Below are 109,409 nucleotides of genomic sequence, written 5' to 3' on the forward strand. Positions count from 1 at the left end.
CGGCCAAAATGGGCAAGTCTCCCGGCGTGATCCTGCGCAGCCGCGAGGCTCTGGAAAGAGTGGCGGAACATTCGCCCTTCCCGCATGCCAAGCCGAACTACCTGCTGGTGACCTTCCTGCAGGAGAACGCACCGAAGGATGCACTGGACAAGCTCGTCGCACCCGGCGGCGAAGAGGTGCATATCGCCGGCAGGGAAATCTACGTGCACTATCCCGATGGCTCGGGACGCTCGAAACTAAAGCTGCCGGCGCTAAAGGCGGGAACAGCGAGAAATCTCAATACGGTGCGCAAGCTTGCAGAGATGGCACGGGAGCTGGAGGAGAGTTAGGGACGTGTCACAAGTGCTGCGTAGTCGCTTTAGCCGTTTCGCGAAATACGACGGAATATCGCTTCATGCGGTTATTGTTTTTCGGCAGCCAGCGTCTCGATCCAATCGTCTATATCCTGCAGGCTCACATTCGGCCTGGGGTCATCGAGCGATGCCTTTACCTTCTGTCGGATCGCGGCGATCCGTTGCTGATATTCCTCTTCTTCCCGCAGCCAGACCCACACGGCGGCCCGTAACACCTCGCTCGTAGAGGAATAACTGCCCGCATCGACGCGAGCCTTGATCGCAGCCACCATTTCACTGGGGAGCGAAATGCTCAGCTTTTCATTCATAGCAAACTCCCTAGATACGGTAGGATAAAGTAGGGATGATTTCCTACTCGAGGCAAGCGCCTTGCACCGCCTGCGTGTCGGTCCTACCTTAGGAACATGAGCTCTCTTCCTTCCGAAACACAGGTACTTCAAGCACCGATTCAGTTCGACAACAGCTATGCGCGCCTGCCTCCGCAGTTTTTCGCGGACCAGGCGCCGACACCGGTTGCCGCACCGAGGCTGATCAAGTTCAACGAGGCCCTGGCGCGGGAACTCGGGCTAGACGTGGATGCCTTGAGAGAGAGCGCTGCGGCGATCTTTTCGGGCAACGAGCTCCTGCCGGGATCGAGGCCGATCGCCATGGCCTATGCCGGCCATCAATTCGGCAATTTCGTGCCGCAGCTCGGCGATGGCCGCGCGATCCTCCTCGGCGAAGTCAAGGACCGGAGCGGCAAGCGCCGCGACATCCAGCTCAAGGGTTCGGGGCCAACGCCATTTTCCCGCCGCGGCGATGGGCGCGCCGCGCTCGGCCCGGTCCTGCGCGAATATATCGTCAGCGAGGCTATGCACGCCCTCGGCATCCCGACGACGCGGGCGCTTGCGGCGGTAACGACCGGAGAGCCTGTCTATCGCGAGGAGGTGCTACCGGGCGCTATCTTCACGCGCGTGGCGGCGAGCCATATCCGCGTCGGCACTTTCCAGTTCTTTGCCGCGCGCGGCGATATCGAAAGCGTCAGGACGCTGGCGGATCATGTCATCAGCAGGCACTACCCTGAGATCAGAGACCGCGCCAATCCCTATCTCGCACTGCTGGAAGCTGTGGCAGAGCGGCAAGCGGCGCTGATTGCGCGCTGGCTGCATGTCGGCTTCATTCACGGCGTGATGAACACCGACAATATGACAGTCTCGGGCGAGACGATCGATTTCGGTCCCTGTGCCTTCATGGATGCCTACGATCCGGCGACCGTCTTCTCGTCCATCGACCGCAACGGCCGCTATGCCTATGCCAACCAGCCGGCCATCGGCCAATGGAACCTCGCACGCCTCGGCGAGACGCTCATCCCGCTGATCGATCCATCCGTCGATACGGCGATCGAGCTGGCGAACACCATCATCAAGGCCTATGGCGAGCGCTTCCAGGCCCATTGGCTTTCCGGCATGCGCGCCAAGATCGGCCTTGCGAGCGAGGATGACGGCGATCTGGAGATGATCCAGTCGCTGCTGGCGACGATGCAGCAGCAGGGCGCGGATTTCACGCTCGCGTTTCGCCGGCTTGCCGTCCTCGCCGTGGATGAGGACGTCATCGATTTTGCCGCCACGTTCAGCAATCCGCAATCAGCGGCGCCGTGGCTTGAACGCTGGCGCGAGCGCCTTAGCCGCGATCCTCAAACGCCAGTGACACGCGCGGCAGCGATGCGCAGGGTCAATCCGGCCTTCATTCCCCGCAATCACCGAATCGAGCAAGCGATCGAAGCCGCCGCCGAAGACGGTGATTTTTCTCTGTTCGAGGCGTTGCTGAAGGTGCTCGCCACACCCTACGAAGACCAGCCCGCCTTCGCACCCTATGCCGAACCTCCGCTGCCGAGCGAGCGCGTGCTGCAGACCTTCTGCGGCACTTGAGAAAGCCGGGGGCATAAGCCCCGGGCATGCTTGCAGAGTCATCGTCTCCTCAACCCATGGGGAGATATGACGATGAAAGTGCACCACAGCACCCAGAACTATTTCAGCACGCCGATCCGCAGCCAACAGAGCAGCGACAGCGACGACAGCTCGACATTCTCGCTACTGAGCGATGGCGGCGACCAGCAGAGAGATTCGCAGGGACCTTCCATCTCGTCCAGCGGCGTCCCCTCCTCCATTTCCTCCGGCTTCTGGCTCAACCAGCTCAGCCAGGCGTCGTCCTCCACAACGGACTCCGTCGACGATCAGTCGGCTACGAGCACTTCCGGCAGCAGCTCGGCCTCGTCGAGCAGGCAATCCGACCAGGACATTTTGGACGAGTTTGCCAAATGGGCGAATATGACGCCGGCGCAGAAGATCCGCGCACAATATCTCGAAGCGCACGGCCTGACGGAAGATTCCTTCAAGGCGTTGTCGGCCGATGATCAGAAGGCGATCAACGACCAGATCGCCGCCGAGATCAAGCAGAAGCTTGGCGTCGGCAATGCCGACGGCGATGGAGATGGCGACAAGGAAACGGACAGCGCCGCCTCGGCATTGTCCATCGTCTGAAGGAGTTACGAGACTGCATGAAGGCGATACGATCCTGATTCACATCATTGTCGTATCCCTTTGTTTTCGTTTGATATGTTTCGTTATTGCCCGACCATTCCGGTAACGATCTTGCTGACCTCGGCAAAGACCGCTTCAATATCCCTAGCGGATGCGGTCGCCTCCGCAATGAAAGTCGTCACCAGGATCGGCCCGCGATCGGGTGGCCAGATCACGGCGATATCGGCATAGGAGCCGTTGTTGCCGGTGCCGGTCTTGTCACCGACCTTCCACTCCTTCGGCAGGCCCGCGCGCAGGCGATTATTACCCGTGGTGTTGGCAACCAGCCAGTTGACCAGCTGATCCCTGGAGGTTTCCGACAGTGTATTGCCGAGGGTCAGGAGGCCGATGCTGTCAAGCATCGCATCCGGCGTCGTCGTATCGCGCGGGTCGTCCTTGATCGCCTGGTTGACATCGGGCTCGTTGCGGTCGAGGCGGGTTTCGGTGTCGCCTGTCGTCCGCAGCCAGGAGGTCAGGGCGGCAGGGCCGCCGAAGCTTTCAAGCAGCAGATTGCCGGCCGTATTGTCGCTTAGCGTGATCGCCGCGCCGCAAAGCTCGGCGACAGTCATGCCATCGGTGCCGACATGCTTTTCGGTCTCCGGCGAATAGGTGACCACTTTGTCCTTGCCGTAGGTGACGCGACGGTCGAGCTTTTCCGTTCCCTGATCGACGCGCGCCAGCACGAAGCCGACGGCGAGCGCCTTGTAGGTGCTGCAAAGGGGGAAGCGCTCCTCCTCGCGATGGCCGAGGGAAATGTTGGTTTCGGTGTCCAGCACGGAGACGCCGAGGCGGCCGCCGGTCTTCTTTTCAAGATCCGTAAGCTGTTTGTCGACATCGTCGGACAGTTGCGAGCTGTCCTGCGATCCGCCGCCTTCCATGCCCTGGCCATTGGCGGCAGGCGCCGCCGAATTATCCGTTGCCGGGGGTGTCTGTGATGAGGCACCACTATCCTGGGCGAACAGCGCATGGGGGCCGAGTATCAGCGCGGGAAGGAACAGCGCCGAGCCCGCCATGAGGCGGCGGCGGGTGAGCAATGTGGGCATGCGAAAAGCCTCCAGCAGAATCGGGCAGATTTTGGGCTATGCGAGGAATATGGCAAGCCTCTGACCTCACCGATTGCTAGCGGATTTTATGCCGCCTTGTCGACCGTGACCTCAACGGTGACGTGCGACAATTCATGAATAGCGGCAAGCCGGGCCTTATAGAAAGACGGGTCGCGCAAGACGGGCGTTGCAACCGCGACGATCGCGGCATGGTGCCCGGGACCGACCTGCCAGACATGCAGGTCGGTGATGCGGTCTTCGTCCGTCTCGATCGCCTCACGGATCTCATCAGGCAGGTCTTCACCCGGTGGAATGAAGTCGAGCAGAACCGCACCTGACATGCGCAGCAGGCCCCATGCCCATTGCAAGATCACAAGACCACCGACGATGCCCATGGCGGGATCGAGGAAGGTCCAGCCGAAACGGCTGCCGAGCAGCAGGGCAACGATCGCCAGAACCGAGGTCATCGCATCGGCTATGACATGGACATAGGCGGAACGGAGATTGTTGTCCCTGCCGTCGCCATGGCCATGGTTGTGGTCATGGTCATGATGGTGATCGTCGTGATGATGGTCATGATTATGTGCGTGACCGTGGCTGTGACCATGGCCGGAATGGCCGTGATGATGATGGCTGTGATCGTCGCGCAGAAGCCATGCGCTGACCAGATTGACGACAAGGCCGACCACTGCGATGGCGATAGCTTCCCGGAAATTGATCGTCACCGGATCGAGCAATCTCAGAATGCTCTCCCAGCCCATGATCAGCGCGATCAATGCCAGTACGACGGCGCTGGCAAAACCTGCGAGATCGCCGAGCTTGCCGGTGCCGAAGGTGAAGCGCGCATTATGCGCATGCCGGCGGGCATAGAGATAGGCAAGCGCCGAAATCAGCATGGCGCTGGCATGAGTCGACATGTGCCAGCCGTCGGCAATCAGCGCCATGGAGCCATAGGCCGTGCCCGCGCCGATCTCGACCACCATCATGGCAGCGGTCAGGGCGATGACGAGCCAGATGCGGCGTTCGTTGCGCTGGTGATCGGAGCCTAGAAAGACATGGCTGTGGCCCACATCGGAGGAAATACTCATGACATCAGTCTCCTGTTGAATGCGCTGAAACCCATCACCGCAGATAGGTCTTCAGCACGTCGGCAATCTCATCGACCGCTTGACGACGGGTCTCTTCACTTTCTGCATGGAGCACGTGTTCGTGCAGATGATCCTCGAGAACCTCCCCGGTCAGCCCGGTCAGAGCACCACGAATGGAGGCGAGGAGTTGCAAGATTTCCCCACACGGCCGTTCGGCCTCGAGCGCTCGCTCCACCGCCTCCATCTGCCCTTTGAGGCGACGGATGCGGGACAAGAGCTTGGCTTGCTGGCGAATGGTGTGGGACATTGCGGCCTCGATTTATAATATAGGGGGGTATACTATTTATAGCGACCGATTGGAAGCCGTCTCTTGAAATTGCCCCGACGGGATTAGGCGGCGGCGGAAAGACACCAGGCTAGTTCGCGGCGCTGCACCGGCCTTGCAAATTCCAACGCCAATCGCATATATTGCTCTAGAGACTAGAGGTATTGGAGGCCATGCAATGCTGTCGATCGGTGATCTGTCCAAGCGTACCGGCGTTAAAGTGCCGACGATCCGCTATTACGAGCAGATGGGGCTGATTTCGGAGCCTGACCGCAGCGAAGGCAATCAGCGGCGCTATTCCAGAACCGATCTTGAGCGTCTGGCCTTCATCCGCCATGGCCGCGACCTCGGACTGACGATCGATGCCATCAAGGAGCTGATCTCGCTCAGCCAGCATCCGGACCGTCCCTGCGTCGGCGCCGACCGCATAGCGAAGGAGCATCTCGATGACGTTCGCACGAAGATCGCCAGGCTGAAGAAGCTGGAGCATGAGCTGGAGCGCATCGTCTCGCATTGCGATGGCCACAGCATCGAAGACTGCTACGTGATCCGCGCGCTTTCCGATCACGGACTATGCGAACACGAGCACTAAGCGCGCCCATTGACAAACGCGCTGAACCGGATCATTGATGCGCCCATGATCACGCACGCGCTCCACAACTGCTCGTATTTTTGGCTGTACCTGTAAAGGGCGGCCAAGACAGATCATATTGTCAACAAGCCGCCGTCAGGCGGCTTTGTTGTATCGGCAGCGTCCTGACGGCTCATTGAATAACAAGGACGCAAAATGCCATGCTAGACGATAGCGACATCTCACTTCTCCGCCCGCCGGTGCTCACCATCCGCAATGCGCAGCCGCGCGACCTGCCTGAGCTCAATGACATGATCCAGCTGCTGGCTGCCCATCACGGCGACCCCTCAGGCACGACGCCCGAGCAGCTCGAGCGTGACCTCTTCGGCCCAGTGCCATGGATTACCGCGCTCGTGGCCGAAGGAGAGCAAGGGCTGATCGGCTACGCCATCCTCGTACCGCTCTACAAAGCGCAGGAAGGCCAGCGCGGCATGGATCTGCACCATCTCTTCGTGCGTGACGGCCACCGTGGCCACGGCATCGGGCAGCATCTCGTCGACCGCGCCCGCGATATCGCCCGCAAGGCCGGCTGCAGCTACCTTTCTGTGGGAGCCGCGACAGGCAACGTTCAGGCTCACCGCTTCTACGAGAACATGGATTTCAAGCCGCGCCCGGTCACCGGCATGCGCTATCTGCAGGCGCTCGCCTGATGTCGGCCTTTAACGGGATCGCCATCTAACGCTCAACATCAGCGATCGATGGCGATCCCGCGGCCGGCAAAGAACCTCTGGAATGTCTCCAGCGGCATTTCCGCATTCTCGCGCGTTGCGTCGATGTGACCGGACGGATTGTGGAAGCGGATCCTGTCTCCATCGATTGATGTCACCAGTACGAGATGGCCGCCCTTGGCCGGCGGCTCGGTCTCGGGCCAGCGAATGGAGTGGTGCACCGAGGCGATAAGAAATTCCGATTGCGCGAGGATATCGGCGATGTCGGTGGCGGAAATGCCGGTGACGACGCGGGCATTCATATCGAAGCGGGCCTTAACGAAGGGAACGAACGGTGCATAGATCAGCCCCTTGATCCGACCATCCGGCTCCTCGATATAGCCGCCATAATCCCTGCATCCCATGGCCAGCTCCATGATCGGGATTGTTTTGCCGGTGCGGGCGGCAAGCACCATCTTCAGGCAGGCCATGCCGCAGAGATTGCCGGCCCAGCGGGCATAGTCCTCGACGCTAAGTGCGCCAGACAAGGCCCATAGGGAGTCCTTCAGCAAGGCAGCCTGCGCGCCTTCGGCCACCACGGCCAGCGTCATATCGGGCGTTTCCCATTGGCTGAAATACGGAACCTTTTGCGTCACCCTTGCGTCCACGATTGCCCTTCCCCGTTGCCCAATCCCGTAGCTGTAAGCTTGATGGGAAATGCGCTAGAAAAATGGCTGTCGGCTTCGATCTGCAGCTGGAGGTGCACTTTGGAACAGCGGTTCACATTCGACAGCATCGCCAGCCTCTACAATACCTCCCGCCCACCCTACCCCGATGCGCTTTTCACCGATATCACCACCTTCGCCGGGCTTGAGGCCAAGGATCAGGTCCTCGAAATCGGCTGCGGCACGGGACAAGCGACGAAGGGTTTTGCCCGTCAGGACCTTTCCGTTCTCGCGCTCGATCCCGGCGCGGAGCTGATCGCAGTCGCGCGGGAAAGATTGGCGGGATTTCTGCAGGTGCAATTCCAGCAAACCACTTTCGAGGCATGGCCGAACGACCGACAGAGCTTCAAGCTAATAGCGGCAGCGCAATCGTTCCATTGGGTTTCCCCTGAACTGCGCTTCGTCAAGACGGCCGCTCTCCTAGCGCCGGGAGGAACACTTGCCGTCTTCGGCAATGTGCCGATGCCGCCCGCGCCGCCGCTTGCCGGAATATTCGCCGATATCTATGCCCGACATGCGCCGCAGCTCGCAGGGCCGCCCGCTGAGGCCTGGTATCTGCCCGAAGGTCCCCTCGCCGAATTGCTACGGCTGTCCGACCATTTCGACACTCAGGTGCATCACCGCTATCGCTGGAGCCGATTGCACACGGCACAGAGCTACACCGACCTGCTGCGCACACTCTCAAGCTACCGGCTTTTGGCCGAGGATCGGAGGGAAGCTTTGCTTTCCGAACTAGCAAGCGCAATCGCTGCCCAAGACGGCGGATTCGAGCTGCATTACGAAACGCATCTGTATCTCGCCAAGCGTTCGGCCGCGACCTGAACAACCCAGGCCTATTTCGCCGGCAGCGCCTTGAGGTAGGCCGCGATCGCCTCGCGGTCGGTTGCCGGCAGGTGGGCGATGTTCTGTTGGACCTCGGCCATCGAGCCGCCGGCGGAATCATAATCCGGCGTGAAACCGGTTTCGAGGTAATTGGCGATGTCGCCGGCGCTCCAGCTGCCGATCGCTTTGGAACCCGGCCTGATATCCGGGATTTGCCCCTTGCCTTCCGGATTGGGCGCGCCCGCCAGCCATTGGCCGCTCACGAAGCCGCCGAGGCTGTCGCGCGGCGTGTGGCATTCGCCGCAATGTCCCGGCCCTTCCACCAGATATTGCCCGCGCTTGATCTTGTCGTCGGCGTTGGCGAGGGCGACGCGCGGCTGATCATTGAAATAGAGGAATTTCCAGCCGCCAAGCGCCAGCCGGATATTGAAGGGAAAGGGCAGCTCGTGCGGCGGGGCGACATTGCTGCTTTTCGGCAGCGTCCTCAGGAAGCCCCAGAGATCGTTGATGTCCTTGTCGCTCATGCGGGCATAAGAGCCATAGGGAAAGGACGGGTAGAGATGCTCGCCATTTTTGCCGACGCCCCGCTTCATGGCATTGCCGAAATCGGCGAGCGTCCAGCTGCCGAGCCCAGCCTTCTCGTCCGGCGTGATATTCGGCACGTGGAAGGTGCCGAAAGGGCTTTTGAGCGCAAGGCCGCCCGAAAGCATCAGCTTGGCGTCCCCTTGTGCCCCGGGAGGCGCGTGACAGCTCGTGCAGCCGCCGGCCCAGAAGACGATCTCGCCGTTCTTGACGTCGGGATTGCCGAGATTGGCCCAATGGCTCGCCGGAAAGGGCGATGGCGCGGTGACGACATAGAATGCGCCGAAGCCAAGGATGATCACGCCGAAAAGGCAAAGTAGCCACCGGACAAACCGCGCCATCATGCTATCCCCTAGCTCCAAACCCGAAAGCTCCGCACCGGCGGTAAGACCGGTGCGGATGCCAAACCATGTTCAAAAGGTCGACCTACCGCTTAGTCTTTCTTGATGCGGTAGGCCTGATGACAGGCGCCACAGCTGCCGCCGAGGGTCTTCAGCGTCGTGCCGACGCCGGCGTTGTCGGCGGGGAGCTGGGCAAGCGCCGTCTCGGCATCGGTGGAAAGCTTGGCGGCCTTTGCCTTGAAGTCATCGAGATTGTCCCAGATCTTCGGATTGACCTCGGCATCATTCTTGTCGCTCTGCGGATTGAATTGATCCGGGAAGGCCTTGGCCGTTTCGGCGATCGTCGTCAGCGACGCCTTGACGATATCGGCATCATAGGGCTTGTCGCCCTTGGCAATCGCGCCCAGAGCGCCGGCGGCGCCACCGATCTTCTTCATCAACCCGATGCGAGAGTCGTGCGTGCCGTCAGCCGCGACGACCGAGCCGAGGGCGATGCCGGCCAGAGCCGTTGCCGCCACAATCGCTTTCCACTTCATTTCGTTCTCCTACCTCTTCCTGGTGATCAAGACTGCATGCGCGGCCGGCGCATGACTACGGCGACATGTTTGCCGGTTTCCCCTCCGGCAATGAAGTCACAAAGTGGTGAGACCTAAGTGAAATCAGTGTCATGCCATCGACACACTCATTCGCCGCATCAGCCCTTATACGATTTTCAAGCCCTCCCAGACCGTAAACACCGAGACAGCAACGAGCAGCAACCCGGCCGCTCGGCCCGCAAATGCCGTTGCCTGCGGATTGGCCACCAACAGACCGCGGCTGCGCCCGGCCGTGATGGCAAGTCCGCCATAGACGGCAAATTGCGTTGCGATGGTCATGGCTCCCATGATGATGGCCTGTATCCACATCGGCCCGTAATCCGGCTTCAGGAACTGGGGATAGACAGCGAAGATGAAGAGATAGGCTTTGGGGTTGATGAGGCAAGTAACCGCACCCTGACGAAAGGCTTTCCAGGCGGAGCGGCTGCCGGCCGGCCCCTCGCCTCCCACGGTGATGGAACTGCGCATCAGCGTGTAACCGATGAAGGCCATATAAGCGCCGCCGGCAATCAGCAGCGGATTGAAGAGGATGGGCACGAAATGCATCAGCAGGCCGATGCCGATGGCGCCGTTCAGCGAATGCACTGCGCCACCCAGCATGATGCCACCCGTCGCGGCAAGGCCGCGATTGCTGCCGCCGGTCAGCGAATTGGCGAGCACGAACAGCATGTCCATGCCCGGCACGATGATGATGCCCAAGAGAAGAATGAAGAAGAGCCAGAGATTTTCTGCGTAACCCATGTCAGTTACCTATCGTCCTCTCTTCGAGTGGAGAAGAGGAAATGGTTGATTTTCAAGCGAATAGGCAGTCTTATAAATCGAGCCAACTGACGGGGTGTTGTCAGTAGCCTTCATCTTGAGGGTAATGAAATGCGCAAGGCATCGCGCCTGTTCGAGATCATCCAGATTCTGCGGCTCGCCAAGCGGCCAGTAACGGGGGCCGATATTGCCGGCCGACTGGAAGTGACGGTGCGCTCGGTCTATCGGGATATCGCAGCACTGCAGGCGATGCGGGTGCCGATCGAGGGCGAACGCGGCATTGGGTATATCCTGCGGCCCGGCTTCGACCTGCCGCCGCTGATGTTCTCGATCGAGGAAATGGAGGCGATCGTGCTGTCGCTGGCGCTATTGGAGCGCACCGGCGACGCCGAGCTGAAACAGGCGGCCAAACGCGTGAGCGCCAAGATCGCCGGCGCCGTGCCGCCGCCGCTGCGCCAGACCCTCGATGCCAATGCGCTGCATGCCTGGGGCTTCGCAGCACCATCGGCCTCGGTGATCGATCTTTCGCTGGTGCGCCGCGCCATTCGCGACGAGGAAAAGCTCGACCTTGCCTATCGCGACGAGCTCGGCCGCGCCACGGAGCGCATCATCCGGCCGATCGCGCTGATCTACTATGCTGAGACAGCCAATATCGTCGCATGGTGCGAACTGCGCCAGGCAATCCGCAATTTCCGCAGCGATCGGATCGAGGATTGCCAGCCTGCCGGGCTCTGGTTCAAGGGCGAAGGCGATAGCCTCAGGCAGATCTGGGTGAATGGTTGGCAAGTAAACACCTCAGCCGCGGCCGGCTGAGGTGCTGCAGATCGCAGAGACTGCGATCACGAATTAAAGGATCATGCCGCCCGAGACTTCGATGCGCTGGCCGTTGACCCATCGGTTGTCATCCGACAGCAGCGAGGCGATCATCGGGCCGATATCGTCGGGCAGGCCGGGGCGGCCGAGTGCCGTCATGGATGCAACCATTCTGTTGACTTCGGGATTGTCGCGGACGATGCCGCCGCTGAAATCCGTCTGGATCGCGCCCGGCGCCACGGTGTTGACCGTAATACCGCGAGGGCCGAGTTCCTTGGCAAGATAGCGCGTCAGAACTTCCACCGCCCCCTTCATGGCCGCATAGGCAGACGAGCCCGGATTGCTGAAGCGGGCAAGGCCGGAGGAAATATTGACGATGCGGCCACCATCATTGATGTGCGGCAGCAGCTTCTGCGTCAGGAAGTACACGCCTTTGAGGTGAACGTTGTAGAGCTTGTCGAACGCGGCTTCGGTCGTTTCCGCGATGGAGGCATGGTAGGAGGTGCCGGCATTGTTGACGAGAGAATCGAAGCGATCGCGGCCCCAATGCTGCTGCACCGCGCTGATGACCTCGGCGACGAAAGCGTCGAAGGATGCGACATCGCCGGCGTCGAGCCGCAAGGCAACAGCCTTTTGGCCAAGCGCTTCGATCTCGGCAACGGCGCTATCGGCTTCTGCCTTATTTGCGTTATAGGTCAGGATGGTATCGACACCGCGGCTTGCGAGATGAATGGCGGTGTTGCGGCCGAGGCCGCGGCTGCCGCCGGTGATGATCGCAATCTTTGTCTTTGATTTATCGGTATTTTCAGTCGTCATTGCCGTTCTCCAAGGACTGTTTGATGGCGGGAATCTACACCTGCAGGGCCATTTTCCTGAATGCCGGAACTCTCGAATTTCTTGCCTATTCCTCCAACCGCCTTGTCCACTGACGTCGCGCTGCTATGATGATGCAATGGCACCCTGCCGCGGAGACCGCCGATGTCGTCAGCCCTTAAAGATGCGATCACGCAATTCATCGAAGCCAATGACAGCGGTGGCAACGGCGTGTTTTCGACGGGCATCGATGGCTTGCACATCATGCGCTCCACCGAGCCGAAGATGCCGCATGCGATGATCTATCGACCAGCGCTCTGCGTGATCGTCCAGGGTGCGAAGCAATTGATGCTGAATGACAGGGTGATCGACTATGCCGAGATGCAGGCTCTCATCATCAGCATCGAGCTGCCCGCAGCCGGCAGGGTGATCCAGGCAAGTGTTGAGAAACCTTATATCGCCATCTTCCTTGAATTCGATGTCGGCATGATGCGCGAGGTGATGGAGCAGATCGACAGACCGCCGAAACCGACGGGCGGCGCCCATCTCGGCATCTTCGTCGAGGATCTCAGCGAACAGCTGGCCGATTGCCTCGCGCGCCTGACCCGCCTGCTTGCGACGCCGAGCGCCATTCCGGTGCTCTACCCGGCGATCATGCGGGAAATCTGCTTCTGGCTGCTTACCGGCCCCAATGGCGGCGAGGTCTGCAAGCTAGTCTTGCCGGATGGGCAGACCCGGCGCATTGCCGACGCTATTCGCTTGCTGCGTGATAATTTCGCGGAGCCAGTGCGGATCGAGCAACTGGCCGCCGCCGCGCGCATGAGCCCCTCGTCCTTCCACCAGCATTTCAAAACGTTGACCTCGATGACCCCTTTGCAATATCAGAAGCAGATGCAGCTGCTCGAGGCCCGCCGACTGATGGTTGCCGGCCAGGCCAATGTGGAGAGCGCGGCTTACCGGGTTGGCTATGAAAGCGCCTCGCAATTCAGCCGCGAATATGCGCGTATGTTCGGCACGCCGCCGAAAAGGGACGTAAGCGAGATGCGGATGGCGGCGGAGTGAGCCTCAGCGCAACGCCAACGTTCTATCGGTCTCGCGGCCGAAGCCGGTGATCTCGAGCCGGTCCTCAAAGACCGACACGATGGCATAGGCGCTGGCGTCCGCAGTGTCGACCATGCCTTTGAAATTGACGAAATAGGTCCCGGCCGACACTCCGAAATTGCCGGCGTGATTGTGGCCGTTGAGGTAGGCGACGACATGGTCGTGCTCGGCCAGAAGCGCCAGTATGCGATCGCTGTTCAAGGCGTTGTGGGCATTCTCCGGGAAGACCGGATAATGGTTCAGGATAATGACCTTCTCGCCCGACGCCTTTGCTTCCCACAGTTTCGCGGCAAGCCAGTCATATTGCACATCACTGATGGCCCCGTTCCAGCGCTGGCCATTGATCGCGCCGGCGTTCTCCAGCGCCCTCATCATATCCTTCGCTTCCTGGCGGCGCGGATCGCCTTCCGGCGGGGCGAAAACGCTGATCTCGTTGCCATCGAGCGCGATGAAGCGGTAGCCGAAATGGCTGAAATCATAATAGGCCGAGAGCATGCCGACGCGCGCCGGTACGGTGCCGAGATGTTCCTGTGCCACCGCGAAATCGTGATTGCCGAGCAGGAAATGCTTGCGATGACGCAAAGCCTGATAGACCGGCAGGATGGCGTCGAAGCTCTTCCATTCGCGGTCGATGATGTCGCCGAGCGTCACGACGAAGGCAAGATCGTGCCGGTTGAATTCCTCTATCGCCTCGCGAAGCTTGCCGAGGCTGTTCGCCGGATAGCGATTGAGGGCCAGATTTGGCTCAAGATCGGCATATTGCGGATCGGCGATGACACCAAAGCGGAATAGCGGTGCGGACGGCATTCGGCCTCCTTGTACGGCTTCCTTGCGCCGGTATGGCGGCACACGGAGGCATCAGTGGCGGCTGGCGGATAAGAAAACACCCGACGTCTGGAAGACGCCGGGTGCGAAAGCCAGCCTATTCGGCAGACCTTACTTCGTTGCGGCTTCGTAGCGCTCCAGGACGTAGTCCCAGTTGATCAGGCTGTCGATGAAGGCTTCGAGGTACTTCGGACGTAGGTTGCGGTAGTCAATGTAGTAGGAGTGTTCCCAAACGTCGACGCCGAGGATCGGGTTGGCGCCATGAACGAGCGGGTTTTCGCCGTTCGGGGTCTTGGAGATTTCGAGCTTGCCGTTCTTGACGGAAACCCATGCCCAGCCGGAGCCGAACTGGGTAGCGCCGGCGGCGGCGAAATCGGCCTTGAACTTGTCATAGCCGCCGAGATCGGAAGCGAAGGCTGCTTCGAGCTTGCCCGGCAGCTTGTTGCCGCCGCCGCCCTTCTTCATCCACTTCCAGAAATGGATGTGATTGTAGTGCTGGGCGGCATTGTTGAAGAGGCCGGCATTGGTGCCGAAAGACTTCTTCACGATCTCTTCGAGCGAGAGATCGGCAAGACCTGCTTCTGCAGCGAGCTTGTTGCCGTTGTCGACGTAAGCCTTGTGGTGCTTGTCGTGGTGATATTCGAGCGTCTCACGCGACATGAAGGGCGAAAGTGCATCGTAATCATAAGGAAGTTCAGGCAATTCGAAAGCCATAGTCATATCTCCTCTTGGCAAAAAATTGCGTCGGCAGGTGATGCGGAACATAGGATCGGTCACCTGGAAGAGCAACCGCCGACATGCCAAAAAAGTTGCGCGCTGGAGGAAAATTTACCTGTCCTTCAGTCAGATAGCACTTATGTCGATCAAGCCGGCATAGACCCGATGTCGCCGCTTAAATTCGGCAATCAACGGCCTATTCGCCCTTTCACCGATGATTGGTCTTATTTAAGCCTCAATCACCCTATAGTTGCGCACTTATCGTTTTGAGCAGTTTAGCTCTTCGCGGCGTCAGAGTTCTCGACCCGCTGATCTCCTCAACCGTATGGTTTTGCTATCGACGGCACAGCCGCCGGCATTTGCCTATGCTAAGCCCGAGGAGAGAGCATGTTCAATGGCATCGTCAAGAATTTTGACTTGGAAAAGGGCTACGGCTTCATTCAGCCGGCGGACGGCAGCGTCGCTATTTTCGTTCACGCGAAGACAGTGGTGAAATCCGGTCTGGAAACGCTCAAGAAAGGTCAGAAACTGATCTTCGAAATCGAGCAGGACGGCATGGGCCGCAGCTCAGTTTCCAAACTCAGATTGGCATGATTGCAACGGAATGCGGCGCTGACCACGGATGTACTGGCAGCCCGCAATCACTGCCTTGGCAATCAAGCCACAATGTTCGGCAAGCGGCATCTCGGCCGTCTTGCCGGACATGCATCTCCCGATAGACCACATGCGCGCAGCGCGCGATGATGACAAGGCCCTTGCAACAGCGGTGGCCGGAAAGACGAAGAGCACCGTGTCCACCCACCGCTTCCCCATCGGCCAGACCGTTCGCCTCAAGAGCAGGAAAGGCCTTTCCCCAAAAGCGGCTGATGTTTACCGGATCACGGCTTTTCTGCCGGCGAGGGACAATTCTCCCCAATATCGCATGCGTAACGACGAAGTCGCCCAGGAACGCGTGAGTCAGGAAGTCGACATCGAGCCAATCGCGACCAACGCAGGAATCGACTAGATCACGCCGCCGCGTCCTTCCGCAGATTGACGATGTGGTGCTAGCCGGCAGCATATGTCATGCGTCGACAACCGGACGGCCAAAGGCTAGGTTCGGCGTACCGCCGTCATTTGGGTGGCACTGGCGAGACCAATCCCGTGAAAATAGCCTGCCTGCACACAGCTGACAGCAATATCAAGATCTATGAGGACGCAGCGAGGCAGCTTGGCTTGCCGCCTGGCGCCCTCTATCACCATGTCCGCGCCGATCTTCTCTTGACTGCGGAGCGGCTGGGCGGACTGACGACCGATATCGTGACGGAAACGGCCGATGTCCTACAGCGCCTTGCGCGGGACGCCGATGCCGTCATCTTCAACTGTTCCACTCTCGGCCCGGCATCCTCACAAGCCGCTACCGCCGCCGCGGTCCCGATCATCAGAGCCGACGGCGTGCTTGCGGATGAGGCTGTGAAAGCTGGCGGCAAGGTGATCGTGTTCTGCACTGTCGAAACGACCATCGGCCCGACCACCAGCCTGTTCGAGGCGGCGGCCAAGGCAACGGGTGCCGAAATCGATGTTCGATTGATCCCCGGCGCATGGGCATTGTTCCGGGCGGGCAATCGACAGGCCTATCTGGCCTCCATCGCCAAATCCGTGGAGGCGACCCATGAAGAAGGGCCTGTCACAGTGGTTTTCGCGCAAGCTTCCATGACCGATGCCGCACGATTGCTCCCAGAGACTCGAGTACGACCCTTGAGTGGCCCGACGGCTGTGCTCGCAGCGGCCATGTCCAGGATCGCTGCCGTTTGAACGGGACTATTGTTTCCACGCAATTCCGGACGGAAGACCGCTACGCAGTTTTCCTGGAATTGCTTTAGATGCTGCGCCCGAAATAGACGTTTACTTCGGCGATGCGGTCGCCGGCGAAGTGAATCATCTCGACATTGCGAAAGCTGCCGCCGGCTATCTTCTCGGCACGATAGCTGACGATAACGTCATCGCCATCCGCCACCAAATGCTCGATATGGATGTCACGAAAGATCTTCTCCTTCGGCCAGCACTGCTCGAAATAGCTCCTCCGGTCGATATGATCGTCGCGCGGGCTGGAAAAGGTGAAATTCCGGGTCAACATCGGATCAACGATATCGGGATGTTGCGCCAGATAGGCGGCAAACAGGCGTCTGACGATATCGCAGCGGACATTTTCGAGAGAGTTCATGATGTGTCTCCTCCTCTGCATCGGCGTAATCATGGTGCCTATGGCAATCTGATTGCAAAATGCAATCGGTTTATAACATGAGCCAGGCGAACCAACAAGGCGCTTTGCGGACTTGGCATTGTCATCCGCGTGGTCCAAACTTCGCAGCACCCCCATATCAACAGAAAGCCATCGCAGTGCCCGAGGCTCATCATCCCATGTTGGAAAAGCTGCGCCGCCTGGCGGCAACGGATAACCGCCCGACGGTCGCGCCGAACGGCATCGGCAGCTATTCGACGCTTTTCACCTTCGTGACGCGCGAACGCGAGCGCATAGCCGGCTCGGCCTTTTCTCAAGTTTCAATCGTCGCCATCCTCGAAGGTTCCAAGGAAATCGTCAGCATGGGACGGCAGCGGCATTTTGCGGCCGGTACGGTGCTCGTCCTGCCGGCCGGGTGGAGCGGCGATGTCGTCAATGATCCCGACCCGCAGACCGGCTTCTATCGGGCGATCTTCATCACCTTTCCCGAGGAACTGACGCGCCGGGCCGCAAAAGCCTTTCCGCCGGCCCAAACCGCATCACAGATCGACCTGCCGCTCGATCCATTGCTGGCCACCGCCATCGGCCATGCCGGCGAAGGCATTGCCAGCGGCAACCTGCCGATCCCGCTGATCGAGCACAGGCTCCTGGAAATACTCATGGTGCTCGGCATGCGCGGCGCCCTGCCCGGCACTCCGGAGACAACCGCCGAGGCGGTGCGGGCGCTGGTGCGCTGGCAGCCGGATCGCCCCTGGACGGCCGATCTCATCGCTGCCGAGCTTGGCACCAGCAACGCGACCTTGCGGCGGCGGCTGTCGCGCGAAGGCACCTCGCTGCGGGATGTGCTGGCGAGCGAGCGGATGGCGCTGGCGACCACCCTTCTTGCCGAAGACGGACTGTCGCTGCGCGAAGCGGCCCTTGCTACCGGCTATCGCTCGCCACGCCGCTTCGCCGATCGACTTCGCAGCGCGTGAGCGTTTCCGACCGCATTTTGAGCGTTTGCGTACGCCGGCGCTCGGCATGAATTTGGTAGACCCAGCCCTCGAAGGCTCACAGGAGCCGCAACACGAAAGGGCAATATCATGAAAACCATGCTCAAAGTTCTGAACGCCACCATCATTGCAGCAGCCGTCGCCACGCCGGCCCTCTCGGCCGATCTCAAGGTGACGTTTGCCAAGAGCAACGGCCGGATGATGCTGCCGGAAAACGCCTCCTGCATTTCGACGGGATCCGACAAGTCGGCTCCTGGGCCGAACAAGAGCCTTGCCGTATCCTGGTCGAAGGGGCCGAAGGGAACGCGCTCCTATGCGTTGACCATGGTCGATCCCGACGTGCCTACGGATTTCTCGCTGTTCAACAAGGCCGACAAGACCATTCCCAAGGATTTCAAGCGGATGGAATTCGTTCACTGGGTGTTGGCCGACATTCCTGCGTCGCGCACCAGCCTCGCAGAAGCTACGGACGGAAACGGCCCCTCGGCGGGCGGCCTGCCGCTCGAGCGCACCGCCTACGGACGGCGCGGCCAGAACGGCGCCGGCGGCGGCAACTTGAAGGACGGGCCGCATGGCGGTTATATGGGCGCCTGCCCTCCCTGGAACGACGAGCGCGTCCACAGCTACCACGTCACCGTCTATGCGCTCGATGTCGACCGACTGAACGTGCCAGACCTCTTCACCCGCGCCGACCTCATCGCCGCTGCAAAGGGTCATATCCTGGCCTCGGGCAGCCGCGAACTGTTTTACACATTGAATGCAAAGGCCGAGAAATGACCGAGACGAGATGGGATGCGGCAGTAACAGCCGAGCCGGAAACCGCTCATTGGATGCGAAACCTGATCATCTGCCTCGTCGGCTCGTTCACGACGATCGTGGCCATGACACTGCTGCTCCCCTTCCTGCCGCTCTATGTCGAAGAGCTCGGCGTCGGCGATAAAGCCGCGATCGTGCAATGGTCAGGCATCGCCTATGGCGCCACCTTCTTTGCCGCCGCTTTCGTCGCGCCGCTCTGGGGGCGGCTCGGCGATATCTACGGCCGTAAGCTGATGCTGATCCGCGCGAGCCTCGGCATGACAGTCGCGATCTCGCTGATGGGCATGGCCGGCAATGTCTGGCAGCTGGTGGCGCTGCGCCTGTTCACCGGTCTTGCCGGCGGCTATGCCTCGGGGTCGATGGTGCTGGTGGCCGCGCAGACGCCGAAGCATCGCTCGGCTTGGGCGCTAGGCACGCTGTCCGCCGGCATCATGGCCGGCAATCTTGTCGGACCGCTGATCGGCGGTGCCCTGCCGCCGATTATCGGCATTCGCGGCACCTTCCTGCTTGCCGGCGGCGTGATCTTCTTCACCTTCCTGGCGACGACCTTCCTGATCAAGGAAGAGAAATCCACGGCTCGGAAGAAGGCGGCGAAGGCAAGCGGCAGCTGGGCCTCCATTCCGGACAAGCGCCCGGTCATCGCCATGCTGTCGCTCGGCCTGCTGCTGATGCTCGCCAATATGTCGATCGAGCCGATCATCACAGTCTATGTCGCGCAGTTCGTCAGCGACACGCAAGTAACGATGGTTTCAGGCGTCGTCATGGCCGCAGCAGCACTCGGCAGCATCCTGTCGGCCTCGTGGCTCGGCAAGCTCGCCGACCGCATCGGCCATTGGAGCGTCATTATGGCCGCCCTTGCTGTTGCGGCGCTCTTGTTGATCCCGCAGGCTTTCGTGACCTCCGCCTGGCAGTTGATCGCGCTGCGCTTCCTGATGGGCGTAGCGCTCGGCGGCCTTTTGCCCTGCATTACCGCCGTCATCCGCCACAATGTTCCGGATGGGGCGACTGGCAGCATCCTCGGCCTTTCCATCTCGTCCCAATATGTCGGCCAGGTGGCAGGCCCCGTCATGGGCGGCTTTGTCGGTGGGCACATCGGTATGCGCGCCGTGTTCCTCGGAACCTGCGTGCTACTGGCGATCGGCGCCGTCTATTGCTGGTGGGTGCGCCCGAAGAAAGAGACAGAGTAACACCGTCAGCGAAAATCGCTGGCCGTCAGGATGTAGAGGCGCCGCCGCGTGTAGCCGTAGGCTTTCGCCGCGGCCTTCTGGATCACATCGCGCCCGGCATCGAAGGCGGCAAGATAGCCTGCTTCGGTGCTGGCACCCGGAAAGACATTCGCATCAACGAGAAATGGAACCTCGAACATGCCGTCATAACCGATGAAACGGATACGCTTTGTCGAAGCGTCGTAGCTGCGGCTGCGGTTGGGAAAACTCAGGCTCATCGTCGACAACCTCATAACAAAACAAATCCAGCCGACCGACGAAGGCCGACGGCTTCAATCGCTTCCGATGTCACCAGGTCAATCCGAACAGCATCGAATAGATGACGAACCCAACCGCCGCGACGACACAGAGCTGCAAGAACAGCCCGTAGTAGTCGAAAAGATAGACAGAAGGAGGAAGAGAGATTTTCATGGCGGCCTCCTTAGTGGTTATGCCGACCACATTCAGAATAGCACAGAAACGGCTTTTACGCCGTTTATTTCGGATTGAGTTCACGCGTAAATATTGTCGACTTGGATCTTTGCCTTAGTCCCGACAGCATTGGAGAAATGCGGTGCTTCCGACTTTTGAAACCGACCGCCTGATCCTGCGTCCGCGCATTATGAAGGATATCGACGATTGCCTGGCTATGGATCGCGATCCGGAAGTAACACGCTTCATTCCAGGCCCGTGGCAGGACGAGGATGCGCACCGAACCTTCGTGAAAGGTCGGATCGAAGCGGATTTCGGCAATGGCCTGGGTTATTGGTCGATCCGCGCCAGAGAAAATCCCGAGCAGTTCCTCGGCTGGATATTGCTGATACCCGCCGACGCTATCGGGCCTGATATCGAGATCGGATGGCGGCGAACAGACTTGCCTGGGGCAAGGGCTATGCGACGGAGGCGGCAAAGCCCGTTCTTGACCACGCCTTCCAGACACTCAAACTCGATCGCGTCATTGCCGATATCGCCCCAGGGAACGCGGCATCCGTCCGCGTCGCACAAAAGCTCGGCCTGTCGCAGCCGCGCAAGATGACTTATCACGACGAGGCCTTCGCTTCCTACAGCATGACGAGGGCTGCCTTCGAAGCCGAGACCGCGAGGCAATGATCCATCGCCTCGGCGGTCGACGGTTGCTCACTCTTCGCTGACGCTGCGCCCATGCGCCCAATTCATGTAAAGCTCCAGCGCCTTGCGGGCGACAGGCCCTTCCTGGAATTCTCGATCATCGAGGCGATTGACGCTGACGACCTTGGAATAATTGCCTGTCGTGAAGATCTCGTCGGCAGCCATGAACTGTTCGACGGACAGGGTCTCCTCGCGAACATCGAAACCTTCCTGGCGCAGCAGGCCGATGACGCGGGCGCGGGTGATGCCGGCAAGGAAGGTGCGGTTGGCAACCGGCGTATAGACGATGCCATCCTTGACCATGAAGACGTTGGAGGATGCCGTCTCGACGACATTGCCGTTCATGTCGCGCACGAGCGCATTGTTGAAACCGCGGCTCCGCGCTTCCAGGATCATGCGGCCGCTGTTCGGATAAAGCGAACCGGCCTTGGCGTCGGTCATCGCCGTTTCCGGCGACGGGCGGCGGAAGGGCGAGACTGTCAGCGTAATGCCGCCGGTGCCGCCGAGCGGCGCCTCGAAGAGGCAGAGGGCGAAGCGTGTCGATTCCGCATCGACGGCGACGACGTTGCCCGGCGAGCCGTGCTCACCCCAATACATCGGTTTGATGTAGATCGGCGTCTTGCCGTCGAATTTCCTGATGCCTTCCCAGGCGAGCGCCTCGATCTCTTCAGCCGCCTTCACCGGATTGAGCCCCATGGCCACAGCCGAACGATTGATGCGGTGGCAGTGCAGATCGAGATCGGGCGCGATGCCATCGAACCAGCGTGCACCGTCGAACACCGTCGAGCCAAGCCACATGGCATGCGAGGTCGGCCCGATCAGCGGCGGATTGCCGGAAAGCCATTCTCCTTCGACATAGGTCCAGGTGGTGGTGCGGGGCGATGTATCGACTGCCATGGTGGTTCCTCTCTTAAGTGGCGAGAAGCAAATAACCGCACAATCCCTGGGTCAAGCGGAAACTACGCGGCAAAATTCATTTGCAACAAAGCGCCCGATACCGCATTCACAGCGCAATTTTCATGCGTCGAAACAACAGCTTGACGAATAGATCCATCAGGGAAAATGATCGATCGGACAGATCTCAGCGAAGAACGAGAATTCCCATGAAAGCCATGTATTACGAGGCCTTTGAGGCAACGCCCGAAATCCGCACCCTGCCCGATCCGACACCAGGCGAGGACGGCGTCGTCATCGCCGTCGGCGCGACCGGGCTTTGCCGCAGCGACTGGCATGGCTGGATGGGTCATGATTCGGATATCAAGCTGCCGCATGTGCCGGGCCATGAGCTTGCCGGCAAGGTGGTGGCGACCGGCCGCGGCGTCGTCCGCTTCAAGGTCGGCGATCGCGTCACCGTTCCCTTCGTATCGGGCTGCGGCCATTGCGCCGAATGCCATTCCGGCAATCAGCAGGTTTGCCCCAGCCAGTTCCAGCCCGGCTTTACCCACTGGGGTTCCTTCGCCGAATATGTCGCCATCGACTATGCCGACACCAATCTCGTCCACCTGCCCGAGACGGTCGATGACGCGACAGCGGCGAGCCTCGGCTGCCGCTTTGCCACCTCCTTCCGCGCCGTTGCCGACCAGGCCAGGACCCGTCCCGGCGAATGGATCGCCGTGCATGGCTGCGGAGGCGTCGGCCTATCGGCGATCATGATCGCCAGCGCGCTTGGCGCCAATGCCATCGCCATCGACATTTCCGACGAGAAGCTTGCCTTCGCCCGCGAGTGCGGCGCGGTGGCGACGATCAATGCGGCAGAGATCGCCAATGTGGCGGAGGCGGTGCGCGAGATCACCAAGGGCGGCGCGCACGTCTCGATCGATGCGCTCGGCCATCCCACGACCTGCTTCAACTCCATCAAGAACCTGCGACGGCGCGGCCGGCATGTGCAGGTCGGCCTGATGCTCGGTGACTATGCGACGCCACAGATCCCGATGGCGCAGGTCATCGGCCATGAGCTCGAGATCTACGGCAGCCACGGCATGCAGGCCTGGCGCTACGATGCCATGCTCGACATGCTCGCCGCCGGCAAGATCGCGCCGCAGAAGCTGATCGGCCGCAGGATAAGCCTGGAAGAGGCCGTTCCGGCGCTGATGACCCTGGATAAGGCCGAAGGCAAAGGCATCAGCGTTATTACACGGTTCTGATATATCCCGGTGCTATGCGCATCGGGGGAAACGGCAATCTAGGAAGAGGATATGCTCATGGCATGGTCTGCCGGCCAATATGTTAAATTCGAGGATGAACGCACGCGCCCGGCACGGGACCTTTTGGCGCAGGTGCCGCTGGAGCGCGTCGAACAAGCGATCGACCTCGGTTGCGGCCCCGGCAATTCGACCGAGCTGATCGTCGAACGATACGGTGCCACGAATGTCTCCGGCCTCGACAGTGACGACAACATGCTGGAGGCCGCGCGCAAGCGCCTGCCCGGCACGAATTTCGTCAAGGCCGATCTTGCCACGTGGCGGCCGCAAGAACCCGTGGATCTACTCTTTGCCAACGCCGTGTTTCAGTGGCTACCTGATCATCTCGATATTCTCGATCATCTGATGGACGGACTGAAGCCCGGCGGTGTGCTTGCCGTTCAGATGCCTGATAATCTGACCGAGCAGAGCCATCTGATGATGGAGGAGACCGGCAAGCACGGACCCTGGAGCGATGCTTTCGCAAAGAAAAGCGTGCGGCGCAATCCGCTGCCGGCACCCTCGGTCTATTACAACAGGTTGATCGGCAAATCGGCCCGGGTCGATATCTGGCACACCAACTACAATCACGCGCTGGAGAATGCCGCGGCCATCGTCGAATGGATGAAGGGCACGGGCCTGCGGCCCTACCTCGACCATGCCGGCGCAGAGCATCGCGATGCCTTCGCTGCCGAATATCTGAAGCACATCGAAAAGGCCTATCCGCCGCTCGTCGACGGCAAGGTGCTGCTGCGATTTCCCCGGTTTTTCATGGTAGCGGTGAAGAAATAGGCAGTTTGCCAGCGCTCCGATCTTGGCTGGCGGCGGTGCGTCGATCCCATCGACAACCGGCGTCAGCCCGCGCTAGAACACCTGCAGCCGAGGCTAAAACAGCAACAGGCCCGAGGAGATAGTCGATGCCCCCCAGAAATCCGCTCCATGTTTGTCAGAAGGAGATGCGCCTATGACCACCCCCGACGTCGCGCCCGCCCCACCCCTGACATTCGTGATTTTCGGCGCTGCCGGCGATCTTACCCGGCGCCTGCTGATCCCGACGCTGATCAACATGACCCGCAGCGGGCTCGTCGGAGAGGATTTGCACATTCTCGGTGTCGGCATAGAGACCGGCGGCGTCGACATGCTGCTGGACCGCCTGGAATCATTCCTGAAGACCTCCGGCGACATGGACGATCCGGAACGGCAAGCGGCATGGCAAAGCCTGCGCAAGCGCATCAGCTACATCTCGGGCGACTTCACGCAGAATGGCGTCTACAAGGAGATTACCGATCACCTCTCGCATGCGCCAAGCGCCAATGCGGCTTTCTATTTTGCCGTGCCGCCGCGCTTCTTCGGCGATATCGCCGAAAAGCTCTCCGAAAACGGGCTGATGAACGAGGCGACCGGCGCCTTCCGCCGCATCGCGATCGAAAAGCCCTTCGGCCATGATCTTGCCTCCGCACAAGCGCTGAATGCGCGGCTTCTCAATCATGTTGCGGAAAGCCAGATCTATCGCATCGATCATTTCCTCGGCAAGGAAACCGTCCAGAACATCATGACGACGCGCTTCGCCAACATGATGATCGAGGCGCTATGGAACAACAACTATATCGACCACGTGCAGATCACGGCGGCCGAGGTGGTCGATGTCGGCATGCGCGGCAAGTTCTACGATGCGACCGGCGCGCTGCGCGACATGGTGCCGAACCATCTCTTTCAGCTGCTGGCCATGGTGGCGATGGAGCCGCCGAACAGCTTCGATGCGGAATCGATCCGCAACGAAAAGGGCAAGGTGCTGAAAGCCCTGCGCCTCTATTCGCGCGAGGAAGCGGCCAAGAACGGCGTGCGCGGCGCCTATACGGCCGGTCCGCTCGCCGGACACGATCTGCCCGCCTATACCGAGACCGCAGACGTCGCGCCTGACAGCAATACCGAAACCTTCGTGGCGCTGAAGCTGTTCGTCGATACCTGGCGCTGGGCCGGCGTGCCCTTCTACCTGCGCACCGGCAAGGCGATGAAGGCACGCGATACGGAAGTGGTCATCACCTTCCGGCAGGTGCCTTTCGCCCAATTCCCACGCCACGAATCCCGCCCCGAATTGCCGCCGAACAGGCTCATCATCCAGGTGCAGCCCGACGAGGGACTAGACATGGAAATCTCGATCAAGTCGCCGGGGCTGGTGCTGAAAACCGCGCCGGTCTCGCTCGACTTCCGCTATGCCGACAATTTCGATATCGGCAAGCAGACCGGCTATGAAAGCCTGTTTTACGAACTCTTCGTCGGCGACCAGACCCTGTTCCAGCGCGCCGACGGCATCGAAGCCGGCTGGGCGGCCGTGCAGCCCTTCCTCGACCTCTGGGCAGAAGGCGTCAGGCCCGACCCCTATGCGCCTGGCAGCACGGGTCCTGCCTGCGCCGACGAACTCATCGAACGCGACGGCCGCACATGGCATCAGATCGACGGAACGCCGAAGGGCAGAAAAGTTTAGGACCGAAAGGGTCGGTGTCCATGGATACCGGCCCAGACAGCCGCAACCTTATCAGTTCTTCGCCGTCGATTTTGAACAGTCCACTGCGGCAATTGTGAAGTTGTCCGAATTTTGAATCGTCTCTCTAAGGACGGCACAGCCAGTCGCCGCTTCCATCGCTTTCACGTTGCCAGCGTAGATGGTCGGATCAATAACAAGCAGCGATGCTCCAGTAGGGCGATTTAGACCCGCTTGCCAGGAATTCTTGTTCGAAAGCGGCCTGACCGAATATTCGACACCGTCAATTTTAACAACTTTTGATCCTGGGAAATAGCTTGAAACACCTTGGCAACCAGCCAATCCAATAAGTGCAAATACTGTAAAAAACCGTTTCATGTTATACTTTTACCCCGAAAAGAGTTTTGATATCGATTATAATGTGCGCGCAAGAGTTGCAAGCCCGCTTCGGTGTGCGACGTATATACATTTGCGCGGGGGATAAGCCCTGGTGATCACATTGATCGGCCTATCGCCGACAACGGCTTTGTCGCTCTCGGATAGCGCAGGTCACCTTACTTATGCGGTTAACGCAATCCGAACCTGCAATGCACTCCCCATGAAGGGGCGGTCCGCGGCGCCGCCCTGACCATGGCCCATGGCCCATCGTTCAGGCCATATGGTGCGCTCGAGACCAGTTGCCGAAGCGCCCTTGAGCGAGCTCCATCCATGGTCGGTCAGCATACGAAAGAGCATGCCACCAGGCCCCATGCCGGCGTGCAGGGCAATATCGATATCGAATGGATGGCCCGGAGCGAGATCAGGTCCGAACCAGTAATGCGGACTACGGCCGGGATCGCGGCCAAGGACCAATGTCAATGTCTGTTGGGAACCACGCAGGCCCAGCCAGACGGGGGCGATCTCCTGGTTTTCGAAAGCAGAAAATAGCGTTTGCGCCGGTGCATGCGCCTCGTCCGCCAAGCATCCGGAGATCCGGAGATGAACGATATAGTTGTCGCCCTTGAGACCGCTAAAATCGGCTCCATTCAATCCGGGCGACAAATGTCGCAACGTTTCGGCTGATTTGAGCGGCCATTGCAGCCGCTCGCGAACGATGCCGTCGGTATCGAGCACTTGATAGCGAAATCCGTCCGCGTCCAATGCAGCCTGGATACAATGGAGATATTCCACGCCTTCCGGCATCCGGTGCGCTGTCCCTGCTCCCGCCGTGCAAAGCTGCAAGACGCCGCGGTGAACCTGAACGTCGAAGACCAGCATATGACTGCAGACATAAGCCAGGACATCGGTCTCCACGAGAATATCCCAGAACGGCTTTGCATATTCGTGACCGATTTCCCGTTGGTATGTGCCGGAATAGCCGTTGACGGGAAAAACAGGGTGATGACCCAGCACGATCTTATGTTTGGCATCAGAATGCGCCTTCAGCGTCGCTTCCAACCATTTCGTCTCGACATGCCCTTCACCGCCGAGCCCAGTCCACAACGTATGCACGAACACCAGCAGCAGATCGCCGCGACGAACCCAGTAGGATAGTCCCTCCTGACCTCCTGGCCCGTTCTCCGGCAGCTGAAGCAGCTCGCGGAAAATCCGCTCGCTCATCTCGTCATAGGTCGTATGGTTGCCTGTCGTATGCCAAAGCGGCGTTTTCTGGCGATCGAGCCACGCCATCTCGTGATCGAGCCAATGCCGCCATTGCGCCCGCAATGCTTCCGGATCCGCCGTTAGCCCGATGATCTCGTCTCCCGGAAACAGAATGAATTCCGGCGGCGGATCCAACAGGCGCACCACCGCATTGACCGCGGCAAACGTCTTTTCATGCAGTGCGCCGGGGATGCCGGAACAGGAATCGCCGTAGAGAACGAATTGGTGGCCCGGCCCCGTGGGCACAAGCGAAGAGACGGAACCTACCGGCATGAAGCGACCTCTCCAAAAACGACGGCCCTCGCCCGTGTCAGAGCGAAGGCCGGAAGATTAAAGGAACGAGCACCGATACGGCGGGCTCCGCATGCACAGTTTCGGGACCGAGGCTCTATCGAACCGTCCGCGCGGACGGCTTTCAACGCCCAAGAAGGCGCTACCCTTACCTCAGATGAACTGGTGCAGGCCCGGGACGGAGTTGACGACCTGGTCGACCACCTCATCGCCGGCATGCTGGCGGGCGGTTGCAATCGTCTCCTTGGCGAGCGAGGTGATTTCGCCCATGCTGAGGCCGCTGCTCATCAGCTGCTGGCCGAGCGCCATCAGGCCGCCGCCACCGCCAACGGCGCTGAGCAGGCCGCCCAGCAGACCGCCACCACCGGTTTCCTCGCCATTATACTGCGCAACGAGATCGGAGGCGCCGGGAATAGATTCGATCATCTTGGTGACGGGACCATCCGGAGCTTCGCGCTGCAGGAAGCCGAGAATCATGCCGACGGCCTTTTCTGCGAGGTCGGGAGCGATGCCGGCTTTGGTCGCGATCTGATCAATAACTTCGTTCACTGTGGCCTCCTGCCTTTACGACGTTAACGTCAACGTAACTGAATGAAGCAACCGGCACAAGCCGCGCTGGCGGTCATTACGCTACCAGAAGCATAACCACGACGCGAATGGTTGTCCCCATTCAAGTCAGTTCTTATAACAGTGTCAGGACAAATCGATGAATGGCCCTGACAGCCCGAAAAGGCTGCTGTGCCGCCGCCCTAGCACCGGATGATTTTGGATCGGTTCGATCCAAAATCATCCGGTGCTAGAATCAAATAGGTAGAGCATGATGTCGTCCGAAAACCGGTGACACTTTTCGGCATCATGCTCTAAGGGAGACGACACCATGCCGCAGCAGGATGGACAGATTTTCGTCGGCGCGAGCCGCAATCCGGATGACAGCATCAACAAGGATGAATTCCTGACGCTGAAATTCGGCAACCGGCACGGTCTCGTCACCGGCGCGACCGGTACAGGCAAGACGGTAACACTGCAGGTGCTGGCCGAAGGGCTTTCCAAGGCCGGCGTGCCTGTATTCTGCGCCGATATCAAGGGCGATCTCTCCGGCATCTCCGCCAAGGGCGAGCCCAAGGATTTCCTCTTGAGGCGGGCCGAAGAGATTGGCCTGTCGCCCTATGAGTTCGATCAATTCCCGGTCATCTTCTGGGATCTTTACGGCGAAAAGGGCCATCGCGTGCGCACAACCATCGCCGAGATGGGTCCACTGCTGCTCGCGCGGCTGATGGACGCTTCGGAAGCGCAGGAAGGCGTGCTCAACATCGCCTTCAAGATCGCCGATGAAAACGGCCTAGCGCTACTCGATCTCAAGGACCTGCAGGCGCTGCTGAACTATATGGGCGAGAATGCCAGCGAGCTTTCCAGCAAGTACGGTCTGATCTCGAAATCCTCCGTCGGCTCGATCCAGCGAGCCTTGCTGGTGCTGGAGCAGCAGGGAGCGGAAAACTTCTTCGGCGAGCCGGCGCTGAAAATCTCCGACATCATGCGGGTCAGCAATGACGGCTACGGCCAGGTTTCGGTGCTTGCCGCCGACAAGCTGATGATGAACCCGCGCCTCTACGCCACCTTCCTGCTGTGGCTGCTCTCCGAACTGTTCGAGGAACTGCCCGAAGTGGGCGATCCGGAAAAGCCGAAGCTGGTCTTCTTCTTCGATGAGGCGCACCTGCTCTTCAACGACGCGCCGAAGGTGCTGATCGAACGTGTCGAGCAGGTGGTGCGCCTCATCCGCTCCAAGGGCGTCGGCGTCTATTTCGTCACCCAGAACCCACTCGATGTGCCGGAGACGGTGCTGGCGCAACTTGGCAACCGCGTGCAGCACGCCCTGCGCGCCTATTCGCCACGCGAGCAGAAAGCCGTGCAGACGGCGGCCTCGACATTCCGGCCCAATCCCGCCTTCGATTGCGCCAGCGTCATTACCACGCTCGGCACCGGCGAGGCGCTCGTGTCGATGCTGGAGGGCAAGGGCGCGCCCTCCATCGTCGAGCGCACGCTGATCCGCCCGCCGTCCGGCCGCATCGGTCCGGTCAGCGATGCCGAGCGCCAGGCCATCATCAATGCCAGCCCGGTCGCCGGCGTCTACGATCAGACGGTCGATCGCGAATCGGCTTATGAAATCCTGGCGGAGCGTGCGCGCAAGGCAGCCGCGCCGCAGAGCGAGAGCGCGGGCGATGACTGGACGCTGCCGGGATTCGGCGGCGACAGCAACAAGCCAGCAGGCCGCGGTCGCTCGGGCTATCAGCGCGAAACGATCATGGAAGCAGCGTTGAAGAGCGTGGCGCGCACGGTCGCGACGCAGGTCGGGCGTGCCCTGGTGCGTGGCATCCTCGGCAGCCTGAAACGGTAGAAAATCACCCTCCCCTTGAGGGGGAGGGTCGGAGCGGAGCTCCGGGGTGGGGTGATCCGCGGCAACCTCTGCAGGTCCGAGTGTCACCCCCACCCGCCGCTTTGCGGCGACCTCCCCCCTCAAGGGGGAGGTGTCAATTTATCGTACCGGAGCGACGAGCGAGAAGAACGCGCCCTGCGGGTCGGTCGCCTGGACGATCCAGCTGCCGCCGGGGACTTCCATCGGGCCATTGGCGATCTTGCCGCCACCTTCGGTGATGCGGGTGATCGCCGCATCGATCGCCGGGACATTGATATAGAAATTCCAGGCCGGCATCGGCATTTCCGCCGGCTTGGTCATGATGCCGCCGAAGTCCCGGTCACCGATCTTGAAGATCTTGTATTTGCCCATCGGCCCCATGTCGAAATCGGAACTCAATTCCCAGCCGAACATCTCGCTGTAGAAATCGAAGGCCTTCGGGCCATCACCGGAATAGAGCTCATGCCACCCGAAATAGCCTGGGGTAGCAGGGGCCGGCGGCTGCCAATCCTGGCCCGGCAGCGGCGTGAAAAGGCAGAAGGCGGCGCCATAAGGATCGGAGACGACGGCAAACCTGCCAACGCTTGGAATATCCGTCGGCTCGCGATAGATCTTGCCACCCTTGGCAGCGACCGTCTTTGCCGCCTCGTCGACATCGGGAACACCGATATAGCCGGTCCAGCAAGGCGGCGTGCCCATGGCCTTTGCCCCCTCCGGCAATATCATCAAACCGGCGATAGGGCCTGCGCCGGCACTGAACAGCGTATAATCCATGCCGACTTCAGGCATGCCGGCATCTGCGGCATCCCAGCCGACGACCTTGGTATAGAAAGCTTCGGCCGCCTTCATATCGGTGGTCATCAGCTCGTACCAGACAAAATATCCCTTCTCAGCCATGGTATCTCTCCCAGTTGTGATTGTTGCGGTCATCCGTCTCGTCCTGAGCCCGATGTCGGCGCAAGCGCATCACGGCCGATGAAAGTGACGGCCGAACGATGGTCAATCGGTTGGCCCGTCATTCCTCGGCAATCAGGCTCCAGATCTTAACTAGGCGCAAAGCGTAATAATTCGACCCCTTGCGCCGCATGGCATGAATTTGGCAGCCTCGTCATACCTAATGGCAGCAGGAATCCGCCTTCGCCGCATCCTGATATTCGTCATGACGACGAACGAAATCCATGGTGTGGCCTTCATTCCGGCCCTTCGGCGCATTGTCGAGGATCATCAGCGTACCGATCATTTCCTCACCGCCGCGCGCATAGCTGGAATAGGTGTGAAAGATATTGCCGGCTTCGTCCTTGTAGAAGGCGCTGAGGCCCGGCAACTCGTCATTGCCGTCGGCGGCGTCCATATTGCCGAAGTTATAGAACACCTTTTCGCCGGCGAGCTGCTCTTTGGTGAAAGAGACGTGATAGTCGAAATTGAAATCGTTGGAGAAAGACGACACCCATGGGAACTTCCAGCCCATGCGTTTCTTGTAGGCCTCAATCTTTTCGATCGGCGCGCGGGCAACGGCGACCAGCGTGACATCATGATGATTGAGATGCGGAAGCGCTCCATCGAAATGATCGGCGAGGAAGGAGCAACCGGTGCATCCGGCATCCCAATCCGGGCCGAGCATGAAGTGATAGATGACCAGCTGGCTGCGGCCATCGAAGAGATCCGCAAGCGTCCTCTTGCCGGCCGGCGTATCGAAAACGTAATCTTTATCGACCTTTACCCAAGGCAAAGCCAAGCGTTCCGCATTGACGCGGTCGCGAAGATGCGTTGCCTCCTTCTCCTTGGCGAGCAGCTGACGGCGGGCTTCGAGCCACACTTCCCTGGAAACGACCTGGTTCATTGTCAGCGCCCTCCTCCGGCGTTTTCATCCCCAAATCTTGACAAATACATTGATATCAATATTAATGAATCATGTCAAACGCAGTCGAAATCCCCTTTGAAACCACGCTGTTAGTGCGCGATACCTGCCTTTGCCTGCATGTGCAGCGCGCAGCACGCGCTCTTGCCCGTCGTTTTGACGAAGCACTGAGGCCGTTTGGGCTGACCAACGGCCAATTCTCCCTGATGATGTCCGTGAACCGGCCGGTGCCGGCATCCATGGGATCGGTCACGGCGCTGCTCGCAATAGATCAGACGACGCTGACGGCGGCTTTAAAGCCGCTGGAACGACGTGGATGGATCAATATCGTGCCCAATCCCGAAGACCGAAGAGCCCGCCTTCTCAGCCTCACGCCATCCGGAAAGGCAGCGCTTGCCGCCGCCGTGCCGGTCTGGAAGACAACGCATGCGGCCCTCGAAGAGCGACTGCCCGACGGCAATGGCGACCGCTTGCGCCGCGACCTTGCTATCCTGCTCTGAACGGCGGCTCCGATAGGCGGGGATCGCGGTCGAAATCCTGCCTTTCGAAGCCGATGCGATGCCGGGGGAATTCACAGAGCGCTTGGATGCCAAAGCGCGACAGCCGGATGCGCCAGGTCTGGCGCTCCACAGGTTCGCGCGCGGAGAAGGCCCTGGCCGTCAGGAGTGCGATATTCCTGCTGCCCCGGGGATCCCGAACGGATCGGTAGAGGATTGCTTCGATGCCGCCGGCCCGCGCCGCCTCGGCAAGCGACTGGCATGCCTCGTAGTTGACCGGATCGGTCCAGTGCTGCCGGTCGCGATCCAACGGAGGCGCGGTCAGGTCGACCGCTGCCTTCGTGGCGATCGACGCGGCAAAAGCGGTGTACTCCGCCGCATTGGCCGGCAGTGGCGTGTCGGGTGAATCACGAAAAAAGAGCAACCGATAGAAGCTCATCTCGGCCAGGGCCGTTTCCACCTGCTCGGAGGCGTAGAAAACGCCAAGCGTGCGGCCAGCGCGACGGAAACGAGAGCCGTGCGGGTAGATCGCACCATAGCGGAAGGGTGTCGCGAGCAGATAGTCGAGATCGGCGCATTCCGGCGGCAGGACCGGCTTGCTCTCCTCCAACAGACTTTCGAGAAGCGTCTGCTCCTCAAGCGTATCCACGAGCTTCAGCGTCGAGACCTGATGCTGTGCTTCCACCAGTCGCCAATAACGGCCGGAAATGGCCCTCGCCTCAGATGAGAGCGCGGCGGGCGTCCAGATAGGCAAGGACATCGGTCAAACCAGAAATCGAAATTATCTTGTCGATGGGCGCTGCGCCGAAGGCGAGATTGCCGTTGCGCAGCCATTGGCGGGCCACAGCCTCGTCGCCACCCACGATGGCATCGAGCGAGCGGAAGAGCCGAACGAAAAGCACGGCCAGCTCGAACGGCTTGCTGTTGCGCTCCAGCAAATGATCCTGCCGCTTCATACGCGATACCGTTGCTTCCGAGACGCCGATGACGGCAGCCAATATGCGGGCATTCAATCCCAGCCGCTCGGCGGCATTGACCACCGCCTTGGTAATGACGAGTGCTTCGCCAGGTTTTGCCTGACCAACTGCCTGTGCCATTGTCATAGCCACATCCTTTCCTAGGAAAAAATATAGCATATTTCTTGCAAAAGAAAAGGAGCAGAAACGATATCCCTGCTCCCGAAGTTTTCAAGATACGCAGCTGTTCGCTTCAGACAACAGCAACCGGCACTTCGGTCGAGGTGCGCATGGCGTGGCTGTAGGGGCACACGATATGCGCTGCGGCAGCAAGCTTTTCAGCCTCGGCCTTGTCCATGCCTGGGATATGGACCGCCAGAGACACTTCGATGCCGAAGCCGCCGCCATCCGCGCGCGGACCGATGCCGACAGTCGCAGTCACCTTCGCGTCTTCCGGAATCTTGACCTTCTGCTGACCTGCGACAAATTTCAGTGCGCCTAGGAAGCAGGCGGAATAGCCGGCTGCAAAGAGCTGCTCCGGATTGGTCCCCGTGGCACCGTCGCCGCCGAGTTCCTTCGGCACGGTCAGCGTGACGTCGAGGACGCCGTTTTCGGAAACTGCATGGCCGGCGCGGCCACCGGTGGCAGAAGCTTTGGTGGTATAGAGAATTGGCATGTCATGTCTCCTTTTGTGTTGGATAGCGATTATATACATCACGATTTAATCGTGCACAACATGTATTTTTTGCAATTTGATTTTGCAAAGTGAATTTGTGACAATGCCTGCAACAAGAAAAATGGCGGAGCAGCAATGACGGACAAGGCGGATGGGCAGAGCATGATATCTGACGAGGAAAAGCGGCTGGAAAGCCAGCTTTGTTTTGCCGTCTACAGCGCCGCGCATGCCTTTAACCGGGCCTACAAGCCAATTCTCGATCGCGTCGGCCTCACCTATCCGCAATATCTCGTCATGCTGGTGCTGTGGGAAAAGGGCTGCCTGTCGGTCAAGACCATCGGCGAGAAGCTCGATCTCGATTCCGGAACGCTGTCGCCATTGCTGAAGCGGCTCGAACAGGCCGGCCTGATCAGCCGTGCGCGCGATCCGAAGGACGAGCGGCAAGTGATTATTTCCCTGACGGAAAAGGGTGCGGGCATGAAGTGCCAGGTTGGCGCAATCATGGATGCCATCGGCCAGGCGACGGGTTGCGACATGACCGAAATGGCCAATCTTCGCGATCGGCTGCAAAAGCTGAAGATCAATCTGGCGGCAGAATGAAGCCTCGGCGCAGGAACTGCTCCACCCTTAGGAAGTCGGGAAATCAAAAGGGCGCCGAATAGGCGCCCGTTTCAATGATATTCGATCAGCTCGTAACGAGGATCGGCGCGCGCTCCGGCACGCGATCATAGAGATCGATGACATCCTGGTTCAGCAAGCGGACACAGCCGGAGGATACGGCCTTGCCGATGGAGCGCCAGTCGGGATTGCCGTGCAGGCGGTAGAGCGAATCCTGCTTGTCTTCGAAAATATAGAGCGCACGCGCGCCAAGCGGATTCTTCAAGCCCGGATCCATGCCGCCATTGGCAATGGAAAACTTCACAAGCTCCGGCTGACGGGCAACCATTTCGTCCGGCGGGTTCCAGCGCGGCCACTTCTTGCGCCACTGAATGACGCCGCGGCCCTGCCAGGCAAAGCCCTCGCGGCCGACGCCAATACCATAGCGCATTGCTGTACCGCCCTGCTCGGTGACATAGAGCATGCGCTCGGTCGTGTTGACGATCACACTGCCCGGCGCCTCCCCAGTCGGATCCACGACGCGCTGACGATAAAAACGCCGGTCGATCTGTTCGTAGGGAACCGCGGGGATATGGAAGCCGCCATCGTCCATAGCCGCATAGATGACGGCCGGATCCGGCTGCTCGCCGTCATAGCTGGAAAACCAGGTACGGAACGACCTTGGCGCGCCGGTATATTGTACCGGGCTGACAACCGGGCCGTTGTCGATGGTGGAGGCGCAGCCGGCGAGCGTCGAAACGGCACCGATGCCAGCAAAAGCGAGGAAGTTACGTCGGGATAAAGATGAAGGAATGCTCATGTCGACAGCATCGTTCCTTTTGAGGGGGAAGCGAGAACCCGCGATACGTAGCTGATTCGGCTCCCTGAGAGGTTTGCAGAGACAAGCGCAAAATTAAAGAGCGTAGACGACCCCGACTATCGCACTTATGCAACATCACGAAAATTTGTGGTAAAATACTCCTACAAAACGACAATTTCCGTCTTATCGGGAACCCGATTGTAGAGATCTATCACATCCTGATTGAGCATGCGCACGCAGCCGGAGGATGCCGCCTTGCCGATCGACTGCCAATCCGGGGTACCGTGAACGCGGTAAAGCGTATCCCGGCCATTTTGGTAGATATAGAGCGCACGCGCGCCGAGCGGGTTTGTCGGACCGGGATTCATGCCGCCGCGCTCCGCCGCCAGCGACTTCATCTGCGGGTCGCGTGCAACCATTTCGGCAGGCGGCGTCCAGCGCGGCCATTTCTGCTTCCGCTGGATCATGCCCCTGCCGTGCCAGGCATATCCCGCCGCGCCGAGGCCGACGCCATAGCGCATGGCCCTGCCGCCCGGCTCGACGAAATAGAGAAAGTGGTTTCGCGTATCGACGACGATGGTGCCGGGCCGCTCATTGGTCTGATAATCCACCTCCTGCCGCAGGAAGCGCGGATCGATGCGCTTGTAGGGCACGGCCGGCAGCATGAAATCGTCTTCGTTTCGCTGGGCATACATGGCCTGATGCACGGGATTGAAGGTCGGCAGACCGTAGGTCTGATGGAACTGCGTGCGGAAGAGGTCACGCGCCTGCGGCACCGGCTGCACCGGCAGGCGCTGCACCTTCTGCGGATCGATGCCTTCGGGGCGATAGAAGATCGGCGCGGTCTCCTGCGCGAACCGGTCCGGATCTGTCGCTCCGGTATCGGGAATGATGCTGCAGGCGGACAATGCCGCCAGGGCGGCAGAGGCGAGCAGGTGACGGGAGGCGGGCAGCAGATCGGCCATCATCGGAAACCAGTTGAAACATATCGGGTCAGCCGCATGATGACCGCTGCGGCTGGAGCGAAGCTGGCGTCATCTGCGAGATATTGTCCGGGGCGAGATATTGTCCGGATTGACCAAACTTCTGTTTTCCCTTGCGGCGTCATGGGCTAGACCATTGCAGGACGGAGGATCGCATGAATATCGACAGTCTCGACCCGGCCATTTTCGACCAGACCGACCGCAAGAGTTGGCTGAAGCTGGTGGAACGGGCGCTGAAAGGCCAGGATTTCCGGGAAACGCTGGTATCGCGGACCGATGACGGCATTGCCATCGAACCGCTTTACGAGCGGCGGACCGATGGCACGCCGCTTTCCCGCCAGCGGGCCGACATGCCCTGGACGGTGACCCAGCGCATGGATGATCCGAGCACCGAGCGGGCGCTGGCGCAGCTTGAAGACGATCTTGCCAATGGCGCAACCGGCATCTGCCTTGTCTCCAAAACCTCCGCTTCCGCCTTCGGCACCGGCATGGATGCACAGGCCCCGACCTTTTCCGAGACGCTGACGGCCACATCGAGCAGGACCGCGACACTGCGCCTTGATGGCTTTTCTTCCGGCATCGCCAAAGCGGTGGCAACGTCGATTGCGAATGACGCCATCCAAAGATTGCACCTCGGCCTCGACGCTTTTTTATCAGCCGGCAATTTTTCCAATTTCATAAGCGACATCAAATACTTCATAGAATTAAGATTGGCTTGCACGATCATCAATGCAGACGGTCGTGTGGTGCACAATGCCGGCGGCACCGAGGCACAGGAACTGGCCGTCATGGCCGCAAGTCTCGTCGGCCATTTGCGACTGCTTGAACAGGCGGGCCTTTCGCCGGAAGCGGCGCTTCGGGCAACGAGCCTCTGCCTTTCTGCCGATCAGAACCAGTTTACGACGATGGCAAAGACACGCGCGGCGCGGCTGATCTTCGCCCGGATCGCCGAGGCCTCTGGTGTCCCCAATCCGCAGCCGGCGCATCTCCTGGCGGAAACGAGCTATCGCATGCTCACCCACCGCGATCCCGAGACGAATATTCTGCGCAATACGATCGCGGTCTTTTCAGCCGGCGTCGGCGGCGCCGACGAAATCTTGGTCCTGCCGCACAGCCTGACGCATGGCATCCCCGACCCGCTGGCGCGGCGCCTGGCGCGCAACACGCAGACAGTCCTCATGGCCGAGAGCCATCTCGATCATGTCGTCGATCCCGCCGCCGGAGCCGGCGGCATCGAGGCGCTGACCAACACGCTTGCCGAGCGGGCATGGGATATTTTCACGGAGATCGAAAGCAAGGGCGGATTGGCAAAGGTGATTGCCAGCGGCGAGCTTGCGGCGATGATTGCCGAGGCGCGAGCCAATCGCATCGCCAAGCCGATCGTGGGAACGACGCTGTTTGCGATGAAGACGGAGCGGCCGGTGGTTGTTTTAGGGGCATTGGGACCGGTTGCTGGCGGCATGGGGTTGATGCCGGTGCGGCTGGATGAAGGGGTGGAGGCATGAGAATGAACATCGCGTCCGAGGCACGTGCGATACCCCCCTCTGTCGCTTTCGCGACATCTCCCCCACAAGGGGGGAGATTGTTGGGAGAGTGTCGCTTGCCCCACAACAGAACCCGACATCGTGTCAGCAAACCAGCTGAGAGTTTGAGGCAAACGCGCGCCGCAAGTCACCAATCTCCCCCCTTGTGGGGGAGATGTCACCAAGTGACAGAGGGGGGTAACGCAACCTCGGCATCCACGGAGGTCGCGGTCCCATGACCAAAATCCCCAACTTCGCAAACATGCCCTGGGCCAAGCCGCCAGCAACCGCGCCAACAACCAACGCCCCAGCCTGGGAGACCCCCGAAGGTATCGCCGTCAAACGCACTTACGGTGAAAGCGATCTCGCCGGCCTGAACTTCCTTGAGACTTACCCCGGCGCAGCACCCTTCGTGCGCGGCCCCTATCCGACGATGTATGTCCAGCAACCCTGGACCATCCGGCAATATGCCGGCTTCTCCACCGCCGAGGAGTCCAACGCCTTCTATCGCCGCAATCTCGCGGCCGGACAGAAGGGCCTTTCCGTCGCCTTCGATCTTGCCACCCATCGCGGCTATGACAGCGATCACCCGCGCGTCGCCGGCGATGTCGGCATGGCGGGTGTCGCCATCGATTCCATCCTCGACATGCGTCAGCTCTTCGATGGCATTCCCCTCGATGAAATGAGCGTGTCGATGACGATGAACGGCGCCGTGTTGCCGATCATGGCGCTCTATATTGTTGCAGCGGAGGAACAGGGCGTCTCCGAAAACAAGTTATCGGGCACGATCCAGAACGACATCCTCAAGGAGTTCATGGTCCGCAACACCTATATCTATCCGCCACAGCCCTCTATGCGGATCGTTTCGGACATCTTCAGCTATACCAGCCGGCGCATGCCAAAGTTCAACTCGATCTCGATCTCCGGCTACCATATGCAGGAGGCCGGCGCGACCGCGGATCTGGAACTCGCCTACACGATCGCCGACGGCATCGAATATGCGCGGGCAGGCGTGGCTGCCGGGCTCGATATCGACAGTTTCGCCCCTCGCCTGTCCTTCTTCTGGGCCGTCGGCATGAACTTCTTCATGGAAGTCGCCAAGATGCGCGCCGGGAGGCTGATCTGGGCGGCGCTGATGCAGAAGAACTTCGCGCCGAAGGATCAGAAGTCCCTTGCGCTCAGGACCCACAGCCAGACCTCCGGCTGGTCGCTGACGGCGCAGGACCCGATGAATAACATCATCCGCACCATGGTCGAGGCGATGGCGGCAACGCAGGGGCATACGCAATCGCTCCATACCAATTCCTTCGACGAGGCGTTGGCCCTGCCGACGGATCATTCTGCCCGCATTGCCCGCAACACACAGATCCTGCTGCAGACGGAGTCAGGCACGACAGGGATCATCGATCCTTGGGGCGGCTCGGCCTATGTCGAAAGGCTGACCCATGATCTTGCCGCGCGCGCCCTTGCCCATATCGAGGAGGTAGAGGCGCTCGGCGGCATGGCGAAGGCGATCGAGAAGGGCATTCCGAAGCTCAGGATCGAGGAAGCGGCCGCACGCACGCAAGCACGCATCGATAGCGGCCATCAGACCGTCGTCGGCGTCAATTTTTCCAAACCGGAGCAGGATATCGAAGTCGATGTCCTAAAGGTCGAGAATTCCGAGGTGCGGGCGCGTCAGCTTTCCAAACTGCAGCAGCTGAAAGGCACCCGCGAGACGACTGCCGTCGAAACAGCCCTGGATGCCTTGACGGATGCCGCGCGAAACGGCACCGGCAATCTGCTCGATTTTGCTGTCAAGGCGGCAAGGGCGAGAGCCACCGTCGGCGAAATCTCGCTGGCGCTCGAAAAGGCCTATGGCCGTCATGTCGCCGAGATCAGAACCATCTCCGGCGTCTACCGCAAGGAAGTCGGCTCCGAAGATCCCGTCTTTAACGCGGCCGTGGCCAAAGTCGAGGCGTTCCGCAGGGCGCGGGGCGAGAAGCCGCGCATCCTCATCGCCAAGATGGGCCAGGATGGGCACGATCGCGGCCAGAAGGTCATCGCCACGGCCTTTGCCGATCTCGGTTTCGATGTCGTCGTCGGCGCCATGTTCCAGACGCCGGAGGAAGTGGCCGACGTCGCCGTGCGCGAGGGGGTCGATATCGTCGGCGCATCGTCGCTTGCCGCCGGCCATCTGACGCTGGTGCCGGAATTGAAAGCTGCGCTCGCTCGCCGCCATGCCGGCAAGGTGCTGATCGCCGTTGGTGGCGTCATTCCGCCACAGGATTTCGCGGCCCTCGAAGGGGCGGGAGCAGATGCGATTTTCCCGCCCGGAACCGTGATCGCGGATGCGGCCTCGGCACTGATAGAAAAGCTGATGGCGTAAGCCCCGACATGCAGAGCGGTTCGGCTTATCTCCCGTACCGCTCTTTAGGGGACTGGTTTAGACGGCGACGCTCCTGAAGAATTCGATGCTCTGCTCGATCTCGCCCGGCAGGGCCGAATTATGGCTGCCCGGCACCGTTGCCATTTCCATCTTCACGCCAGCGGCCGTCGCCCGCTTCGAAAGCAGCGCCAGGCGCGAGTCGAAATGCGCTTCCTCGGTGCCATGGAACAGCTTTATCGGGCTTTTGAAGCTGTGCGCATAGCAGAGCGGCGAGCGCATCTGGAATTCGCGCGGGTTCATAGTGTTGAAGCGGATATCCTGCGGATAGCGGCCGAAGAAGGCATAGGCATCCGGATTGCCTGATATCGGCGCGACCGCGCGAAACCGCTTCGTCGACATGGCGGTCAACATGGCCAGCGTGCCGCCGATGCTGTGTCCGGCCAGGAACAGGCGATGCGGATCGACACCCGGCAGATGCCGCAGCCGGTTGGAGGCGGCCAGTACATCAGCAACTTCGTCGTAAAAGCCCGAGAAATTGCCCCTCTGCCCATTTTCGCCGCGCATGGACGGGATCATGATGACGTAGCCGGCATCGATATACGGCTTCATCAGCTGCCAATGCCCCTGGCCGATGGCGTTGCCGCCGTGCAGGAAAAGCACGGCCGGCTTCGGCTTCAGCGAGCGCGTATAGCGGGAAACCCAAGCGACGAGCTCCAACTCATCGCCAACGCCGCTGCGATAGAAAAGCCGGTCAGCCGTCGAGGGCGTGGCCAGGGGTTCGTAAATGTCGGGAGCCGGCCCCTTGCTCAGAAGGTCCGTCCGAAACGCATGGCGCTCCTTGGCATAGTCGCCGGCGAGCTGCGGCGGCGCATCCGAAGCCTTTTCATCGCTCCGGGCGATCTCGCCCTTGGTCTCGGCCGGCTTGCTTCCGGTCGTGCTGTCATCGGCTGCTCTGGCGATAGCGGGCGCGAAAAGGGTGGAAGCGATTCCGGCCAGAACAGCACGGCGATCGAGACGGAATGGGTGGTCGTCAGACATGGTCATAGCTCTGTCCAAATATCCCGGCGCAGCGCAAATCTGCACGGGTTGAAAGGCAAGGCCAACTCACATTGTGGTGAGGAATCGCCCTGCCCTATTCATCGACAACGGGAGCCTTGGCGTCAATCATCGCAATCAAAGTTTCCAGCCTGTCGGCCTCGTAGGGCGGCTTGTCCGGCCGCAGTCGTGCAATGCGCGGAAAACGCATAGCGACGCCCGATTTATGCCGGGTGGAACGATTGATGCCTTCGAAGGCGACCTCGAGCACGAAGCCGAAATCGCGATCGGCGCGCACGGCCCGCACCGGGCCGAAACGATCGACCGTATTGTTGCGCACGAACTTATCGAGCACCTCCAGCTCCGCATCGGTGAAGCCGAAATAGGCCTTGCCGACGGGTACGAGCTGCTCGCCCTCCGGCGTCGTCGCCCAGACGCCGAAGGTGAAATCGGAATAGTAGCTGGATCGCTTGCCATGGCCGCGCTGCGCATACATCAGCACGGCATCGACATTATAGGGATCCCGCTTCCACTTGAACCAGGGACCCTTGGCCCGACCGGCGAGATAGGAACTGTCTTTGCGCTTGATCATTACGCCCTCGATCACCGGATCGGGCGGCGAGGTGCGCAACCGGTCCAGCTCCTCCCAGGAGGAGAAATCGACGAGCGGCGACAGATCGAAACGGTCGTGCGGGGCGGCATCGATGATGTCAGTCAGCCGCTCACGCCGATCGAGGAAGCCGCGGGCGCGCGCATCCTCCGCCCCATCGAACAGAAGATCGTAGGCACGGATGAAGGCCGGAAACTCCTCCAGCATCTTTGAGGTGACGGTCTTGCGGTTGAGGCGCTGCTGCAAATCGGAAAAGCTGCGCGTCGGGCTGTTGGAGCGAACGGTGCCGCCGACCAGCAGCTCGCCATCCATGACGCCCTCGAAATTCATGGCGTCCACAACGTCTGGAAAGGCGCCGGATATATCGTCACCGGAGCGCGAATAGAGCTTGCTCGTCTCCCCGGAGCGCGAAAGCTGAACGCGGATGCCATCCCACTTCCATTCGGCGGCGAAATCCCGCGGATCAAGCCCATCGAGATCGCCGGGTTCCACCGGGTTGGCGAGCATGACGGAATGGAAGATCGCCGGCGTCGCCAGGATCGGCTTCTCAGCCTCCCCCGCAAGCCAGCGGAATAGGCTTTCATAGGGCGGCTGCAGACCATGCCAAAGCGTTTCGATCTCGGTCACGTCCTTGCCGCCAAGCTCGGCGAGCGCCTGTTTGGCGAGGCGTGCCGAGACGCCGATGCGTAGCGCACCGGTCGCAAGCTTCAGGAAGGCGAAACGACCTGACGTATCCAGCCGGTCCAGCAGATCGCGGACGAAACTGCGCACCTCGGTCCGCCCGAGCGCGTTCATGCGGTGAACGACGTCGCCGAGCTTCGGCTGCTCTCCAGCAGGGCGCTCGATGTCGCTTTCCTTGTCCCAGACCAGGGAGATCGTCTCGGCCAGATCGCCGACATAATCGTAGGAATAGCGGAACAGCACATCGTCCATGCGCTCGAGAACGAGTTCGCGCAGCATTGCCGGCTTGACGTTGCGCACTTCCAGCGTGCCGGCGATGGCGGCCAGGCCATAGCCGCGGTCGGGGTCCGGCGTGTCGCGGAAATAATCGGTCAGCAGCTTCAGCTTGCCATTGCGGCTCGGCGTCAGCACTAGGCGGTCGAGAAGGTCGGCAAAGGCTTTCATCAATCGCCCTCGTCTTCATAGCCGACGAGATGCAGCGGCTTGGCGGCGGTGCCCTGCAGCTCGCACCAGCGCACCAGCGCCTCTTCGCGGCCGTGGGTGACCCAGACCTCGCTTGGCTTCAAGTCGGAGATCGTCTCGGTCAGTTCGGGCCAGTCGCAATGATCGGAGATCACAAGCGGCAGCTCGACACCGAGCTGCTTGGCGCGCTGGCGTACCATCATCCAGCCGGAGGCGAAGGCCGGCAGCGGATCGTGGAACCGCCTCGCCCAGCGATCCTGGTAAGCGGAGGGCGGGCCGACGACGACGGTGCCGTGGAAGATCGACTGATCGCGACTTTCGATGGTGGCCGGCTTGAGCTCGCCGAGCGCGATGTCCTGGCTCACATAATAGTCGCAGAGCGTTTCGAGCGCGCCATGAATATAGATCGGCTTGTCATAGCCGGCATCGCGCAAAAGACGGATGACGCGCTGTGCCTTGCCGAGCGCATAAGCGCCGATCAGATGCGTTCGCTCGGGGAATTGGCGAAGTGAGGCCAAAAGCTTCTGCGTCTCCACCATGGGATCGGGATGGTGGAAGACCGGTAGCCCGAAGGTGGCCTCGGTGATGAAGACATCGCAGGGAACCGGCACATAGGCTTCACAGGTCGGGTCCGGCCGGCGCTTGTAATCCCCCGAAACGACGATCCGCAGCCCATCCTTCTCCACCATGATCTGCGCCGAGCCGAGCACATGGCCGGCAGGATGGAACTGTACCTTCACCCCGTTGATCGTCACCTCCTCGCCGAAGCCGATCGCCTGTTCCGATGCCGCAAAGCCGTCGCCATAACGGATGCGCATGATATCGAGGGTCTGGCGCGTGGCGAGCACATGGGCGTGACCGGAGCGGGCATGGTCGGAATGGCCATGCGTGACGAGTGCCCGACCGACAGGCTGCACGGGATCGATATAGAAGCCGCCAATCGGGCAGAACAGGCCCTCGGGCGCCGGATAAAGCAGTTGATCGGGTCTCATGACTATGAGGATAGCGCGATTTGCACGATTAGGTAGCGATGACAGCAGCTTTTTGATCGAATCCGCGTGTCGGTTGGCAATCCGGAAGGTCGAAAACCAGGACATCCTCGCAATAGGGCTTCGCCTTTGCCACGACGACGCCGTTCGGATCGACGATGGCGCTGCTGCCATAGCTCACCCAGCCATCGTCATTGCTGCCGACGACATCTGACGCAATGACCCAGCATCCCGTATGCCTGGCGCATATCTGCAGGCTCGAAATGCCCGGCCGGTGCCACAGCTCGGCTTTGTGAGGCCGGAGCATGAGATTGATGGGGTTGCAGATGAGGCCGGCTCCCTTTCTCGCCAGTCGCGCCGCGGTATAGGGATATCTGAGATCGGCGCAGATATTGATGCCGAAGCGCCAATGTCCCTCTTCCCAGACGGGAAAATCTTTTCCCGGCGTGCAGCCCTTTTCGAGCGGATGCGCCTTGGCATAGATCCCGATTATCCGGCCCGACTTGGCGACGATGGCGCTGTTGTAGATCGCATCGCCTCTCCTTTCGAAAAGGCCGACAATCGTCATCGTCCTCCCGGCAGCGAAACGTGCGACAAGAGCGTTCAGCTGCGGATCATCGAGAGAAAGCGCGCGGCGTTTGGCAATGGCTTTATCGTAGCTATGCCCCTGCAGATAGCATTCGGGGAAAAGGGCGAGATCGATGCCCTGCGCTTCAGCCCAGGCGAGGTCGCGCGCCAAAACCTCGGCCGCCTGCTCGACGGCGTCGAAAAGTGCCAGACGTTGAAAGGCCGCGATCCGCATGCCGGATGGGTACCATGTGCAGCGAGTCGCCCCTAGTACAAACGGATCGGACGCGGATCATCGCCTGTGCCGGACTGGTAAACGAATTAGAAAGGACCTGGTTCTTTTGGTTGGCCGAGTGCCTGCATGCGGCCCTTCTGTATCAAATCAGGACACGTAGGCCTGGCATGATTTCTGCTTCGTCGGCGTCATTCAGGGAGTTCGCAATGATCCAACGCCGCGCCTTCATCGCTTCCCTCGCCGCCTCGGCAGCGGCTGGCCTGCTAGCGCCCCGCGTTTTCGCCGTGCCGCTTGCGAAGATGACGAGCGCCGAGCTGCGCGGGCCGATCGACGCCATTGCGCTGAAGACGACGCCGGGCGCGAGCGACATCAGGAGTGGCAAGCTGCAGGCGATGATCGACAATGCGGCGCGCAGCAACATGCCGCTGTTCCTGCCACCGGGCACCTACAATATCTCCAACCTGACACTCCCCAATAATACGCGCATCACAGGCGTTCCCGGTGCTTCGCGGCTCGTCTATAGTGGTGACGGCTATCTGATGAATGCGGACAAGGCCAAACGCATCGAACTTTCCGGCCTCGTCTTCGACGGTGGCAATCGCTGGCTCGCCGACTATACCGGCGGCCTCTTGCAATTTACCGGCGTCGACGAGGTGTTGATCGACAATTGCGAAGTTACCGGCAGCCGCAAGCATGCGATGCAGCTGGAACGCTGTGGCGGCCGGATCGAGCGCAGCCGCATCTCTGGCGCTGCGGAAACCGGCATCTATTCAGTCCAGTCAACCGGATTGGCTGTCGCCGACAATCGCGTCGAGGATTGCGGCAATGGCGGCATTCTCATCCATCGCTGGGAAAAAGCGGAGGATGGTAGCAGCGTCACCAATAACCGCATTGCCCGCATCCGCGCCAATGGCGGCGGCACGGGCCAGAACGGCAATGGCATCAATGTCTTCCGCGCCGATGGCGTCACGGTCTCGGGCAACCAAATCGCCGATTGCGCCTTTACTGCGATCCGCGCCAACTCGGCATCGAATGTGCAGATCTCGAACAATCAATGCCTCCGTTCGGGCGAAACCGCCATCTATTGCGAATTCGAGTTCGTGGGCGCCGCGATCAACAACAATCTGGTCGATGGCGCCGCCAACGGCATCTCGGTCACCAATTTCGACAAGGGCGGAAGGCTCGCTTCTGTGACGGGCAATGTTATCCGCAACCTGGCGCTTACGGCACCCTACGCACAGGACGGCGGCTTTGGCGTCGGCATCTCGGCCGAAGCCGATACACTGATTTCAGATAATGTCATCGAGAATGCGCCGCTCTGGGGCTTGAGGCTCGGCTGGGGTCAATATCTCCGTAATGTGGTCGCGACCGGCAATATCGTCAGACGTGCGGGCATCGGCTGCGTGGTCTCGGTCGCCGACGGCGCCGGTTCGGCTGTGATTTCAGGCAATCTCTTCCAGGAGATGCAGCACGCCGCGATCATGGGTTTTCGCTGGGACAAGCCGGCATCGGGTGAGTTGGCCAAGGCAAACACGCAGTTCCCGCAGCTTACCATCGAAAACAACAGGCTTCTCTAAAGCGCATCGCGATCTTTCAGATTCGCTTCTGGCGCTTTAGGTCTTTGATTTTGCGCATGTCGTTGTCGCAAAACCGCCGAACACTTTTGCGCGACATGCTTTAGGCCGGCCGCCAGTTCGGCTGCCGCTTCTCGAAGAAGGCGGTGACACCCTCCTTCGCCTCCTCGGTCTCCCAGGCATCGGCCAATTGCTCGACGACGTGATCGATCATGCCATCGGTGATCGGCCTGCCGACGGAGCGCGCCAGGGCTTTGGCGCGGGCGGCCGCCTGCGGAGACGCCGCCAGGAAATGGCGGACCTCCGCCTCCACGGCTTCATCCAGCGCCTCCTCCGCCACGACCCGCGACAGCAGGCCGGCGGCATGTGCCTGCCAGGCATCGATGATCTTGCCGGAGAGGAAGAGCGGGCGGGCATTCTTCTCGCCGATGCGGGCAATGACATAGGGGCTGATGGTGGCGGGGATGATGCCGAGGCGCACCTCCGTCAGGCCGAAGCGCGCTGTTGATGCCGATATCACCATGTCGCAGACACTGAGTATCCCGATGCCGCCGCCGAAGGCATTGCCATGCACACGGGCGACAAGCGGTTTAGGCAACTCGTTCAATGCCTTGAATAGCATGGCGAGCCGGCGAGCTTCGACCATGCGCCCGGCGCGCGTTGCGTCGAACTGCGCGCGCATCCAGCCGAGATCGCCGCCTGCGCAGAAGCTCGCACCCTCGCCGGTGAGCACGACGACCCTCACCGCCTTGTCACGGGCGAGATCGTGCGTTGCCGCCGTCAAGTCGTCGATCATCTCCGCAGACAGCGCATTGTGCTTTTCGGAGCGCGCCAACGTGAGATGGGCAACGCCTCGTCCATCGGTGGCGACGCGGATCGTTTGCGATGTCATGCTGCACTCCTGAGGCTACGGGCAAAGGTTGCGGCGCGGGCAAGTTTTCCATCATCGAGACCGGTCTCGAAGCCGTGCAGCGCCAGATAGTGGTGAACCGCCACGGTATCGACATTGCCCTTGGCGCCGGGAGCAAAGGGGCAGCCGCCAAGACCGCCGGCGGCAGCATCGAACACCCGCAAACCCCGATCGAGAGCGACACCGATATTGTCCAATGCCCGGCCTGACGTATCGTGAAAATGGCCGGCCAGCATGGCGGCGGGGAGTTTGGCAAGAACGGCTTCCAGCATTCTGTCCACCGCCTCCGGTTCACCTCTGCCGATCGTGTCGCCAAGGCTGATCTCATAGCAGCCGAGCTCCCGCAATTGCCGGGCAACGCTCACGACATTTTGCGGCGGCACGGCGCCCTCATATGGGCATTCGACGACGCAGCTGACATAACCCCGCAACGGAACGCCGCGATTCCTGCTGGCCGCGGCGACCGGCCTGAAGCGCTCGATGCTTTCGGCGATCGAGCAATTGATATTGCGCATGGAGAAGGTTTCGGACGCTGAGGCGAAGATCGCCACCTCATCAGCACCGGCGGCAAGTGCCGCTTCGAAACCCTGCATGTTGGGTGCCAGCGCCGCATAGCGGACGCCGGCACGCCGCTTTATTCCGGCCATGACCACGGCGGCGTCCGCAAGCTGCGGAACCCATTTCGGACTGACGAAGCTCGTCACCTCGATGCGCTCGAAACCGCAATCGGAGAGTAGGTCCACCAGCTCGATCTTGCGCGCGGTATCGACCGGCTCTTTCTCATTCTGCAGGCCGTCACGCGGCGCCATTTCGACGATGGTGACGTGATTGGGAGGCTTGTCGGTCATGCCGCATCCTCCGGCCGAAGCGACAGAAGCACGGCGCTCTCGCTGGTCTGGTCGCCCTCGCCGACATGCAGGCTTTCGACGATGCCGTCACGCGCCGCCGAAAGCGTCAGCTCCATCTTCATGGCTTCCATGATGATCAGCGCCTGCCCCTTCGCCACCGTGTCGCCTTCTCTCACGCGGACGATCTTGACGAGGCCCGGCATCGGCGCGACCACGCGGTCGCCGCCGCTGGCAGCCTCCTCTGCGCCATCAAGCGGATCGAGGCGGTGGAAATGATGCGTATGTCCGTCAAAGAACAGCGTCACGGCTAAGGGCGTCTCAAAGATATCGACGTGGAACTGCCGGCCGTCGATTTCGACACGTCGGTCAACCTCATCATCTTCGAAGAGACGGACGAGAACGGAGCGATCATCGAAGGCGACGCTGAAAAATATCCGACCCTTTGCCGTCACCCGGCAACTCTTATGGCCGCCGGCAAAGTGCAGCGTGACTGGACGGCTCGCCTCGCCCCAGAGCTGCCAGGCCCCCAGCGAATGCCAGGGGTCGTTGCCAACGGTTTTAGCAAAGCCGCCCGCCTCGACAATGGCAGCGATGGCAAGGGCTGCATCGCCGGGCTGCTGCGTCGCGGTCAGCGCCTCTACGTTTCGATCGATCAGTCCCGTATCCGGATGGCCGGTGGCGAAGTCCGGTTGGCGGCTGAGCCGGATGAGAAAATCGAGATTGGTGGTGGTTCCGGCAACCTGCGTCTGCTCCAACCCGTGCGTGAGCTTGGCAAGGGCTGCCGGGCGATCCGGCGCAAGCACCGTCAGCTTGGCGATCAGCGGATCGTAATGCGGGGTGATGCTGTCGCCCTCGCGGACGCCGGCATCGATGCGGACATCACCTTCGGGAAAGCTCAAATGCGAGAGCGTGCCGGTTGCCGGCAGGAAGCCGCGTGCCGGATCTTCGGCGTAGATGCGGGCTTCGAAGGCCCAGCCGTTTATGGTGAGTTCACCTTGAGTCTTCGGCAGCGGCTCACCGCTTGCAACGCGCAATTGCCACTCCACCAGATCGACACCAGCAATCGCCTCGGTGACGGGATGCTCAACCTGCAGGCGGGTATTCATTTCCATGAAGAAGAAGCGATCCGGCGACAGGCCGTCGGAGACATCGGCGATGAATTCGACGGTGCCGGCACCGCGATAATCGATGGCCCGGGCGGCGCGAACTGCCGCTTCGCCCATGGCGCTGCGCATCTCCTCAGTCATGCCGGGGGCCGGCGCCTCCTCGATCACCTTCTGGTGCCGGCGCTGCAGCGAGCAATCGCGCTCAAAGAGATGCACGGCGTTGCCATGGCTATCACCAAAAACCTGGATCTCGATGTGGCGCGGCTTGATCAGATATTTCTCGATCAGCACGGCGTCGTCACCGAAGGCGGATCTCGCCTCGCGCTTTGCCGCCTCCAGAGACGCGCCGAAATCCTCCGGCCGGTCGACGCGGCGCATGCCCTTGCCGCCGCCGCCCGCCCGCGCCTTGATGAGAACGGGAAAGCCGATGCCATCGGCTTGCTCGACGAGGAAGCCGGGCTCCTGCCCATCGCCATGATAGCCGGGAACGACGGGCACACCGGCCCGCTCCATCAGCGCCTTGGCGGCATCCTTGAGCCCCATGGCTCGGATCGAAGCTGGCGACGGACCGATGAAGACGAGACCCGCGGCCTCGACCGCTTCGGCGAAATCGGCATTTTCCGAGAGAAAGCCGTAACCGGGATGGATGGCTTCCGCTTGGGTGTGCTGAGCCGCCGCGATGACCTTCTGCTTCGAAAGATAGCTTTCGCTCGCCGCCGCCGGGCCGATATGAACGGCCTCGTCGGCCAGCGCCACATGCAGGGCATCCCGATCAGCATCGGAATAGATGGCGACCGTGCGAATGCCGAGGCGTTGTGCCGTGCGGATAATCCGACAGGCGATTTCCCCGCGATTGGCGATCAGTATCTTCGAAAACATCGGCTGACCCTATTGCGCGGCAATGACTTCGACTTCGAGCAGCCAGGCCTTGTCGAAAATGCCAGCGATCACGACAGTCATCGCCGGCGTGAGCGAGCCAAGATATTCGCTGCGGATCTCTCGGTTCTCCATCGTGTGATGACGGTCGGCGAGAAAGGTCGTGACCTTGACGATGTCTTCCTTCGTCATGCCAGCCGCCTTCAGTTGGGCGTCGATATTGTGCCAGACCTGGCGGGCCTGCGCCTGAAAACCTTCCGGCAGGGCATCGTCGACATCGGTCGGTATCTGGCCACTGATGAAAAGCAATCGCTCGAAATTCTCGAGCTTTACGGCTTGCGCATATCCGCCGCGGGGCTTCGGCGCATTCTTGGCATTGATGGCATCGCGTTTCATCTCCATCTCCTCACATCCTGAACAGACCGAAGCGCGTGTCTTCGATCGGCGCGTTGAGTGCTGCTGAAAGCGAGAGAGCCAGCACGTCGCGGCTCTTGCGCGGGTCGATAATGCCGTCGTCCCAGAGACGCGCCGAGGCGTAGAGCGGGTGGCTCTGGGTTTCGAACATCTTGAGCGTCGGCGCCTTGAAGGCGGCCTCCTCCTCCTTCGTCCAGGGCTTGCCGGCGCGAGCCAGCGCCTCGCCGCGCACGGTGGCGAGCACGCCGGCCGCCTGCTCGCCTCCCATGACCGAGATGCGGCTGTTGGGCCAGGTCCAGAGGAAGCGCGGCGAATAGGCACGGCCGGCCATGCCGTAATTGCCGGCGCCGAAGGAGCCGCCGATCAGCATGGTGATCTTCGGGACCTTGGTCGTGGCCACAGCCGTCACTAGCTTGGCGCCGTTCTTGGCGATGCCCTCCGTCTCGTATTTGCGGCCGACCATGAAGCCGGTGATGTTCTGCAGAAAGACCAGCGGGATCTTACGCTGCGAGCAAAGCTCGACGAAATGCGCACCCTTCAGCGCCGATTCCGAGAAGAGCACGCCGTTATTGGCGATGATCCCGACGGGAATGCCATGGACATGGGCGAAACCGCAAACCAATGTGGTGCCGTAGCGCGCCTTGAACTCATCGAGCCGGGAACCGTCCACCATTCGGGCGATGATCTCGCGCACGTCATAGGGCGTGCGCAGGTCGGAAGGGACGATGCCTAGAATATCCTCGGGATCGTAAAGCGGTGCCTCGGGCGTGCGAAGCTCGACGCTTTCGGGCTTGCGGCGATTGAGATTCGCGACCGCCTGCCGCGCGAGCGCAAGCGCATGGGCATCGTCGCGCGCCAGATGATCGGCGACGCCGGAGAGACGCGTGTGCACATCGCCGCCGCCGAGATCCTCGGTCGAGACCACCTCCCCCGTCGCCGCCTTGACGAGCGGCGGGCCGGCAAGAAAGATCGTTCCCTGCTTCTCGACGATAATGGTTTCGTCGGACATGGCCGGCACATAGGCGCCGCCTGCCGTGCAGGATCCCATGACGACGGCAATCTGCGGGATGCCGGCGGCCGACATATTGGCCTGATTGTAGAAGATGCGGCCGAAATGATCGCGATCCGGAAAGACCTCGTCCTGGTTCGGCAGGTTGGCACCGCCGGAATCGACGAGATAGATGCAAGGGAGGTTGTTCTCCGCCGCAATTTCCTGAGCACGCAGATGCTTCTTCACCGTAATCGGATAGTAGGTGCCGCCTTTGACCGTGGCGTCGTTGCAGACGATCATGCAATCGCGGCCGGAAACGCGGCCGATCCCGGTAATCAGACCGGCACCCGGCGCCTCGCCGCCATAGAGACCATGAGCGGCTGTCGTCCCGATCTCCAGAAACGGCGTGGCGGGATCGATCAGGCCGGCAACGCGGTCGCGCGGCAGCATCTTGCCACGGCTGACATGGCGCTCCCGCGCCTGCGCTCCTCCGCCTTCCGCCGCCTGCGACGCAGCAGCCTCGGTGACACCGATCGCTTCCAGCATGGCAGCGCGGTTGTCGCGGAAGCGATCCGTATGCGTCGATATCTCTGATTTCAGGACGGTCATGCGGCCTCGCGGATCAGTAAAATGAAATTCGAAATCAGGCCGTTTCGCCGAACAACTCGCGGCCGATCAGCATCCGCCGGATTTCGGACGTGCCGGCGCCGATCTCATAGAGTTTGGCGTCACGCAGCAGCCGGCCGGCGGGATAATCATTGGTGTAGCCATTGCCGCCGAGCGCTTGGATACATTCGAGCGCCAGCGCCGTCGCCTTTTCAGCGGAGTAGAGAATGCAGCCGGCGGCATCCTTGCGGGTCGTCTCGCCTCGGTCGCAAGCGGCGGCCACCGCATAGACATAGGCGCGCGCGGCATTCATGGTGACATACATGTCGGCCAGCTTGCCCTGCATCAGCTGGAACTCGCCAATCGACTGGCCGAACTGTTTGCGCTCATGCATGTAGGGCAGCACGACATCCATACAGGCAGCCATGATCCCGATGGGGCCGCCCGAGAGCACGACGCGCTCATAGTCGAGGCCCGACATCAGCACGCGGGCGCCGCCATCGACTTCACCCAGAACATTTTCCTCCGGCACTTCGCAATCGAGAAAGATCAGCTCGGAGGTATTCGAGCCGCGCATGCCGAGCTTGTCGAGCTTCTGGCCGACGGAGAAGCCGGGAAAGCCTTTTTCGACGAGGAAGGCGGTGATCCCTCGCGGGCCGGCATCCGGCGAGGTCTTGGCATAGACGACGAGGACATCGGCATCGGGGCCATTGGTGATCCACATCTTGCTGCCGTTCAGCACATAGCGGCCGCCACGCTTTTCGGCATGCAGCTTCATGGAGACGACATCGGAGCCGGCGTCAGGCTCCGACATGGCAAGCGCGCCGACATGCTCGCCTGAAATCAGCCGCGGCAGATAACGCTCCTTCTGCGCCGTCGTGCCGTTGCGGTGGATCTGGTTAACACAGAGGTTGGAATGGGCGCCGTAGCTTAGGCCGACGGAGGCGGAAGCGCGGCTGATTTCCTCCATCGCCACCGTATGGGCGAGATAACCGAGGCCTGCCCCGCCGAAGGCTTCGTCGACGGTGATCCCGAGCAGGCCGAGATCGCCCATCTCCCGCCACAGATGCATCGGGAAACTGTTGATGCGGTCAATTTCATCAGCAAATGGTGCAATACGGTTGGCAGCAAAACGGCGCACCTGTTCGCGCAACGCCTCGATGTCCTCGCCAAGCGCAAAGTTCAATCCCCCTGCAAACATCCGGCTTCTCCTCCCGATCGTCCCGAACCCGCGATCCTTACGAACCTATATCTCTTCCTGCCCGCTTCAAGTTTTGGCCGGCGCCGTCATGCGGCATCGGCAGGCACATGCTGCTTGCCCTGCTTCTCCTCAGGCGTCTCATAGGCCTTCAGCTTGTCAGCGATTTTCACCATGATCCTGCGGGCGGCCTCCTCCTTGACCGGTCCGAAGCCTCTTATCTCATCAAACAGCGAGAGGATGGCAAGGGCCTCGGCCTCGTTGTCGTGACGCAGGCCGGCAAGCACACGCGCGGCGATCCCTTCGTAATCAGCAATCAGCCGACGCTCCAGCCGACGTTCAGCCATGTAACCAAAGGGATCGAGAGCGGTGCCGCGCAGCCGCTTCATCGGTGCAAGGGCACGCAGCAACGGCAGGATCCAGGCGCCGAACTCGCGCTTCTTCGGCCGACCATTCGGATCTTTACCGCCGAGTATGGGCGGGGCAAGGTTGAGAGCCAGCTTGAAATCGCCTTCCATCTCCTCGCGCAGATGCGCCTCGAAAGCGGGATCCGTCAGCAGGCGGGCGACCTCGTATTCGTCCTTGTAGGCCAGAATGCGCGCATAGGTGACGGCGACGGCAAAAGGCACCTTGTCCGAAAGCCGCTCCCTTGCAGCCAGCGCATTGGCGCGGGCGACGAAGGCAGCATAGCGTTCGGCAAGGGCTGCATTCTGATAGGCCGTCAGATGCGCCTTACGGTGCTTGATGAGTTCATCAAGGCTCATCTCCGCCAGCGTCTTGCCCGTCTCCGGCTCGGCCATCATGGCATGCACGGTCTGCGGATCATGCGCCAGAAGCCGACCCCACTGGAAGGCGGAAAGGCTGGCCTTGACCGCAACACCGTTCAGCTCGATCGCCTTTTCGATCGCCTCCAGCGACAGCGGCAGCAGGCCGCGCTGCCAGGCAAAGCCGGTGAGCAGGATATTGGTCGATATGGCATCGCCGGTCACCTCGGTCGCGACGTGATTGAAATCGAGGAAGACGGACTTATCGCTGACGGTCTTGGCGATGGTGTGCTGTATCGAGCCGACCTTGAAATCGAAATCGCGGTTGCGGACGAAATCGGCGACCGGCATCAAGCCGGTGTTGACAATGGCGGTCGTGCGCGTCGACGAGCAGAGCGTGATCGCATCCTTGGAGGCGCCCACCACTTCATCCGCTGCAAACAGCAGATCGGCACCGCCATTGACAATGCGCGAGGAGGTGACATCGGCCTGATTGTGCCCGATACGCAAGTGGCTCATGACAGCGCCGCCCTTCTGGGCGAGGCCAGCCATGTCGAGGATCATCGGCACCTTGCCGTCGAGATGCGCGGCCATGCCGAGGATCGCGCCGATCGTCAGGATGCCGGTGCCGCCGACGCCGGCGATCGCGATGTTCCAGGGCCGATCGCCGATGACGGGGATTTCGGGCATCGGCACATCGACATCGGCATGGTCAAGCGCTTTGCGCTTGCGGCGCTTGCCGCCATGAACAGTCACGAAGGACGGGCAGAAGCCTTTGACGCAGGAGAAATCCTTGTTGCAGCTCGATTGGTTGATCTGGCGCTTGCGGCCGAACTCCGTCTCAAGCGGCTCGACGGAGATGCAGTTGGATTGCACCGAGCAATCACCGCAGCCCTCGCAGACAGCCGGATTGATGAAGACGCGCTTGGCTGGGTCCTCCATCAGACCGCGGCTGCGGCGACGGCGCTTCTCCGCCGCACAGGTCTGGACATAGACGATCGCCGAGCAGCCCTCGGTCTCGCGCAGCGTCAGCATAACCTGATCGATATGATCGCGATGCAGCACCTTGACGCCGGGCGCAAGCTCGGAGGCGCGATAGGCATCGGGATTATCAGACAGCAGGTAGATCGGCTTGACACCCTCGTCATGCAGCTGCTTCGTCACCAGCTCCGGCGTCAGGTAGCCATCGATCGGCTGGCCGCCGGTCATGGCGACGGCATCGTTGTAGAGCAGCTTGTAGGTGACGTTGACCTTGGAGGCGACGGACTGACGGATGGCGAGAATACCTGAATGGAAATAGGTGCCGTCACCGAGATTGACGAACATGTGCTTTTCGTCGGTGTAGCGGGCGATCGCCGTCCACGGCACGCCTTCGCCGCCCATCTGGGTGAAGGTCTCGGTATTGCGGTCCATCCAGGTAACCATGTAGTGGCAGCCGATGCCGGCAATGGCGCGGCTGCCTTCTGGAACCCTGGTGGACGTATTGTGCGGACAGCCGGAGCAGAAGAAGGGCGTGCGGTTCAGCGGCGCAACGTGACTGCGGCTGATCTGGCCGCGCTCTGCAAGATAGGCGAGCTTGGCGGCGATGCGGTCATGCAGGCCCTGATCGAGATCGAGCTTGACGATGCGTCCGGCGATCGCTCGCGCCACCGCGCCCACGGTCAATGCTGCCGACAGGCTGAGATAGGGCTTGTCGTGCTCGTCGAACTTGCCGACGATGCGCGGACGGACATCGGCCCGCCAGTTGAAGAGCTGCTGCTTGATCTGGTTCTCGATGATCTCGCGTCGTTCCTCAACGACAAGAACCTCGTCCAGCCCTTCGGAGAAATGGCGGACGGCCTCGGGCTCCAGCGGCCAGGGCATGCGCACTTTCAAGATACGCAGGCCGATGTCAGCCATTTCCTTCGGACCGATCTCGAGTTCGCGCAGCGCCTGCAGCACATCCTCATAGGCCTTGCCGGACGAGATGATGCCGAGGCGGGCGTTCGGCACATCGTGCGTGATTTCGTCGACGCGATTGGCACGGGCAAAGGCGATGGCCGCATAGGCCTTGTAGGTCTGCAGACGATCGTCCTGCACCAGCGGCGGATCAGGCCAGCGTAAATTCAAGCCACCGGGCGGCATTTCGAAATCGGTCGGCAGGACGAATTGCCGCCTCTCGCCCGAGAGATCGACGGCCGCCGTCGTTTCTACGGTATCGGCGATGAACTTCATGCCGACCCAGCAGCCGGAATAGCGCGACATGGCAATGCCGAGCAGACCGTATTCGAGGAATTCGTGAATAGAGGAAGGGTAGATGACCGGGATAACCGCCGACATGAAATCATGGTCGGTCTGGTGCGGCATGGTGGAGGATTTGGCGGAATGATCGTCGCCGGCGAAACAGAGGACGCCGCCATGCTTGGAGGTGCCGGCGGCATTGGCGTGCTTCAGCACGTCACCGGAGCGGTCGACGCCAGGACCTTTGCCATACCAGATGCCGAGCACGCCATCCTTGCGGGCACCGGGGGAAAGACCGACCTGCTGCGAGCCCCAGACGGCCGTCGCGGCAAGATCCTCGTTGATCCCGGGCTGGAAGGTGACATCGTAGGCGTCGAGATAAGTCTTGGCTTTCAGAAGCTGCTGATCGTAGCCGCCGAGCGGCGAGCCGCGATAACCTGATATGAAGGCTGCCGTATTGAGGCCGGCGGCGCGGTCGCGTCGCATCTGGGTCATGGGCAGCCGCACCAGCGTCTGCAGGCCGCTCATGAAAACGCGGCCTTCCTCGGCGGTATATTTGTCGTCTAGCGATACACTGGTCGCAAGCATCTGCTCTCCTCCCGAGATCGCAGTCACCAAATGCGCTTATGCATTTCTCCGGCTGCCTCCTACCGCATCCGATGAAATCACGACTCGAATCTAACATGCACGGGCGCTAATTTCCGAACGAAGGCTGAGCATCGCCGGCATGATTTGCAAAGAATTCGGGGAGCGGTTGATATTTTCATGCTTGCTCTGTGCCTACCACCCGCCCTCGTCGTTCGAGGCTCCGGCCTCATGGCCTGCGCACTTCACCATGAGGCTCGTCTTTTGCAGGGGAGGAGGTGGCAGTATACACCATTCCATCAGAACCTTTCATCGAGATATCAACCGCAAGGCCTTCCGCTCTTCCCAAGCGACCAATAATGTCGCGCCGACTCGAATCTGGGAGACCCATATGCTGACGATCTACGGTGTCTATCGCTCGCGCGCTTCGCGCAACTACTGGATGGCAGGGGAGCTCGGCGTCGAGTTCGATTCCGTGCCGGTCATGCAGGCCAGCCGGCTGCCCAACCCGCTTGCCGCCGATGCGCCGATCAACACGATGTCGCTGGAGTTTCTGGCGGTCAATCCGATGGGCATGATCCCCTGCATCAGGGATGGCGATCTCATCCTGCATGAATCGCTCGCCATCAATCTTTACCTCGCGCGCAAGTATGGCGGCCCGCTGGCCGGCAAAACGATCGAGGAAGAAGGGCAGATGTCGATGTGGACCATGTGGGCGGCGACCGAAGTCGAGCCCTACAGCGTTGCGCTCGTCCGCATCTATGACAATAGCCAGGAAAACAGCGAGGCCGGCAAGGCCGGGATCGCCGTTGCCTGCCGCTCGCTGAAGAAGCCGCTCGACGTCTTGGAGAAGCACCTGCAAAATCAGGATTATCTCGTCGGCAACCGCTTTACCGCCGCCGATCTCAACCTTGCGGAAGTGATGCGCTATGCCCAGACAGAACAGGAATTGTTCGATGCGCGTCCGAAGATGAAAGCCTGGATCGAGCGTTGCCAGTCGCGCGATGCCTATAAGGCCATGCAGGCGACGCGCGGCAAGGAGCCGGTCTGATTGATTCTATTGGAAGAGACGCATGCTCTCTTCCATCTCCTCGCGTATCCAGGCCTTGAAGGCGGAGACCTTCTTCGGCTCGCGCACGCCGGCGGTCGTGACGAAATAATGGCCGAAGCCGGTCTTTGCGCGGATGCCGAAGGGATCGACGAGGCATTTCTGCTGCAGCGCATAGGCAGCCAGCGTCTGCCAGGCGAGCATCACCCCCTGCCCCGCTATGGCCGCATCCAGACAGAGCGACGCGTCGTTGAAGATGTGCCGCTCTTCCATGCAATGGCCTGAGAGCCCGGCCTTGCGCAGCCACACCTCCCAGCCAAACATCGCATGTCCGTCGATGACGGCGGGGATTTTCAGGATATCGGCGGGCTCCCGCAGCGTCGCCGCGACCCGCGGCGTGACGACCGGGAACACTTCCTGCGCCAGCAGCAGCTCGGCCTTGACGCCGGGCCATTGTCCGCTGCCGACGCGAATGCCGATATCGACATCCGACGTCGCCGGACTGATGAGCCGCGTGGTGGCATCGATGCGCAGGCGGATATCCGGATGACGGCTGGCAAATCGATCGAGCCGGTACACCAGCCAGCGGGCCGCAAAGACCGGTGCAACCGAGATGGTGAGGATATTCTCGTCCTTGTGCTGCGCGAGGGCGATTGCCGCCGACAATGACTGAAAGCCTTCGCCAAGCCTCGTCAATACCGCCAGCCCCGATGCCGTCGCCATCATCCCTTTGGGGGTTCGCTCGAACAGAGGCCGACCGAGCTGCGCCTCCGCCTTGATGACCTGCTGGCTGACCGCGCCAACCGTCACGCCGAGTTCGTCGGCTGCCGCCTGCAGCGAACCGAGCCGGCCGACTGCCTCGAGGGCGCGAAGACCATTCAGATGAACGTTGTTGAGGTTTCTCATTATAGAATATCTATATCAGCATCTCGTCATTCTCAATTGCGCAAAGTCGGAATACGCGCGATTATTGCAGCATGAAATTGAAACCGCCGCCACTCCGCTGGCTGATACGCCTATGGTTGCGTCGATGCGGAGATCCAAGGAGGCAATCACATGTCGATCTTGAAGCTTTTCTTCAGTCATCTGCTGGAAGAGGATCGCGAAGCGGAAAGCGATCCGCTGCAGCACCCGATGCTCGCGAGCATGTCGCTGGAAGAACTGGCCGACCTGCCGCTGATGCCGGAAAATCTCGGGCGTCCTATGGACAAGCGGTGCGTTCAGCCGGAAGAATGCGCGTAAGAGCGACCTACTTCACGCGCAAACATGACATCGGCCACCGATATGGACGCCATTGCGGAACGATTGCAGCGGCTTGTGGCGCAAGCCCGGCTGCCGGCGGTTGAACCGGGCCTGCATTACGGCCTGCCGGCCTTCAAAATCGGCGGCAAAGCCTTCGTCACAGTGAAGAATAACGAGACCATCGTGCTGTCGCTGCCGATAGACCGCAAGGAACAGCTGATGGAAATGGCGCCGGAGATCTATTTCCAGACCGATCACTATGTCGGCTGGCCGTCCCTACCCCTGCACATCGGTGCGATCGGCGATGAGGAATTGCAGCAGCGCCTGATCGAGGCGTGGCGGCACCGCGCCCCGAAAAAGCTTCTGGCAGAATTCGGCCGGATATGATCAACCCTTCTCGACGGCAAGCGCCTTCTGAACCGCAGGACGCTCAAGCATGCGCTGATAATGGGCGTTCACCTTCGTGAACTGGCTGCGATCGACACCGTCTCCCGGCAGCCACGTCTCCATGGTGAAGAGATAGCCGTCGGCAACGGTATATTGTTCGCCCATTACCCAAGGACCTTTCAGCATCTTGTCTTCGATCAAGGTGAAGGCCTCCGTCATGGTCTGGGGCACCTTGGCCTTCATTGTCTCGATGGCCGCCGCATCGTCGGTCCAGCGATAGCCGCGTCCCTTATGCGAATGATTCACATGAACGGTGGAGGCGATGTAGCCGTTGAAGGATTGCATCTGCGCAAGTTCAAAGGGATCATCGAGAGGCGCCAGCTTTGCGGCGGGCACACTCTGGGCGATGTAAGTCAGGATCGCGATATTCTCGGTGATGACGCCTCGGTCGGTGACCAGTGCGGGAACGCGGCCCTTGGGGTTGATGGCCAGATAGTCCGGTTGGCGCTGATCACCATTGGCGAGGTTGAGGCGCCGGGGCTCATAGGCGAGACCCGATTCTTCCAGGGCAATCAGACTGGCGAGCGCGCAGCTTCCTGGCGCGAAGTAGAATGTCAGCATGTTCCGTTCCTCGATTGAATTCCGGGAGGAAGCTAAAGGCAAGCCGGCCAATACGGAAGTGGCTGATGTTGATAGCTGCAACAAAAGGTTTTGATCGATCGGCACGGTGTGCCCATCCATGCGACAAGAGGCGCTTGGATGGGCAATTCATACTCAGGCGCAGCCGGGCACGTCTTCCAGCCTGTACCAGACGGGAATGCCGCGCTCGCGAGCGATGCGGACATCATTGTCGGCACCCTTGGACTCGCCGGGCAGTCTCAGCACACCCTCGCAAAGCTGCAGCAGGCGGCCCGCTGTCGGGTGGAAGATCTCCTCGTAGAGTTCGTCACCGATGCTCTTGCCGCCGGCCGCATGCCAGACCGGCAAGGCAACCCATTCGCCAATCATCGGCAGATGCCCTGCCTTGAATAGGGCGTAGGACGGCTCCTCAAGGCGCTTGAGGTTCTCAGTCATCTTCTTCGGATCATCGCCGGTGCCGGAGCGATAGGGCCCGGCAATCAAGATCAACATGTCATGTCTCCATTTCTAACTCCTGCTTCCTGCAGGAATTTACACGAATATGCGCATATTTTCTTGAATGTCGAATCGATTCTGATAAATTCATGTTTATTCGTGAAATAACGTGCAGAGACCGACATGCTGACCAGTCAACGCAAAGCCCTCATTCTCGACAGATTACGCCGCGACGGCCAGGTGATCGCCAAGGTTCTGGCCGACGATCTCGGCCTGTCGGAAGACACGATCCGCAGGGATCTGCGCGAAATGGCGGCGGAGAAACTGCTGAAGCGGGTGCACGGCGGCGCGCTGCCGCTCTCGCCGGAACTTCCGGATTTTACTGCCCGGCAGGCGGTCTCATCGGATGCGAAGCGGCGGCTCGGCGCCTATGCGGCCAAAATGATCCAGCCGGGCCAGACTGTATTCCTCGATGGCGGCACCACCAATGCCGAGATCGCCCGTCAGCTTCCGAAGGATCTCGCCGCCACCATCGTCACCCACAGCCCGACGATCGCAGGCGAACTGGAATATCATCCCGCCGCCGAGGTGATCCTCATCGGCGGTAAGCTTTACAAGCATTCGATGGTCGCGACGGGTGCGGCCGCCATGGCGACGATCGCATCCATTAGGGCGGATATCTTCTTTCTCGGAGTCACCGCCATCCATCCCGCCCGCGGTTTTTCAACCGGCGATTTCGAGGAGGCGGCCATCAAGCGGCATATAGCCCAATGCTCGGCCGAAACCTACGTATTGGCGACGAGCGAAAAGCTTGACGCGGCCTCCCCATGCCAGATCCTGCCGATGGAGGGTGTTTCCGGCCTGATCGTGCCGTCCGATGTCGCGGAGGAAAACCTGGCGCTCTATCGGGAGACCGAGGTCGCGCTTTTTCTGGCCTGACGCCGCCTGCGCATCCGCGCCATAGAATTGAAACGCCACGCCGGGATTTGCATCATCATCATCATCATGATGCGGTCGAAGATTGATCCTATGCCGGCTGGACATCGGCTTGCCTTGCCGTTGTCGCATCACTATGCCAAGAGATCGCCCGTGAACGAACGCCGCATTCATCAGCTCTTCGAAATCAGCGTCCTCTTGAAGGGCGCGCATGCATTGATCGAATGCATCGGCGGCATTGTGCTTGCGCTTGTCAGTACCGAGTCCATCCTTCGCCTGGCAAACAGGATCACGCAGCCCGAACTGCTCAACGACCCCCATGATTTCATCGCGACGCATCTGCTGACCTGGGCGCAGGATTTCTCCGTCGGCACCAAGAACTTCTATGCCTATTATCTGCTGAGCCACGGGTTGGTGAAGGTGCTGCTTGTCATCGGCCTGCTCAGGGGCAAGATGTGGGCCTACCCGGCTTCGCTGGTCGCCCTTGGGCTTTTCATCGTCTACCAGCTTTATCGCTTCACAGACACGCACGGCATCGGGCTCATCATCCTCACCGTATTCGACCTGGTGGTGATGATCCTGATCTGGAAGGAATATAGGATCGTCCGACAGCATGTGCCGGCCCGGCAGACGATCGGCTGAACCGGAGCGCGGAGACTAGGCAGTTAATGTAGCTGCCGGCATGATATCGCCGACATGGATGCCGTTCCAGTTCCTGAAAGACCTGTCGGCCATCGCCATGAGGCCGGCATGAATGGCGCTGTCCTTCACGAAGAAACGGGCCAGCACTGCCGCTACCATGACCTCCGCCGCGCGAGTGGTGCCATCGTCGCATTTGAGCGCGATGGCAATGCCCTGTTCGGGGATCGCGGCGCAAAACACGCCTTCGGCGCCGGTCTTGGCGAAGATACGACCGGGGGCGATCTGCATGAGTTTGGTGCAGGCGCGATCGGTGCCCGCAACGTAAAACGGTTCGGCCATGCAGGCCTCGAACAGCCGGCGCGACGCCTTGGCACGCAGCGGCTCCAGGCCGGCGCCCGTCGCCATCCTGGCAAAGCCATGCGCCAGTCCCTTGAGCGGAACCGCATAGGTCGGGATCGAGCAGCCGTCCGTGCCGCAATTGTCATGGGCAAGAACGGTGCCGGTCAGGCTCTGCATCGTGTCGCGGATCTGCTGCTGCAGCGGGTGATCATAGCCGACATAGCCTTTGGGATCGATGTCCTGATGGCAGCAAGCGCAGACGAAGCCGGCGTGCTTGCCGGAGCAATTGTTATGCAATGCCGTCGGCTTGTCGATGGTACGCGCCTGATGGATGAGGGTCTTCTGGTCGAAGGACCAATGCGCGCCGCATTCGAGCGTGCCGACATCGCGGCCGGCGCGCTCCAGCATCGAGGCGGCGATCGCCACATGCTCCTCTTCACCATTGTGGGAGGAACAGGCGAGCGCCAGTTCCTTGTTGCCAAAGCCATACGCGTCGGCGGCACCGCTTTCGAGCAGCGGCAGCGCCTGCATCGCCTTGCAGGCCGAGCGCGGGAAAACGCCGCTTTCGATATCGCCGACCGAGAAGACCAGCTTCCCATCGCCATCGACGACAGCGACGGAGCCACGATGATAGCTTTCCACCTGATTGCCACGGGTGACTTCGACGCAGACGGGATTGGACATGATGGAAGCTGCCTTTGATTTGCTGGATGTCAGTGATAGCCGCTGCACCATGGATTGCCAATCGCCGATGCCGCCGATCGATCCGAAAAGACCATAGTCAAACGTCGGCGCGAATCCTGTATGCGCAACGTCTGGCGCCGAGGAGGATATGCTCTTCACGCTCCACCACCGCGCCGAGAACGATGCGGAAAGTCTCCAGCTCCGATCGGCAGAAGCCGGCGCAGGCACAAGCAGCAGCGCAGATGGGGCAATGATTTTCCACCAGCACGAGCGAGCCGTCATCGTCCTGCCAGTGATCGGCCATGTAGCCCTCCTGCGTGCGGATGGCAGCGAGGCTCGCGACGCGTGACGGCAGATCGGCCGCGAGGTCGATTTCGCTGCGATAGCGTCGAAGCGTCTCCGTTTCACGGGCGGAGATGACGGTGTCGACGGCGCCCTGCCCCAACTGGCTGACCATGGTCGCAAGCAAGGTGGCGGTCAGATCCGCATGGCCATCGGGAAATTGCTTGTTGCCGGCGGCCGTCAGGTGCCAGAGCTGCCGCGGCCTGCCCCTGCCGGCTGCCGCCTCTGCCACCGGCTCGACCAGTCCCTCCTCCGCCATCTTCGTCAGTTGCTGACGCGCCGCCTCCGACGATATGCCGAGCGCGGCGCCGACCGCCGTTGCCAGTTGCGGCCCCTCGGTTTTCAACAGGATCAGGATTCGATTGACGGGCGATTGACGCATTTTTCCAAGTTTTCTCTTGTTTTAATCCGACGGCCATGTAATTTTCCAAACTATAACTTGGAAAATAATCAACCGCTAGGGAAAATACCGAGGATCACCCGATGTCCAGCATCGAAAACACCGCTTCCGTCCCGTCCTCCTCCATCTTCGCCTTGTTCTCGCCAAAGCTTCTGCCCGCAACGCTGATGCTCGGCGGCGGCGTGACCCTCTACGCCGTCGAGTCCTATATTACCGCCACCATCGCGCCCTCGATCGTCCGGGATATCGGCGGCCTCGAACTATTCTCATGGATGACGACGCTCTTCGTCGCCGCGGGCGTACTCGGCTCGATCACGGTTGCAACCCGGCCGAAGGGAATGGGCCTGCGCGCCGTCTATATTTCAGCGGCGATCACATTCGGCGTCGGAAGCCTGGTCTGCGCCATCGCGCCGGCGATGCCCGTATTGCTCATCGGCCGCGCCGTTCAGGGTTATGGCGCGGGCATGCTGTCCGGCCTTGCCTATGCCTTCATTCGTTTCGTCTATCCGGAGACGCTCTGGCGCAGGGCGTCCACGCTTTATGCGGCCATATGGGGCGTGGCGACGGTGCTCGGCCCAACGCTCGGCGGCCTCTTCGCCGGCGGAGGCGCCTGGCGCGAGGCCTTCATCATCCTCGTGCCACTGACCGTGATCATGGCGCTTTCCGCACGCTGGCTGCTGCCTGACGTTGCGGATGACCGGGCTGACACGAGGACGCCGCTGATCCAGATTGCGCTGCTGCTGACGGCCGTCCTGTTCGTCAACATCGCCAGCACGATCGAGCATGGATCGTACAAGGTCGTGCTGATCGCAGCTTCGATCGCGCTCGTCGCGATGATGGTGGCAATCGAAAGAAAGAGCGATACCCGCCTGTTTCCCTATGGCGCCGCGATGCTCACCAATCCCATCTCGGGGCTCTATCTCACGATATTCACGCTCATGATGGTGCTGACGAGCGATATCTACATCCCCTATTTCCTGCAGACCCTGCATGGCGTCACACCTCTGGTCTCAGGCTATCTTGTCGCGCTGGTCGCGCTCGGCTGGACCATCGCAGCCTTCTTCAGCGCCTCGCTTTCGGGCAGGCAGGCCGCCATCGCCATCATTGCCGGCTGTATCCTGGAAACTGCCGCGACCGCATCGCTCATTCCCGTCCTGGCAACGACCACGCCTTTCGACGACGTCGCCAGGTTTGCGCCCGCCGTCATCACCATGTTCCTGATGGGGTTCGGCGTCGGGCTGGGCTGGGCGCATCTGGTGACCAGGGTCATCAGCATCGCCAGCAGAACCGACCAGGACAAGGCCTCCGCTGCGATCTCGATGACGCAATCGCTGGGCGGCGCATTCGGCGCAGCCCTTGCCGGCGTCATCGTCAACAGCGCGGGCCTGACCCATCCGGGCGGCATTGCCGGCAGCCTTTCCGCGGCGACCTGGCTTTATGCCCTGATGGCGATACCCGGCCTGATCGCCATCGCGCTGTCCTTCACGATCAAGCCAGCTTCAGCATGATCTTGCCGATGTGGTCACTGGACTCCATCAGCCGATGCGCCTCGACCACATCGTCAAAGGAGAAGGTCCTGTAAATGACGGGGGCAACCGTGCCTTCGTCCAGCAACGGCCAAACCTGGGAGAAGAGGTCATCGCGAATGGCGCGCTTCTCTTCGGCGGTGCGCGGGCGCATGGTCGAACCTGTCACGGTCAGTCGCTTCACCATTACCGGCGCCAGATTGACCTTGTCGGCAACTGCACCGCCGAGGAAGGCGATGATCGAGAGGCAGCCGTCGCGGGCGAGAGACGCGAGATTCTTTTCCAAATAGGCCGCGCCGATCATGTCGAGGATGACATCGACGCCATGATTCGTCTCCGCGGCGATGACCTCGGCAAAATCCTCCTGCCTGTAGTTGATCGCACGCTTTGCACCGAGCTTCTCGCACGCCTCGCACTTTTCCTTCGAACCGGCAGTGGTGTAGACCGTCGCGCCGAAGGCGCGGGCGAGCTGGATTGCCGTCGTGCCGATGCCGCTGGAACCGCCATGGATCAGCACGCTTTCCCCTTCCGTCAGGCCGGCCATCTGGAAGAGATTGGCCCAGACCGTGAAGAACGTCTCGGGCAAGGCCGCCGCGCGCACCGCGTCATAGCCATTCGGGAAGCGAAGGGCCTGACCGGCGGGCAGGACGCAATATTCGGCATAGGCACCGCCATTGGCGAGACCGCAAACCTTATTGCCGATGGCAAACTCCGTCACGCCGGGCGCGACGTCAACGACTTCGCCTGATATTTCGAGACCCAGGATGGGGCTTGCATCCTTCGGCGGCGGATAGGTGCCCTGGCGTTGCGCCACATCCGGGCGGTTGACACCGGCAGCCTCGACACGGACGAGGATCTCGCCCGGTTTCAGGACCGGCAAGGGCCGGCGGGCGATGGCCATGACCTCCGGCCCGCCAAAGGATGGCAAATCCACGAAACGCATTTCAGATGGCAAGGGCATGGCGCTATCTCCTCTCCCAGCAAAGTAGTGGAGATAGTTTAGAGCAGAGCGCTTGAAAAGGAGCTGTTATGGGAGGGCGTCAATTCGTCTCGGCCAGGCCGAGAAATGCGATGCCGATATCGCTTTCCTTTGCCTTTGTCTTGATGCCGGCAATGGAGGTGCTGACGCGGTTGATATTGTCGATCACCAGTCCCTCAGGCAATTGCAGGATACCGATGGAGCAACGCATCAGCGGGAACTCCGCCTCGGAACCGCTGCGGTCATGCCCGCGAATGCGGCCGGCCGCTCGATCCTCTGCCGAGTAAAGATCGAGGACGTCGGCATGAAAATCGGCAAGAAGCCGGTCCAGGACCTCGCGCAGCTCCTGCATGCTCCAGCCGGTCACGCCGATGAAGAAATCGTCGCCGCCGACATGGCCGAGGAAATGGCGCTCGGCAAAGAAATAGCGGCGCATCAGTGCCGCGAACGAGGAAATGGCGTGGTCGCCGAGATGGAAGCCATAGGCATCGTTGAACGGCTTGAAATTGTCGAAGTCGCAATAGCAGAAATGCCTGATCTCATCGCCGTCGCGGCCGGCATGCTGCATGAAATCGTGGATCGCCCTGTTGCCCGGCAAGCCGGTCAGCGGGTTCTGATCCTGAGCGATCTTCAGCTGCTTCTCGTTGATGACCTTGATGAGCGAGGCGGCCGAAACGATGCCGGCATAATGCGTGCCCTCGGTGACGATCAGGCAATCGCTGCTTTCCATGTTGGCGAAGATCGCCATCAGCGTATCGGCATCGGAATCGAGGCCGACGATCGGCGCCATTTCGACGAAATGCGAGATCGAACGCTCATAGACCTTGTTCTTCAAGAGATCGCGGCCGAAGGGCTGATAGATATATTCCTTCAGCTGGTATTCGTGGATGATGCCGCGTGGCTCGTCATTGGCGTTGACGACGGGAAAATAAGCCCGGCGCGGATTGCGGCGAAAGAGCTCGAAGACGCTGTCGATACTGTCGCTTTCGCGGATGGTCGGCAACACTTCGATCTGCTTGCGGATGAGAATTTCATCCAGTGACTGGCTGTTGCGCGTGGTCTTGCCCAGATGCCGGAGATGCGGAAAGCTTGGCTTGAGCTCGTTGACGAGCACTGTCGGGCGGGCAATGAACCAGCCCTGGACGAGATCGACGCCGAATTCGCGGCAAGTCAGGAACTCCGCCTCGGTCTCAATACCCTCCGCAACGACGCGCGTGCCCAGGACATGGGCGATATTGACGAGATTCCTGAGGATGTGGCGCTTGCGGGCACTGCGGTCGATGTCGACGATGAAGTGGCGGTCGATCTTCAGATAATCGACCGGGTAATCGGAGAGAAGCTTCATTTCTCCGTGACCGATGCCGAAATCGTCGATCGCCAGTTTGAAGCCGGCGTTTCGCATCCTGGCGACCAGATCGCGAAATTCGGGCACGATGGTATTGTCGAAGCGCTCGGAGAATTCGAAGCAGACGGAAGAAGGCGCGATCCCGGCCTTTCTCATGTGCTGCAGCAGGCCATCCACCAATGTTGCACCTTGCGGGATCAACCGGACATCCAAATTGAGGAAAAGGGTAGCGGCAGCGATATTGGGCAAGGTAGCGAATTTCGCCAGCGCCCGGCTGGTCACCATCTGCTCCAAACCGAGAAGCTGGCCGGTGCGCTCGGCCTCGTCGAGGATATCGACCGGGCTCTCGAAACCGATGCGTTCCTGCCCGCGCATGAGGGATTCGTAGCCGAAGACCGCGCCTGTGCCGGCCTCGACGATCGGCTGAAATGCATTCTCGATGACGAGCTTGGCGAGGGTGACAATCTGGTCGCTGGCATATCGGCGCAATACGCCCGGCTCGACCGCGGCAGTCAGTGACATGCCCATCTCCACTTTGCAGATTCTGTTCTAATTTATTTAAGTAAAACTTTGGATTTACCGCGTTTTCGCCCCAAGATGCGCCATAGGCGTCAACGAAACCTTTCCCGTATGTGAAAGTTTCATGAATGGTAAAGCAATGTTAACCATTCATCAGGACGGGAGGCAGCCGCGCCGGCATGCGCCGCTGCTGTCGCCGGCAGCTTGTGAGTTAGTTATGCGTGTGTCGTTCCGCGTCGTAATCGGCAAACATGTCGGCGACGCAACGGCTGCCTTTTGCCGTGTCTCCGCCATCGTTGGCCGCATGCGGCACGTCGCAAATGTCGTCGCGTTTGCGAGCCGCATCCCACATGCGCAGGGCTTCCCGCACGACTTCACTGCTTGAGGCATAGGTGCCGGTATCGACCGCTGCACGGATGCCGGCAGCCTGAAGCGGGGAGATGGAAACCGTTACCATCGGCATGATATTCCTCCCTTGACGTTGTTAGGCGAAAACTTGGCTCGGAGCATGTTCCGCGGCCTCGACCAGTGCCTTCAGGGCATGTCTCAGACATGCGTGCTTCCAAATGAAGGTACCGTCGTCACAATAACTCAACGCCGCTCCGCCCTATTCGGCAGAGAGATGAAGAGTAGCGCCGCTCACGCTCCTTGTCAAAAAGTAGCAGTTCGTTACCCCTTTTTGGGAGATCGCCTACCGCCTGAGCACAAGACCGAAGGCCACCAGCGTCCAGCCCTGGAAGATCAGGTCGAGGGCCAGAAAAAGGCCGAGGATCCAGAGGCTGTTGACTGGCCAGCCGACCGCGATGGCGATGCCGGCGGCGGCGGTTGCAAGGCCGCTGATGACGATCCAGACCCAGCCGCGCTCCGGCTTCAGCTTGCGCCCGACCCAGACACGAAACGTGCCGGCAATGAGCAGCGCGATGGCGAGGAACAGGGTCAAGGCCTCCGAGGCCAATAGCGGATTGGCGAAGGCAAGCACGCCGGCAATCGTATAGAGCAGGCCGCTGAGCACCCAGAACAGAATGTGCTCCCAGCCCCGTACCTGAAAGGCATGGGCCAGATGCACGATGCCGCCGATCAGCATCAGCATGCCGACATAATAGACCGAGGCGACGGTGGCGATGAACAGATTGCCAAGGGCGATGCCGCCGCAGATCAGCAGCAATATGCCGAGCCCGACAAACCAGCCCCATTTGTTACGCATTGCGGATGGCGGGACTTCATCAAGAATATCGACCATGACTGCACCTCCTCCTCTGACGAAGTATGGCACAGAAACGCGCCTCGGAAAGAGGTTGCGGATTTTTTGGCATGGATCGGCCGCTGCGTGATTTTTTTATTGATTGATCAGTCAATCAAAAATACAGTTTGATTTCAGGCTTGGAGTTTGAACATGCCGAAAGTCGGAATGGAACCTGTGCGCCGCAAAGCGTTGGTGGATGCCGCGATGCGCGTGATCGGCGATCACGGCTCGCTGACCGTCACCATGTCCGAAATCGCCAAGCAGGCAGGCGTTTCCCCTGCTCTTGCGCATCACTATTTCGGCAGCAAGGAACAGTTGCTGATCGAGACCGTCCGTGTGCATCTACAGCGGCTTCGCGACAGTGTCGTGACGGCGCTTCGAACTGCGAAGACACCCCGCGAAAAGCTTTCCGCTATCATCCGCGTCTGCTTCCAGGCCGATCAGTTCGCGCCGGAAACGATCGCCGCCTGGCTCGCCTTCTATGCCGAGGCGCAGCGCTCGGAGGAGACGCGGCGCTTTCTCGTCATCTATGCACGCCGGCTGCATTCGAACCTCGTTGCCAATCTCAAGGCCTTATGCCCGGCCGGCGACGCCGGGCGCATCGCCGAGGGCGCGGCCGCGATGATCGACGGGCTCTACATCCGCCAGGGCCTCGGATCCGCGCCGATCAGCACCGAGGCCTCGATCGCGCTGACCGAAGACTATCTGACAATCCACCTCAACTCCTTGAAAGGCTGAAGCGATGCTGACCGTCTGGGGCCGCAAATCATCATCCAATGTGCAGGCGCTGATGTGGTGCATCGGCGAACTCGGCCTTGCCTATCAGCGCATCGATGCGGGCTTCACATACGGCGTCAACGACACCCCCGAATTCCTGGCGATGAACCCGAACGGCACAGTTCCGGTGCTGCGGGATGGCGATGGCGAGCCGCTATGGGAAACGGGCGCTATCCTGCGCTACCTCGCCGCACAATATGGCGACGATGCCTTCTGGCCGAAGGATGCGCGGCATCGCGCCCAGATCGACAAATGGGCCGAATGGGCCAAGATCAATATTGCCCAGGGTTTCACCGGCCCGGTGTTTTGGCGCGTGGTGCGCACGGCCCCTGCTCTCAAGGACGAGAAGGCGATCGTTGCGGCTGTCACAGCACTCGGTGCGAAGCTTGACATGGCCGAGTCGCAGTTCGGACGGCATCGCTTCCTTGCGGGCGATAATCTGACGCTGGCCGACATACAGTTCGGCCATGTGCTCTATCGCTATTTCGACATCGATATCCAGCGCCCTGCCCATCCGCGGCTGCTGCGCTACTACGAAAACCTGACCGAACGACCTGCTTTTCAAGAGCATGTCATGGTGTCCTATGAAGAACTGAGGGTTCTATGATGCGCGCACAACCGAAAGCCTCGCATTTCATCGACGGGGAATATGTCGAGGACACCGACGGCACTCTTATCGAAAGCATCTATCCGGCGACCGGCGAGGTGATCGCCCGCCTGCACGCGGCAACGCCTGCCATCGTCGAAAAGGCGATCGCGGCCGCAAAGCGTGCCCAGCCCGAATGGGCCGCCATGAGCCCGACGGCGCGCGGCCGCATCCTGAAGCGAGCGGCCGAGATCATGCGCGAACGCAATCGCGAGCTTTCCGAACTGGAGACGCTGGATACGGGCAAGCCGATCCAGGAAACCATTGTCGCCGACCCGACTTCGGGTGCCGACAGCTTCGAATTCTTCGGTGGCATCGCGGCGGCTGGCCTCAACGGCTCCTACATCCCGCTCGGCGGCGACTTCGCCTATACCAAGCGCGTGCCGCTCGGCGTCTGCGTCGGCATCGGCGCATGGAACTACCCGCAGCAAATCGCCTGCTGGAAGGGCGCCCCTGCTCTCGTCGCCGGCAACGCCATGGTGTTCAAGCCCTCGGAAAATACGCCGCTCGGTGCGCTGAAGATCGCCGAAATCCTCATCGAGGCCGGTCTGCCGAAAGGTCTCTACAATGTCATCCAGGGCGACCGCGAAACCGGGCCGCTGCTGATCAACCATCCGGATGTTGCAAAGGTATCGCTCACCGGCTCCGTGCCGACGGGCCGCAAGGTGGCGGCGTCGGCCGCCGGCAATCTCAAGCATGTCACCATGGAGCTCGGCGGCAAGTCGCCGCTGATCGTTTTCGAGGATGCCGATATCGACAGCGCCATCGGCGGCGCGATGCTCGGCAACTTCTATTCGACCGGCCAGGTCTGCTCGAACGGCACGCGTGTGTTCGTCAATAGCAAGATCAAGTCCGAATTCCTGAAGCGCCTGAAGGCCCGCACAGACGCCATGCTGATCGGCGATCCGATGGACGAGGCAACACAGATCGGCCCGATGGTCTCTTGGGCACAGCGCGAAAAAGTGCTCGCCTATATCGAAAAGGGCAAGGCCGAGGGCGCGACGCTGCTGACCGGCGGCGGCATCCCGAACAATGTCTCCGGCGAAGGCTATTACATCCAGCCGACCGTCTTCGCCGATGTCACCGACGACATGACGATCGCCCGCGAGGAGATTTTCGGACCGGTCATGTGCGTTCTCGATTTCGATGACGAAGCCGAGGTGATCGCCCGCGCCAATGCCACCGAATTCGGCCTCTCCGGCGGCGTCTTCACGGCTGATATCACCCGCGCCCACCGCGTCGTCGACCAGCTGGAGGCGGGTACGCTTTGGATCAACACCTACAATCTCTGCCCGGTCGAAATCCCCTTCGGCGGTTCCAAGCAATCCGGCTTCGGCCGCGAGAATTCGCTGGCGGCGCTGGAGCACTATTCGGAACTGAAGACTGTCTATGTCGGCATGGGGCCGGTACAGGCACCTTATTGATGCAACCTCCCCCTTGAGGGGGGAGGTCGCCGCTTAGCGGCGGGTGGGGGTGACCAGCCGCAGCGCGTGTAGCAGCAATCACCCACCCCGGCCTGCGGCCGACCCTCTCCCTCAAGGGGAGGGTGTAGACCCTTCGATTACGCCTGTTGCCACCTGGAGCACATCGTCATGCAAGCAGATTTCGTCATCGTTGGCTCTGGTTCGGCCGGCTCCGCCATGGCTTACCGCCTGTCGGAAGATGGCAAGCATTCCGTTATCGTTCTGGAGTTCGGCGGCAGCGACTTCGGGCCCTTCATCCAGATGCCAGCTGCCCTTGCCTGGCCGATGAGCATGGATCGCTACAATTGGGGTTATCTCTCCGAGCCCGAACCGCAGCTCAACAACCGCCGCATCACCGCACCGCGCGGCAAGGTGATCGGCGGCTCCTCCTCGATCAACGGCATGGTCTATGTGCGCGGCCATGCGGAGGATTTCAATCGCTGGGAAGAGCTCGGTGCCCGAGGCTGGGCTTATGCCGACGTGCTGCCTTACTTCAAGCGGATGGAGCATGCGCACGGCGGCGAAGAGGGATGGCGCGGCACGGACGGCCCGCTGCATGTACGCCGGGGCGACGCCCGCAATCCGCTCTTCCACGCCTTCATCGAAGCAGGCAAGCAGGCGGGCTTCGAGGCGACCGAGGATTATAACGGCGGCAAGCAGGAAGGCTTCGGCCTGATGGAGCAGACGACCTGGATGGGTCGGCGCTGGTCCGCGGCGACAGCCTATCTCAAGCCTGCGCTGAAGCGGCCGAACGTAAAGCTGATCCGCTGCTTCGCCCGCAAGGTCATCATTGAAAACGGCCGCGCTACCGGCGTCGAGGTGGAGCGCGGCGGCAGGATCGAGATCATCAAGGCGAACCGCGAGGTCATCATCTCCGCCTCCTCGTTCAACTCGCCGAAGCTGCTTATGCTCTCGGGCATCGGGCCGGGGCAGCATCTGCGTGATATGGGCGTCGAGGTGAAAGTAGACCGGCTGGGCGTCGGCGCGAACCTGCAGGACCATATGGAATTCTATTTCCAGCAGACGAGCCTGAAGCCGGTGTCGCTCTATTCCTGGCTGCCCTGGTACATGCAGGGAATCGTCGGAGCGCAATGGATGTTCTTCAAATCGGGTCTCGGCACGTCGAACCAGTTCGAAGCCTGCGCTTTCCTGCGCTCCGCACCCGGCGTCAAGCAGCCCGATATCCAGTATCACTTCCTGCCCGTCGCCATCAGCTATGACGGCAAGGCAGCGGCCAAGAGCCACGGCTTCCAGGCGCATGTCGGCTACAACCTCTCGAAGTCACGCGGCAACGTGACGCTGCGCTCTTCCGATCCGAAGGCCGATCCGGTGATCCGCTTCAACTATATGAGCCATCCGGAGGACTGGGAGAAATTCCGCCACTGCGTACGCCTCACCCGCGAAATCTTCGGACAGAAGGCCTTCGACGACTATCGCGGGCCGGAGATCCAGCCAGGGCCGAACGTCCAGACGGACGACCAGATCGACGCGTTCCTGCGTGAGCATCTGGAAAGCGCCTATCACCCCTGCGGCACCTGCCGGATGGGTTCGAAAGACGATCCTATGGCGGTGGTCGATCCCGATACCCGCGTCATCGGCGTCGAGGGCCTGCGCGTCGCCGACAGTTCGATCTTCCCGCATGTCACCTACGGCAACCTGAACGGTCCCTCGATCATGACGGGCGAAAAGGCAGCCGATCATATCCTCGGCAAGCCGAGATTGGCGCGCTCGAACCAGGAGCCGTGGATCAATCCGCGGTGGGAGACGAGCGATCGGTAAGATTGGCGGGCATCAGTGATAATCTTCTTCGCGCTGATGCCTGAGCGCCAATATCGTTACCGTTTCGCTGTCTTCGATCTCGAATAACGCCACATAGCCCGAAGATCCGAACGGAATGACGAGTTCACGAAGAAATGCGTTATCCGCCAATATCTTGCGGCAACTGAACGGAAAACTCTCCAAAAATTCCGTCGCCTTGGCGATTGCCTGATAGGCCCTTTCCGCAAGCTCGATATCTCTCTCAAGCAGGTAATCATAGAGCCGCTCGAGATCTTCGAGCGCACCTTGAGAATAGCGGGCGGCAAATGTCATTTTTGCTTAGAAGTTTTGGCGGCTTCAAGCTTACCCTTCAGCCTGCCGAGCACACTGTCCGCGCTATGATATATACCGGTTCTGCGTGCCTCCTCACGTGCGGCAAGGCCGCGAGCGATGAATTCGGCCGTTGTCCGCCGATATTCGATTTGAGCACGCAGCGAATTTTCCACAAATGCGGACAGGGTCTCGCCCTCCTGCAGCACGCTTTCGGCTGCGGCGCGCAAGACGGGATCAACCCGCAAGGAGGGAATGGAGGCGGATTTCATGTATCGGCTCCTTTGCATTGCAATTGCGATGCATTTTATTCGATTACCGGAGCCCGTCAACGCGCGTATTAAGCCTTGGCCGCAAAGGGAAATTCTGTAAGAAAGATCGATATCCCAATCCGCCCTTGTGGTGAGCCGCCCGAGAAAATGTCTCCAAGAGGCATGCGGGTCATACCTATCGGTCAGACATCATATGCCCCCTATCTACCGCAAGTCCAAGCTGCTCCGCCGTTCCCGCGTTTTCTGGGGATCTTTCAATCTCTGGCGGCCGCGCCTGGTGTTCTGGACGGGAGCTTTGGCGATTGGCGTGATCAGCGTCGGCTTTGCCAAGCTGGCGGATCTGGCGCAGCGAGCTTTTACCGGCATGACCCACTCAGGCGAGTGGATGTGGTTGCTGCCGCTGCTACTGACGCCGCTCGGCTTCGTGTTGTCGGCCTATCTCGCCACGACACTCTTTCCCAATTCGCAAGGAAGCGGCATTCCGCAGGCGATTGCTGCCCGGCATCTGCATCATGACGAGGATCGTACGAAACTGCTCTCGCTCAGGCTCGCCTTCGGCAAGATCGTGCTGACAATTCTGGGGCTGCTTAGCGGCGCCTCGATCGGCCGCGAGGGGCCAACGGTGCAAGTCGGCGCCTCCTTCATGCTGGCGGTTGCCCGGTTCGGCGGCATGGCGCAGGCGAAGGGGCTGATCCTCGCCGGTTCCGCCGCCGGCATCGCCGCCGCCTTCAACACGCCGCTTGCCGGCATCGTCTTTGCCATCGAGGAGATGAGTCGCACCTATGAATCCCGCGCCAATGGCCTCGTGCTGACCGCCGTCATTCTTTCCGGCCTTGCGGCACTCGGTCTTTCCGGCAGCTACAACTACTTCGGCACGGCCGATGTCGCCCCGACGATGCTACGGGATTGGATCGTCATGCTGATCTGCGGCGTTGGCGGCGGCGCGCTTGGCGCCACCTTCAGCGGACTGGCGCTCTATGCCGGCATCCGCATCCGTCGCTGGGCGCAGCCGCAGCCGCTCGGGCGCATGCTGCTCCTTGCCGGCCTCTGCGGCCTCATCGTTGCCGCTGTCGGCGTTCTCTCCGGTGGCCAGACTTTCGGCACCGGTTACGAGCAGGCTCGCGGCGCGGTGGAGGGGCATGCCCTGCCGCTGCTCTTCTTTCTCGAAAAACTGCTTGCGAGCTTCCTGTCGATGATCTCGGGCATTCCAGGCGGCATCTTTGCGCCATCGCTTGCCGTCGGCGCCGGTTTCGGCAGTACGGTCGGCACGCTGGTCGGCGGCAGCATCGCGCTCGCCGCGATCCTCGGAATGGCCGGCTATTTCGCCGGTGTCGTCCAGGCACCGATGACCGCCTTCGTCATCATCCTGGAAATGACGGGCGACCATCAGGCCGTCATTCCGATCATGGCGGTATCGATGATCGGCTATGTGACGTCGCGGCTGCTCGCGCGCGAGCCGCTCTATCACGGCCTGTCGCGTGTCTTCATCGCAGCGGCCATCCGCGCCCGGCGCGCCATGGAGAAGGAAGCCGGCGAAGAACACGTCGCCGGTTGAGGCCTAACGCCTGCCATTCCGAATCTTGATCAGGCCATCAGCCTGGTGACTTCAGCGCCATCGGGCTGAGCAATGGCGTCGGCTATGGTCGTCGAGAACAGCACCTTGCGGGTCGCATCCGCTACCCGGGCAAAGACATGCCGGATCTCGCAGGTCTGCTCACCGTCGCAATCGTCGCAACGGCGATAGGCTGTCAGTGACAGGCAGGGCAGCGGCGCCAAAGGACCATCGATGACCCGCAGGATTTCTCCGAAGGTGATCTCGTCTGCCGGCTTGCGCAGGAGATAACCGCCTTGCTTGCCACGACGGCTGATGACGATGCCCTGATGTTTCAGGTCGAGAAGGATCTGTTCCAGAAATTTCTTCGGGATCTTCTGCTGGGCCGCGATGTCGGAAATCATCATCGGCTCGCCGGCCTCGGATTGCGCCAAAGCCGAAAGCGCGCGTAGCGCATATTTTGCTTTCTGAGTAATCATTTCGAACCGCTTCACACACACATGCGATACGTTCGGCCGATCGATTCAGCCGGTCCGCTCTAGAACTCCTCAGCCCTCGTCCCCCGGGCAATTTCGAAGTACTCACACCCATGGCGCAATGCCAGGAGACCTTAGCAACCCAGACTTGTTGTCATTCTTTGTCGCTATGCTCATAGTTTAGCGCAAAATCCACCGCAGCGCATCATTTTGGGCATCACTTCCGATTTCCGTTTGACAATCTATGTGTAACTCTACTATTTCTATAGACATTAAAGCAAGCACTTAAACATGGTGAGCCATATCAAGTGCTTCCAATAGAGCCGCTGCTGGCGGCAAATCGCCTTGGTTAACAGCCGAGGCGGTCGCTTTTCCTTACTCGGTGCTGCTTCATGGAGATATTTACTCTCCAGCCGCTCCCTTTCGAAATCTATTTTTCTGTCCGCTTTCCTGACTAGCTGCGATACTCCAAGCAACATCAGGACAGGATTCCCCATGACTGCCGTTACATCCATTGAAGAAGCCGCGACGCTCAACAGCCAGCTCGCATCGCTCGATCTTGCTGGCCGTCTGTCCCTCGTTGCGGGCCTCGGTGGCCGCGCCGTGTTCACGACGTCGCTCGGGATAGAAGATCAGGTGATCACGGCGGAGATCGGCAATCACCGCCTGCCGATCGAGGTGGCGACCCTGCAAACAGGCCGTCTCTTTCCGGAAACGCTCGCCCTGATCGACGAGACGGAAAGCCAATACGATATCCGCATTATCCGCTACGAGCCGGAACAGGCCGATATCGATGCCTATGCCGAAAAATACGGTCTGAACGGTTTCTACGAGAGCGTCGAAGCCAGGCATGCCTGTTGCGGCGTGCGCAAGCTGAAGCCGCTTGCACGTGCGCTCTCGGGCGCCACGATCTGGATCACCGGCCTGCGCCGCGGCCAGTCCGCCAACCGTGCCGATACGCCCTTTGCGGAATTCGACCCCGAGCGCAACCTGATCAAGATCAACCCGCTCGCCGACTGGGACATCGATGTTATCCGCGCCTATGTCGCCGACAACAGCGTTCCGGTTAACCCGTTGCATGCCCGCGGCTATCCCTCGATCGGCTGTGAGCCCTGCACGCGAGCGATCAAGCCGGGCGAGCCCGAGCGGGCCGGCCGCTGGTGGTGGGAAAACGACGAAAAGCGCGAATGCGGTCTGCACGTTCATGAAGAGGCCGCAGTCACTGCCCAGTAAAATACCCGCCGGCTCTCGACTTTCGATCCAAGGCGCGTTTCCCACGCCGCCGGTCCACCGGGAGCCAAAGCATCCATCCTTTCCGGCCCATATTCTGGCCGGCACATTTGAAAGTTCTGGAGTCATCATGCCCGATAGCCGTCCGGATACGGAAATTTCCAATCCGCAAAGCATCAAGCCGCCGCTCGATCCGCATCTGAAGGCGCTGGAGAACGAGGCGATCCATATCTTCCGCGAGGTTGCGGCCGAATTCGAACGCCCGGTCATGCTCTATTCGATCGGCAAGGATTCGTCGGTGCTGCTGCATCTGGCCCGCAAGGCCTTTTATCCCGGCCGCGTCCCCTTCCCGCTCTTGCATGTGAACACCGGCTGGAAATTCGCCGAGATGATCGCCTTCCGCGACGAGATCGTGAAGAAGTACGATCTCGATCTGATCGAGCACATCAATCCGCGCGGTAAGGCGGAGAATGTTACGCCCTTCACCCATGGCTCGGCTCGCTATACCGATATCATGAAGACGGAAGCGCTGCGCCAGGCGCTCGATGCCGGCCAGTATGACGCCGCTTTCGGCGGCGCGCGCCGCGACGAGGAAGCCTCGCGTGCCAAGGAGCGTATCTATTCATTCCGCACGCCGGACCACCGCTGGGATCCGCGCAACCAGCGCCCGGAACTCTGGAACATCTATAACGGCCAGATCCGCAAGGGCGAAAGCGTTCGCGTTTTCCCGCTCTCCAACTGGACCGAAGTCGATATCTGGCGCTACATCCAGGCCGAGGATATTCCGATCGTGCCGCTCTATTTCGCCGCGAAGCGCCCGATCGTCGAGCGCGATGGCATGATGATCATGGCGGACGATCCGCGGCTGGAACTGCTGCCGGGCGAGGCCAAGCGCGAGGAGCTCATCCGCTTCCGCACGCTCGGCTGCTTCCCGCTGACGGGGGCCATCCGCTCCACTGCCGTCACACTTGAAGAGATTATTGCAGAGCTGGAAATCGCCACGGTTTCCGAACGACAGGGCCGCGCCATCGACCGCGACCAGTCCGGCTCCATGGAAAAGAAGAAGCGCGAAGGATATTTCTGAGATGACCGTAAACGCCAACGTCGTCACTATGCCCGCCGTTGGGCCTGCCGCAGAACCGGTCAAGGCCCTTCGCGACTCGCGCCCCCTTCGCCTGATCACCTGCGGCAGCGTCGATGACGGCAAGTCGACGCTGATCGGCCGTCTTCTCTGGGATACCAAGGCGGTCAAGGAAGACCAGGCCGCCACGCTGCAGCGCGATTCCACCGGCAAGCAGAACGATCTCGGCCTGCCCGACTTCGCACTTCTGCTCGACGGTCTTCAGGCCGAGCGCGAACAGGGCATCACCATCGATGTCGCCTATCGCTATTTCTCGACAGACAAGCGCTCTTTCATCGTCGCCGACACGCCCGGCCACGAGCAATATACCCGCAACATGGCAACCGGCGCTTCGACCGCCGATCTCGCCGTACTTTTGGTCGATGCGCGCATGGGCATCCTCGAACAGACCCGCCGGCATGCGACGATCGCCTCGCTGCTCGGCATCAAGCAGTTCGTGCTCGCCATCAACAAGATCGACCTGACGAATTACGATCGCGCCGGCTTCGAAAAGATTTCGAACGAATTCCGCGAATTCGCCCTTTCGCTCGGCGTCAAGCAGATCACCGCCATTCCGATGTCGGCCCTGAAGGGCGAAAACGTCGTCTATTCCGGCCAGGCGGCCATGCCGTGGTACACTGGCCCGACGCTGGTCGAAACGCTGGAACTGGCGACCGTTCGCTCGGCCCAGACGGTGGGCTTCCGCCTTTCGGTGCAGCGTGTCTCCCGCCCCGGCGAAAGCTTCCGCGGCTATCAGGGCACGGTTGCCGGCGGCTCGGTGAAGCCGGGCGACAGCGTCATGATCCTGCCGTCGGGAATGGTTGCCAATGTCTCGAAGATCGTCACCTTCGATCTTGTGCGCAACGCGGCGGTTGCCGGCGATGCCATCACCCTCGTTCTCGATCGCCAGGTGGACGTATCGCGCGGTGACATGATCGTCGCCATCGACAGCCAGCCGCAGACAGGCCTCTCCTTCGACGCCCAGATCGTCGCGCTGCAGCCTGAGGGCATCGAGCCTGGCAAGCGTTACTGGCTGAAGAGCGGCAGCCGCCGCCAGCGTGTACAGGTTCAGCCGATCGCCCAGCTCGAACTCAAAACGGGCGCATGGGCGCCGGCGCAGGCGCTTTGGATGAACGCGATCGGCAAGGTTCGCCTGACCTTCGACGAGAGCGCCATCTTCGACCCCTATGAGCAGAACCGCTCGACCGGCTCCTTCATCCTGGTCGATCCCGAAAGCAACAACACGGTTGCGGGCGGCATGATCACCGGCAGACGTTCCGACGTTGGCGGCATTCACAAGGAAGGCCAGCGCGTTCTCCTGTCTCTGCCGGCCGATCTCGCCGAGCAGATCATGGCAAGCGAACTCTTCGCAAGCCGTCGCGATGAAACGGATGTACGCCGCGTGACTGCAGCGCAGGCCGCGGAAATCTGGACGAATGCCGCAAGCGACATCTGATCGCTATTGCATCTAAAGAATAGAAGGCGGCGGGCTCGGCTCCGCCGCCTCTTTCATTTGGAGACGTCTATCAGAGCGGCGGCGTGGTGATACGGTTAGAGGCTCGCGACAACGGCTGCCAGCGTTGCCATGCGAGCCTCGTCGCGTTTGTAGAAGATCCATTGCTTGATGCGCCTCGGCCGCACCAGTCCGGCTTGCACCAGAATGCGCATGTGCTCACTCAACGTCGCCTGTGAAATTTCCAGTTTCTCGGCAATGAGGAGCGCGCAGACGCCATCCTCCACCAGATCGCCATCGATCTGCGGCGCGAAATGGGCACGGGGATCCTTCAGCCATCGAAGGATGCTAATACGGCGTTCGTTCGCCAAAGCCTTGATGAGATCGACCTCTTGCATTTCGTCAGTTTGCTAAGTAACAAAGTGATTGTCAACTTCTGTCCGCGAGATGCTCATGCTTCCCGACACAACGATCACACCCGAGCGCATTGCAGAAACCGAAAAACGGATCCGACCACATATCCGGCGCACGCCCGTTCTGCGTACGGACCTGGCGGATTTCGGCCTTGCCCCGGGACCGCTGGATTTCAAGCTCGAATATCTGCAGCATTCCGGCTCGTTCAAGGCGCGCGGCGCCTTTTCCAGCCTGCTCGGCAGAGAGGTGCCGGCAGCAGGTGTCGTTGCGGCATCTGGCGGCAATCATGGCGCAGCGGTCGCCTATGCCGCAATGCGGCTCGGCATTCCCGCGACGATCTTCGTGCCGAGCGTGACCTCGCCGGCCAAGGCAGAGCGCATCCGTGGCTACGGTGCCGATCTCGTCATCGGCGGAGAGCGTTATGCCGATGCGCTTGCTGCCAGCCAGCAATGGGTCGAGGAACGCGGCGCCATGGCCATTCACGCCTACGATCAGCCCGAAACCTTGCTGGGGCAAGGAACGATCGGGCTCGAGATCGAGGCGGATATTCCTGATATCGATACGCTGCTGGTCGCGGTCGGTGGCGGCGGACTGATTGGTGGGATCGCTGCCTGGTTTCAGGGCCGCGTCCGGGTCGTTGCCGTCGAGCCGGAAGGCGCGCCGACACTCTGGCAAGCCTTCGAGGCAGGGCACCCGGTCGATGCTCCCGCAGGCAGCATCGCCGCCGATTCGCTGGCGCCGAAACGCGTCGGCGAATTGATGTTCCCGCTCGCCCGGGCCTATGCGCAGCGCTCGGTACTGGTATCCGACGACGAGATCCGCCAGGCACTGCAGGCTTTATGGAACAGGCTCCGGATCGTCGCCGAACCTGGCGGCGCGACGGCTTTTGCCGCGCTGCTTGCCGGCAAATATGTTCCGGCTCCGGACGAGCGTGTGGCCGTGCTGCTTTGCGGTGCCAACACGACCGCGGTTCGATTTGATTGAAGCAGTTTCGAGCCGTTGGCGGCCGGCCTCGGAGCTTCGGGGCCGGGCTTCAGATCACTGCAATATTTCGCCGAGCGCCGACAGAAGGCGATCGCACTCGCCATCGGTGCCGATGCTGATGCGCAGGAAGTCGGTGATGCGTTCCGCGGAAAAGCGCCTTATCAAAATGCCCCTGCTCCGCAGTTCCGCCGCCAGATCGGCACCCGGACGGCTCGGATGCCGCGCGAACAGGAAATTGGTGGATGACGGAAGGACGTGGAAGCCGAGTTCCTTGAGCCCGACGGCCAAGCGCTCGCGGCTGGCAATGATCATAACACGATGGCGTTCGAACCAGTCCCGATCTTTCCAGGCGGCCACGGCGCCCGCCAAGGCGAGCCGGTCGAGTGGATAGGAATTGAAGCTGTCCTTCACCCTTTCCAAAGCCTCGATCAGCGGTCTCTGCCCGACAGCGAAGCCGACGCGCAAGCCGGCGAGCCCTCGGGACTTCGACAATGTCTGGATGACAAGCAGGTTCGGATAGGTCCCGACAAGCGGAACGGCGCTCTCGCCACCAAAGTCGACATAGGCTTCATCGATGACGACAACCTGGTCGGGATGCTCCCGGAGAAGCGCTTCGATACCAGACAAAGGCAGGCCGGTTCCTGTTGGAGCATTCGGATTGGGCAGGATGATCGCGCCGCAGGGCTGGCGATAATCGTCAAGGCGTATCCGCATCTCGTCGTCAACCGGAACCTGCCGGAACGTAATTCCATAGAGGCGGCAATAAGTTGGATAGAAGCTGTAGCTGATGTCGGGGAAAAGCAGAGGCTCTTCATGGTTGAGGAGCGCCTGGAACGTATGAGCCAGAACCTCGTCCGATCCGTTGCCGACGAAGACCTCATCCTTGTCGATCCCGAAGCTCTCGGCGATCACGGTGCGTAACTCCCGCGCCGTTGGATCGGGATAGAGCCGAAGCGTGTCGGACGCCGCCTTCGAAATTGCTTCCAGCGCGAGCGGCGAAGGTCCGTAAGGGCTTTCATTGGTGTTCAGCTTGATCATGCCGCCTGTCGTCGGCTGCTCGCCGGCGACGTAGGGGGTCAAGGAATGAACAACGGGACTCCAGAAACGGCTCATCGTGGTTTCCAACTTTGGTTGCCACCGATTCCGGATCGGCACGGCAAATTAGAATGTAAGATCTCTACCGTCGCAAAATCGAATTCCGCCGACAACCGTTTCGAAGGCAATTCGGAAAAATATACTGCCTGGCCGGCATGCAGGTTTCAAACCGGCTGCCGGGCCTCTTTTTCAAACAGCAGCCGTCGCCGGCAAAACATCGCAGCTCTTTGCGAACAGCCGCTCGCTCAGGAAATCGACGAGGACGCGGACCTTGGGCGACATGTGGCGATTGGACGGCCAGAGCAGATGGAAATGGCCGGGCTCATCGATGAAATCATCGAGAACGGTTCTGAGCTTTCCTTCTGCGAGCGTGCTGCGCACCAGGAAATCGGGCATGCAGCCGATACCGAGGCCGGCAACCGTCGCGCCGCGCACCGCCTCCATATTATTGCAGGCAAAAGCTGTTCGCATGCGCAGTTCCGGCTCGCCTTCCGGCATGGTCAGCGGCCAATCCTGCAGTTTGCCGCTGTTGGGAAAGCGAAACCTGACGGCCAAATGCTCATTGAGCGTGCGCGGGCAATCGGGAATGCCGAAGCGTTCGAGATAGGCGGGCGCGGCGCAGAGCAGCATCTGAAACGGCCGCAAGGTGCGCGATATCAGCCGCGAATCGGGCAGGTCGCCGCTACGGATCGCGACATCCACCCCTTCCTCGATCATGTCGACGATGCGGTCGTTGAAATCGATGTCGAGTTCGACTTCGGGGTAACGGGAGACGAATTCCGGCACGACGGGCAGCAGGAAATGATAGCTGACGATCGGCACGCTAACGCGCAGCCGACCGCGCGGCACGGCCACCGCTTGAGCAAGCGAAGCCTGCGCATCGTCGAGATCGTCAAGGACGCGCCGGCAGCGTTCATGGAAGAGACGTCCCTCCTCGGTCAGCCGGATGCTGCGCGTGGAGCGCTGCAGCAGCCGAACGCCGAGCTGGCGTTCCAGATTGCTGACCGCCTTGCCGACGGCTGACGCAGAAAGGCCGAGGACCCGCCCGGCTGCCGCGAAACTGCCGAGATCCGCCGTGCGAACGAAGGCCGTCAACCCGCTCAAGCGATCCATAGGCACATCCCATTCGAGAGGTTTATTCCGGTATATATGGAGCCATAGCGCTATTATCATCCAATTGCAGCAAAATTATCCTGTCTGGGTCGTTTCAAGTCCGTGGGCGGCCCTTTCGGCCGGTATCACTCCCAGCATTGCCCGCGGCCTTCTCCTTGCTCAAACCCAACGGTAATCCGATGACTTCACCTCAGACAAAGGCCGCAAATGCGACCGAGAAATTCTTCGTGCTCGTCGCCGTCTGCTGCGCTGCGGCGGCGATGCCGCTCACATTCACCGGCCCGGCCGTCGCCTTGCCGGCCATCAGCCGAACGCTCGGCGGCAGCCCGATCGCGCTCAACTGGGTCACCAATGCCTTCATGCTGACCTTCGGCAGCTGCCTGATGGCGTCAGGTGCGCTGGCGGACAGTTTTGGCCGACGCCGCATCTTTCTGACCGGCGTCGCCTGCTTCGCGCTGTTCTCAGCCGGACTGGCGCTCGCCGGCAACATCGTCTGGTTCGACATATTGCGGGCGCTGCAGGGCCTTGGCGCGGCAGCAGCCTTCTCCGGCGGCATGGCGTCGCTCGCGCAGGAATTCGACGGTGCGGCGCGCATGCGCGCCTTCAGCATCGTCGGCTCCAGCTTTGGCGTCGGCCTCGCCTTCGGGCCGATCGCCTCCGGCCTGATGATCGATGCCTTCGGCTGGCCATCGATCTTCGTTCTGGTGGTTGCTCTAGCGCTGCTCGCCCTCGGACTCGGCGCCTATTTCCTGCGCGAGTCCCGCGATCCTGATGCGGCGGGACTGGATTGGCCCGGTGCGCTGAGCTTCACCCTTGCCTTGACGCTGTTCACCTATGGCGTATTGCGTGCACCCGAAACCGGCTGGAGCGATCCGCTCGTCATCACCCTGCTGGTCGGCGCCGCACTGCTCTTTCTCGCTTTTGGCATCATCGAGCGCATCGTAAAGCGGCCCATGCTGGATCTCAGCCTGTTTCGCTATCCGCGCTTCGTCGGCGTGCAGCTGCTGGCGGCGGCACCCGCCTATGCCTTCGTCGTGCTGCTGATCCTTTTGCCCGTGCGCTTCGTCGGCATCGAGGGCATGAGCGAGATCGCCGCCGGGCGGATGATGGTTGCACTGTCGGCGCCGCTGCTCATCCTACCGATCGCCGCCGGCTTTCTGACCCGCTGGTTCAGCCCGGCGACGATCTGCGGCACCGGCCTTGTCATCTCGGCGACGGGCCTCTTCTGGCTCAGCCATTTCACCGCGGGTTCTTCAGCTCCTTCCGCGCTCATCGCCCCGCTGCTGACGATCGGCATCGGCATCAGCCTGCCCTGGGGGCTGATGGATGGGCTTGCCGTCAGCGTCGTTCCCAAGGAGCGTGCCGGCATGGCAACCGGCATCTTCAGCACCACCCGTGTCGCCGGCGAAGGTGTGGCGCTTGCGGTCGTCAGCGCCGTTCTCTCAGCTCTTATCCAGTCAAAGCTCGGAACACCGGCGGCAGAGCATGCATCGGCCGCGGCGCAACAGCTCGTCACCGGCAATCTGGCTGCGGCAGCTTCGAACATGCCGGCGATCGGGCATGAAGCGCTCATTCAAGGCTATGGCCACGCCTTCAGCACACTGCTCTGGCTTCTGACGGCCATTACCGCGATCACGGCAATCGTCGTCTTTTCCTTCCTGGGCCGGGCGTCGTCGACCGTAACCGCTGAAGATGCGGATCAACTGCAAGAGGAGGAAACGACGCTTCGTACATCGAAAGCTTAGACCACGCCGGCGACCGGCCGGGGCTTCGGCCCCGGCGATCCGGCCAGCGATCGCGGCATAGCAAGACGGCAAATCAAAGGCCGAAAGAGGCCGAAAACCTTGGCGCGACGCAACATTATGTTTCGCCACCACATAAAATGTGCGCGTCGAACCGGCACTCGGACAATCGGCCGAACGGCACGAGGCTGGCGTTCATATGCGCTGCTGCTATATGATATCCCCATGATATCAGACCGGTTTTTGAAAACTATTGCCTGGACCTACCTAGCGGCGCTCATCGGCGTAACCCTTGCGCATTTCAATTGGCAGGCCACATTTGGCAATCCGTTCGATATCTTTCGTGCCGGCGCTCTGTGTATAGCGGGCATGCTTGCCCGCCTCGCCTACCCGCAATCCCCCTCCTTCACCTGCCTTCTGATGATCGGCAGCGTGCTTGCGCTTTCCGTGTCGCATTTCGTGGCGAGCGGCAATTATGGCTCGACGTTCGATATCATCGTCGGGATGACTAGCGGGCTCTGGGGCATCATGATCGGCTCGGCCCTCAGCAAGCTGATCGTTTCCACCTCGAAGCGGCCTGCATCCTACTGAAACAACCAGTCATTCTTGCGACGGAGCGACTTCTGCCGTTGGTTGAGTATAACGGCTGCGGCCGAAGCGCAAAATGGCCGCCAACCGCGGTCGTCTGATTTCATCTCACAGTCTCAGCAAGAAGACTGAAATGGAGATGACGGTCACTTCATACCTAGGAATGACTATTGCGCAGCCAATATTATGCGTGACTTACTATTTGTATTTGCAAATGTGGCTTTCCTGCAACTGAAATTTAAAAATCACGGAAAAGGCATTTTGAAAAAAATATATCATATAACTTTATCGGAATTCGTCTCTATTAGGAGCCAGAAGCGGGTGGGGCCCGTTTCTCCCGAGTCGGGGTTTTTAAACAGGGATAGGGAAAGGCACGTCGATTTTTCGGCGCGATAGCCTATGCCCAATCTATATTGGATTGGAGTTTTTATGAACATCAAGAGCCTTCTTCTCGGCTCCGCTGCTGCCCTGGCAGTAGTTTCTGGCGCTCAGGCAGCCGACGCTATCGTTGCTGCCGAGCCGGAACCGCTCGAATACGTCCGCATCTGCGACGCATATGGCGCTGGCTACTTCTTCATCCCGGGCACGGAAACCTGCCTCAAGATCGGCGGTTATGTCCGTACCGAAGGCAAGTGGTACGATGCCTACAACCCGAGCACTCATTTCGGCACTCTCTGGCACACGCGCGCTCATCTGAGCCTCGACACCGCGACCGACACCGAATACGGCCCGCTGAAGACCAACACGGTCATCCGCTTCGACTGGCAGGATGGCGGCGCGACCACCACGAAGCTGCTGTTCGCCAACATCAGCCTCGGCGGTTTCCTGGTCGGTAAAGCTGACTCCCAGTATAACTCGTACATCGGCTACGCTGGCGGCGTCATCAACGACGACGTGGTCAATGACGGTCCGTACGAACTCAACCAGTTGACCTACAACTACGACGCCGGCAACGGCTTCACGGCTGTGATCTCGGTTGAAGACACCAACTCCGGCGCTGGCGCTACGGGCGTCAACGGCGAAGACAGCCACAACCACTACGCCCCGGACGTCGTTGCCGGTGCTGGTTACAAGGCTGGCAACTTCGGCTTCAAGATCGTCGGTGGTTATGACTCCATCGTCGAAGAAGGCGCTGTCAAGGCTCGCGTCGATGCCGACTTCGGCGTCTTCAAGGCCTTCTTGATGGGCGGCTGGAACACCGATGGCGACAAGCTGAACAAGTACGCAAACGCCAACGGCGGCGGCGCTGCCAAGGGTATCGGCTGGGGCGACTGGGCTGTCTGGGGCGGCTTCACCGTTCCGATCAACGAAAAGCTGCAGGCTAACGCTCAGGTTGCCTACACCGACTCGAAGATCTTCGCAGCCACCGCGAACGTCAAGTGGAACCCGGTCAAGAACCTCCAGATCACGCCGGAAGTATCCTACACCAACTGGGACTCCATCAATCAGGACCAGTGGGCTGGCGTCCTGCGCTTCCAGCGTAGCTTCTAAGACCGCTTTACTGAGATCTGATCTGACTTGACCCCTGATCGGATGGGGATTGGCCCGACTTCCAGCGAAGTTGGGCCGGTCTTCCCGAGAAGGGGTCGATTCATTTTGCGGATGGCGTGCTTCGGCCACCGCAATGCCGCGTTCATGCTGGCCAGAAGTCTGGCGGCGCGCGGGCGCACCGATTGTCGAGCGAATAACCGCGCCGCCAATTGCCCGAATTTCCCTATCGTCAACGCATCGACATCCAGCATTTTTTATCGTAGAGACAACGCATGTCGTTCGCTCATGCATATGCCTCGCGATTTTATTCGTACCGCTGCTCTCAGCGGAGGCGGGCCTGTGCGTAGTTAGAAAAGACACGACAGCAAAGACCCGAACAGCCGCTAGTCTACCTGGCGGCTTTTTTTGTCGCCACGGTATGACCCTTAAAGGAAACGATACCGTGTTGAATTCCACCGATGACTTGCGCATTGTCGAGATCACGGCGCTGACGCCGCCCTCTCGGATCATTGACGAAATCCCCCGCGACGAGGCGGTGACGGCGACCGTCACTGGGGCGCGCGATGCCGTTCACAATATCCTGCGCGACGAAGACGATCGGCTGATCGTCGTCATCGGCCCCTGCTCGATCCATGATCCGGCTGCTGCCCACGAATATGCGGCACTCCTCAAGGAACAGCGGGATCGCTTCTCAGACGATCTCGAAATCATCATGCGCGTCTATTTCGAAAAGCCGCGCACCACCGTGGGATGGAAGGGCCTGATCAATGATCCGCATCTCGACGGCAGCTACCGCATCGAGGAAGGCCTGCGCATCGCCCGCAAATTGCTGTTCGATGTCAACGAGATCGGCCTGCCGGCAGGCTGCGAATATCTCGATACGATCACGCCGCAATATATTTCCGACCTGGTGAGCTGGGGTGCGATCGGCGCGAGGACGACCGAGAGCCAGGTGCACCGGCAGCTGGCATCGGGCCTCTCCTGCCCCGTCGGCTTCAAGAACGGCACGAATGGCGACGTACGCATTGCGCTCGACGCGATCGTTGCCGCATCGCAGCCGCATCACTTCCCTGCGGTGACCAAGGAAGGCCTTGCCGCGATCGCCTCGACGCGCGGTAATGAGGATTGCCACATCATCCTGCGCGGCGGCAGAGAGCCCAATTATGACGCAGCGAGCGTGCAGTCGACGGCGGAACAGTCCCTCAAGGTGGGGCTCGAGCCGCGCATCATCATCGACGCAAGCCACGCCAACAGCAGCAAGAATCCGGAAAACCAGCCGCTCGTCGTCACGTCAGTCGCGGAGCAGGTCGCAGCCGGCGACCGGCGGATCAAAGGCATGATGATGGAGAGCAATCTCGTTGCCGGCCGCCAGGACCTCGTGCCCGGCAAGCCGCTGGTCTATGGCCAGAGCATCACCGATGGCTGCATCGATTGGCCGACCTCGGTCCGTACGCTGGAAGATCTGGCAAAGGCCGCTCAGGCACGGCGCCAAGCGCGGTAGCGCTGTCTCCCGTTCCGGAGACCGGTTCGGTCAAATACGTCGGTAGTGCGCGAGGCTCAGATAGTGTTTTCTGGGCCCGCGCACATGCCACATCTCGGCCCACGCATCGAGCGAGCGAAAGAAGAGTCGGCCCCGGTAAAGATCGGGGCCGCAATGATGGGTGACGCGTTGCGACGCGCCCTCATCGATGCGAATGAATTCCGAAAGATTGGGGAAACGCACGACCAGATCGTGCTCTGCTTCCTCGAGCCGATAGGTGCGACTGCTTCTCAGCGTTGCTTGCTCGCTTCGCGTATCGCCGTGTTCTTCGAACTGGACAGGCGTCACGAACGCCTGCCCCTCGAATGCAATCAGGGAGCGGTTGAAGCGGTCGATGATCCGCCGCTTCACCTCCCATGTGCCGAGGAAGGGGCTCAGCCGGCCAATGCCGGCCGATCCTTTCATCAGGAGGCCGCGCGCTGCGCTGCATCCGCCTGCCGGCGCGGCAACTTCCAGCCTGGCCGGACGAAATGGCACGTATAACCGTTCGGATAGCGCTCCAGATAATCCTGGTGCTCCGGCTCGGCCTCCCAGAAGTCGCCGACCGGTACGACCTCGGTGACGACCTTGCCGGGCCACAGACCGGAAGCGTCGACATCGGCGATCGTATCAAGCGCGACCCGCTTCTGCTCTTCGCTGGTGTAGAAGATCGCCGAGCGGTAGCTCAAGCCGACATCGTTGCCCTGGCGGTTGCGCGTGCTCGGGTCGTGGATCTGGAAAAAGAATTCCAGCAGATCGCGATAGCTGATCTTCTCCGGATCGAAAACGATCTCGATCGCCTCGGCATGGGTGCCGTGATTGCGGTAAGTGGCGTTGCGGACATCGCCGCCGCTATACCCGACGCGCGTCGAGATGACGCCGTTGTAACGGCGGATGAGGTCTTGCATGCCCCAGAAGCAACCGCCGGCGAGAACTGCACGTTCCGTTGTCATCTTACATCCTCCACTTGATCGATATAGGCACCATAGCCCTCGGCTTCCATCCGGTCACGCGGAACGAAGCGGAGGGAAGCCGAATTGATGCAGTAGCGCAGGCCGCCGCGATCGATCGGCCCGTCCGGAAAAACATGGCCAAGATGGCTGTCGCCATTGGCCGAGCGCACTTCGACGCGCGCCATGCCATGCGACATGTCCGTCAATTCGCTGACATTGGCGGGTTCGATCGGCTTGGTAAAGCTCGGCCAGCCGCAGCCGGAATCGAATTTATCCGCAGAGGCAAAAAGCGGCTCGCCGGAGACGATATCGACATAGATGCCCGACTGCTTGTTGTAGAGATGCTCGCCGGAACCGGGACGTTCCGTGCCGCTTTGCTGCGTCACACGATATTGTTCAGGGGTAAGCTTGGCTATGGCCTCTGCCGTCTTGCTGTATTTGCCCATTGTTGTTCTCCATGTCCCTCGGCACGCATTCCGAGCTGGGCCGGGTCCACCAGGGGACACGAGAAGGCCGGATGAAGCTCGATCAGCGCTAAGGGAGTGTTTGCGAAGCCAATATAGGCATCACGCGATCGGTTTGCCATATCGATCACGACTGCGTGACGCCCTGCCCTTCCGGCGCCTCAGCCATTCCCTGTGCATGAAGCGGCATAAATCGCAGCAAGTGCCTCGATGCCGGCCTGATCGTCTTCGTCGAAGCGGCCTGGAAGCGGGCTGTCGAGATCGATGACGCCGAAGACTCTTCCATCGCGGAAGAGCGGCACGACCAGCTCCGATCGCGAGGCGGCATCGCAAGCGATGTGACCGGGAAAGGCGTGCACATCCTCGACGAGGATCGACCGGGCCTTCTCGACCGCCGTTCCGCAAACGCCGCGGCCGACGGCAATGCGCACGCAAGCCGGCTTGCCCTGGAATGGTCCGAGCACAAGTTCATTTGCCTGCCGCAGGAAATAGAAGCCTGCCCAGTTGAGATCAGGCAGCATCTGGAAGATCAGCGCGGAGGTATTGGCGGCATTGGCAATCGAATCCTGCTCGCCTTCCAGCAAGGCTTTCAGCTGATCGGCAAGCTCGCGATAAAATTCGGGCTTGCTGTCATTTTGGATCGCTTTTTCCACGAACATGGGCCTGACCTTTCGAAGATTTTGGAGAGATGTCAGTCCTTCTCGTCCGGCGGGCAAGGCCAGCTGGACGGCGCCTTCAACCAGGAGGGCAATATGGTCGTATTGTCCCCGCAGGCCAGATTGATCTGCGCCTGCTGCAAGCCACTTGTCTTCGACAGATCGAGCCCCTCGATGCGGGTGAGATACATGAAGGCTCCGCTGAAGGAGGTCGCGCCGTCCATCACTGCGCCGTTCAGCGTCGCCCGGGATAAATTGGCGAAGGAGAAATTGGCGCCCGTCAGCACGGCCTTGTCGAAATCGGCGCGGCCGAGCTCGGCCTTTTGAAAATCGGCATTGCTGAGCTGCGCACCGGCAAATTCGGCTCGCTGCAATTCGGCATTGGCAAAGGAAGCGCCATTGGCGGAGGCACTGGTAAAATCGGAGCGATAGGCTTCGATCTTGGCGAAGTTCGCGCCATCGGCCTTGGCATTCTTCAGCCAAGCGCGGACCAGCGTCGCCTTCTCGAGATTGGCGGAGGCCAGGTTGGCATCGCTCAAATCGGTGCTGTCGAAATGGGCGCCTGCGAGGTTGGCGCCATGCAGATCACTGCTTGGCAGCATGATGTTGGTCTTGCTGCATCCGCTCCAGTCGAGGCCGGGTGCTGCGATATTGCCGCACTCGGCGGCACGCAGCGCATTGGTGCTGGAGCCGAGGAGAAACACCGCGCTCAGCGCCAACACGCCGAGGCCTGTGACTATCCCCATTCTCCGCCCCATGGCGCCCGAGCACGCAGCACGGCGCCTTTGCGTACCAGCAAATTTCTCCCCGGCCGCCCGGGCCGCCCCGTCAACAAGATCCATTCCGTCACTCCGCTTCAGCACCGCTAGCCGAACTCTTTCTCGAGTCGGATGCACGTCCCTCTCCCTTCTATATAGTGCTTCGGGCGACAGAAAGAGCCGGTTTTGTAAAAGCAGGCCTGATGCGTGGTTTGATGTTAAGCCGTGATGCTGGCGGAGACATGCGTCCAGGCTCCAAGCCTGCCATCCGACCTCTGAAGATGAGGCGATTTTCAAGCCACCATGAGCGGAACAGAACAGGCAAGCGCACATCAGGCGATAGCCGCCCGCTCTTCGGACAGGATCTCAGGTCACATTTCGAGGGAGATTTTTCGGGAGGAACATCAGTGTTTTAAGCTGGTCGGAGTGGAGTGATTCGAACACTCGACCCCCACGTCCCGAACGTGGTGCGCTACCAGACTGCGCTACACTCCGTGACCAGCGGCGCTTCTATAGACCAGCCCTTTTTGATGCACAAGCACCAATCTCAAAAAACCTTTTGATTTTTGACGAAAAAATTACAGCCGCGTCTGCCTAGAAAATCGGCAGGAAGCCGGGGGCGAAAGTGCCGGCGTGCAAAAGACGCAACAGATCAAGTAAAATCCCGCTTGTACACGCGGATGGGAATTTTCTTTTGCCGGCTTTGGCGCTAAAGCCCTAGGCGGGACAGATGGAAAATGCCGTGGGACAGCGGCTTTTCCGCGACCGAATGCGTGACAGAAGCTCAAGGACGACACGATGAATATCCGCATGATTACCGCGGCTGGACTGTTGCTGGCGCTGGCCGGTTGCAGCACAACGACGACGACAACGACATCAGCCCTGCCGCTGCTCGCGAAGAACCCCGTTCAGGATCGCTGGCAGGGCCAATCCGCAGGCCGTTTCTTCGCGGCCTATGGCCCGCCGCTCTCCGACCGTGACGAAGGCGGCAGCCGCGTCTACACCTGGCGCGGCGGCTACAAGAACGTCACCATCGTCAACAAGGACGGCAAGAAGGCCGGCAAGCGCTCTCTCAGCTGCAAGGCCGACATCGTCACCAACCAGAGCTACGAAATCCGCTCGGTCAAAATTCTCGGCGACCAGCCGGGTGTCAACGGCTCGTCCTATTGCGCCGAACTTCTGGCTCCGCCGGAAAAGGCAGAAGCAGCGGAAAGCTGAGGCTCCTGCATAATTCCTTGAATCGGAACCGATTTAAGGAAAAACTATGCAGTATTTCAAAGCGTTACAGCGCCCTTGGCGCGTCTTGAAAGACGCGCGGCGCTGTAAGGCTTCATCACGAGACGATGCCAGCGGGCGGCCTGCAAAGGTCGCCCGTTCGTTTGCAGGTCTCAGCCATTAGCGGCCGCGATGTCTGCGCAGCTTTTCGGCGGCGGTGCATCGGCCGCCGGCATGAAGGCCTTGTCGATGACATAGAGCTTCGCAAAGGGCGTTTCGGTGACAAGGCTGACGCCTTGCGGCACGGCACCGCCGAAGCGATCCTCGACATCCGCATTGACGAGCAGAATGAAATCGAAGTGCCGCCGCCAATCATTGAGATAGGGCGCGATGCCGCTGACAGCCCTGATTTCATCGGGACAATCCAGCAGGCCCATGGAGAACAGATTGCCTTCCGGCACGGCGATGCCGCTCCAGGGCGGCAAGACCGTCAACGGCTGCTTGCCCTTGGCGGTGAACACAGTCGGCACGAAGGCATGGGCGTCAGGGACGGCAAGCGTCGGCAGATGCCGGATCGTATCCTGGTTCCAGGCGAAATAACGATGATCCGCAACGCCGTGCTCGTTCGGCTGCCGCATGACCGGCAGGATGGCCGCGCCTTCGGGCACGGCCGCAAGCACTGTGCGAACGGCGGCGGCATCGGCATCCCCCTGCCACCAGTTGAAGCCGATCCAGGCGGTTCGGCCGAGCACGACTGTGGAGAGCACGAGCATAACGATCAAAGCCTGACGACGCGGCAGGCGCGGCAAGGGGCAGATCATCACCATGGCCGCAAGCGCCGCCATGATGGGGAAACGCCAGCTGATCCAGCCAGTGCCGAGCATATGACGCGGCGCAACGCAGGACAGAAGCAGCAGACCGGCGGCCGCAATCGCCATGCCGGCATGGATGGTCAGACGGCGCGTGCGCACCGCATAGGTGCACACAAGGATCAGCGGGATCAAGAGCAGCATGTCGGCCAGCAGCGCATAGCTCCACAGCGCCGACATGAGGTTGGCCAGGATCAGAACGACGGAATCGTTCCAGGATGCATCCAGACCGCCGCCGCCATCGGGCAAGACTGGCTGATAGAAGAACAGGCAAATCGCCGGCAGGGTGCAGGCGAGCATCGCGATCAGAAGCCTGCCGCACAGGCGCAGGAAGGCCCCAGGCGATCGCAAGGCCGCCGTCGTCGGTGAGAATTCGAGACCGCAGACGAGCGCCATGTAGAAGCCCAGCGAAAAGATATGCATGACCGTCAGCAGCAGGCCGGCGATTAGTCGCCAAGCGAACACCACAGCCGGATTGCGCGATTGCAGGGCGTGATCGGCGCTTGCAAAAAGCAGCGCCATGCCGAGCCCGATCTGAAAATTGATGAAGCCGCCGATCAGCGTCGCGCACCAGGCGAAATACAATATGCCGATCTGCCAGTAATAGCCGCCGCCGTGCAGGCGCCGGTGCAGGGCAATCGCACCGAGCGGCGGCAGGACGATCGCCAGGAAAAGAAGGCTGCGCGCCAGCAGCGAAACGCCGATCAGCGGCCCCAGCCAATAAGCGGCGAGATCGATGCCGACATTGGTAAACGTCCTGTTCCAGTCGAGCGCATAGATCTCGTGAAACGGCGGCGTGTCGATGCCGCCGGCGAGCAGCCACATGCGGGCATAGTGGTTGGGATAATCGAGGATCGGCGGAAACTTGAAGACGGCGACGAAAATCGCGACGAGGATCACAAAGACTGAAGTCGCAAGACCCGGCTTCTGCCTGACGGCGGCACCCGTATCAGCTGTTTCGTGTACGCTCGGGGAAACCGCCGCATCTTCCGGTGACGGTGCACTCGCGGATGGTTGCGGCATCAGCGGATTGCCCTCACCTGCTCCGCGCTGTCAACCATTCCGCCGGAGCCGTTCAAAGCCTCCTCGAGCGCACGCCGTTTGCCGACCGCGTCCAGATCGGAAAAGTCGCTGGGGATTTCGAGCGAGCGGCCGCCCTGCAGCAGGCTTTCGATCATGAACATCGGCCGCCGCTTGTTCTCCTGCACCAGGCGACCGACATATTCGCCGATAATGCCGATGCAGATGAGCTGGATGGCGCTGAAGGCGGTGATCGCTGCCATGATGCTCGACCAGCCGACGATGGTCTCGCCTGCAAACCAGCGGATGAGCGTATAGACGAGCAGCAAGGCCGCGCAGCCGGCGCTGGCAAGGCCGAGCCAGGTGCTGATGCGCAAGGGCACGGTGGAAAAGCTGGTGATGGCATCGAGCGCGAAATTGATCATCTTGCGCAGCGGATATTTGGTCGTGCCGGCAAAGCGTGCATCGCGCTCATAGGGCAACGCCACCTGCTTGCCGCCGATCCAGCTCACCATGCCGCGGATAAAGCGATCCCGCTCCGGCATTGCCAGCAGGATATCGACGACACGGCGCCGCATCAGCCTGAAATCACCGACATCGCGCGGGATCGCCACCGAGGCGAGCCGCGACAGCAGCCGATAGAAGAACGAAGCCGAGGCGAGCTTGAACCAGCTCTCTCCTTGCCGGCGCACGCGCTGGCCATAGACGACATCCGCGCCGCGATCCATGATCGGCATCATCATGAGCAACAGTTCCGGCGGATCCTGCAGATCGGCATCGATCAATAGCACCCGCTCGCCGCGCGAGGCGGCAAGACCGGCGGTCGCGGCAAGCTGATGACCGTGATTGCGCATCAGCCGCACGCCGAGCACCTGCGGCGTCTCCGCCGTGAGCGCGGCGATCACCTCCCAGGTGCCGTCAGTGGACCCGTCATCCACCAGAATGATCTCAAAGGCCTCACCGGCAATCCCCCGCGCCGTCGCCACCGCCCGCCGGCAAAACTCGCCAAGCCCCTCCTCCTCATTGTGGCAGGGGGCAACGATGGAAAGCAGCAGTTCCTGGGGAGCGTGGTTCATGATCGCCTGTATCGAAGTGATGGCGACTACAGTGGAGGAAAATGGTCAAACAATATTTAAGTGGGGGAATAACGCGGCTTACGACGGAAATTTTCTCAGACAATATCTCTGACACTGCAAAGTCTATCGCCGCAGCCATTTAGAATATTAGAAAATATGTGGCTGGGGCGCCAGGATTCGAACCTGGGAATGCCGGTACCAAAAACCGGTGCCTTACCGCTTGGCGACGCCCCAACAGAGGAAATGGCGGTTATACCAGCCAAATCGGCGTCTGATTAGCAAAGGTCGCTTGCCGCTACAATGACTAAGTGATGCGCGGACGCATATTTCTGTGTGCTTTTCGGGCGGCTATGATAGGTCTTGCTGCACTGCATTGCGCATGAGGAGATCCGATGAGCCAGTTTCGCGCCCGCCCGCCGGCCGTGTCCACCGTGCTTCTCGACGATGCCGTCTGCCGCATCACGCGCTGGGATTTTGAGCCCGGCGCCGATACCGGGCATCATGTCCATGACCTCGGCTATGTCGTAGTGCCGATGACCGATTGCCGGTTTCTGCTGGAGGAGCCCAATGGCATCAGGCAGGTCGATATCGCCAAGGGTGCCGCCTATCGGCGCGAGGCCGGTGTCGAGCACAATGTCGTCAATGCCGGCTCCGAGCCGATGTCATTCATCGAAATCGAATACAAGCAATCATGAGTACGCCCGACTTCGACCTCGCCTTCGAACCTGCCTATGGCCGCGCCGTACCGGTTGCGCCCGGCATCGAGCGGATGACAGTCAATAATCCCAGCGCCTTCACGTTTCACGGCACCAACAGCTATATCGTCGGCGGCTCTTCCGTGGCGATCATTGACCCCGGTCCGGAGAATGAGGCGCATTTCGCTGCCCTGCTGGCGGCGCTCGAGGGGCGCGAAGTCACGCATATCTTTGTCAGCCACACCCATCGCGATCACTCGCCGCTTGCCAAGCGGCTGAAGGAGGCGACGGGCGCGCTGACCGTCGGCGAAGGGCCGCATCGCGCCGCGCGACCGCTCCATCAAGGCGAGGTCAATCCCTTCGCCGAGAGCTCCGACATGGAGTTCCAGCCGGATATCGTGCTCGGCGACGGCGAAAGCGTCTCCGGAGACGGCTGGCAGATGACGGCGCTGCTGACGCCGGGCCATACGGCCAACCACACCTGCTTCGCGCTCGACAGCACCGGCATCGTCTTTTCGGCCGATCATGTCATGGCCTGGGCGACCTCGATCGTCGCGCCGCCCGACGGCTCCATGGCCGATTACATGGCCTCGCTGGAGAGGCTTCTTGCCCGGGAAGACCGGCTGTTCCTGCCCGGTCATGGCGGCCCGGTGAAGGAGCCCGCCTCCTTCATGCGAGGATTGCGGACCCACCGGCGCATGCGCGAGCGCGCCGTGCTGGAGCGCATCAAGGCCGGCGACCGGCTGATTCCGGACATGGTGAAGGCCATCTATCGCGATACCGACCCGCGCCTGCATGGCGCAGCCGCCCTTTCCGTGCTGGCGCATCTGGAAGATCTGATCGAGAAAGGCCAGGTGGAAACCGATGGGCCGCCGGCGCTTTTCGGGGCCTATCGTCCCATCTGAGTCAAGATGGTTGGACTATCGTCAATTTCCGAAGTTTGAATGCTAGATGCGATTGCCCTGCCACAAGCGGGGAGAAGGAGGGTCGCAACCTCAGCTTCCGGCGATGCCGAGCAATTCCGCATCCAGCGCCTTCAGATAGCCATCGGCCAGGTCGGCGCTGACGCCGAGATCGTTCTGGCCGTAGCGGGAGGCGACGCGGATATCGACCAGAGTGGTTTCCGCCTCCTCGCGAATGCGGATCACCACGTCGCACGGCAGGCCGAAGATGCGGGTGCGGGTTTCGCCCTGCAGGATGACGTCGGTATTCTGGCGGATAAGTTCCGCAACGCCATCGCGGAAGGGGCGCGGCGTCGGCACGGGAACGATATCGGGCACGTCGCCGACGACGCTGCCATTCTGCGCGGGATTGACAGTCTGCGGGCGGGCGCGGCGCTTCGGCTTCACATTGCCGTTCGGATCGGCCACGTCGGCGCCATCCGCCTTGACGATGGTGATGCGGCGGTCATGCGCGACCTTGCGCACCGCCTCCAGCACACGGTCGGCAGCACCCTCGTAGCGGCGGCTGATCAAAGCGGGATAGGCATCGAATTGCGCCTCGCGCTCCTGCTGGGTCACCAAATGGCGCGGCGGCAGCCACAACTGCCTGGCGTCCGGCGTTGCCAGCCATTCCGGCGGCTCGTTGAGATCGGTCGAAATCTCGTAGATCGGCGGCCGGCTCCAGTAGCGCTCGGCGCCGATACCGAAAATGGCAAGCGGCACAGCGGCATAGACGAGCGCCTTGACGGCGGAGACGCCGCCGATGGCGGCGTTCTGCCAAAGCTGGGCAAGGCCGACCAGCGCCAGCAACACCGAAAGCACGGCGCAGCTGGCCGAAATCAGCAGCAGCAACACGAAATAAGGCGTTTCCAGCGGCCCAAAACGATAGCCGATCAGTGTCACGCCGCAGAGCACCAGGGCAAACGAAGCGATCAAACGCGCGGCGCGGGCGGCATGTGAAATAGGACGGTCGAAGCGGATGGTCATCAAGGGCTCGTCGGCGCGTCGGATCGGAAGCCGGATGCACCGAATCCCAGAAAGCGACTTATGTTTAGATCAAGAAACGGCGAAAATAAATCGAATGTCACGACATCAACGCCGCATGTTTCGTCAGGGCTGAAATCAGTAACGCCTAGACCAAAAACGTGAGCGCTTGCTTAAATTCCAAAAAAAGGCCATGCTTCGGCGTTTTATCGAGGCTGTGAAAGGACTTGGTGAGATGGAACCGATAGTTTCTCAAGACGCCGCCACCAAACCGTTGCCGGCAGCGGCCATTACCGGGAGCGACGCGGCCGATCCGATCCTGCCGCTGGAACTCCTGGAACTGGAGCTTTCGCTCGAAGGTTTTTCCGGCGGAGAGCCTGGCTTCTGCGAGGTTGTGCGAAACGCCGCTTCGGCGGTGCGTGGTGACTTCCTGTTTGATCTTCCGGCTACGGGGTTGATCCCCGATTGCCGCAGGCTGGCGGTCATCCGTATTCCCGAAAGCGATGCGACGATGCGCACTCTCTTTGCCGCGCTGGACGAAGACGGCGCGGAAATCCGGTTGCTGCAACCGGATGACGAAACCGAGCACATTTCGCAGTTTGCCGATGCCTTCGTCGATCTGTTGCAACGATTGCCGGCAAGGCCGAAGGAAGCCGCATAGGCGATCCGCCTACGGTCCAATACGCCTTTCGCGCCATGCCGCGCGGCGCTATAATTCGTGCCTGCACATCAGCATTCAGGACACAAAGTCATGCGTATCGCCGCCTCCATCCTTTCCCTCCTCACCATCACGCTCGTGCTTTCCTCCTGCCAGACGGCCGAGGAAATCCGCGCGGCCGACGAGGCGAGGTGCGGTGGCTATGGCTTCAGGCGCGGGTCGGAGAATTTCGCCAACTGCCTGATGAATCAAGATCTTAGCCGGCGGGCAGATCAAAGAGCCTTCATGGAAAGCAACGATGATTTCTTCTGGGGGCCGACAATCGTGGTCGGCGGCCCGGGATATCACCGTGGCCATTGGCGCCGCTGACCTCAAGAAAATCAGGCTCGCCCTTTGATTGCCGCCTGCGCCGCCGCAAGCCGTGCGATCGGCACGCGGAAAGGGGAACAGGACACGTAGTCCAGCCCGATATCCTCGCAGAAGTGGATGGAAGCGGGATCGCCGCCATGCTCGCCGCAAATGCCGAGCTTCATGTCGTTGCGGGTGCGGCGCCCGCGTTCCGAAGCGATGCGAATGAGTTCGCCTACCCCATCGAAATCGAGCGAAATGAAGGGATCATGCTCGATGATGCCCTTGCGCTGGTAGGTCGGGATAAAGGCGGCGGCATCGTCGCGCGACATGCCGAACGTGGTCTGGGTCAGGTCGTTCGTGCCGAAGGAGAAGAATTCGGCCGCCTCGGCGATGATATGGGCACGCAAGGCCGCGCGCGGCAGCTCGATCATCGTGCCGACGAGATAATCGATCTTCATCCTGGCTTCCGTCATGACGGCGCGCGCCACCTCATCGATGCGGGCCTTGACGTAATCGAGTTCGGAACGCAGGCCGACCAGCGGCACCATGATCTCGGGCACGACGGCAGCCCCCGTCTCGCGTGCGGCAAGGACCGCCGCCTCGAAAATCGCGCGGGCCTGCATCTCGACGATCTCCGGATAGGAAATCGCCAGCCGGCAGCCGCGATGGCCGAGCATGGGATTGAACTCGTGCAGCGCATCGACGCGCTGGCGCAGGCTGGCCGGCTCCATGCCCATGATGCCGGCAACCTCGGCGATCTCCTCATCCGTTTTCGGCAGGAACTCGTGAAGCGGCGGATCGAGCAGGCGGATGGTCACCGGCAGGCCATGCATGATGGTGAACAGGCCGGTGAAATCGAGGCGCTGCATCGGCATGAGCTTGGCAAGGGCGGCCCGGCGGCCCTTTTCGTCTTCGGCGAGGATCATCTCGCGCATCACATGGATGCGATCGCCTTCGAAGAACATGTGCTCAGTGCGGCATAGGCCGATGCCCTCGGCGCCGAAGGAGCGGGCCGCGCGTGCATCGGCCGGGGTATCGGCATTGGTGCGCACAGTCATGCGGCGCGAGCGGTCGGCCCAGGCCATGATGCGACCGAAATCACCGGACAGTTCCGGCTGGATCATCGGCACTTCGCCCTTCAGAACCTGGCCGGTGGATCCGTCGATGGTGACGATATCGCCTTTCTTCAGGGTGATACCGATTCCGATCAGCTTTTCATTGCGCATGTCGATACGCATGGTGCCGGCGCCGACGACGCAGGGAATGCCCATGCCGCGGGCAACCACCGCCGCATGGCTGGTCATGCCGCCGCGGGTGGTGAGGATCGCCTCGGCGGCGTGCATGCCGTGAATGTCTTCCGGGCTCGTTTCGATGCGCACGAGGATGGCTTTGCGGCCTTCCTCTTCCGCAATAATTGCCTCCTCGGCCGTGAAGACGATCTCGCCAGTGGCCGCACCAGGCGATGCAGGGAGACCGGAACCGATAACCTCGCGGTGGACGCGCGGGTCGATCGTCGGGTGCAGCAGCTGGTCCAGCGTCGTCGGCTCGATGCGGGAAACCGCTTCGTCTTCCGTGATAAGCCCCTCGTCGACCATGTCGACGGCGATCTTCATCGCCGCCTTGGTGGTGCGCTTGGCATTGCGGGTCTGCAGCATCCAGAGCTTGCCACGTTCGATGGTGAATTCCAGATCCTGGACCTCGCGGTAATGCGATTCCAGCTGCGAGCAGATGCTCCGAAACTCGGCAAAAGCCTCGGGCATCACCTTTTCCATCGACGGCTTTTCATAGCCAGAGGCGATGCGGGCGACTTCCGTGATGCTCTGCGGCGTACGGATGCCGGCAACGACATCCTCCCCTTGCGCATTGACGAGGAACTCGCCGTAAAGCTCCTTCTCGCCGGTCGAGGGATTGCGGGTGAAGGCGACGCCGGTGGCGGAGGAATTGCCGAGATTGCCGAACACCATCGCCTGAATATTGACAGCGGTTCCCCAGGCCTCAGGGATATTGTGCAATTGCCGATAAGTGACGGCGCGGGCGTTCATCCAGCTGGCAAAAACGGCGCCGACGGCGCCCCAGAGCTGAACCTCCGGCTCCTGCGGGAAGGCTTCGCCCAATTCTTCCTCGATGACGGTCTTGTAGATCGAAACCACATGCTGCCATTCGACGGCGGTCAGGTCGGTATCGAACTCGTGGCCGAACCGCGCCTTCTCATCCTCCAGAATCTCTTCGAAGACCTCGTTGTCGAGGCCCATGACAACATCGGCATACATCTGGATGAAGCGGCGGTAGCTGTCCCAGGCGAAGCGGGCGTCCCCGGCATCATGGCCGAGTGCCTGCACCGTGGCATCGTTGAGGCCGAGATTGAGGACGGTATCCATCATGCCCGGCATGGATGCCCGGCCGCCCGAACGCACGGAAACCAGCAATGGCCGCGCGGTATCGCCGAACCTTCGCCCGGTAATGGCCTCCATCCGCTGCAAGCCCTGCATGACCTGCGGCTTCAGCTCATCGGGGATATTGCGACCATTCTTGTAATAGAAAGCGCAGACCTCGCTGACGATCGTCAGCCCCGGCGGGACCGGCAGGCCGAGATTGCACATTTCAGCAAGATTGGCGCCCTTGCCGCCGAGCCGTTCAAAGTCGCCGGCGCCCCCCTCGGCCTTGCCGCCGCCGAATGTATAGACCCACTTCGTCATCGTCTCCGTCCAACTCCTCCGGTTGAACTTAATTCATTGAGGCACAAATGAAAATCGACAAATGCGGCAAAATGTTGCGCTGCACAATAAATATGGCCCGGAGCGTTCCGATTTCAATCGATTGATCGAAACCGGGAGCTTCCGGGGTCATTTTAGCGCTACTGACGGCTAAGCCTGCGGCTCACGCTGGGCCAGAATCTTGTCGATCCGCATGCCGTCGAGATCGACGATCTCAAAATGCCAGCCGCCGAAGGTAAAGCTTTCGCCCACTTCGGGCAGATGGCCGAGCTGGTAAAGCGCAAAGCCCGCCAATGTGTGGAAATTGACGTCCTCCTCGCTGAAGCGCAGCCCCAACCGCGCAAAGGCGTCGTAGACCGGCATCATGCCTTCCATCAGCAGCGATCCGTCGGCCCGCTCGACGACATCGGGCGTGTCGTTGTCCATGTCTGGCAGATCGCCGGCAATCGCCTCCAGCAGATCCGTCTGCGTGACGATGCCTTCCAGGCTGCCATATTCATCGATGACCATGGCGAGGCGGACGGGGGCGCGCTTGAAGCTTTCGAGCACCTTGAAGACCGCCGTCGCCTCATGCACGACCAGCGGCTGGCGGATGACGGCCATGGGGTTCAGCGGCTCGCCGTTCAGAAGCTGATCGAGAAGATCCTTCTTCAGGATCATGCCGATCGGCTCGTCGATCGATCCACGAGCAACGAGAAGCTGCTCGAAACGGCTTTCGCGAATGGTCTTCTGCATTTCCGCCGGCGTGTCGTCAGCATCGATCCAATCGACCTCCAGCCGTGGCGTCATGATGTTGGAGACGTCACGATTGCCGATATTGAAGACGCGCTCGACCAACTCCTGCTGCGCTTGCTCCAGCAGCCCGGCTTCCTGGCTTTCGGCGATCAAAAGCTTGATCTCGGCGGGCGAATGCAACGACCCCTCGCCTGCCCCTGGCTGCAGCCCGAAAAGGCGCAGAACAAGATTGCCAAGGCCGTTGAGGACGGTGATCGCCGGACGCAACAGGAAAAGGAAAAGACCAAGCGGCCGCACCACGCCCAAAGCGGTGCCCTCGCTGCGCTGCAACGCCAGGCTTTTCGGTGCAAGCTCGCCGAGGACAATATGCAGCGCGGTGATGATGATGAAGGAAATGGCGACGGCAATGGCATGGGAGCTGGCCGCCGCCCATGCTCCGGGAAGAAATTCGAGAAGCGGCTCGAGAAGATGCGCAAGCGCGGGTTCACCGACCCAACCGAGGGCGAGCGACGAGATCGTGATGCCGAGCTGCGTGGCCGCCAGATTGGCGTCGAGATTGTCGACTGCCTTCTGCAGCGACTTGGCGTTCATCCGCCCTTCGGTAACCAGTTCCGTCACGCGGCTGCGGCGAACGGAAACCAACGAAAACTCCGCCGCAACGAAAAAGCCATTGGCGGCTACGAGCAGTAATACGGCAAGTATTCCGAGGAAATCGAAAATACCGCCAGTCGAACCAGACATACTTCCCTTCCGGGCGGATCAGCGCCCATGTTGTTGATCGAAAAACGAAACTAGCACGCTTTCCGGCTGCACGGCAGCCGAAGCAGCAATTTCCTGTCGATAAGAGAAACATTTTTCCCTTCCAAAGAAGGTGGCCTGTGCACGACGAAATGCAAAGAGTGCCTAAGCTCCTCGAAGCAGGCGTTACTCCTTGGCGAAGAGCCCGTCAAAGACGACTTTCTTGAACTCGACCAGTGCTGCATCACTCTTCTCGGCTCGCATACGCAGCAACGCGCCTTCCCAACTGTTCAACACGAAACGGCCGAGCAAAGCTGCGGGAAGCTTGTCGCTGATCACTCTCAGCTCTTGCGCCTCGGCGATGCATTTTTCAAAAAAGCTGCCCCAAGCCTCGAAATGTTCGACCAGATGCTCGCGCATGAGTTCGCTGTGATCGGCAACCTCCGCGGCGAAATTGCCAAGCAGGCATCCTCGCACAAATCCATTCGCTCTGAAGGCAGCGATGCGATCATCGAAATAGGCCTCCAACCTGGCGAGCGGGCCGACATTCGAATTGCAGAAAAAGTCGCGCAACTTGCCTTCGTTGCGATCGAAATAGGCGTCAATCACTTCGGTCCCGAACGCCTCCTTACTCGGAAAGTGATTGTAGAAAGAGGCCTTGGGGACATCCGCTCCATCCACGATGCTCTGGATGCCGGTCGCGGCATAACCTTCGGCGTGGATCATTTGCAGACCCACCTGAAGGAGATTGTTACGCGTATCAGGCTTCGGCTTCGGGCCGCGCTTGGCACCTGCAGGAGATTTCATTTCAAGCCTCTTGACTAATTACGACCAACCGGTCATACGATGTTTATCGCAACTCTCTGGACAGGTGTCAAGGGAGCGGCGGACTAGCGCGCATCATACCGAGATCGAATGCGAGCAAGGGCGTCCTCTATAGGGACGCCTGTCGGCGGAGCGTGCCTTCGGACCGTCGCGGACATGGGTATCGATCCGCTGAGGTCGATTGGCTGGGAGGACAATGACTGCACCTCTCAACCGCTGATACGACCAGCATCGGAACCGCAAATTCCTCAAACGGCAATGGAGACAACAATGACTGAGATTGAAACCGCCAAGCCGAGCCTGAACTGGGATGTGCTGACGATCAAGCGACCCGGCCTTGGCCGCGACGTGCCGGCCGGCAAGGAGGAGTTGATGTGGGTGGTGAATTCATCGACGCTCATCTATGGCGAGCGCGACGCAGTCCTCGTCGATACGTTCCTCACAGCCGAGCAGGCGGAGATCTTACGCGATTGGGTCGTCGCGAGCGGCAAGAATCTCACCACGATCTACGTCACGCACGGACATGGCGATCATTTCTTCGGCCTTGCACCACTTCTTGAGCATTTCCCCAATGCGAAGGCGGTCGCGACGCCCGCAGTGGTCGAAGCCATGCATGCGCAACTGGCGCCAGCATCGATCGACGGCTTCTGGCGCAGACTCTTTCCCGGCCAGATTCCCGACCGGTTGCTGATCGCCGAGCCGCTCGACGGCGACACTTTGGAACTGGAAGGGCATAAGCTTGTTGCAGTGAATGCCGGGCATACCGACACGGCGCAATCAACCTGCTTGTACGCCCCCATCGATCGAGCTGATCGTCGGCGGGGATGTCGTCTACAATGGTATTCACCTTTACCTTGGCGAGACCGACAAGCAGAGCCGGCTTGAGTGGATTGCTGCGCTCGACAAGCTTGAGGCCCTGCGGCCCAAGACGGTGATCGCCGGGCACAAACTGCCTGAAAATGCAGATGATCCCCGCATCATCGGCGAGACGCGGCAATATCTTCTCGATTTCAATCGCCTGAACGAGGCAACGACGACCGCGCAAGAGCTCTACGACGCCATGCTGGAACTCTATCCCGATCGCGCCAATCCGGGCTCACTCTGGGGTGCTTCGAACACCGCCAAGAAGCAAAGGTAAGGGCAGTGGGTTGCCGGTCGGTTTCACGGCCGGCCCGATTTTTCATTCCTCATTTTGGAATCGGCCCCTCATTCAATGGATACAAGAGATATCGGACATGGAAAAAATACTCTCCGCCTTCGCATTGGCAATGCTTTCGGCCGGATCACTGGCGGCAGCGCCAGCCGCCGACAAGGATCCATTGGACAAACTCACCCTGAACACGATCAGATCGCATTTCAGTCAGCTTATGGACTCGGCAAACAAGCATGATCTCAAGGCGTTGCACGACATTTTCTGGCAGTCACCGTCCGTCCTTCTGGTCGCGAAAAGCGCAATCCCGTCCGAAGGCAACTGGGCAGGATTTTGGGGTAATGAGGCCGTGGACCAGAAGCTCCACGATATCGCTGGGTCGGGACCCGTCGTGCTTGCGCCCGACCTCTCCAAGCTCAAAGTTGTCGGATTGACCCGCGACATGGCAGAATCCTATGCGCCGATGAACATTACGGTTTCCTATGCCGGTCAGGACGGAACCCCAAAGCCGTTCCTGATGATCATCAATTGGATCAAGGTGAAAAAGGACTGGAAGGTCGCATCGGAAATCATTCTTCCCGTGCCGCCAGCGCCTAAAGGCTAAAGCATCGACAACCTATTGAACCACCAGTGAGAATTCCGGAACGACGAATTACATCGCACATTCGTTCGAATCGATAGCTTGATGAAAGTCGCTGCCGGACAGCGAAAAACATCAAGCGATTTCGCGCAGCCGCTCGGCGGTCTGCAGGTCGACGGAGACGAGCTGCGAGACGCCCTGCTCCGCCATTGTCACGCCGAAGAGGCGATTCATGCGGGCCATGGTGATGGGATTGTGGGTGATAACTACGAAGCGCGTCTCGGTCGAGGCCGCCATCTCATCCATGAGGTTGCAGTAGCGCTCGACATTGTGGTCGTCGAGCGGCGCATCGACTTCGTCCAGCACGCAGATGGGCGCGGGATTGGTGAGGAACACCGCGAAGATGAGCGCCATGGCCGTCAATGCCTGCTCGCCGCCCGAAAGCAGGGTCATGGTCTGCGGCTTCTTGCCCGGCGGACGGGCGAGGATTTCGAGGCCGGCCTCCAGCGGATCGTCCGACTCGATGAGCTGCAGCTCGGCCGTGCCGCCGCCGAAAAGATGGGTGAACAGGCGCTGGAACTGTGCATTGACGATATCGAAGGCAACGATCAGACGTTCGCGGCCCTCGCGATTGAGGCTCTGGATTGCGCCACGCAACTTCCTGATGGCATCGATGACATCATCGCGCTCTTTGATCAGCGCCTGCAGCCGCTCCGTCAGCTCCTTGCTCTCCTCCTCGGCGCGCAGATTGACGGCGCCAAGACGCTCGCGTTCGATCTTGAGCCGTTCCAGCTCGCGTTCGACCTCGCGCAGATCCGGCATGTTCTGCACTGCCGAAAGGCCGGTCAGGCGCATGGCCTCGTGCGGCTCGACATTGAGCGCCTGACGAATGCGCAGTTCGCTCTCCTGCCGACGCTCGCGAGCAGAGACCAGCCGCTCCTCGACACGACCACGTTTCTCGCGGCTTTCGGCCAGTTCGGAGAGAGCCGTCGTCGCATGGCGATCGGCCTCGCGCTGTACGACCTCCGCTTCGGCAAGGCGGTCGGCGGCCTGGCGGCGCGCCTCCTCGGCCTTCTGCAGCTCATTCATCAAGGCTCGGCGCTTGTCGTCGAATTCATCGGGGGCGAGATCAAGTTCGGCCGCCTCCTCGCGCGCTTCTTCTTCACGGTCGCGCAGTGTCTGGATATGCTCCTCGGCGCTGGCCGCGCGCTGGCGCCAGGTATCACGCTCCTGCCGGATCGCCAGAAGGCGGCGTTGCCGCGCCTCGTTTTCCCGGTTCAAGCCTTCATGGCGGGCGCGGGCCTCAGCCAGCACGCCACGGTCCGTCGCAACTTCGGACTGCTGGTCGCGCAGCTTCAGATCGATGGCATCGAGATTCGGCGCATCTTCCAGTTCGATGCGGGCATTCTCATCCTGCATGACAACATCTTCGAGCTGCTCCTGCAACCGGCTGACGGCCTCGACGATGACGTCGCGGCGGCGGATGAGATCGCCGGAGGCCCGCTCCGCCGCAGCAAGTGCTTCGCGCGCCTCGGCCAGACGCCGGGCCGCAAGGCGGCTTGCATCACGGGCGGTGGCCAAACGGCCCTCTTCGCCCCTGATCGCATCGGCGGCGGCAGAAAGGCGCTCCTCGGCCTCGACAAGCACATCGCGGGCAAGCTCGGCTTCGGCCTCCAGCTCGGCAAGCCGGTTCTTCTGGGCGAGCCGCAGTGCAGCCGCACTCGGTGCATCCGCTCCGGTCACGTGCCCGTCCCAGCGGAACACGGCGCCATCCCTGGTCACCAGCCGCTGCCCCGGCTTCAATTCCGGCATCAGCCGCAGTGCATCTTCCACCGGGACAATGCCGATCTGGCGAAGACGGCGTGTCAGTGCCGCCGGCGCGCCGACATGGGTGATCAGCGGCGCGGCGCCTTCCGGCAAGGCCGGATCGTTGGCGCCGCTGCCATTGTCCGACCAATAGACCGGCGCCTCGGAATTGAGCGAGGATTCCAGATCATCGCCAAGTGCAGCGCCAAGCGCCGTTTCGAAACCACGATCGACACGCAATTCCTCGGCGACAGGCGAAAAGGCGCCGGACGTATCGCCCGCTGCCAGCATCTTGGAAATGGTCCGCGCTTCGGTTTCGAGAGCATTCAGACGCGCCCGCGCCTGCTCGACCGGGCCACGCGACAACGCCTCGGTTTCGCGCGCCTTGGCAAGAACCTCCTCGACACGTTGGATCTCGCCTTCCGCATCGGCGACGAC

At 60.8% G+C, this 109,409-nt stretch carries 114 protein-coding genes, 2 tRNA genes and 1 pseudogene (2 of these 117 running past the window's edge); 52 read left to right on the forward strand and 65 right to left on the reverse strand.

Features of this window, described 5'->3' with window-relative positions; all coding sequences use genetic code 11:
- A protein-coding gene (locus tag FP026_RS22800) for a DUF1697 domain-containing protein (RefSeq protein WP_149636860.1) crosses the window boundary here: on the forward strand, positions 1-329 show its 3' portion. Its footprint begins 193 nt before the window's first position; the window shows 329 of its 522 coding nt (coding positions 194-522); its start codon lies off the left edge, out of view; the stop codon is at positions 327-329.
- Between the two features lie 71 nt (positions 330-400).
- On the opposite strand, the gene FP026_RS22805 is transcribed toward FP026_RS22800, so the two are convergent.
- The gene (locus tag FP026_RS22805) at positions 401-661 is read right to left on the reverse strand and encodes a ribbon-helix-helix domain-containing protein (protein ID WP_149636861.1); all 261 of its coding nucleotides are present in this window, start codon (positions 659-661) and stop codon (positions 401-403) included.
- Between the two features lie 96 nt (positions 662-757).
- Between FP026_RS22805 and FP026_RS22810 the strand changes: the two genes are divergently transcribed.
- The gene (locus tag FP026_RS22810) at positions 758-2,260 is read left to right on the forward strand and encodes a protein adenylyltransferase SelO (RefSeq protein WP_149636862.1); all 1,503 of its coding nucleotides are present in this window, start codon (positions 758-760) and stop codon (positions 2,258-2,260) included.
- 72 nt (positions 2,261-2,332) lie between these two features.
- Entirely contained in the window at positions 2,333-2,872 is a 540-nt protein-coding gene (locus FP026_RS22815; RefSeq protein WP_149636863.1) for a hypothetical protein, read from the forward strand.
- A gap of 83 nt (positions 2,873-2,955) precedes the next feature.
- Here the strand turns inward: FP026_RS22815 and bla are convergent, their stop codons facing one another.
- From bla to dmeR, 3 genes are all read right to left on the reverse strand, one after another.
- Positions 2,956-3,954 carry a class A beta-lactamase gene (bla, locus tag FP026_RS22820; RefSeq protein WP_149636864.1) on the reverse strand — a complete coding sequence of 333 codons (999 nt, stop codon included), beginning with the start codon at positions 3,952-3,954 and terminating at the stop codon, positions 2,956-2,958.
- Positions 3,955-4,040: 86 nt separating this feature from the next.
- A complete protein-coding gene (gene dmeF / locus FP026_RS22825; protein ID WP_149636865.1) occupies positions 4,041-5,042 on the reverse strand; it encodes a CDF family Co(II)/Ni(II) efflux transporter DmeF in 1,002 nt (333 codons plus the stop codon).
- 34 nt (positions 5,043-5,076) lie between these two features.
- Complete coding sequence (dmeR, locus tag FP026_RS22830) at positions 5,077-5,349, reverse strand: Ni(II)/Co(II)-sensing transcriptional repressor DmeR (RefSeq protein WP_149636866.1); 273 nt, start codon at positions 5,347-5,349, stop codon at positions 5,077-5,079.
- Between the two features lie 196 nt (positions 5,350-5,545).
- Between dmeR and FP026_RS22835 the strand changes: the two genes are divergently transcribed.
- Together FP026_RS22835 and FP026_RS22840 are read left to right on the forward strand one after the other, a co-directional pair.
- Positions 5,546-5,959, forward strand: a complete 414-nt coding sequence (locus tag FP026_RS22835) for a MerR family transcriptional regulator (RefSeq protein WP_149636867.1) — start codon at positions 5,546-5,548, stop codon at positions 5,957-5,959.
- Positions 5,960-6,159: 200 nt separating this feature from the next.
- Positions 6,160-6,648, forward strand: a complete 489-nt coding sequence (locus tag FP026_RS22840; RefSeq protein WP_149636868.1) for a GNAT family N-acetyltransferase — start codon at positions 6,160-6,162, stop codon at positions 6,646-6,648.
- Positions 6,649-6,686: 38 nt separating this feature from the next.
- On the opposite strand, the gene FP026_RS22845 is transcribed toward FP026_RS22840, so the two are convergent.
- The gene (locus FP026_RS22845) at positions 6,687-7,313 is read right to left on the reverse strand and encodes a C39 family peptidase (RefSeq protein ID WP_149636869.1); all 627 of its coding nucleotides are present in this window, start codon (positions 7,311-7,313) and stop codon (positions 6,687-6,689) included.
- Between the two features lie 99 nt (positions 7,314-7,412).
- Between FP026_RS22845 and FP026_RS22850 the strand changes: the two genes are divergently transcribed.
- Positions 7,413-8,192 carry a class I SAM-dependent methyltransferase gene (locus FP026_RS22850; protein WP_149636870.1) on the forward strand — a complete coding sequence of 260 codons (780 nt, stop codon included), beginning with the start codon at positions 7,413-7,415 and terminating at the stop codon, positions 8,190-8,192.
- 11 nt (positions 8,193-8,203) lie between these two features.
- On the opposite strand, the gene FP026_RS22855 is transcribed toward FP026_RS22850, so the two are convergent.
- The 3 genes from FP026_RS22855 to FP026_RS22865 form a co-directional block, all read right to left on the reverse strand.
- On the reverse strand, positions 8,204-9,118 hold the full coding sequence (locus FP026_RS22855; protein ID WP_149636871.1) for a c-type cytochrome: 915 nt from the start codon (positions 9,116-9,118) through the stop codon (positions 8,204-8,206).
- Positions 9,119-9,207: 89 nt separating this feature from the next.
- Complete coding sequence (locus FP026_RS22860) at positions 9,208-9,651, reverse strand: c-type cytochrome (RefSeq protein WP_149636872.1); 444 nt, start codon at positions 9,649-9,651, stop codon at positions 9,208-9,210.
- A 165-nt stretch (positions 9,652-9,816) separates the two neighbouring features.
- Positions 9,817-10,452, reverse strand: coding sequence for a LysE family translocator (locus tag FP026_RS22865; RefSeq protein ID WP_149636873.1), 636 nt, complete (start codon positions 10,450-10,452; stop codon positions 9,817-9,819).
- Positions 10,453-10,581: 129 nt separating this feature from the next.
- Between FP026_RS22865 and FP026_RS22870 the strand changes: the two genes are divergently transcribed.
- Positions 10,582-11,283: a helix-turn-helix transcriptional regulator gene (locus FP026_RS22870; protein ID WP_149636874.1), complete on the forward strand. Its 702-nt coding sequence runs from the start codon at positions 10,582-10,584 to the stop codon at positions 11,281-11,283.
- Between the two features lie 33 nt (positions 11,284-11,316).
- On the opposite strand, the gene FP026_RS22875 is transcribed toward FP026_RS22870, so the two are convergent.
- Positions 11,317-12,099: an SDR family NAD(P)-dependent oxidoreductase gene (locus FP026_RS22875; protein WP_149636875.1), complete on the reverse strand. Its 783-nt coding sequence runs from the start codon at positions 12,097-12,099 to the stop codon at positions 11,317-11,319.
- A gap of 162 nt (positions 12,100-12,261) precedes the next feature.
- On the opposite strand from FP026_RS22875, the gene FP026_RS22880 reads away from it, so the two are divergent.
- Entirely contained in the window at positions 12,262-13,158 is an 897-nt protein-coding gene (locus FP026_RS22880) for an AraC family transcriptional regulator (protein WP_149636876.1), read from the forward strand.
- A gap of 3 nt (positions 13,159-13,161) precedes the next feature.
- Here FP026_RS22880 and FP026_RS22885 read toward each other — a convergent pair whose 3' ends face one another.
- Together FP026_RS22885 and FP026_RS22890 are read right to left on the reverse strand one after the other, a co-directional pair.
- Positions 13,162-14,004, reverse strand: a complete 843-nt coding sequence (locus FP026_RS22885) for a metallophosphoesterase (RefSeq protein ID WP_149636877.1) — start codon at positions 14,002-14,004, stop codon at positions 13,162-13,164.
- A gap of 129 nt (positions 14,005-14,133) precedes the next feature.
- Positions 14,134-14,736: a superoxide dismutase gene (locus FP026_RS22890; protein ID WP_112340320.1), complete on the reverse strand. Its 603-nt coding sequence runs from the start codon at positions 14,734-14,736 to the stop codon at positions 14,134-14,136.
- A 390-nt stretch (positions 14,737-15,126) separates the two neighbouring features.
- Here FP026_RS22890 and FP026_RS22895 point away from each other — a divergent pair, with 390 nt between their 5' ends.
- The 3 genes from FP026_RS22895 to FP026_RS22905 all read left to right on the forward strand — a co-directional run bounded on the left by FP026_RS22895 (position 15,127) and on the right by FP026_RS22905 (position 16,533).
- Positions 15,127-15,333 carry a cold-shock protein gene (locus FP026_RS22895; RefSeq protein ID WP_149636878.1) on the forward strand — a complete coding sequence of 69 codons (207 nt, stop codon included), beginning with the start codon at positions 15,127-15,129 and terminating at the stop codon, positions 15,331-15,333.
- Between the two features lie 196 nt (positions 15,334-15,529).
- Positions 15,530-15,745 carry a hypothetical protein gene (locus FP026_RS22900; protein WP_149637181.1) on the forward strand — a complete coding sequence of 72 codons (216 nt, stop codon included), beginning with the start codon at positions 15,530-15,532 and terminating at the stop codon, positions 15,743-15,745.
- Positions 15,746-15,882: 137 nt separating this feature from the next.
- A complete protein-coding gene (locus tag FP026_RS22905; protein WP_149636879.1) occupies positions 15,883-16,533 on the forward strand; it encodes an aspartate/glutamate racemase family protein in 651 nt (216 codons plus the stop codon).
- Between the two features lie 64 nt (positions 16,534-16,597).
- Here FP026_RS22905 and FP026_RS22910 read toward each other — a convergent pair whose 3' ends face one another.
- Positions 16,598-16,942: a nuclear transport factor 2 family protein gene (locus FP026_RS22910; protein ID WP_149636880.1), complete on the reverse strand. Its 345-nt coding sequence runs from the start codon at positions 16,940-16,942 to the stop codon at positions 16,598-16,600.
- Between the two features lie 176 nt (positions 16,943-17,118).
- Between FP026_RS22910 and FP026_RS22915 the strand changes: the two genes are divergently transcribed.
- The 3 genes from FP026_RS22915 to FP026_RS22925 all read left to right on the forward strand — a co-directional run bounded on the left by FP026_RS22915 (position 17,119) and on the right by FP026_RS22925 (position 19,955).
- Positions 17,119-17,934: a helix-turn-helix domain-containing protein gene (locus tag FP026_RS22915; protein WP_149636881.1), complete on the forward strand. Its 816-nt coding sequence runs from the start codon at positions 17,119-17,121 to the stop codon at positions 17,932-17,934.
- A gap of 108 nt (positions 17,935-18,042) precedes the next feature.
- Positions 18,043-18,729 (forward strand): YbhB/YbcL family Raf kinase inhibitor-like protein, encoded by a 687-nt coding sequence (locus FP026_RS22920; protein WP_149636882.1) that lies wholly within the window; start codon positions 18,043-18,045, stop codon positions 18,727-18,729.
- The gene (locus tag FP026_RS22925) at positions 18,726-19,955 is read left to right on the forward strand and encodes an MFS transporter (RefSeq protein ID WP_149636883.1); all 1,230 of its coding nucleotides are present in this window, start codon (positions 18,726-18,728) and stop codon (positions 19,953-19,955) included. Before FP026_RS22920 ends, FP026_RS22925 begins: the two co-directional genes overlap by 4 nt.
- 5 nt (positions 19,956-19,960) lie before the next feature.
- On the opposite strand, the gene FP026_RS22930 is transcribed toward FP026_RS22925, so the two are convergent.
- Both FP026_RS22930 and FP026_RS30770 read right to left on the reverse strand, forming a co-directional pair.
- Entirely contained in the window at positions 19,961-20,212 is a 252-nt protein-coding gene (locus FP026_RS22930; protein ID WP_149636884.1) for a DUF1488 domain-containing protein, read from the reverse strand.
- A 70-nt stretch (positions 20,213-20,282) separates the two neighbouring features.
- The gene (locus FP026_RS30770) at positions 20,283-20,405 is read right to left on the reverse strand and encodes a hypothetical protein (RefSeq protein WP_281408608.1); all 123 of its coding nucleotides are present in this window, start codon (positions 20,403-20,405) and stop codon (positions 20,283-20,285) included.
- Between the two features lie 217 nt (positions 20,406-20,622).
- Between FP026_RS30770 and FP026_RS30970 the strand changes: the two are divergent.
- Together FP026_RS30970 and FP026_RS30975 are read left to right on the forward strand one after the other, a co-directional pair.
- Positions 20,623-20,778: pseudogene (locus tag FP026_RS30970) on the forward strand (GNAT family N-acetyltransferase); the annotation flags it as partial.
- Positions 20,779-20,831: 53 nt separating this feature from the next.
- Positions 20,832-21,083 (forward strand): GNAT family N-acetyltransferase, encoded by a 252-nt coding sequence (locus tag FP026_RS30975; RefSeq protein ID WP_281408609.1) that lies wholly within the window; start codon positions 20,832-20,834, stop codon positions 21,081-21,083.
- Positions 21,084-21,110: 27 nt separating this feature from the next.
- On the opposite strand, the gene FP026_RS22940 is transcribed toward FP026_RS30975, so the two are convergent.
- Positions 21,111-21,998, reverse strand: a complete 888-nt coding sequence (locus tag FP026_RS22940) for a branched-chain amino acid aminotransferase (protein WP_149636885.1) — start codon at positions 21,996-21,998, stop codon at positions 21,111-21,113.
- 206 nt (positions 21,999-22,204) lie between these two features.
- On the opposite strand from FP026_RS22940, the gene FP026_RS22945 reads away from it, so the two are divergent.
- From FP026_RS22945 to zwf, 3 genes are all read left to right on the forward strand, one after another.
- Positions 22,205-23,245 (forward strand): zinc-dependent alcohol dehydrogenase family protein, encoded by a 1,041-nt coding sequence (locus FP026_RS22945; protein ID WP_149636886.1) that lies wholly within the window; start codon positions 22,205-22,207, stop codon positions 23,243-23,245.
- Between the two features lie 57 nt (positions 23,246-23,302).
- On the forward strand, positions 23,303-24,073 hold the full coding sequence (gene tam, locus FP026_RS22950; protein ID WP_149636887.1) for a trans-aconitate 2-methyltransferase: 771 nt from the start codon (positions 23,303-23,305) through the stop codon (positions 24,071-24,073).
- Positions 24,074-24,245: 172 nt separating this feature from the next.
- Entirely contained in the window at positions 24,246-25,766 is a 1,521-nt protein-coding gene (gene zwf / locus FP026_RS22955; RefSeq protein WP_149636888.1) for a glucose-6-phosphate dehydrogenase, read from the forward strand.
- Positions 25,767-25,817: 51 nt separating this feature from the next.
- Here the strand turns inward: zwf and FP026_RS22960 are convergent, their stop codons facing one another.
- From FP026_RS22960 to FP026_RS22970, 3 genes are all read right to left on the reverse strand, one after another.
- Positions 25,818-26,141 carry a hypothetical protein gene (locus FP026_RS22960; RefSeq protein ID WP_149636889.1) on the reverse strand — a complete coding sequence of 108 codons (324 nt, stop codon included), beginning with the start codon at positions 26,139-26,141 and terminating at the stop codon, positions 25,818-25,820.
- A 180-nt stretch (positions 26,142-26,321) separates the two neighbouring features.
- Positions 26,322-27,677 carry a metallophosphoesterase family protein gene (locus tag FP026_RS22965; protein WP_149636890.1) on the reverse strand — a complete coding sequence of 452 codons (1,356 nt, stop codon included), beginning with the start codon at positions 27,675-27,677 and terminating at the stop codon, positions 26,322-26,324.
- Positions 27,678-27,848: 171 nt separating this feature from the next.
- Positions 27,849-28,244, reverse strand: coding sequence for a hypothetical protein (locus FP026_RS22970; protein ID WP_149636891.1), 396 nt, complete (start codon positions 28,242-28,244; stop codon positions 27,849-27,851).
- Positions 28,245-28,572: 328 nt separating this feature from the next.
- Between FP026_RS22970 and FP026_RS22975 the strand changes: the two genes are divergently transcribed.
- The gene (locus FP026_RS22975) at positions 28,573-30,087 is read left to right on the forward strand and encodes a helicase HerA-like C-terminal domain-containing protein (RefSeq protein WP_149636892.1); all 1,515 of its coding nucleotides are present in this window, start codon (positions 28,573-28,575) and stop codon (positions 30,085-30,087) included.
- A 138-nt stretch (positions 30,088-30,225) separates the two neighbouring features.
- Here the strand turns inward: FP026_RS22975 and FP026_RS22980 are convergent, their stop codons facing one another.
- Together FP026_RS22980 and FP026_RS22985 are read right to left on the reverse strand one after the other, a co-directional pair.
- Positions 30,226-31,002, reverse strand: a complete 777-nt coding sequence (locus tag FP026_RS22980) for a VOC family protein (protein ID WP_149636893.1) — start codon at positions 31,000-31,002, stop codon at positions 30,226-30,228.
- Positions 31,003-31,219: 217 nt separating this feature from the next.
- Positions 31,220-31,945, reverse strand: a complete 726-nt coding sequence (locus tag FP026_RS22985; RefSeq protein ID WP_149636894.1) for a DUF899 domain-containing protein — start codon at positions 31,943-31,945, stop codon at positions 31,220-31,222.
- A gap of 71 nt (positions 31,946-32,016) precedes the next feature.
- On the opposite strand from FP026_RS22985, the gene FP026_RS22990 reads away from it, so the two are divergent.
- Positions 32,017-32,463, forward strand: coding sequence for a MarR family winged helix-turn-helix transcriptional regulator (locus tag FP026_RS22990; RefSeq protein ID WP_149636895.1), 447 nt, complete (start codon positions 32,017-32,019; stop codon positions 32,461-32,463).
- Here FP026_RS22990 and FP026_RS22995 read toward each other — a convergent pair.
- The 3 genes from FP026_RS22995 to FP026_RS23005 all read right to left on the reverse strand — a co-directional run bounded on the left by FP026_RS22995 (position 32,450) and on the right by FP026_RS23005 (position 34,092).
- Positions 32,450-33,220 (reverse strand): RES family NAD+ phosphorylase, encoded by a 771-nt coding sequence (locus tag FP026_RS22995; protein ID WP_149636896.1) that lies wholly within the window; start codon positions 33,218-33,220, stop codon positions 32,450-32,452. The genes FP026_RS22990 and FP026_RS22995 overlap by 14 nt on opposite strands.
- Positions 33,180-33,563, reverse strand: a complete 384-nt coding sequence (locus FP026_RS23000) for an MbcA/ParS/Xre antitoxin family protein (protein WP_149636897.1) — start codon at positions 33,561-33,563, stop codon at positions 33,180-33,182. The genes FP026_RS22995 and FP026_RS23000 overlap by 41 nt, the downstream gene beginning before the upstream one ends.
- Positions 33,564-33,669: 106 nt before the next feature.
- Positions 33,670-34,092 (reverse strand): organic hydroperoxide resistance protein, encoded by a 423-nt coding sequence (locus FP026_RS23005; protein ID WP_149636898.1) that lies wholly within the window; start codon positions 34,090-34,092, stop codon positions 33,670-33,672.
- 135 nt (positions 34,093-34,227) lie between these two features.
- Between FP026_RS23005 and FP026_RS23010 the strand changes: the two genes are divergently transcribed.
- A complete protein-coding gene (locus tag FP026_RS23010; protein WP_149636899.1) occupies positions 34,228-34,692 on the forward strand; it encodes a MarR family winged helix-turn-helix transcriptional regulator in 465 nt (154 codons plus the stop codon).
- 85 nt (positions 34,693-34,777) lie between these two features.
- Here the strand turns inward: FP026_RS23010 and FP026_RS23015 are convergent, their stop codons facing one another.
- Together FP026_RS23015 and FP026_RS23020 are read right to left on the reverse strand one after the other, a co-directional pair.
- Positions 34,778-35,509, reverse strand: a complete 732-nt coding sequence (locus FP026_RS23015; protein ID WP_149636900.1) for a L,D-transpeptidase — start codon at positions 35,507-35,509, stop codon at positions 34,778-34,780.
- 161 nt (positions 35,510-35,670) lie between these two features.
- Positions 35,671-36,474, reverse strand: coding sequence for a L,D-transpeptidase (locus tag FP026_RS23020; RefSeq protein WP_246665411.1), 804 nt, complete (start codon positions 36,472-36,474; stop codon positions 35,671-35,673).
- Between the two features lie 173 nt (positions 36,475-36,647).
- Between FP026_RS23020 and FP026_RS23025 the strand changes: the two genes are divergently transcribed.
- Both FP026_RS23025 and scpA read left to right on the forward strand, forming a co-directional pair.
- Positions 36,648-37,997 (forward strand): methylmalonyl-CoA mutase family protein, encoded by a 1,350-nt coding sequence (locus tag FP026_RS23025; RefSeq protein WP_149636902.1) that lies wholly within the window; start codon positions 36,648-36,650, stop codon positions 37,995-37,997.
- 253 nt (positions 37,998-38,250) lie between these two features.
- Positions 38,251-40,383, forward strand: a complete 2,133-nt coding sequence (gene scpA / locus FP026_RS23030) for a methylmalonyl-CoA mutase (RefSeq protein ID WP_149636903.1) — start codon at positions 38,251-38,253, stop codon at positions 40,381-40,383.
- Between the two features lie 57 nt (positions 40,384-40,440).
- Here scpA and FP026_RS23035 read toward each other — a convergent pair whose 3' ends face one another.
- The 4 genes from FP026_RS23035 to FP026_RS23050 form a co-directional block, all read right to left on the reverse strand.
- On the reverse strand, positions 40,441-41,427 hold the full coding sequence (locus tag FP026_RS23035; protein WP_149636904.1) for an alpha/beta hydrolase family protein: 987 nt from the start codon (positions 41,425-41,427) through the stop codon (positions 40,441-40,443).
- 88 nt (positions 41,428-41,515) lie between these two features.
- Positions 41,516-43,153: a cisplatin damage response ATP-dependent DNA ligase gene (locus FP026_RS23040; protein ID WP_149636905.1), complete on the reverse strand. Its 1,638-nt coding sequence runs from the start codon at positions 43,151-43,153 to the stop codon at positions 41,516-41,518.
- A complete protein-coding gene (locus tag FP026_RS23045; RefSeq protein WP_149636906.1) occupies positions 43,153-44,163 on the reverse strand; it encodes a ligase-associated DNA damage response exonuclease in 1,011 nt (336 codons plus the stop codon). The genes FP026_RS23040 and FP026_RS23045 overlap by 1 nt, the downstream gene beginning before the upstream one ends.
- 28 nt (positions 44,164-44,191) lie before the next feature.
- Positions 44,192-44,962 carry a carbon-nitrogen hydrolase family protein gene (locus FP026_RS23050; RefSeq protein ID WP_149636907.1) on the reverse strand — a complete coding sequence of 257 codons (771 nt, stop codon included), beginning with the start codon at positions 44,960-44,962 and terminating at the stop codon, positions 44,192-44,194.
- 206 nt (positions 44,963-45,168) lie between these two features.
- Between FP026_RS23050 and FP026_RS23055 the strand changes: the two genes are divergently transcribed.
- Positions 45,169-46,539, forward strand: coding sequence for a TIGR03808 family TAT-translocated repetitive protein (locus FP026_RS23055; RefSeq protein WP_149636908.1), 1,371 nt, complete (start codon positions 45,169-45,171; stop codon positions 46,537-46,539).
- Positions 46,540-46,639: 100 nt separating this feature from the next.
- Here the strand turns inward: FP026_RS23055 and FP026_RS23060 are convergent, their stop codons facing one another.
- The 7 genes from FP026_RS23060 to FP026_RS23090 all read right to left on the reverse strand — a co-directional run bounded on the left by FP026_RS23060 (position 46,640) and on the right by FP026_RS23090 (position 57,057).
- Positions 46,640-47,428, reverse strand: coding sequence for a crotonase/enoyl-CoA hydratase family protein (locus FP026_RS23060; RefSeq protein ID WP_149636909.1), 789 nt, complete (start codon positions 47,426-47,428; stop codon positions 46,640-46,642).
- Positions 47,425-48,294: a hydroxymethylglutaryl-CoA lyase gene (locus FP026_RS23065; RefSeq protein WP_149636910.1), complete on the reverse strand. Its 870-nt coding sequence runs from the start codon at positions 48,292-48,294 to the stop codon at positions 47,425-47,427. Before FP026_RS23065 ends, FP026_RS23060 begins: the two co-directional genes overlap by 4 nt.
- A complete protein-coding gene (locus FP026_RS23070; RefSeq protein ID WP_149636911.1) occupies positions 48,291-50,279 on the reverse strand; it encodes an acetyl/propionyl/methylcrotonyl-CoA carboxylase subunit alpha in 1,989 nt (662 codons plus the stop codon). Before FP026_RS23070 ends, FP026_RS23065 begins: the two co-directional genes overlap by 4 nt.
- 9 nt (positions 50,280-50,288) lie before the next feature.
- Positions 50,289-50,672: a RidA family protein gene (locus FP026_RS23075; protein WP_149636912.1), complete on the reverse strand. Its 384-nt coding sequence runs from the start codon at positions 50,670-50,672 to the stop codon at positions 50,289-50,291.
- A 10-nt stretch (positions 50,673-50,682) separates the two neighbouring features.
- Complete coding sequence (locus FP026_RS23080) at positions 50,683-52,290, reverse strand: carboxyl transferase domain-containing protein (protein WP_149636913.1); 1,608 nt, start codon at positions 52,288-52,290, stop codon at positions 50,683-50,685.
- A 34-nt stretch (positions 52,291-52,324) separates the two neighbouring features.
- Entirely contained in the window at positions 52,325-53,488 is a 1,164-nt protein-coding gene (locus FP026_RS23085) for an isovaleryl-CoA dehydrogenase (protein ID WP_149636914.1), read from the reverse strand.
- An 86-nt stretch (positions 53,489-53,574) separates the two neighbouring features.
- Positions 53,575-57,057, reverse strand: coding sequence for an indolepyruvate ferredoxin oxidoreductase family protein (locus FP026_RS23090; protein WP_149636915.1), 3,483 nt, complete (start codon positions 57,055-57,057; stop codon positions 53,575-53,577).
- Positions 57,058-57,445: 388 nt separating this feature from the next.
- On the opposite strand from FP026_RS23090, the gene FP026_RS23095 reads away from it, so the two are divergent.
- Complete coding sequence (locus tag FP026_RS23095; protein ID WP_149636916.1) at positions 57,446-58,105, forward strand: glutathione S-transferase family protein; 660 nt, start codon at positions 57,446-57,448, stop codon at positions 58,103-58,105.
- Between the two features lie 6 nt (positions 58,106-58,111).
- Here FP026_RS23095 and FP026_RS23100 read toward each other — a convergent pair whose 3' ends face one another.
- The gene (locus tag FP026_RS23100) at positions 58,112-59,008 is read right to left on the reverse strand and encodes a LysR substrate-binding domain-containing protein (protein WP_149636917.1); all 897 of its coding nucleotides are present in this window, start codon (positions 59,006-59,008) and stop codon (positions 58,112-58,114) included.
- A gap of 150 nt (positions 59,009-59,158) precedes the next feature.
- Between FP026_RS23100 and FP026_RS23105 the strand changes: the two genes are divergently transcribed.
- Both FP026_RS23105 and FP026_RS23110 read left to right on the forward strand, forming a co-directional pair.
- A complete protein-coding gene (locus tag FP026_RS23105) occupies positions 59,159-59,344 on the forward strand; it encodes a hypothetical protein (protein ID WP_149636918.1) in 186 nt (61 codons plus the stop codon).
- Between the two features lie 24 nt (positions 59,345-59,368).
- Positions 59,369-59,731, forward strand: coding sequence for an MmcQ/YjbR family DNA-binding protein (locus FP026_RS23110; RefSeq protein WP_149636919.1), 363 nt, complete (start codon positions 59,369-59,371; stop codon positions 59,729-59,731).
- Here the strand turns inward: FP026_RS23110 and FP026_RS23115 are convergent, their stop codons facing one another.
- Complete coding sequence (locus tag FP026_RS23115; RefSeq protein WP_149636920.1) at positions 59,732-60,352, reverse strand: glutathione S-transferase family protein; 621 nt, start codon at positions 60,350-60,352, stop codon at positions 59,732-59,734.
- 153 nt (positions 60,353-60,505) lie between these two features.
- Positions 60,506-60,862 (reverse strand): DUF4406 domain-containing protein, encoded by a 357-nt coding sequence (locus tag FP026_RS23120; protein ID WP_149636921.1) that lies wholly within the window; start codon positions 60,860-60,862, stop codon positions 60,506-60,508.
- A 126-nt stretch (positions 60,863-60,988) separates the two neighbouring features.
- Between FP026_RS23120 and FP026_RS23125 the strand changes: the two genes are divergently transcribed.
- On the forward strand, positions 60,989-61,744 hold the full coding sequence (locus FP026_RS23125; protein ID WP_149636922.1) for a DeoR/GlpR family DNA-binding transcription regulator: 756 nt from the start codon (positions 60,989-60,991) through the stop codon (positions 61,742-61,744).
- A gap of 150 nt (positions 61,745-61,894) precedes the next feature.
- Complete coding sequence (locus FP026_RS23130) at positions 61,895-62,383, forward strand: DUF2127 domain-containing protein (protein ID WP_149636923.1); 489 nt, start codon at positions 61,895-61,897, stop codon at positions 62,381-62,383.
- Positions 62,384-62,398: 15 nt separating this feature from the next.
- On the opposite strand, the gene FP026_RS23135 is transcribed toward FP026_RS23130, so the two are convergent.
- Both FP026_RS23135 and FP026_RS23140 read right to left on the reverse strand, forming a co-directional pair.
- Positions 62,399-63,406 (reverse strand): asparaginase, encoded by a 1,008-nt coding sequence (locus FP026_RS23135; protein WP_149636924.1) that lies wholly within the window; start codon positions 63,404-63,406, stop codon positions 62,399-62,401.
- Between the two features lie 97 nt (positions 63,407-63,503).
- Positions 63,504-64,130, reverse strand: a complete 627-nt coding sequence (locus FP026_RS23140; protein WP_149636925.1) for a helix-turn-helix transcriptional regulator — start codon at positions 64,128-64,130, stop codon at positions 63,504-63,506.
- 101 nt (positions 64,131-64,231) lie between these two features.
- Here FP026_RS23140 and FP026_RS23145 point away from each other — a divergent pair, with 101 nt between their 5' ends.
- Entirely contained in the window at positions 64,232-65,656 is a 1,425-nt protein-coding gene (locus FP026_RS23145; RefSeq protein WP_149636926.1) for an MFS transporter, read from the forward strand.
- Here FP026_RS23145 and FP026_RS23150 read toward each other — a convergent pair.
- The 4 genes from FP026_RS23150 to FP026_RS23165 form a co-directional block, all read right to left on the reverse strand.
- Positions 65,637-66,635, reverse strand: coding sequence for an NAD(P)H-quinone oxidoreductase (locus FP026_RS23150; RefSeq protein ID WP_149636927.1), 999 nt, complete (start codon positions 66,633-66,635; stop codon positions 65,637-65,639). The two genes, FP026_RS23145 and FP026_RS23150, sit on opposite strands and share 20 nt — an antisense overlap.
- Positions 66,636-66,714: 79 nt before the next feature.
- The gene (locus FP026_RS23155) at positions 66,715-68,520 is read right to left on the reverse strand and encodes a GGDEF domain-containing protein (RefSeq protein ID WP_149636928.1); all 1,806 of its coding nucleotides are present in this window, start codon (positions 68,518-68,520) and stop codon (positions 66,715-66,717) included.
- Between the two features lie 208 nt (positions 68,521-68,728).
- Positions 68,729-68,980: a ribbon-helix-helix domain-containing protein gene (locus FP026_RS23160; protein ID WP_112340273.1), complete on the reverse strand. Its 252-nt coding sequence runs from the start codon at positions 68,978-68,980 to the stop codon at positions 68,729-68,731.
- Positions 68,981-69,208: 228 nt separating this feature from the next.
- On the reverse strand, positions 69,209-69,757 hold the full coding sequence (locus FP026_RS23165) for an HdeD family acid-resistance protein (protein WP_149636929.1): 549 nt from the start codon (positions 69,755-69,757) through the stop codon (positions 69,209-69,211).
- Positions 69,758-69,910: 153 nt separating this feature from the next.
- Between FP026_RS23165 and betI the strand changes: the two genes are divergently transcribed.
- From betI to betA, 4 genes are all read left to right on the forward strand, one after another.
- Positions 69,911-70,498 carry a transcriptional regulator BetI gene (gene betI / locus FP026_RS23170; RefSeq protein WP_149636930.1) on the forward strand — a complete coding sequence of 196 codons (588 nt, stop codon included), beginning with the start codon at positions 69,911-69,913 and terminating at the stop codon, positions 70,496-70,498.
- Between the two features lie 4 nt (positions 70,499-70,502).
- The gene (locus tag FP026_RS23175) at positions 70,503-71,144 is read left to right on the forward strand and encodes a glutathione S-transferase family protein (RefSeq protein ID WP_149636931.1); all 642 of its coding nucleotides are present in this window, start codon (positions 70,503-70,505) and stop codon (positions 71,142-71,144) included.
- Entirely contained in the window at positions 71,144-72,607 is a 1,464-nt protein-coding gene (betB, locus tag FP026_RS23180; RefSeq protein WP_149637182.1) for a betaine-aldehyde dehydrogenase, read from the forward strand. Before FP026_RS23175 ends, betB begins: the two co-directional genes overlap by 1 nt.
- A 168-nt stretch (positions 72,608-72,775) precedes the next feature.
- Positions 72,776-74,425, forward strand: a complete 1,650-nt coding sequence (gene betA / locus FP026_RS23185; RefSeq protein ID WP_149636932.1) for a choline dehydrogenase — start codon at positions 72,776-72,778, stop codon at positions 74,423-74,425.
- Positions 74,426-74,437: 12 nt separating this feature from the next.
- Here betA and FP026_RS23190 read toward each other — a convergent pair whose 3' ends face one another.
- Positions 74,438-74,737, reverse strand: coding sequence for a type II toxin-antitoxin system RelE/ParE family toxin (locus FP026_RS23190; RefSeq protein ID WP_149636933.1), 300 nt, complete (start codon positions 74,735-74,737; stop codon positions 74,438-74,440).
- A complete protein-coding gene (locus tag FP026_RS23195; RefSeq protein ID WP_149636934.1) occupies positions 74,734-75,006 on the reverse strand; it encodes a YlcI/YnfO family protein in 273 nt (90 codons plus the stop codon). The genes FP026_RS23190 and FP026_RS23195 overlap by 4 nt, the downstream gene beginning before the upstream one ends.
- 193 nt (positions 75,007-75,199) lie before the next feature.
- Here FP026_RS23195 and FP026_RS23200 point away from each other — a divergent pair, with 193 nt between their 5' ends.
- Positions 75,200-76,561, forward strand: coding sequence for a chloride channel protein (locus tag FP026_RS23200; RefSeq protein WP_149636935.1), 1,362 nt, complete (start codon positions 75,200-75,202; stop codon positions 76,559-76,561).
- 29 nt (positions 76,562-76,590) lie between these two features.
- Here the strand turns inward: FP026_RS23200 and FP026_RS23205 are convergent, their stop codons facing one another.
- Complete coding sequence (locus FP026_RS23205; RefSeq protein ID WP_149636936.1) at positions 76,591-77,037, reverse strand: RrF2 family transcriptional regulator; 447 nt, start codon at positions 77,035-77,037, stop codon at positions 76,591-76,593.
- A gap of 492 nt (positions 77,038-77,529) precedes the next feature.
- On the opposite strand from FP026_RS23205, the gene FP026_RS23210 reads away from it, so the two are divergent.
- From FP026_RS23210 to cysN, 3 genes are all read left to right on the forward strand, one after another.
- Positions 77,530-78,267 (forward strand): phosphoadenylyl-sulfate reductase, encoded by a 738-nt coding sequence (locus tag FP026_RS23210; protein WP_149636937.1) that lies wholly within the window; start codon positions 77,530-77,532, stop codon positions 78,265-78,267.
- Positions 78,268-78,394: 127 nt separating this feature from the next.
- Entirely contained in the window at positions 78,395-79,348 is a 954-nt protein-coding gene (gene cysD / locus FP026_RS23215; protein ID WP_149636938.1) for a sulfate adenylyltransferase subunit CysD, read from the forward strand.
- Between the two features lies 1 nt (position 79,349).
- A complete protein-coding gene (cysN, locus tag FP026_RS23220) occupies positions 79,350-80,840 on the forward strand; it encodes a sulfate adenylyltransferase subunit CysN (protein ID WP_149636939.1) in 1,491 nt (496 codons plus the stop codon).
- Positions 80,841-80,935: 95 nt separating this feature from the next.
- On the opposite strand, the gene FP026_RS23225 is transcribed toward cysN, so the two are convergent.
- Positions 80,936-81,235, reverse strand: coding sequence for an ArsR/SmtB family transcription factor (locus tag FP026_RS23225; protein ID WP_149636940.1), 300 nt, complete (start codon positions 81,233-81,235; stop codon positions 80,936-80,938).
- Positions 81,236-81,290: 55 nt separating this feature from the next.
- On the opposite strand from FP026_RS23225, the gene FP026_RS23230 reads away from it, so the two are divergent.
- Positions 81,291-82,235 carry a threonine/serine dehydratase gene (locus FP026_RS23230; RefSeq protein ID WP_149636941.1) on the forward strand — a complete coding sequence of 315 codons (945 nt, stop codon included), beginning with the start codon at positions 81,291-81,293 and terminating at the stop codon, positions 82,233-82,235.
- Positions 82,236-82,289: 54 nt separating this feature from the next.
- Here the strand turns inward: FP026_RS23230 and hisC are convergent, their stop codons facing one another.
- Positions 82,290-83,348, reverse strand: a complete 1,059-nt coding sequence (gene hisC / locus FP026_RS23235) for a histidinol-phosphate transaminase (protein ID WP_149636942.1) — start codon at positions 83,346-83,348, stop codon at positions 82,290-82,292.
- Positions 83,349-83,519: 171 nt separating this feature from the next.
- A complete protein-coding gene (locus tag FP026_RS23240; RefSeq protein ID WP_149636943.1) occupies positions 83,520-84,443 on the reverse strand; it encodes a LysR family transcriptional regulator in 924 nt (307 codons plus the stop codon).
- A gap of 179 nt (positions 84,444-84,622) precedes the next feature.
- Here FP026_RS23240 and FP026_RS23245 point away from each other — a divergent pair, with 179 nt between their 5' ends.
- From FP026_RS23245 to FP026_RS23260, 4 genes are all read left to right on the forward strand, one after another.
- Positions 84,623-86,188, forward strand: a complete 1,566-nt coding sequence (locus FP026_RS23245) for an MFS transporter (protein WP_149636944.1) — start codon at positions 84,623-84,625, stop codon at positions 86,186-86,188.
- 222 nt (positions 86,189-86,410) lie between these two features.
- Positions 86,411-86,776, forward strand: coding sequence for a hypothetical protein (locus tag FP026_RS23250; RefSeq protein ID WP_246665412.1), 366 nt, complete (start codon positions 86,411-86,413; stop codon positions 86,774-86,776).
- A 426-nt stretch (positions 86,777-87,202) separates the two neighbouring features.
- On the forward strand, positions 87,203-88,264 hold the full coding sequence (locus tag FP026_RS23255; protein ID WP_149636945.1) for a porin: 1,062 nt from the start codon (positions 87,203-87,205) through the stop codon (positions 88,262-88,264).
- Between the two features lie 418 nt (positions 88,265-88,682).
- Positions 88,683-89,765, forward strand: coding sequence for a 3-deoxy-7-phosphoheptulonate synthase (locus FP026_RS23260; RefSeq protein ID WP_188112659.1), 1,083 nt, complete (start codon positions 88,683-88,685; stop codon positions 89,763-89,765).
- Between the two features lie 30 nt (positions 89,766-89,795).
- Here the strand turns inward: FP026_RS23260 and FP026_RS23265 are convergent, their stop codons facing one another.
- The 6 genes from FP026_RS23265 to FP026_RS23290 form a co-directional block, all read right to left on the reverse strand.
- On the reverse strand, positions 89,796-90,209 hold the full coding sequence (locus FP026_RS23265; RefSeq protein ID WP_149636947.1) for a DUF6314 family protein: 414 nt from the start codon (positions 90,207-90,209) through the stop codon (positions 89,796-89,798).
- Positions 90,209-90,736, reverse strand: a complete 528-nt coding sequence (gene msrA, locus FP026_RS23270; RefSeq protein ID WP_149636948.1) for a peptide-methionine (S)-S-oxide reductase MsrA — start codon at positions 90,734-90,736, stop codon at positions 90,209-90,211. Before msrA ends, FP026_RS23265 begins: the two co-directional genes overlap by 1 nt.
- Complete coding sequence (msrB, locus tag FP026_RS23275) at positions 90,733-91,182, reverse strand: peptide-methionine (R)-S-oxide reductase MsrB (protein ID WP_149636949.1); 450 nt, start codon at positions 91,180-91,182, stop codon at positions 90,733-90,735. The genes msrA and msrB overlap by 4 nt, the downstream gene beginning before the upstream one ends.
- A 179-nt stretch (positions 91,183-91,361) precedes the next feature.
- Positions 91,362-91,859, reverse strand: a complete 498-nt coding sequence (locus FP026_RS23280) for a GAF domain-containing protein (RefSeq protein ID WP_149636950.1) — start codon at positions 91,857-91,859, stop codon at positions 91,362-91,364.
- A gap of 32 nt (positions 91,860-91,891) precedes the next feature.
- Positions 91,892-92,602, reverse strand: coding sequence for a pentapeptide repeat-containing protein (locus tag FP026_RS23285; RefSeq protein ID WP_149636951.1), 711 nt, complete (start codon positions 92,600-92,602; stop codon positions 91,892-91,894).
- Positions 92,603-93,032: 430 nt separating this feature from the next.
- Positions 93,033-93,109: transfer RNA gene (locus FP026_RS23290), tRNA-Pro, on the reverse strand.
- Between the two features lie 303 nt (positions 93,110-93,412).
- Here FP026_RS23290 and FP026_RS23295 point away from each other — a divergent pair.
- Positions 93,413-93,832 carry a hypothetical protein gene (locus FP026_RS23295; RefSeq protein ID WP_149636952.1) on the forward strand — a complete coding sequence of 140 codons (420 nt, stop codon included), beginning with the start codon at positions 93,413-93,415 and terminating at the stop codon, positions 93,830-93,832.
- Positions 93,833-94,002: 170 nt separating this feature from the next.
- Here FP026_RS23295 and FP026_RS23300 read toward each other — a convergent pair whose 3' ends face one another.
- The 3 genes from FP026_RS23300 to FP026_RS23310 form a co-directional block, all read right to left on the reverse strand.
- Positions 94,003-95,721: a hypothetical protein gene (locus FP026_RS23300; RefSeq protein WP_149636953.1), complete on the reverse strand. Its 1,719-nt coding sequence runs from the start codon at positions 95,719-95,721 to the stop codon at positions 94,003-94,005.
- Entirely contained in the window at positions 95,721-96,794 is a 1,074-nt protein-coding gene (locus FP026_RS23305; protein ID WP_149636954.1) for a glycosyltransferase, read from the reverse strand. Before FP026_RS23305 ends, FP026_RS23300 begins: the two co-directional genes overlap by 1 nt.
- Positions 96,795-96,953: 159 nt before the next feature.
- A tRNA-Gln gene (locus FP026_RS23310) sits at positions 96,954-97,028 on the reverse strand.
- 158 nt (positions 97,029-97,186) lie between these two features.
- On the opposite strand from FP026_RS23310, the gene FP026_RS23315 reads away from it, so the two are divergent.
- Both FP026_RS23315 and FP026_RS23320 read left to right on the forward strand, forming a co-directional pair.
- Positions 97,187-97,489, forward strand: coding sequence for a cupin domain-containing protein (locus FP026_RS23315; protein WP_149636955.1), 303 nt, complete (start codon positions 97,187-97,189; stop codon positions 97,487-97,489).
- Positions 97,486-98,394, forward strand: a complete 909-nt coding sequence (locus FP026_RS23320; RefSeq protein WP_149636956.1) for an MBL fold metallo-hydrolase — start codon at positions 97,486-97,488, stop codon at positions 98,392-98,394. Before FP026_RS23315 ends, FP026_RS23320 begins: the two co-directional genes overlap by 4 nt.
- 90 nt (positions 98,395-98,484) lie before the next feature.
- Here the strand turns inward: FP026_RS23320 and FP026_RS23325 are convergent, their stop codons facing one another.
- Positions 98,485-99,417 carry a DUF1499 domain-containing protein gene (locus FP026_RS23325; protein ID WP_149636957.1) on the reverse strand — a complete coding sequence of 311 codons (933 nt, stop codon included), beginning with the start codon at positions 99,415-99,417 and terminating at the stop codon, positions 98,485-98,487.
- Between the two features lie 241 nt (positions 99,418-99,658).
- Between FP026_RS23325 and FP026_RS23330 the strand changes: the two genes are divergently transcribed.
- Complete coding sequence (locus FP026_RS23330) at positions 99,659-100,075, forward strand: hypothetical protein (RefSeq protein ID WP_188112672.1); 417 nt, start codon at positions 99,659-99,661, stop codon at positions 100,073-100,075.
- 90 nt (positions 100,076-100,165) lie between these two features.
- Positions 100,166-100,441 carry a hypothetical protein gene (locus tag FP026_RS23335; RefSeq protein ID WP_149636959.1) on the forward strand — a complete coding sequence of 92 codons (276 nt, stop codon included), beginning with the start codon at positions 100,166-100,168 and terminating at the stop codon, positions 100,439-100,441.
- A gap of 11 nt (positions 100,442-100,452) precedes the next feature.
- Here FP026_RS23335 and ppdK read toward each other — a convergent pair whose 3' ends face one another.
- The 3 genes from ppdK to FP026_RS23350 form a co-directional block, all read right to left on the reverse strand.
- Positions 100,453-103,119 (reverse strand): pyruvate, phosphate dikinase, encoded by a 2,667-nt coding sequence (gene ppdK, locus FP026_RS23340; protein WP_149636960.1) that lies wholly within the window; start codon positions 103,117-103,119, stop codon positions 100,453-100,455.
- A gap of 168 nt (positions 103,120-103,287) precedes the next feature.
- Positions 103,288-104,613, reverse strand: coding sequence for a hemolysin family protein (locus FP026_RS23345; RefSeq protein ID WP_149636961.1), 1,326 nt, complete (start codon positions 104,611-104,613; stop codon positions 103,288-103,290).
- Between the two features lie 183 nt (positions 104,614-104,796).
- A complete protein-coding gene (locus tag FP026_RS23350; protein ID WP_149636962.1) occupies positions 104,797-105,417 on the reverse strand; it encodes a TetR/AcrR family transcriptional regulator in 621 nt (206 codons plus the stop codon).
- A 288-nt stretch (positions 105,418-105,705) separates the two neighbouring features.
- Here FP026_RS23350 and FP026_RS23355 point away from each other — a divergent pair, with 288 nt between their 5' ends.
- The 3 genes from FP026_RS23355 (at position 105,706) to FP026_RS23360 (ending at position 107,189) form a co-directional block, all read left to right on the forward strand.
- Complete coding sequence (locus FP026_RS23355) at positions 105,706-106,320, forward strand: MBL fold metallo-hydrolase (RefSeq protein WP_246665413.1); 615 nt, start codon at positions 105,706-105,708, stop codon at positions 106,318-106,320.
- 46 nt (positions 106,321-106,366) lie between these two features.
- A complete protein-coding gene (locus FP026_RS30625; RefSeq protein ID WP_246665414.1) occupies positions 106,367-106,573 on the forward strand; it encodes a hypothetical protein in 207 nt (68 codons plus the stop codon).
- Between the two features lie 97 nt (positions 106,574-106,670).
- Positions 106,671-107,189, forward strand: a complete 519-nt coding sequence (locus FP026_RS23360; protein WP_149636963.1) for a hypothetical protein — start codon at positions 106,671-106,673, stop codon at positions 107,187-107,189.
- Between the two features lie 111 nt (positions 107,190-107,300).
- On the opposite strand, the gene smc is transcribed toward FP026_RS23360, so the two are convergent.
- Positions 107,301-109,409, reverse strand: partial view of a chromosome segregation protein SMC gene (smc, locus tag FP026_RS23365; protein ID WP_149636964.1) — the 3' portion only. 1,353 nt of this gene lie beyond the right edge of the window; the window shows 2,109 of its 3,462 coding nt (coding positions 1,354-3,462); its start codon lies beyond the right edge, outside the window; its stop codon occupies positions 107,301-107,303.

This window comes from Martinezella tropici (genome assembly GCF_008370325.1).
Lineage (GTDB): Bacteria > Pseudomonadota > Alphaproteobacteria > Rhizobiales > Rhizobiaceae > Rhizobium > Rhizobium tropici_B.

Excerpts from the sequence above, each read along its gene's own strand:
- cysN (WP_149636939.1), top strand. The coding sequence starts at position 79,350 with ATGACCGTAAACGCCAACGTCGTCACTATGCCCGCCGTTGGGCCTGCC.
- FP026_RS22810 (WP_149636862.1), top strand. The coding sequence starts at position 758 with ATGAGCTCTCTTCCTTCCGAAACACAGGTACTTCAAGCACCGATTCAG.
- FP026_RS23080 (WP_149636913.1), bottom strand. The coding sequence starts at position 52,290 with ATGACCGTCCTGAAATCAGAGATATCGACGCATACGGATCGCTTCCGC.
- FP026_RS23095 (WP_149636916.1), top strand. The coding sequence starts at position 57,446 with ATGCTGACGATCTACGGTGTCTATCGCTCGCGCGCTTCGCGCAACTAC.
- ppdK (WP_149636960.1), bottom strand. The coding sequence starts at position 103,119 with ATGACGAAGTGGGTCTATACATTCGGCGGCGGCAAGGCCGAGGGGGGC.
- FP026_RS22925 (WP_149636883.1), top strand. The coding sequence starts at position 18,726 with ATGACCGAGACGAGATGGGATGCGGCAGTAACAGCCGAGCCGGAAACC.
- FP026_RS22805 (WP_149636861.1), bottom strand. The coding sequence starts at position 661 with ATGAATGAAAAGCTGAGCATTTCGCTCCCCAGTGAAATGGTGGCTGCG.
- FP026_RS23225 (WP_149636940.1), bottom strand. The coding sequence starts at position 81,235 with ATGCAAGAGGTCGATCTCATCAAGGCTTTGGCGAACGAACGCCGTATT.
- FP026_RS23000 (WP_149636897.1), bottom strand. The coding sequence starts at position 33,563 with ATGACAATGGCACAGGCAGTTGGTCAGGCAAAACCTGGCGAAGCACTC.
- FP026_RS23020 (WP_246665411.1), bottom strand. The coding sequence starts at position 36,474 with ATGGCCGATCTGCTGCCCGCCTCCCGTCACCTGCTCGCCTCTGCCGCC.
- FP026_RS23190 (WP_149636933.1), bottom strand. The coding sequence starts at position 74,737 with ATGACATTTGCCGCCCGCTATTCTCAAGGTGCGCTCGAAGATCTCGAG.
- FP026_RS23325 (WP_149636957.1), bottom strand. The coding sequence starts at position 99,417 with ATGACCATCCGCTTCGACCGTCCTATTTCACATGCCGCCCGCGCCGCG.
- betB (WP_149637182.1), top strand. The coding sequence starts at position 71,144 with ATGCGCGCACAACCGAAAGCCTCGCATTTCATCGACGGGGAATATGTC.
- FP026_RS22910 (WP_149636880.1), bottom strand. The coding sequence starts at position 16,942 with ATGAACTCTCTCGAAAATGTCCGCTGCGATATCGTCAGACGCCTGTTT.
- FP026_RS23025 (WP_149636902.1), top strand. The coding sequence starts at position 36,648 with ATGAATATCGACAGTCTCGACCCGGCCATTTTCGACCAGACCGACCGC.
- FP026_RS23140 (WP_149636925.1), bottom strand. The coding sequence starts at position 64,130 with ATGCGTCAATCGCCCGTCAATCGAATCCTGATCCTGTTGAAAACCGAG.
- FP026_RS23345 (WP_149636961.1), bottom strand. The coding sequence starts at position 104,613 with ATGTCTGGTTCGACTGGCGGTATTTTCGATTTCCTCGGAATACTTGCC.
- FP026_RS23205 (WP_149636936.1), bottom strand. The coding sequence starts at position 77,037 with ATGATTACTCAGAAAGCAAAATATGCGCTACGCGCGCTTTCGGCTTTG.
- FP026_RS23200 (WP_149636935.1), top strand. The coding sequence starts at position 75,200 with ATGCCCCCTATCTACCGCAAGTCCAAGCTGCTCCGCCGTTCCCGCGTT.
- FP026_RS23110 (WP_149636919.1), top strand. The coding sequence starts at position 59,369 with ATGACATCGGCCACCGATATGGACGCCATTGCGGAACGATTGCAGCGG.
- FP026_RS22930 (WP_149636884.1), bottom strand. The coding sequence starts at position 20,212 with ATGAGCCTGAGTTTTCCCAACCGCAGCCGCAGCTACGACGCTTCGACA.
- FP026_RS23100 (WP_149636917.1), bottom strand. The coding sequence starts at position 59,008 with ATGAGAAACCTCAACAACGTTCATCTGAATGGTCTTCGCGCCCTCGAG.
- msrB (WP_149636949.1), bottom strand. The coding sequence starts at position 91,182 with ATGGGCAAATACAGCAAGACGGCAGAGGCCATAGCCAAGCTTACCCCT.
- FP026_RS22860 (WP_149636872.1), bottom strand. The coding sequence starts at position 9,651 with ATGAAGTGGAAAGCGATTGTGGCGGCAACGGCTCTGGCCGGCATCGCC.
- FP026_RS23360 (WP_149636963.1), top strand. The coding sequence starts at position 106,671 with ATGGAAAAAATACTCTCCGCCTTCGCATTGGCAATGCTTTCGGCCGGA.
- FP026_RS22985 (WP_149636894.1), bottom strand. The coding sequence starts at position 31,945 with ATGAACCAGGTCGTTTCCAGGGAAGTGTGGCTCGAAGCCCGCCGTCAG.
- cysD (WP_149636938.1), top strand. The coding sequence starts at position 78,395 with ATGCCCGATAGCCGTCCGGATACGGAAATTTCCAATCCGCAAAGCATC.
- FP026_RS22895 (WP_149636878.1), top strand. The coding sequence starts at position 15,127 with ATGTTCAATGGCATCGTCAAGAATTTTGACTTGGAAAAGGGCTACGGC.
- FP026_RS23240 (WP_149636943.1), bottom strand. The coding sequence starts at position 84,443 with ATGGATCGCTTGAGCGGGTTGACGGCCTTCGTTCGCACGGCGGATCTC.
- FP026_RS23160 (WP_112340273.1), bottom strand. The coding sequence starts at position 68,980 with ATGCCGATGGTAACGGTTTCCATCTCCCCGCTTCAGGCTGCCGGCATC.
- FP026_RS23070 (WP_149636911.1), bottom strand. The coding sequence starts at position 50,279 with ATGTTTTCGAAGATACTGATCGCCAATCGCGGGGAAATCGCCTGTCGG.
- FP026_RS23115 (WP_149636920.1), bottom strand. The coding sequence starts at position 60,352 with ATGCTGACATTCTACTTCGCGCCAGGAAGCTGCGCGCTCGCCAGTCTG.
- FP026_RS23255 (WP_149636945.1), top strand. The coding sequence starts at position 87,203 with ATGAACATCAAGAGCCTTCTTCTCGGCTCCGCTGCTGCCCTGGCAGTA.
- FP026_RS23320 (WP_149636956.1), top strand. The coding sequence starts at position 97,486 with ATGAGTACGCCCGACTTCGACCTCGCCTTCGAACCTGCCTATGGCCGC.
- bla (WP_149636864.1), bottom strand. The coding sequence starts at position 3,954 with ATGCCCACATTGCTCACCCGCCGCCGCCTCATGGCGGGCTCGGCGCTG.
- FP026_RS23260 (WP_188112659.1), top strand. The coding sequence starts at position 88,683 with ATGACCCTTAAAGGAAACGATACCGTGTTGAATTCCACCGATGACTTG.
- FP026_RS23295 (WP_149636952.1), top strand. The coding sequence starts at position 93,413 with ATGAATATCCGCATGATTACCGCGGCTGGACTGTTGCTGGCGCTGGCC.
- FP026_RS23195 (WP_149636934.1), bottom strand. The coding sequence starts at position 75,006 with ATGAAATCCGCCTCCATTCCCTCCTTGCGGGTTGATCCCGTCTTGCGC.
- FP026_RS23300 (WP_149636953.1), bottom strand. The coding sequence starts at position 95,721 with ATGCCGCAACCATCCGCGAGTGCACCGTCACCGGAAGATGCGGCGGTT.
- FP026_RS30770 (WP_281408608.1), bottom strand. The coding sequence starts at position 20,405 with ATGAAAATCTCTCTTCCTCCTTCTGTCTATCTTTTCGACTACTACGGG.
- FP026_RS23245 (WP_149636944.1), top strand. The coding sequence starts at position 84,623 with ATGACTTCACCTCAGACAAAGGCCGCAAATGCGACCGAGAAATTCTTC.
- FP026_RS23055 (WP_149636908.1), top strand. The coding sequence starts at position 45,169 with ATGATCCAACGCCGCGCCTTCATCGCTTCCCTCGCCGCCTCGGCAGCG.
- tam (WP_149636887.1), top strand. The coding sequence starts at position 23,303 with ATGGCATGGTCTGCCGGCCAATATGTTAAATTCGAGGATGAACGCACG.
- FP026_RS22920 (WP_149636882.1), top strand. The coding sequence starts at position 18,043 with ATGAAAACCATGCTCAAAGTTCTGAACGCCACCATCATTGCAGCAGCC.
- scpA (WP_149636903.1), top strand. The coding sequence starts at position 38,251 with ATGACCAAAATCCCCAACTTCGCAAACATGCCCTGGGCCAAGCCGCCA.
- FP026_RS22885 (WP_149636877.1), bottom strand. The coding sequence starts at position 14,004 with ATGCCGTCCGCACCGCTATTCCGCTTTGGTGTCATCGCCGATCCGCAA.
- FP026_RS23355 (WP_246665413.1), top strand. The coding sequence starts at position 105,706 with ATGACTGAGATTGAAACCGCCAAGCCGAGCCTGAACTGGGATGTGCTG.
- FP026_RS23125 (WP_149636922.1), top strand. The coding sequence starts at position 60,989 with ATGCTGACCAGTCAACGCAAAGCCCTCATTCTCGACAGATTACGCCGC.
- FP026_RS22965 (WP_149636890.1), bottom strand. The coding sequence starts at position 27,677 with ATGCCGGTAGGTTCCGTCTCTTCGCTTGTGCCCACGGGGCCGGGCCAC.
- FP026_RS23150 (WP_149636927.1), bottom strand. The coding sequence starts at position 66,635 with ATGCCCTTGCCATCTGAAATGCGTTTCGTGGATTTGCCATCCTTTGGC.
- FP026_RS23285 (WP_149636951.1), bottom strand. The coding sequence starts at position 92,602 with ATGGGGATAGTCACAGGCCTCGGCGTGTTGGCGCTGAGCGCGGTGTTT.
- FP026_RS23155 (WP_149636928.1), bottom strand. The coding sequence starts at position 68,520 with ATGTCACTGACTGCCGCGGTCGAGCCGGGCGTATTGCGCCGATATGCC.
- FP026_RS22975 (WP_149636892.1), top strand. The coding sequence starts at position 28,573 with ATGCCGCAGCAGGATGGACAGATTTTCGTCGGCGCGAGCCGCAATCCG.
- FP026_RS23120 (WP_149636921.1), bottom strand. The coding sequence starts at position 60,862 with ATGTTGATCTTGATTGCCGGGCCCTATCGCTCCGGCACCGGCGATGAT.
- FP026_RS22855 (WP_149636871.1), bottom strand. The coding sequence starts at position 9,118 with ATGATGGCGCGGTTTGTCCGGTGGCTACTTTGCCTTTTCGGCGTGATC.
- betI (WP_149636930.1), top strand. The coding sequence starts at position 69,911 with ATGCCGAAAGTCGGAATGGAACCTGTGCGCCGCAAAGCGTTGGTGGAT.
- FP026_RS23015 (WP_149636900.1), bottom strand. The coding sequence starts at position 35,509 with ATGAGCATTCCTTCATCTTTATCCCGACGTAACTTCCTCGCTTTTGCT.
- FP026_RS23105 (WP_149636918.1), top strand. The coding sequence starts at position 59,159 with ATGTCGATCTTGAAGCTTTTCTTCAGTCATCTGCTGGAAGAGGATCGC.
- FP026_RS23230 (WP_149636941.1), top strand. The coding sequence starts at position 81,291 with ATGCTTCCCGACACAACGATCACACCCGAGCGCATTGCAGAAACCGAA.
- FP026_RS22815 (WP_149636863.1), top strand. The coding sequence starts at position 2,333 with ATGAAAGTGCACCACAGCACCCAGAACTATTTCAGCACGCCGATCCGC.
- FP026_RS22865 (WP_149636873.1), bottom strand. The coding sequence starts at position 10,452 with ATGGGTTACGCAGAAAATCTCTGGCTCTTCTTCATTCTTCTCTTGGGC.
- FP026_RS23265 (WP_149636947.1), bottom strand. The coding sequence starts at position 90,209 with ATGAAAGGATCGGCCGGCATTGGCCGGCTGAGCCCCTTCCTCGGCACA.
- FP026_RS22890 (WP_112340320.1), bottom strand. The coding sequence starts at position 14,736 with ATGGCTTTCGAATTGCCTGAACTTCCTTATGATTACGATGCACTTTCG.
- betA (WP_149636932.1), top strand. The coding sequence starts at position 72,776 with ATGCAAGCAGATTTCGTCATCGTTGGCTCTGGTTCGGCCGGCTCCGCC.
- FP026_RS23315 (WP_149636955.1), top strand. The coding sequence starts at position 97,187 with ATGAGCCAGTTTCGCGCCCGCCCGCCGGCCGTGTCCACCGTGCTTCTC.
- FP026_RS23250 (WP_246665412.1), top strand. The coding sequence starts at position 86,411 with ATGATATCAGACCGGTTTTTGAAAACTATTGCCTGGACCTACCTAGCG.
- FP026_RS23065 (WP_149636910.1), bottom strand. The coding sequence starts at position 48,294 with ATGACCGACAAGCCTCCCAATCACGTCACCATCGTCGAAATGGCGCCG.
- FP026_RS23165 (WP_149636929.1), bottom strand. The coding sequence starts at position 69,757 with ATGGTCGATATTCTTGATGAAGTCCCGCCATCCGCAATGCGTAACAAA.
- FP026_RS23085 (WP_149636914.1), bottom strand. The coding sequence starts at position 53,488 with ATGTTTGCAGGGGGATTGAACTTTGCGCTTGGCGAGGACATCGAGGCG.
- FP026_RS22870 (WP_149636874.1), top strand. The coding sequence starts at position 10,582 with ATGCGCAAGGCATCGCGCCTGTTCGAGATCATCCAGATTCTGCGGCTC.
- FP026_RS23175 (WP_149636931.1), top strand. The coding sequence starts at position 70,503 with ATGCTGACCGTCTGGGGCCGCAAATCATCATCCAATGTGCAGGCGCTG.
- FP026_RS23350 (WP_149636962.1), bottom strand. The coding sequence starts at position 105,417 with ATGAAATCTCCTGCAGGTGCCAAGCGCGGCCCGAAGCCGAAGCCTGAT.
- FP026_RS23010 (WP_149636899.1), top strand. The coding sequence starts at position 34,228 with ATGACGGACAAGGCGGATGGGCAGAGCATGATATCTGACGAGGAAAAG.
- FP026_RS23045 (WP_149636906.1), bottom strand. The coding sequence starts at position 44,163 with ATGAGACCCGATCAACTGCTTTATCCGGCGCCCGAGGGCCTGTTCTGC.
- FP026_RS23075 (WP_149636912.1), bottom strand. The coding sequence starts at position 50,672 with ATGAAACGCGATGCCATCAATGCCAAGAATGCGCCGAAGCCCCGCGGC.
- FP026_RS22960 (WP_149636889.1), bottom strand. The coding sequence starts at position 26,141 with ATGAAACGGTTTTTTACAGTATTTGCACTTATTGGATTGGCTGGTTGC.
- FP026_RS23135 (WP_149636924.1), bottom strand. The coding sequence starts at position 63,406 with ATGTCCAATCCCGTCTGCGTCGAAGTCACCCGTGGCAATCAGGTGGAA.
- FP026_RS22940 (WP_149636885.1), bottom strand. The coding sequence starts at position 21,998 with ATGGCAGTCGATACATCGCCCCGCACCACCACCTGGACCTATGTCGAA.
- FP026_RS22875 (WP_149636875.1), bottom strand. The coding sequence starts at position 12,099 with ATGACGACTGAAAATACCGATAAATCAAAGACAAAGATTGCGATCATC.
- FP026_RS23280 (WP_149636950.1), bottom strand. The coding sequence starts at position 91,859 with ATGTTCGTGGAAAAAGCGATCCAAAATGACAGCAAGCCCGAATTTTAT.
- FP026_RS23335 (WP_149636959.1), top strand. The coding sequence starts at position 100,166 with ATGCGTATCGCCGCCTCCATCCTTTCCCTCCTCACCATCACGCTCGTG.
- FP026_RS22880 (WP_149636876.1), top strand. The coding sequence starts at position 12,262 with ATGTCGTCAGCCCTTAAAGATGCGATCACGCAATTCATCGAAGCCAAT.
- FP026_RS23090 (WP_149636915.1), bottom strand. The coding sequence starts at position 57,057 with ATGCTTGCGACCAGTGTATCGCTAGACGACAAATATACCGCCGAGGAA.
- FP026_RS22945 (WP_149636886.1), top strand. The coding sequence starts at position 22,205 with ATGAAAGCCATGTATTACGAGGCCTTTGAGGCAACGCCCGAAATCCGC.
- msrA (WP_149636948.1), bottom strand. The coding sequence starts at position 90,736 with ATGACAACGGAACGTGCAGTTCTCGCCGGCGGTTGCTTCTGGGGCATG.
- dmeR (WP_149636866.1), bottom strand. The coding sequence starts at position 5,349 with ATGTCCCACACCATTCGCCAGCAAGCCAAGCTCTTGTCCCGCATCCGT.
- FP026_RS23035 (WP_149636904.1), bottom strand. The coding sequence starts at position 41,427 with ATGACCATGTCTGACGACCACCCATTCCGTCTCGATCGCCGTGCTGTT.
- hisC (WP_149636942.1), bottom strand. The coding sequence starts at position 83,348 with ATGAGCCGTTTCTGGAGTCCCGTTGTTCATTCCTTGACCCCCTACGTC.
- FP026_RS23005 (WP_149636898.1), bottom strand. The coding sequence starts at position 34,092 with ATGCCAATTCTCTATACCACCAAAGCTTCTGCCACCGGTGGCCGCGCC.
- dmeF (WP_149636865.1), bottom strand. The coding sequence starts at position 5,042 with ATGAGTATTTCCTCCGATGTGGGCCACAGCCATGTCTTTCTAGGCTCC.
- FP026_RS22995 (WP_149636896.1), bottom strand. The coding sequence starts at position 33,220 with ATGTCCTTGCCTATCTGGACGCCCGCCGCGCTCTCATCTGAGGCGAGG.
- zwf (WP_149636888.1), top strand. The coding sequence starts at position 24,246 with ATGACCACCCCCGACGTCGCGCCCGCCCCACCCCTGACATTCGTGATT.
- FP026_RS22990 (WP_149636895.1), top strand. The coding sequence starts at position 32,017 with ATGTCAAACGCAGTCGAAATCCCCTTTGAAACCACGCTGTTAGTGCGC.
- FP026_RS23060 (WP_149636909.1), bottom strand. The coding sequence starts at position 47,428 with ATGACATCGCAAACGATCCGCGTCGCCACCGATGGACGAGGCGTTGCC.
- FP026_RS23050 (WP_149636907.1), bottom strand. The coding sequence starts at position 44,962 with ATGCGGATCGCGGCCTTTCAACGTCTGGCACTTTTCGACGCCGTCGAG.
- FP026_RS22835 (WP_149636867.1), top strand. The coding sequence starts at position 5,546 with ATGCTGTCGATCGGTGATCTGTCCAAGCGTACCGGCGTTAAAGTGCCG.
- FP026_RS23210 (WP_149636937.1), top strand. The coding sequence starts at position 77,530 with ATGACTGCCGTTACATCCATTGAAGAAGCCGCGACGCTCAACAGCCAG.
- FP026_RS23040 (WP_149636905.1), bottom strand. The coding sequence starts at position 43,153 with ATGAAAGCCTTTGCCGACCTTCTCGACCGCCTAGTGCTGACGCCGAGC.
- FP026_RS22840 (WP_149636868.1), top strand. The coding sequence starts at position 6,160 with ATGCTAGACGATAGCGACATCTCACTTCTCCGCCCGCCGGTGCTCACC.
- FP026_RS30975 (WP_281408609.1), top strand. The coding sequence starts at position 20,832 with ATGGCGGCGAACAGACTTGCCTGGGGCAAGGGCTATGCGACGGAGGCG.
- FP026_RS23145 (WP_149636926.1), top strand. The coding sequence starts at position 64,232 with ATGTCCAGCATCGAAAACACCGCTTCCGTCCCGTCCTCCTCCATCTTC.
- FP026_RS22980 (WP_149636893.1), bottom strand. The coding sequence starts at position 31,002 with ATGGCTGAGAAGGGATATTTTGTCTGGTACGAGCTGATGACCACCGAT.
- FP026_RS23305 (WP_149636954.1), bottom strand. The coding sequence starts at position 96,794 with ATGAACCACGCTCCCCAGGAACTGCTGCTTTCCATCGTTGCCCCCTGC.